The following is a 112,534-nucleotide window of genomic DNA, read 5'->3' as shown; positions in this document are numbered from 1 at the left end:
CGCCATCCAGTGTACTGTCCGCGCGGCGGAGCCGGGCGGTGCGACCGGCCAGCGGTCGGAGCACGGGTGAACGACCCGGCGGAGCACGCCCGGCGCGACCGCCGGCCGGCTCCGGGTCAGACGGACAGGGCCCGGGCGTGAGGCTCGACGGGCTGCGGGAGGGCCGTGGATCCCATCAGGTGGGCGTCCACGGCGGCCGCGCACGAGCGTCCCTCGGCGATCGCCCAGACGATGAGGCTCTGCCCGCGTGCGCAGTCGCCCGCGGTGAACACGCCGTCGGCGCTCGTGCGCCAGGTCTCGTCGTGCACGATGCTGCCGCGGTCGTCGAGCTCGACGTCGGCCTCCTCGAGCGCGCCCTCGCGGCGCGGGCCGGTGAAGCCCATCGCGATGAGGACGAGCTGGGCGGGCAGCACCTTCTCGGTCCCCGGCGTGGGGACGCGGCGCCCGTCCTGGACGCTCGTGCGCGCGACCCGGATGCCGGTGACCGCGCCGTCCTCGCCGACCTCGAAGCCGGTCGTGGAGGCGAGGTAGCTGCGCTCGCCTCCCTCCTCGTGGGAGCCGGTGACCTCGAAGAGCACGGGGTGCGTGGGCCAGGGGTGGGCCGCGTCGCGCTCGGTGGGCGGCTGGTAGCCGATCGCGAGCGTGGTGACGGAGCGGGCGCCCTGGCGCAGGGCGGTGCCCAGGCAGTCGGCGCCGGTGTCGCCGCCGCCGATGACGATGACGTCCTTGCCCTCGGCGCTGATCTGATCGGCGACCTCGTCGCCCTCGACCCGGCGGTTCGCCTGGGTGAGGTACTCCATGGCGGGGTGGATGCCGGCGGCCTCGCGCCCGGGCACCGGGAGCTCGCGCGGGATCTGCGAACCGGTCGCGAGCACCACGGCGTCGAAGCGGCGGCGCAGCTGCTCCATGCTGATCGCGCCCTCGCCGCTGCCGCCCACGTCCACTCCGGTGCGGAAGCGGGTGCCCTCGGCGCGCATCTGCTCGAGGCGGCGGTCCACGTGGCGCTTCTCGAGCTTGAACTCGGGGATGCCGTAGCGCAGCAATCCGCCGATGCGGTCGTCGCGCTCGAGGACGACCACGGAGTGCCCGGCGCGCGTGAGCTGCTGCGCGGCGGCGAGGCCCGCGGGCCCGGAGCCGACGACGGCGACCGAGCGGCCGGTCTGCCGCTCGGGCTCCTGGGGCGTCACCCAGCCCTCGTCGAAGGCGCGATCGATGATCGAGACCTCGATGTTCTTGATGGTCACGGGCGGCTGGTTGATGCCGAGCACGCAGCTGGACTCGCAGGGCGCGGGGCAGGCGCGTCCGGTGAACTCGGGGAAGTTGTTGGTCGCGTGCAGGCGCTCGGAGGCGTCCCGCCAGTCCTCGCGGTAGACCAGCTCGTTCCACTCGGGGATCAGGTTGCCCAGCGGGCAGCCCTGGTGGCAGAAGGCGATGCCGCAGTCCATGCAGCGGCCCGCCTGGCGGGAGACGACGCCGAGTCGCCCCTGCTCGCGGGACTCGTAGACCTCGCGCCAGTCCATGAGGCGCAGGGGCACGGGCCGACGCGTGGGCAGCTCGCGGTCGCGGGTCTTCAGGAAGCCGCGGGGATCAGCCATGGGAACCCTCCAGGATCTCGTTCCACACCTCGTGGGAATCGGGGTCGATGCCGGCCTCCTGGGCGCGGTCTCGGATCTCGGTGACGCGCAGGAACGCGCGGGGGGCGATCTCGACGAGGCGCGAGATCAGGTCGTCCTCGTCCGCCAGGAGCGCGTGGGCCCGGTCGGAGCCGGTGCGCCGGGCGTGCTCGCGCACGGCCTCGAGCACGAACTCGCGGTGGTCCTCGCGCACGGGCGTGATCTCGAAGGTCGCGGCGTCGGCGGGGTTGAGCTCGCTCTCGTCGAGGTCGAGGACGAACAGGGTGCCGCCGCTCATGCCGGCGCCGAGGTTCCTGCCGGTCGCGCCGAGGATGACGACGGCGCCGCCGGTCATGTACTCCGCGCCGTGATCGCCGATGCCCTCGACGACCATCGTGGCGCCGGAGTTGCGCACGCCGAAGCGCTCCCCCGCGGCGCCGGCGAGGAACAGCTTGCCGCTGGTCGCGCCGTAGCCGCAGGTGTTGCCGGCGATGGTCGCGGAGGTCAGCGACGACGGGGTGCCCTCGCCGTGGCCGATCGCGACCACGCCGCCGGAGAGGCCCTTGGCGACGTAGTCGTTGGCGTCGCCCGTGAGCTCCATGGTGATGCCGCGCGGCAGGAAGGCGCCGAGCGACTGGCCGCCGGTGCCCTCGAGCTCGATGCGGATGGTGTCCTCGGGCAGCCCGTCGGCGCGGTGGCGCCGGGTGACCTCGTGGCCCAGCTGGGTGCCGACGGTGCGCTGGACGTTGCGGACGCGATCGCGGATGACGACGGCCTCCCCGCGCTCCAGCGCGGGCTCGGCGGCGGCGATCCAGGGGACGTCGGCGGCCTTCTCCAGGGAGTGGTCCTGACCGCGCATGCGGCGCACGTGGTCGCCCGCGAAGACCTCGGGGGCGGCGAGCACCGGCGCGAGGTCGAGGCCCTGCTGCTTGAAGTGGCGGCGGGCGTCCTCGACGTCGAGCAGGTCGATGCGGCCGACGGCCTCGTCGAGCGAGCGCAGTCCGAGGGAGGCGAGGTGCTCGCGGACCTGCTCGGCGATGTACTCGAAGAAGGTGACCACGAAGTCGGCCTGCCCGGTGAAGCGGGCCCGCAGCTCGGGGTTCTGGGTGGCCACACCCACGGGGCAGGTGTCCAGGTGGCACACGCGCATCATGATGCAGCCGGAGACCACGAGCGGGGCCGTCGCGAAGCCGAACTCCTCGGCGCCCAGGAGCGCGCCGATGATGACGTCGCGCCCGGTCTTCATCTGCCCGTCGACCTGCACGGTGATGCGGTCCCGCAGGCCGTTGAGCAGCAGGGTCTGCTGGGTCTCGGCGAGGCCCAGCTCCCAGGGCGTGCCCGCGTGCTTGAGGGAGTTCAGGGGGCTCGCGCCGGTCCCGCCGTCGTGCCCGGAGACGAGGACGACGTCGGCGTGGGCCTTGGAGACGCCCGCGGCGACCGTGCCGACGCCGAAGCGGGACACGAGCTTCACGTGGACGCGGGCCGCGGGGTTCGCGGACTTCGCGTCGTGGATGAGCTGGGCGAGGTCCTCGATCGAGTAGATGTCGTGGTGCGGCGGCGGGGAGATGAGGCCGATGCCGGGCGTGGAGTGCCGGGTGCGGGCGATCCACGGGTAGACCTTCTCCGGGGGCAGCTGGCCGCCCTCGCCGGGCTTCGCGCCCTGCGCCATCTTGATCTGGATGTCGCGCGCGAAGGTCAGGTACTCGCTGGTGACACCGAAGCGGCCCGAGGCGATCTGCTTGATGGCGCTGTTGCGCTCGGGATCATGGAGGCGGTCGGGCTCCTCGCCGCCCTCCCCCGAGTTCGACATGCCGCCCAGGCGGTTCATGGCGATCGCGAGGGTCTCGTGGGCCTCGCGGGAGATCGAGCCGTAGCTCATCGCGCCGGTCATGAACCGCTTCACGATCGAGGAGACCGGCTCGACCTCCTCCAGCGGCACCGGGGAGGCCTCGTCGGTGCGCAGGCGCATGAGTCCCCGCAGGGTCATCAGCTGCGTGGACTGGTCGTCCACGAGCTCGGTGTAGCGGCGGAACTCCTCGTACTGCCGCGAGCGCGTGGAGTGCTGGAGGCGGAACACCGTCTCGGGGGTGAACAGGTGCGGCGGGCCCTCGCGGCGCCACTGGTACTCGCCGCCGACGTCGAGGCGGCGGTGGGCGTTGCGCAGGCCGTCGCGCGGGTAGGCGAGGGCGTGGCGGGAGGCGTTCTCCTCGGCGATGACGTCGAGCCCGATGCCGTCGATGCGGCTGGTGGTGCCCGGGAAGAAGCGCTCGACGAGCTCACGCGAGAGGCCCACGGCCTCGAAGAGCTGGCTGCCGCGGTAGGAGGCGACCGTCGAGATGCCCATCTTCGACATGATCTTCAGGACGCCCTTGGCGAGGGCCTGCAGGAGGTTCGCGACCGCCTGCTCGCCGCTGATGTCGCCGACGACCCCGCGGCTGACGAGATCCTCGGCGCTCTCCATGGCGAGATAGGGGTTCACGGCGCTCGCGCCGTAGGCGATGAGCAGCGCGACGTGGTGGACCTCGCGCACGTCTCCCGCCTCGACCAGCAGGGCGGCGCGGGTGCGCCGGCCGGTGCGGATGAGGTGGTGCTGCACGGCGCTCGTGAGCAGCAACGAGGGGATCGGAGCGAGCTCGGCGTTGGAGTCGCGGTCGGAGAGCACGAGGAAGGTCGCGCCGTCGTCGATCGCGCGCACCGCCTCCTCGCAGATCTCCTGGATCCGCTCCTCGAGGGCGGAGGCTCCCCCGCTCACGCGGTACAGGCCGCGCAGGCGGGTGGTGTGGAAGTCCGCGGTCCCGGGATCGGAGTCGATGGTGAGGATCCGGGCGAGCTGCTCGTTGTCGATGACGGGCGCGGGCAGGGACAGCTGGCGCGCGTGCAGCGCGGTCGCGTCCAGCAGGTTGCGCGACTCGCCGATCGCGACGCCCAGGCTGGTGACCACGGCTTCCCGGATCGAGTCGAGCGGCGGGTTCGTGACCTGAGCGAACTGCTGGGTGAAGTAGTCGAAGAGCAGGCGCGGGCGGTCGGAGAGCACGGCCGTGGGGGTGTCGGTGCCCATCGCCCCGATGGGCTCGGCGCCCTTGGCCGCCATCGGACCGAGCAGGATCCGCAGCTCCTCCTCGGAGTACCCGAAGGTCTGCTGGCGGCGCACCACGGAGGAGCGCGAGTGCCAAATGGGCTCGCGCTGCGGGAGATCGGCGATGTCGACCTTCTGCTCGGAGAGCCAGCGGCGCCAGGGGCGGCTCGCGACGACCTCGTCCTTGACCTCGTGGGAGGTGAGCACACGGCCGCCGACCAGGTCGACGGCGAACATCTCGCCGGGGGCGACGCGCCCCTTGCGCGCGACGTGCTCGGGCTCCATCTCGATCATGCCGGCCTCGGAGCCGAGGACCACGAGGCCCTCGTCGCTCACCCAGTAGCGCAGGGGCCGCAGGCCGTTGCGGTCGAGCTTCGCGCCGACCATGTCGCCGTCGGTGAAGACGAGCGCGGCGGGGCCGTCCCAGGGCTCCTGGATCATCGCGTGGAACTCGTAGAACGCCCGCAGATCGGGGTCCATCGAGGTGTCGTTCTCCCAGGGCTCCGGGACCAGCATCATCATCGCGTGGGGCACGGAGCGGCCGGCGAGGTTCAGCAGTTCGAGGGCCTCGTCGAGGCTCGCGGAGTCCGAGGCGCCGGCCGAGTTCACGGGCAGCAGGCGCCCCAGGTCCTCGCCGAACAGGGGCGAGGCCAGGCGCCCCTCGGCCGCGCGCAGGCGGTTGCGGTTGCCGACCACGGTGTTGATCTCGCCGTTGTGGGCGAGCATCCGGAAGGGGTGCGCGAGCGGCCAGGCGGGGAAGGTGTTGGTCGAGAAGCGCGAGTGCACGATCGCGACGGTCGACTCGAGGCGCGGATCGCGCAGGTCGGGGTAGAACTCGCCGAGCTGCGTGGTGGTGAGCATGCCCTTGTAGACGAGGGTGCGCGTGGACAGGCTCGCGAAGTAGGCACCCGTGGAGTGCTCGACACGGCGGCGCACGGCGAAGGCAGCGCGCTCGAGATCGAGTCCCGTGCGCTCGTGCGCGGCGTCCTCGAGGATCATCTGCGCGAAGTGCGGCTGCGCGGCGCGGGCGCTGGGGCCGACGAGGCCGTCGACCACGGGCACGTCGCGCCAGAAGATCACGCGCAGGCCCTCGTCCTCGGCGATGCGCTCGACGCGCTCCACCTCGAGGGCGCGCGCATCGGGGTCCTGGGCGAGGAAGGCCTGGCCGACGGCGAAGGCGCCCGGCGCGGGGAGCTCGGCCCCGGCCTCGGCCGCCACGTCGGAGAGGAAGCGGTGGGGCACCTGCAGGAGGATCCCGGCACCGTCGCCCGTGGTCTCCTCGGCGCCGACGGCTCCGCGGTGGTCGAGGTTCTCGAGCGCCGTGAGCGCGTGCTCGATGATGTCGTGCCCGGGGGTGCGGCGCGTGGTGGCGATCATGGCGACGCCGCAGGCGTCGTGCTCGTCCTCGGGGCTGTACAGGCCGGTGGCCGGGGGCTGCGCGGAGAACCGCGAACGCAGGGGGATCATGGGCGTTCCTTCCGGGGCCGGTGCTGTGGACCGTGGCCCGCAGAGGGGCCGCGACGCGGGTCCCGGAGGGCAGGGGGCCGCCCGGGGCCCCGATTGCCGTCGGGACAGCGTACTGCCTGCGTCCGTCGTGCGGAATCTCAGCAGTCGCATCGTGAGACGCCCGTCCGCCGGGTGTGCGTACGTCCCGCGGGGCGTGCGTCCTCGCGGGGCTACGGGTCAGTCGCGGCGTCTGCGGCGCCCGCGGCGCGCGTCGGGAGCGACGGTCCGCTCGGAGCCGTCGGCGCCGTCGGAGGCCGACGTGTCCGCGGGGGCCGGCCCGTCCGCGGGGGCCGACGGGCCCGCCGGCGACGCGACGGGCAGGGTCCACGAGCCGTCGGCCGCGAGGACCTCTCCCCCGCGCCGCCGTCTGCGCCGGGTGAGCACCACGAGCACGACGATCGCGACCACGAGGACCACGAGGGCCAGCACGGTGTGGATGCGCAGCGGGCCGATCATCGCCACGGGCTCGGTGCGCATGGCGTCGATCCAGGCGCGGCCCGCCGAGTAGATCGCGGCGTAGAGCCAGAACACGCGGCCCCCGCCCAGCTGCAGTCGCTTCGCGATCGCGAGCAGCACGACCACGCCGATGAGGTTCCACAGCAGCTCGTAGAGGAACGTCGGGTGGTAGGTGCCGGGCACGCAGCCGGGGATGGTGCCCCCGTTCTGGACGCAGGAGATGTCCAGCCCCCACGGAAGGGTCGTCGGCGGGCCGAAGAGCTCCTGGTTGAACCAGTTGCCCAGACGGCCGATCGCCTGGGCGACCATGAGGGTCGGCGCGATCGTGTCCGCGAGGGCCACGAAGGAGATGTCCTTGCGGCGGGCCATGAACCACACGGCCACGGCCCCGCCGGCGACGGCGCCGTAGATCGCAAGGCCGCCCTGCCAGATCTTGAGCACGTCCAGAAGGTTCCCGTCGGCCCCGAAGTAGGGGGCGGGCGAGGAGAGCACGTGCCAGATGCGCGCGCCGATGATGCCGGCGACGACGGCGGCGAAGACGATGTCGAACATGTCCTCGCCCGTGCCTCCGCGGGACTCCCACCGCTTGGTGGCCCACCAGAGGGCGACGCCGATGCCGGCGAGGATGCACAGGGCGTAGAAGTGGATCTCCAGGGGGCCCAGGTGGATCGCGGAGATCGTGGGGCTGGGGATGTCGGCGAGGATCATGCGCGCACTCCGCTCCGGGCGCTCTCGACGCCCTCGCGCAGCTCCCGCGCCTTCGCCGCGAGGCGTGGCATGGGGACAGCGGCCCCGAGGGACGGATCCGCCCCGGGGTCCGCTCCGTCGGCTCCCGCCGCGGCGAGGTCCTCCATGAGGGCCTTGACGAAGGCCGAGCCGACGATGACGCCGTCGGCGTAGGCGCCGACCTCCGCCGCCTGGGTCCCGGTGGAGACGCCGAGGCCGACGCAGACGTTGCGGGCGCCCGCGGCGCGGGTGCGCTCGACGAGCCCCCTGGTGGCCTCCCCGACGGAGTCGCGGGTGCCGGTCACGCCCATGGTCGAGGCGGCGTACACGAAGCCGGACGCGTGGGAGACGACGTGCGAGAGTCGCTCGCGCGGGGAGCTCGGGGCCACGAGGAACACGCGGTCCAGCCCCTCGTCCTCGCTCGCGGTGAGCCAGTCCCCTGCCTCGTCGGGGATGAGGTCAGGGGTGATGAGCCCGGCACCGCCCGCGACGGCGAGGCGATGCGCGAAGGAGGCGACGCCCTGCGCGAGGACGGGATTCCAGTAGGTCATCACGAGGACGGCCGCACCGCTCCCCCGCAGCGCCTCGACGGCCTCGAGGACGTGGTGGGTACGGGTGCCGCCGGCCAGTGCCGCGGTGGCGGCCTGCTGGATGACGGGCCCGTCCATCACGGGGTCGGAGTAGGGAAGGCCCAGCTCGAGCACGTCGACGCCGTTGTCCACCAGGGTGCGCGCCGCCTGGATGCAGCGCTCCTGGTCGGGGAAGCCGACGGGCAGGTAGCCGACGAGGGCTGGGCGGCCCTCCTCGCGCGTGCGCTCGAGGACGTCTCCGGCCCGCAGCCGCGCAGTGGTGCTCATCGGTTCTCCTCCTCGGTGAGGGGCGTCGCGGGATCGGCCGCGGCGGGGGTCTCCGGACCGGCGGTCTCCGGCCTGGCGGCGCGGTCGGTGGGCAGGGTGCTGCGGGCGAGGTCGCGCAGGGCGGCGAGATCGCCGCGACGAGCGGCGGCGCCGTCGGACCCGTCGGACCCGTCGGACGGATCGTCCAGGAGTCCGAACCAGCGGGAGGCGGTGTCCACGTCCTTGTCGCCTCGTCCCGAGAGGCTCACCAGGACGGTGGAGCCCTCGCCGAGCTCGCGGCCCAGCGCGAGCGCCCCGGCCAGGGCGTGCGCGGACTCGAGCGCGGGCATGATGCCCTCGGTCATGGAGAGCAGGGCGAAGGCGTCCATGGCCGCGTCGTCGTCGATCGCGCGGTACTCGGCGCGGCCGATCTCGGCGAGCCAGGCGTGCTCGGGGCCGACGCTCGGGTAGTCCAGGCCCGCGCTCACCGAGTGGGAGGGGATGGTCTGGCCGTCGTCGTCCTGCATGACGAAGCTCCGGGCGCCGTGGAGGACGCCCGGGCTGCCGCCGCCGATGGTCGCGCTGTGGCGGCCGGTGGCGACGCCGTCCCCGCCGGCCTCGCAGCCGATCAGCCGGACGTCGGCGTCGTCGAGGAAGGCGTGGAAGATGCCCATCGCGTTGGAGCCGCCGCCCACGCAGGCGACGACGGCGTCGGGCAGGGCGCCCGTGCGCTCGAGGACCTGCTCGCGGGCCTCCTCGCCGATCACCCGGTGGAAGTCGCGGACCATCACGGGGAACGGGTGGGGACCGGCCACGGTGCCCAGCAGGTAGTGGGTGCTCTCGACGTTCGTGACCCAGTCGCGGAAGGCCTCGTTGATCGCGTCCTTCAGGGTGCGCGAGCCGTGGGTCACGGGGACGACCTCAGCGCCCAGCAGGCGCATGCGGGCCACGTTCAGCGCCTGGCGCTCGGTGTCCTCCTCGCCCATGTAGATCGTGCAGTCCAGTCCGAACAGGGCCGCCGCCGTCGCGGTCGCGACGCCGTGCTGGCCGGCGCCGGTCTCTGCGATCACACGGGTCTTGCCCATGCGCTGGGTGAGCAGGGCCTGACCCAGCACGTTGTTGATCTTGTGACTGCCGGTGTGGTTGAGGTCCTCGCGCTTGAGCAGCACGCGGGCGCCGCCGGCGAGGGCGGAGAACCGCGGCGCCTCGCTGAGCAGGGACGGGCGGCCCGTGTACTCGCGGGAGAGGCGCTGGAGCTCGGCGATGAAGTCGGGGTCGACGATCGCCTTCTCGTAGGCCTCGCGGATCTCGTCGAGCGCGGGCACGAGCGCCTCGGGCAGGAAGCGCCCGCCGAAGTCGCCGAAGTAGGGGCCGGCCTCGCTGCGCAGCGGGGTGTCCGGGCGCGGGAACAGGCTCTGGCTCATGCGTCGCCTCCGAGGGTCGTGGTGCTGGTGCCGGCCGCGCTCGGACCGGAGCCGCCGGCGCGGCCGTGGCGGCGGACGGATCGGAACTCCTCGACGCTGCGGCGGGGGTCGGCTCCCGTCACGAGGGCCTCGCCCACGAGCACGGCGTCGGCTCCGGCGCGGGCGTAGGACTCGACGTCGGTGACCGAAGCGACCGCGGACTCGCCGATCGCGAGGATCCCGGCCGGGATGTCCCCGAGCAGGGCGGTCGCCCTGTCCAGGTGCACGTCGAGGGTGGTGAGATCGCGCGCGTTCACACCCACGATGGCGGGGTCCAGGGCGAGGGCGCGCTCGAGCTCCGCTGCGGTGTGGGTCTCCACGAGCGCCTGCATGCCGAGCTCGCGGGTGAGGTCGTGCAGGTCCTTCAGGAGGGCGTCGTCGAGGGCCGCGACGATGAGCAGCACGAGGTCCGCCCCGTGGGCGCGGGCCTCGAGCACCTGGTAGTCCTCGACGGTGAAGTCCTTGCGCAGCACGGGGACGTCGACGGATGCGCGGACCGCGTCGAGGTCGGCGAGGCTGCCGCCGAAGCGCCGCTGCTCGGTGAGGACGCTGATCGCGCTCGCGCCGGCGCCCGCGTAGATGCGGGCGAGCGCGGCGGGATCGGCGATCTCGGCGAGGTCGCCCTTCGAGGGGCTGCGCCGCTTGACCTCGGCGATCAGGCCCAGCGTGCTGCCGTCGCCCTCCAGGCTCGCGCGGGTGTCGCGGGCGGGGGCGGTCTGCGCGGCGAGGCGCTCGAGGGCGGGGCGCGGGAGCTGCGCGCGGCGCGTCTCGAGGTCCTCGCGGACCCCCTCGATGATGCTGTCGAGGACGGTGCCTGTCGCTGTCACGGACCCTCCTGGTCCCGGCTCGTGGAGCCTGGTCTGCGCGGACGATGCGGATGCGGCGTCGACGGGCCGCGTGCCCGTTCGGCGCCGGTGCTGCGTGCCGGCCCCGCGGGGCTCAGGCCCCGGGGACCAGCGAGGGCGCGGAGAGGAACTCCAGGCCCGGGAGGTTGCGGGCGATCGTGAAGACGGCCACCAGAGCGCCCAGGCCGAGGAGCATGCCCTTGGGCGGATCGATGACGCGACCGCGCCCGCGGACGCGGTCGACGATCCAGCGCAGGTAGAGGGCGAGCACGACGGGCATGGCGAGCACGATCAGCGCGTTGCTGTGCAGGGCCAGCAGCGGATCGCCCGCGAGCAGCGCGTGCACGGCGCGGGTGGCGCCGCAGCCCGGGCAGTCCAGGCCGGTGAGCGCGTGCAGGGGGCACAGCGGCACGTCCTGGGTGAAGGGGTCGAAGACCGCCTGGACCCCGACCGCCGCCGCGGCCGCGGCCGCCGCCAGGGCGAGCGGCAGCACCGCTCCCCGGGCGCCGGCCCGCTGGGTCACTGCGCCGAGGCCCGGGTGCGCTTCTGGCCGAAGCCGGCGAGGCGCAGGACGAAGCTCACGACCATCGTGATCACCACGACGGCCGCGCCGCCGATGATGATCGGCATGTCGCCGAGCACGATGCCGAGCGCCGCGACGATCGCCCCGAGGACGCAGCCGACGGTGTTCACCCAAGCGGCGACGGTGCTGCCCTCGTTGTGCGGGGGCGGCGGCGGGACGGCGTACGTGCGGGGCATGGGTGACCTCTCGTGTGCAGGGGGCGGATAACCCTATTCTGCCACGCGCCCGGAGTCGCCCGGCGGCTCGGTCCATGTGTCGTCGGACGGGTGCTCGACCTGTTCGTCGACCTGTTCGTCGACCGGTTCGTCGGACGGGTCGTCGGCCCGACCGCCGGCAGGATCGGCCGAGGACTCCTCGGCCGCCGCATCGGACGGATCCTCGCCGCGGCTCAGCGCGTCCCAGGCCGCCGCCGGGTCGTCGGACGGGTCGAGCTGGGCGGGCGCGACCTCGCGGGAGGCGTCGCGCTGGTAGCGGGAGCGGCGCCGGGGCCAGCGCCCGCCGACGGCCAGCACGAGCACGCCGACGACCACGAGCAGCACCGCCGGCACGAGGGCCACGAGCGGCCAGATGCTCGCCTCGGCGTCGATCGAGCCGCCGACCACGCCCGTGGCCTCGGCGACCGCGGAGGTCGAGGCGCTCACGGCATCGGCGCGCACGCTGATCGAGGAGACGGCGGCGCCGATGCCCACGAGGATCAGCACGGGCCCGGTGATGAAGCGCACCCAGCGCGAGGCGAGGGTCGTCGCGACCGCGGCGGCGCCGCCCACGAGGGCGAGGGCGAGCACCGCGGGGGCGGCGTCCTGCCCGGTGACGTCGACGCTCTGCTTCGCGCCCGTGAAGCCGGCGGCCAGGGCCGTCGTCCAGGTCGCGCGGGTCATCCCCGCGAGCGCGAGGGACATGACGAGGGCGGCGAGCACGAGGCTGCGCCGGGTCAGCAGCGCCCTCATGCGTCGCGCACCGTCTGCGCGGAGGCGACCGCGCGCAGGGCGGCGGCGGCCTTGGTCTGGGACTCGCGGTGCTCGGTCACGGGATCGGAGTCGGCGACGATCCCGCCCCCGGACTGCACGTGCGCGGTTCCGTCCTTGATGACGGCGGTGCGGATCGCGATGGCCATGTCCATGTCCCCGGCGAAGTCGATGTATCCCACGGTGCCGCCGTAGACCCCGCGGCGCACCGGCTCGAGCCGGTCGATGATCTGCATCGCCCGCGGCTTCGGCGCCCCGGAGAGGGTGCCGGCGGGGAACGTCGCGCGCAGGGCGTCGCATGCGCTCGCGTCGGCGCGCAGGGTGCCGGTGACGTCGCTCGAGATGTGCTGGATGTGACTGAAGCGCTCGATGTGCATGAGGTCGCGCACGGTGACGCTGCCGGGCTCGCAGACCTTCTGCAGGTCGTTGCGCGCGAGGTCGACGAGCATCAGGTGCTCGCTGCGCTCCTTGGGGTCCGCCAGCAGCTCCTCCGCGAGGCGCGAGTCCTCCTCGGGGTTCGCCCCGCGCGGACGCGAGCCGGCGATCGGGTGCGTGCCGGCGGTGCGTCCGCGCACGGTGACGAGCGCCTCGGGGCTCGCGCCCACCACGTCGATCGGCGCGCCGTCGCCGTCCACGGTCCGCAGCAGGTACATGTAGGGGCTGGGGTTCATGCGCCGCAGCACACGGTAGACGTCCAGCGGATCCGCGGCGGTGGGCAGGGAGAAGCGCTGCGAGGGCACGACCTGGAAGATCTCGCCGTCGACGATGTCGCGGACGGCCTCGCGCACGGACTCCTGGTACTCCAGCTCGGCCGTGCGGGGCTTGGGCTCGACCTCCCGGACCGTGTCGTAGACGGCGGGGCGCGCGGGCAGCGGACGGTGCAGCGCGCCGCGCAGGGCGTCCACCCGCGCGAGGGCGTGGTCGTAGGCCTCGTCGACGCGCTCGTCGGTGCCGTCGAGATTCAGGGCGTTGGCGACCAGCAGCACGGTGCCGTCGTGCGCATCGTGCACGGCGACGTCCTGGGCGAGCATCATCGAGAGGTCGGGGACGCCGATCTCGTCGGGCGGGGCGTCGGGCAGCTTCTCCCAGTGGCGCACGGCGTCGTAGGCGACGACGCCGACCAGTCCGCCGGTGAAGGGCGGCAGCTGCGGGAGGCGCGCGGAGCGGAACGCGTCGGCGACGGAGGCGAGGGCCCGCATCGGGTCGCCGTCCTCGGGGACGCCCGCGGGCACGTCGCCGATCCAGTGGGCCTGGCCGTCCTTCTCGGTGAGCACGGCGCGGGCGCGGGCGCCGATGATCGACCAGCGGGATGCTTCGCCCTCCCCCGCGCTCTCGAGCAGGAAGGTGCCGCGGGGGTCCTCCTGGTCGACGATGCGGCGGTAGAGCGTGAGCGGGGTGTCCTCGTCGGCGAGCACGCGGAGGGTCACGGGGACGATCCGCTGCTGGGCGGCCAGCGCCCGGAAGGTCTCGCGATCGGGCTGGATCACCCCGAGGGCATCGCCCTCGATCCCGCCGACGAGCTCCGGATAGGACGCTCCGGCGTCCGTGTCCTCGGGGGCCGACGGACGGGTGCGATCCGGGTGCGGCTGATCGGTCGTGGTCATCCCTCGGTGTCCTCCTCGGGGCGGTGCGCGGTGGCGGTCGCGGCGGTGGCCGCGGTGGGCCCGGCGGCGTCGGCGGCCGATGAGCGCTCGGCCTCCCCGAGCACGCGGACGCCGAGCTCGCCGCCGACGAAGCAGGTGTCGGTGCCGCGGTGGCAGGCCGGTCCGATCTGATCGACCTGGACGAGCAGCGTGTCGCCGTCGCAGTCGAGGGCGGCCGAGCGCACGTATTGCACGTTCCCGCTGGTGTCGCCCTTGCGCCAGTACTCCTGGCGCGAGCGGGACCAGAACGTCACGCGGCCCTCGGTCAGGGTGCGGCGCAGGGCCTCGTCGTCCATCCAGCCGACCATGAGGACGCGGCCGTCCTCGTGGTCCTGGATGACGGCGGGCACGAGGCCCGCGGCGTCGTGGGCGAGGCGCTGCGCGATCGCCGGGTCCAGCGCCGGGGCGTCGTTCACAGCGCCCTCGCGAGCTCGTCGGCCCGGTCCGTGCGCTCCCAGGTGAACTCGGGCAGCTCGCGGCCGAAGTGGCCGTGGGCCGAGGTCAGCGTGAAGATGGGGCGCAGCAGGTCCAGGGCGTCGATGATCGCGGCCGGACGCAGGTCGAAGACCTTCTCGATGGCACGGGCGATCTGATGATCGGGCACGGTGCCGGTCCCGAACGTCTCGACGTACAGGCCCACGGGCGCGGCCACGCCGATCGCGTAGGCGACCTGGACCTCGCAGCGCTTCGCAAGTCCTGCGGCGACGACGTTCTTGGCGACCCAGCGCATGGCATAGGCACCCGAGCGGTCGACCTTGCTGGGGTCCTTGCCGCTGAACGCGCCGCCGCCGTGACGGGCCATCCCGCCGTAGGTGTCGACGATGATCTTGCGGCCCGTGAGTCCGGCGTCGCCCTTGGGGCCGCCGACGACGAAGCGACCGGAGGGGTTGATGTGGAAGCGCACCTCGGAAGTGTCCAGGCCGATGCCCTCGAGCTCCTCCAGGACGGGTGCGATGACGACCTGACGGATCCCGGGATCGAGCTGCGCGGCGATGTCGACGTCCTCGTCGTGCTGGGTGGAGACCACGACCGCCTCGACGCTGCGGGCGACGTCGTGCTCGTCGTAGCCGATGGTGACCTGGGTCTTCCCGTCGGGTCGCAGGTAGGGCAGGACCCCGCTGCGGCGCGCCTCGGAGAGGTTCGAGGAGAGGCGGTGGGCGGCGTGGATCGGCAGCGGCATGAGGGTCGGAGTGTCCGAGCACGCGTAGCCGAACATGAGCCCCTGGTCGCCCGCGCCGAGGTCGCCGAAGCGCTCGGCGGAGCCGCCGTCGCGCCTCTCCCAGGAGGTGTCGACGCCCGCGGCGATGTCGGGGCTCTGCGAGCCGATGGAGACCTCGATGCCGCAGCTGTCGGCGTCGAAGCCCTTCGCGGAGGAGTCGTAGCCGATCTCCCGGATGACGTCGCGGACGATCCGCTGCACGTCGGTGTACCCCGACGTGCGCACCTCACCGGCGACGTGGACGAGCCCCGTGGTCACCATGGTCTCGACGGCGACGCGCGCGCCGGTGTCCTGGCCGAGCATGTCGTCGAGGATGGCGTCGGAGATCTGATCGCAGATCTTGTCGGGGTGCCCCTCGGTGACCGACTCGGAGGTGAAGCTGCGCAGGTCGTGCGGTGTCATGGGGTCCAGCGTACGTTGCCCAGCCTGCTCGCGACCTGCGTGAGCACAGCGTGGGCGACGGCCGTCTTGGACCCCTCGGCGCGGTCCACGTCCGCGCCCTCGGCGTCCAGGATCTCGATCGCCGTGTCCTCGGCGCCGAAGACCCCGCGGCTGACGTCGTTGAACACCAGCAGATCGGCCTGCTTGCGGCGCGCCTTCTCCCGCGCGAGCTCGAGGGAGGTGCGCCCCTCTCCCCCGGTCTCCGCGGCGAATCCGACGATGACATGCGGGTTCACGCGGGTTCCCGCGGGCACTCCGGCCTCGCCGCGACGCTGCCGGCGGTCCGTCACGCTCGCGGCGAGCACGTCCTCGGTGCGGCGCAGCGCGAGGACGGGGACGTCGTCCTCACCGGACTTCTTGATCTTCTCCTCGGCCCGCTCGGCGGGGGTGAAATCGGCCACGGCGGCGGCCATCACGAGCGCGTCGGCGTCCCCGCGCTCTGCGGCGACCGCCTCCGCGAGGTCGGCGGCGCTCGTGACGTCGATGCGGCGGGCGCCGGGCGGCGTCTGGAGGTCGACGTTCGCAGCGATCAGGGTGACCTCCGCGCCGCGCGCGAGGGCCGCGTGGGCGAGGGCGAAGCCCTGCTTGCCGGACGAGTGGTTGGCGAGGAAGCGGACGGGGTCGATCTCCTCGCGGGTGCCGCCGGCGCTGATCAGCACGCGCGCGCCCGCGAGGCCCTGCACGACGGCGCCGTGCTCGTCGCGCGGGGCGGTGAGCTGCGCGCGGGCGGCGTCGAGGATCGCCTCCGGCTCGGGAAGGCGGCCGGGTCCGCTGTCCGGGCCGGTGAGCCGGCCGACGGCGGGCTCGAGGACCCGCACGCCGCGCTCGCGCAGCACCGCCACGTTCTCGCGGGTCGCCGGGTTCTCCCACATCTCGGTGTGCATGGCGGGCGCGAGGAGGGCCCGCGGGCCGGCCATGAGCAGGGTCGCGCTCAGCAGGTCGTCGGCCCGTCCGCCGCGGACCCGGGCCAGCAGGTCGGCCGTCGCGGGGACGACGAGGACGAGGTCGGCCTCCTGCCCGAGACGCACGTGGGCGACCTCGTCGACGTCCTCGAAGACGCTCGTGGTGACCGGGTGGTGGCTGAGGGCCTCCCAGGTCGCGGCGCCCACGAACTCGAGGGAGGAGGCGGTGGGGACCACGCGGACGTCGGCCCCGGACGCGACAAGGCCGCGCACCACGTGCGCGGCCTTGTAGGCGGCGATCCCGCCGCTCACGCCCAGCAGGACGCGGGCTCCGCGGATCCCATCGGCGATCTGGCTCATCTCAGCAGGATCCTCGCGATGCTCGGCGGATCTCGAGGGGGCTCCCCCGAGTGTGCTCAGAAGGAGAAGTCGGTGGACGGCGGCTCGGGCGCGTCCTCGCCGAGCTGCAGCGGAGCCAGCGAGGACTCCGACTCGGCCTGCTTCTTGGCCTCGAGCTCGGCCTCGTCGATCTCGCGGGCGACCAGCAGTCCCTCGTCGATCTCGCGCAGGGCGATGGAGAGCGGCTTCTCCTGGTTCTCGACGTCCACGAGGGGGCCGACGTACTCGAGCAGGCCCTCGGAGAGCTGCGAGTAGTAGGCGTTGATCTGGCGGGCGCGCTGCGAGGAGTAGAGCACGAGCGCGTACTTCGAGTCGACGTCCTCGAGGAGGCGGTCGATCGGCGGGTTCGTGATGCCCTCGGGCTGGGCGACGGTTCCGAACACGGAAGGTCCCTTCGATTGACGATGTGCACGGCGCTGCCGGTCCGGCAGTGAGCTGAGCTCGCGGAGCGCGCCGCATGCGACCACCCAGGATACGCCCCGATCCGCGCGCTGGCGAGCGGGGGGCGGGCGGACTGCGTCACGCCCCGTCCGGAGGGGGCGCTCCGCGACCTGTGCGGAGCACGTGCAGCGGAGTGCTCTCGGCCGAACGCTCAGCCGTGCTGCGGAGCGACGCCGATGAGAGCGGCCAGACGATCGGTGGCGTCGGCGACCGTGTCGTTGACGATGGTGACGTCGAACTCGCTCTCGGCGGCGAGCTCGACGCGCGCGGTGGCCAGGCGCCTCTCGCGCTCCTCGGCGTCCTCGGTGCCGCGGCCGACGAGCCGCTCGACGAGCGTCTCCCAGTCCGGCGGGGCGAGGAACACGAAGAGCGCCTCGGGCATGGTCTCGCGGACCTGCCGCGCTCCGGCGAGGTCGATCTCCAGGAGCACGGGGCGGCCGTCGGCGATGCGCTGCTCCACCGCGCCGCGGGGCGTTCCGTAGCGGTTGCGCCCGTGGACGATCGCCCATTCGAGCATCTGCCCGGTCTCGACCAGACGGGTGAACTCCTCGTCGCTGACGAAGGAGTAGTGCACGCCATCGACCTCACCGGGGCGCGGAGCCCGCGTGGTCGACGAGACGGACAGCCACACGTCGGGATAGCGCTCGCGCATCGCCGCCGAGACCGTGCCCTTGCCGACGGCCGTCGGGCCGGCGAGCACCGTGACAGGGACGCGGCCGGAGCGCGGGGCTCCGGCCGCGACGCTCTCCGTCACTCGGAGAAATGGGCGATGAGCTTCTCCGCCTGGTGGGAGCCGAGGCCCCGCACCTTGCGTGAGGGCGAGATGCCGATCTCCTCCATGATCTGCTGCGCCTTGACCTTGCCGACGCCCGGGAGGGCCTCGAGGAGGGCTGCGACGCGGAGGCGACCGATCACCTCGTTGTCCTCGGCCTCCTTGAGCACCTTGGCGATCTCCTCGCCGCGGCGGCCGGTGGACTCCTTCAGGCGGGACTTGATGGCTGCGCGCTCACGTCGGGCCTCGGCGGCCTTCTTGAGGGCTTCGGCGCGCTGTTCCGGAGAGAGAGGAGGGAGAGCCACTGTCGTACCTCAGTTCTTGGTTCGGTGACGGGTGTCCTGATACCAGGGTCCCGGGGACCGGGTCCCACCGCGCCCTCCGACCATCCGGGTCCTGATCACCAGGGATCCTCGTGGACCTGCACGTCTCGGGCGGGTGCGGTGGCACGACTGTATCCCGATGATCGGCGGAATTCGCCCCTTCTCGGCGCGTCGCTCCAGTTCGGACGGCTTTCGGCCCCTCGTTCTGACGCGATAACCAGCAGGTGTGGCGAAAAGTGGGGCCCTGCCGCGTGCTCGAACCGCGGCGCCGGGATCAGAGGGCGTACGCGGCGGCGAGCTCCTCGGCCCTGGTCGCGAGGGCCTGCGGATCGGGCCCGGCGGAGAGCACTCCGCGCGAGAGCGAGACCAGAACCCGATCGGCGGCGGCCCCGAAGACCGCGGCGCGGTCCTCGGGTCCGGCGCCCTGGGCGCCGTAGCCGGGAGCGAGGACCGGGGCACGGGTCCCGGCGACGTCGATGCCGAGGTCCCGCAGGGCGTCGCCCACGGTCGCGCCGATGACGAGCCCCGTGCTCCCCCATGCCTGCGCGGGGTCGAGCCCAGACTCGGCGATCTCCGCCAGGTTCGCCTCGCGGGTGTGGTCGGCCATGATGCCGGCGACGGACGATGCCTCTGCCCTGCCGCTCTCCGCGGGAGAGCCCCCGGCACGCGCGACGGCGGCCGCAGGGCCCTGGGCGCGTACTGCGTGCTGGACCTCGGGCCCGTCGGGGTTCGAGGTCAGGGCCAGCACGAACACGCCCTTGCCGTGCTGCGCGGCGAGCTCGAGCGCCGGGGCGAGCGAGCCGAAGCCCAGGTACGGGCTCACAGTGACCGCGTCGGCCTCGAGCGGGGCGCCCGGGCGCAGGTAGGCGTCGGCGTACCCGCCCATGGTCGAGCCGATGTCCCCGCGCTTGACGTCGAGGACCGTGAGCACGCCGCGCTCGCGGGCGGCGCCCAGCAGCTCCTCGAGCACCGCGATGCCGCGGGAGCCGTGGCGCTCGAAGAAGGCGGACTGGGGCTTGAGCGCGCACGCGTGCCCCGCGCAGGCGTCGAGCACGGTGCGGGAGAAGACCCGCAGGCCGTCCGCGTCGTCCGCGAGGCCCCACTGCGCGAGCAGGGAGGCGTGCGGGTCGACGCCCACGACGAGGGGGCCGCGCTCCGCGACGGCCGCGCGCAGCCGCTCGCCGAAGGTCGGGGCCACGTCCTGCCCGGTGCTCGTCTCTCCCCCGCTCACGCGCGCACCGTCTCGCCGCGGTGGCGCGAGAGGAAGGCGATGTGGTCCTGCAGGCTCTCGACGTCGAAGGCGCCGCTGGGCAGCGCCTCGATCGCCTGCACGGCCGCCTGGAACTCCTGCAGCGTGGTGATCATCGGGACGTCCATGGAGGTCGCGGCCGCACGGATCTCGTAGCCGTCGGCGCGCGCGTCGGAGCCCGAGGGCGTGTTCAGCACGAGCACGACCTCGCCGCCCTCGATGAGCTCGATGACGCTGCCGGAGGCGTCGGCCTCGGAGGCCTTGGCGATGGTGCGGCACGGGACCCCGGAGCGGCGCAGCACCGAGGCGGTGCCGACGGTCGCGAGGATGTCGAAGCCGAGCGCCGCCAGACGCGCCACCGGGAGCACGACGCCGCGCTTGTCGCGATCCGAGACCGAGACGAAGACGCAGCCCGAGGTGGGCAGGCCCTGCCCGGAGATCGCCAGCTGCGACTTCGCGAAGGCCAGCGGGAAGGTCGCGTCCATGCCCATGACCTCGCCCGTCGACCGCATCTCGGGGCCGAGCAGCGCGTCGACGCTGCGGCCCTCGTGGGTGCGGAAGCGCTTGAAGGGCAGCACGGCCTCCTTGACGCTGATCGGGGTGTCCGCGGGGAGGTCCCCGCCGTCGCCCTCGCGGGGCAGCGCGCCCTGGGCGCGCAGCTCGGCGATCGAGCGGCCCGCCATGATCAGCGAGGCCGCCTGGGCCAGGTGGACGCCCGTCGCCTTGGAGACGAAGGGGACGGTGCGGGAGGCGCGCGGGTTGGCCTCGAGCACGTAGAGCACGCCGTGGGCGAGCGCGTACTGGACGTTGAGCAGGCCGCGCACGCCCACGCCCTCGGCGATCGCCTCGGTCGAGCGGCGGATCTGCTCGAGCACGCCGGCGCCCAGGGTCACGGGCGGCAGGGTGCACGCGGAGTCGCCCGAGTGGATCCCGGCCTCCTCGATGTGCTCCATGATCCCGCCGAGGTACATCTCCTCGCCGTCGTACAGCGCGTCGACATCGATCTCGGTCGCCGTGTCCAGGAAGGAGTCGATGAGGATCGGCGCCTCGGCACGACCGCCCTCGGGGATGTTGCGGCCCACGTAGTCCACGAGCCCGGCCTCGTCGTAGACGATCTCCATGCCGCGCCCGCCGAGCACGTAGCTGGGGCGCACGAGGACGGGGTAGCCGACCTCGCGGGCGGTCTCGATCGCGTCGGCCAGCGCCCAGGCGGTGCCGTAGGGCGGGGCGGGCAGCTCGGCCCGGGCGAGGACGCCGCCGAAGGCGCCGCGGTCCTCGGCCATGTCGATCGCGCCGGGCGAGGTGCCGATGATCGGCAGTCCCGCGTCCTCCAGGCGCCGGGCGAGCGAGAGCGGGGTCTGCCCGCCCAGCTGCACGATGACGCCCGCGACAGGACCGGCGGCGCGCTCGGCCTCGTAGACCTCGACGACGTCCTCGAAGGTCAGGGGCTCGAAGTAGAGACGGTCGGCGACGTCGTAGTCCGTCGAGACCGTCTCGGGGTTGCAGTTGACCATGACGGTCTCGAAGCCGCCCCCGCCCTCGGCGAGGTCGCGGCCCAGCACCATCGCGGCGTGCACGCACGAGTAGTCGAACTCGATGCCCTGGCCGATGCGGTTGGGGCCGGAGCCGAGGATCAGCACCGCGGGCTTCGTGCGGGGCTCGACCTCGCTCTCCTGGTCGTAGCTCGAGTAGTGGTAGGGGGTGCGGGAGGCGAACTCCGCCGCGCAGGTGTCCACGGTCTTGTACACCGGGTTCACGCCGAGCGCCTCGCGCACGCCCTTGACGACGTCGCCGGAGACGCTGCGCAGCTGCCCGATCTGGTCGTCGGAGATGCCGTGGCGCTTGGCCAGGGCCAGCAGGCCGGCGTCGAGCACCTCGGCCGCGCGGACCTCCTCGGCGATCTCCGCGACGAGCAGGAACTGGTCGAGGAACCAGCGGTCGATGGCGGTGGTCTCGTAGAGCCGCTCGATCGTCTCGGCGGGGTCGACGACGCCCGCGGCGGCGGCGCGCAGGATGCGGGCGATCGCCACCATGCGGGTGTCGGAGGGGATGCGCACGGCCTCGACGAGTTCGGCGACCTCGGAGGCGTCCGGGACCGGTCCCGTGTAGTCGACGTTCGCCGCCTTCACGTCCAGGGAGCGCTGGGCCTTGCCGTAGGCCTCGGTGAAGCTGCGGCCCAGCGCCATCGCCTCGCCCACGCTCTTCATGGTGGTGGTGAGGGTCGGGTCGGCGGCCGGGAACTTCTCGAAGGCGAAGCGCGGGATCTTCACGACCACGTAGTCCAGCGTCGGCTCGAAGCTCGCCGGGGTGGTGCCCGTGATGTCGTTGCGGATCTCGTCGAGCGTGTAGCCCAGCGCCAGACGGGCGGCGATCTTCGCGATCGGGAAGCCCGTGGCCTTCGAGGCGAGCGCCGAGGAGCGCGAGACGCGGGGGTTCATCTCGATGACGACGATGCGCCCCGTGGTGGGGTGGATCGCGAACTGCACGTTGCAGCCGCCGGTGTCCACCCCGACCTCGCGGATGATGCCGATGCCGAGGTCGCGCAGCCTCTGCTGCTCGACGTCGGTGAGGGTAAGGGCAGGGGCCACGGTCACGGAGTCGCCCGTGTGCACGCCGACGGGGTCGACGTTCTCGATCGTGCAGACGACCACGCAGTTGTCCTTGCGGTCGCGCATGAGCTCGAGCTCGAACTCCTTCCAGCCCAGGATCGACTCCTCCAGGAGCACCTCGGTGGTCGGCGAGTAGTGCAGGCCGTCGCCCGCGATGCGGCGCAGGTCGGCCTCGTCGTAGGCCATGCCGGAGCCGAGCCCGCCCATGGTGAAGCTCGGGCGCACGACCATCGGGTAGCCGAGGTCCTCGGCGGCCTCGAGGCAGTCGTCCATGGTGTGGCAGATGCGCGAGCGGGCGGACTCGCCGCCCACGCGCTCGACGACGCCCTTGAAGCGCTGGCGGTCCTCGGCCTTCTGGATCGCGTCGATCGAGGCGCCGATCATCTCGACCCCGAACTCGGCGAGGATGCCGCGCTCCTCGAGGGCGATGGCGGCGTTCAGCGCTGTCTGGCCGCCCAGGGTCGGCAGCACCGCGTCCGGACGCTCCTTGGCGATGATCGAGCGGATGACGTCGGGGTCGATCGGCTCGATGTAGGTCGCGTCGGCGATGTCCGGGTCGGTCATGATCGTCGCCGGGTTCGAGTTCACGAGGATGACGCGCAGGCCCTCCTCGCGCAGCACGCGGCAGGCCTGGGTGCCGGAGTAGTCGAACTCGGCGGCCTGGCCGATGACGATCGGCCCGGAGCCGATCACGAGCACGGAGGCGATGTCGTCGCGGCGGGGCATCAGGAGTCCTTCTTCTCGGAGGCGGCGGGGGTCTGGTCGGCCGTCCCGGTGCGGTGCGCGCGCACGAGGTCGACGAGGCGGTCGAACAGGTAGGAGGCGTCGTGCGGGCCCGACGCGGCCTCGGGGTGGTACTGCACGGAGTAGGCGGGCAGGTCGAGGCAGCGGATGCCCTCGACCACGTCGTCGTTCAGGCCCACGTGGGAGACGACGACCCGGCCGTAGCGGCCGCCGTCGTGCGGAGCGGTGTGCTCGCCCTCGAGCGGGACGTCGACGGCGAAGCCGTGGTTCTGGGCGGTGATCTCGACCTTGCCGGTCTCGCGGTCCAGCACGGGCTGGTTGATGCCGCGATGGCCGTACTTCAGCTTGTACGTGCCGAAGCCGAGCGCACGGCCCAGCAGCTGGTTGCCGAAGCAGATCCCGAAGAAGGGCAGGCCCTCGTCCAGGACTCCGCGCAGCAGCTCGACCTGGGCGTCGGCGCTCGCGGGGTCCCCGGGGCCGTTGGAGAAGAACACCGCGTCCGGCTCGGTGGCCACCAGCTCCTCGAGGGAGGTCGTCGCGGGCAGCAGGTGCACGCGCAGGCCGCGGGCGACCATGTTGCGCGGCGTCGCGCCCTTGATGCCGAGGTCGACGGCGGCGACCGTGCCGATCGCCTCGCCCTCGGGCTCGAGGACCACGGGCTGCGGGATGGTCACCTCCTCGACGAAGCTCGCGCCCTCCATGGCGGGCTCGGCCTGGATGCGCTCGAGCAGCCGCTGCTCGCTCGCGTCCGCCAGCGCGCTCCCGGAGAAGATGCCACCGCGCATGGACCCGTGCTCGCGCAGGATGCGTGTGAGCATGCGGGTGTCGATCCCGGAGATGCCGACGACCTCGCTGCCCACCAGCAGGTCGTCGAGGCTCTGCTCGCTGCGCCAGTTCGAGGCGACGCGGCTGGCCTCGCGCACGGCGTAGCCGCGCACCCAGACCGTCCGGGACTCCATGTCCTCGGTGTTGGCGCCGGTGTTGCCGATGTGCGGCGCCGTCTGCACGACGATCTGGCCCGCGTAGGAGGGGTCGGTGAGGGTCTCCTGGTAGCCGGTCATGCCGGTCGCGAAGACGACCTCGCCCAGACGCGCACCGCGCGCGCCGTAGGCCTCGCCGCGCAGCACGGTGCCGTCCTCGAGGACGAGGAGGGCGGGGTCGGGGGTGCGGCGCGCACGACCGACGCGGACGTCGGGGGCGGTGGTGGTCATGGGAGCTCCTTCCGGGGCTGCGGGTCGGTGGATGGGAGTGCGGGATCCGACGGGGGCGCGCCCGACGGGGGCAGGTCCGACGGGTCGGCGGACGGGCGCTGGTCGGCGGGCAGGCGCCGGGCGGCGAGGGCGAGGAAGCGGTCCTGGTCGGCGCGCTCGTCGAGGCGGAAGCCGGTGTCTAGCTCGGTCGAGCCCAGCTGCCAGCGGACGACGAGGAGGCCGTCGCCGCCGACCCACTTGCCGACCATGCCGGGTGCGGTGTGGACGGAGCGGACGTCGGCCCAGGGGACGAGGAAGCTCGCGGCACCCTGGCGCTCCACGTGCAGGACGGGCCGTCCGCCGTCGTCCGCGTCGGAGACCGACGCGCGGCTGCGAGGGCCGAGGCCGCGCGCGGTGACGCGCTCGAGCGGGCGGCCGGCGAGCGTGGTGGCGACGTACACGCCCTCCGCGGAGCCGGGCTCGCTCCCCCAGCTCAGCGCCTTGCCGCCGGCGACGGGCTGCGGGAGCTCGGGCAGATCGCCCTGGCGGGCGGCACGTCGCCGCCAGCCCCACCAGGCCAGCAGCACGCACAGCGCGAGCACGACGACCAGGGCGAGGACGGGCGGGAGATAGCGGGTGAGGTCCATGCTCGCCCGCTCAGTGCTCCGCGAGGCGGGAGTCCCGCACCGTGGGGCGGCCCGCGAGCAGGGTGAGCCGGTTGCGTCCGGGCAGGGTGCGGCCCGCCACGGGCGAGTTCCTTCCGCGGGAGGCATGCTCCTCGGGGTCGACCTCGGCGGCCGGCCGCGGATCCCACACCAGCACGTGGGCGACCTCGCCGGCCGCGAGCGGGCGGCCCTGGTCGACGTCACGGGCGATCCGGGCGGGGGTCTCCGAGAGCACCCGCGCCACATCCCGCCAGCTCAGGGTCCCGGTGTCGACCATCGTCTGCTGGACGATCCCGAGCGCGGTCTCCAGGCCCGTCATGCCGAACGCGGCGGTGTCCCACTCGCGGTCCTTGGCATCGGCCGGGTGCGGGGCGTGGTCCGTCGCGACGATGTCGATCGTGCCGTCGGCCAGTCCCTCGCGCACGGCCTCGACGTCGGCCTGCGTGCGCAGCGGCGGGTTCACCTTGTACACCGCGTCGTAGCCGCGCGCCTCCTCGTCGGTGAGCAGCAGGTGGTGCGGGGTGACCTCGGCGGTCACGTCCACGCCCCGCTGCTTGGCCCAGCGCACGATCTCGACGCTGCCGGCGGTCGAGAGGTGGCAGACGTGCAGGCGCGAGCCGACGTGCTCGGCCAGCAGCACGTCGCGGGCGATGATCGACTCCTCGGCGACGCTGGGCCAGCCGGTGAGGCCGATCTCCGCGGAGACGCGGCCCTCGTGCATCTGCGCGCCCTCGGTCAGCCGCGGGTCCTGCGCGTGCTGGGCGATGACGCCGTCGAAGGTCTTCACGTACTCCAGGGCGCGGCGCATGAGCACCGGGTCGGAGACGCACTTGCCGTCGTCGCTGAACACGCGCACCCGGGCGCGGGAGCCCGCCATCGCGTCGAGCTCGGCGAGGCGCTCCCCGCCCAGCCCCACGGTGACGGCGCCGATCGGGTGGACGGCGCACCAGGCGGCGTCCTCCCCGCGCTGGAGGACCTGCTCGACGACGCCCGCGGTGTCCGCGACGGGCGTCGTGTTGGCCATCGCGTGCACGGCGGTGAAGCCGCCGCGGGCCGCGGCGCGGGTGCCGGTCTCGACGGTCTCGGCCTCCTCGCCCCCGGGCTCGCGCAGATGCGTGTGCAGGTCGACGAGCCCCGGCAGGACGATGCAGCCCTCGGCGTCGACGACCTCGGCGCCCTCGGGGGCGGAGAGGTCGGGGCCGACGGCGGTGATCCTCCCGTCCTCGACCAGGACGTCGGCGACGTCCTCGCCGTAGGGGCGGCCGCCGCGGATCAGCAGTGCGGGTGCGGCGGCGGGGGCTGCGCCGGTGGTCGCGGCGTCGGCGGCGTAAGCGGTGGTGGGAGTCATGATTCCTCCCTCGCGTTGGAGGCCAGCAGGTGGAAGAGCACGGCCATGCGGACGCTCACGCCCGCCGCGACCTGCTCGACGATCACGCTGCGGGGACCGTCGGCCACTCCCCCGGCGATCTCGAAGCCGCGGTTCATCGGGCCGGGGTGCATGACGATCGCGTGATCGGGCAGGCGGTCGGCACGCGCCTGCGTGAGCTGCAGGCGCCGGGTGTACTCGGCCGCGCTCGGGAAGTAGCCGCCGCCGAGCATGCGCTCGCGCTGGACCCGCAGCATCATCACGGCGTCGGGGGCCAGGGCGATCGCCTCGTCGAGGTCGTAGAGCACGTCGCAGGGCCAGACGTCGGCCCCGACGGGGACCAGCGAGGGCGGGGCGACGAGCGTGACACGAGCGCCGAGAAGCGTCATCAGCTGCACGTTCGAGCGGGCGACGCGCGAATGCATGATGTCGCCGACGATCACCACGTGCAGACCGTCCAGGCCCTTCCCGTCGACGCTGCCCGTGCGCTCCCCGTCCCTCTGCTCCCCGCCGAGGTGGCGTCGCAGGGTGAAGGAGTCCAGGAGGGCCTGGGTGGGGTGCTGGTGGGTGCCGTCGCCGGCGTTGACGATCGGGACGTCGATCCAGCCGGAGTGCGCGAGCTTGTGGGCCGCGCCGGAGGCGGGGGCGCGCACCACCACGGCGTCGGCCCCCATCGCGCGCAGGGTCAGCGCGGTGTCCTTGAGCGACTCCCCCTTGGAGATGCTCGATCCCTTGGCGGAGAAGTTGATGACGTCGGCCGAGAGACGCTTCGCGGCGGCCTCGAAGCTGATGCGGGTGCGGGTGGAGTCCTCCATGAAGAGGTTCACCACGGTGGTGCCGACGAGGGTGGGCAGCTTGCGCATCTGCCGCTCCTGGGTGGCGACCATGCGGGTCGAGGTGTCCAGCAGCTCGATCGCGGAGGCGCGGTCCAGGTCGCCGATGCCGGTCAGGTGCTTCATCGCCGCGCCCCCTCGTCCTCGGGGGACGCGGGGTGGGAGATCCTCACCGCGTCCTCGCCGTCGGTCTCCGTGAGCAGCACGCCCACGCGCTCGCTGCGGGAGGTGGGGAGGTTCTTGCCGACGTGGTCGGCGCGGATCGGCAGCTCGCGGTGGCCGCGGTCCACGAGGACCGCGAGGCGCACGACGGCGGGCCGGCCGATCGCGGAGAGCGCGTCGAGGGCGGCGCGCACGGTGCGCCCGGAGTAGAGGACGTCGTCGACGAGGACGACGACCTTCCCGTCGATCCCGCCGGAGGGGATGTGCGTGGGGTGCGGCAGCCGCGCAGGGCTGCGGCGCAGGTCGTCCCGGTACAAGGTGATGTCCAGGGCTCCGGCCAGGGAGTCCGGGTCGCGTCCCGCGCCCTCGGCCTCGGCGATGATGGCGGCGATGCGCCGCGCAAGGGGGACGCCGCGATGCGGAATGCCCAGCAGCACGAGGTCGTCGGCCCCGTGGCCGGTCTCGATGATCTCGTGGGCGATGCGCGTGAGGGAGCGGGAGATGTCGTCCTGATCCAGGACGGTCTTCTCGCTCCCGGGCGCAGTGGGGCCCGGTCGATCTGCGGTCATGATCTTCTCCCTTCCGCGTCTCACGGGACGCGAGGTTAAAGGGTGGTGGATCGGTGCGATCGCTGTTGATCGTAGCGCGCGGGGCGCGCGCTCCCGCGCGCCGTCTCAGGTGGTGGCGGGAGCTGTTGCGGAGGTCTCAGAGGAGGGGGTCGACGGGCGGCGCTCAGCCCAGCAGGTCCCGCATCTCGCCGATGCGCTGCAGGAGGCCGTTGACGAAGCGCGGGGAGTCCTCGGTGGACAGCTCGCGCGCGATCGTCGCGTACTCGCCGATCACGGGGCCGATGCCGTCGGCCGGGGTGTCGTGGAGGATCTCCGCGGCACCGGTGCGCAGGATCGCGCGGTCCACGGCGGGCATGCGGTGCAGGGGCCAGTCGCGGCTGTGGGTCGAGAGCTGCTCATCGATCTCCTCGCGGTGCGCGGCGACGAGCTCGACCAGGTGCGCGGAGCGCTCGGGAAGGGCGGTCTGGGCCGCCGTGCGCAGCCGCCGCTCGGCGAGCACATCGCCCAGATCGCGCTCGCGGGCGTCGGCCTCGAAGACGACGTCGATCGCCCGCACCCGCTCGCGGGAGCGGGAGGTCAGGCGCTTGGGGTTCGCGGGATGCGTCTCCAGCAGCTCGACCTCCTCGCCCTCGCGACCGGGCAGGGGAAGACTCAGCGGATCCTGCACGTCAGGCGCGCCCGAGGTAGTCGCCGGAGCGGGTGTCGACCTTGACCTTGGTGCCCTGCTCGAGGAACAGCGGCACCTGGATCTCGCGGCCGGTCTCGAGGGTGGCCGGCTTGGTCCCGCCGGACGAGCGGTCGCCCTGCAGGCCGGGCTCGGTGTGCGTGATCTCCAGCACGACGCTCGCGGGCAGCTCGACGTAGAGCACCTTCTCGTCGTGGAAGGCGATCACGACGTCGGCGCCCTCGAGCAGGAAGTCCTTGGCATCGCCGACGACGTCGCCGGGGACGTTGGTCTGCTCCCAGGTGGAGGTGTCCATGAAGACGTAGAGGTCGCCGTCGAGGTACGAGTACTGCATGTCGCGCTTGTCGACCGTCGCGGTCTCCACCTTCACGCCGGCGTTGAAGGTCTTGTCGACCGTCTTGCCCGACAGCACGTTCTTGATCTTGGTGCGCACGAAGGCGGGGCCCTTGCCCGGCTTCACGTGCTGGAACTCGACGACCTGCCAGAGCTGGTTGTCCAGGTTCAGCACGATGCCGTTCTTGAGGTCGTTGGTCGTCGCCATGGGTCTCCTCGGGAGTCGACGGGCGTCTCGCCCGGTGTGCGCTCTCGCGCCTTGCGGTGCGCGTGCGGCGCGATCGAGGTCACGCCGCAGGCTCATCCACTTTACCGCCTGGACCCGCATCCTCCGCTCCCCCGGGTCGCTCGCGGACGCCCCGACGTAGCGAAGCTCGCATCGCTCGGCCCCGCGCCGCCCCGTCAGGCGACCGTGCGCAGCAGGGCGAGACCGATCGCGCCGATCGCGACCGCCCACAGCAGGGAGGCGAAGGTGCCCACGAGGAACCGCTCGGAGGCGCCCTCGTGGGAGCGCAGCTCGGGATACCGACCGAGGCCCTTGAGCGCGACGACGACCGCGATCATCTCGGGGTGATCGGCGAGCACGCAGGCGGTCACGGCGACCCTCTCGAGCAGCCCGATCCAGAGTCCTCCGCGCAGCAGCTCCGGGGTGCTCCACTCCTTCGCCGGATGCGCGGGCGCCTCGAGGACGGGGACCTCGCCCGGCCGGCGCGCGGCCGGGCGTGCGCGCCGGGGCGAGCGAGAGAGACGGAGCACGAGAGAGGACAGCGGCCAGCCGCCGAGCGAGGCGAGCAGCAGGGCGAGCACGATCACCGCGAGCTCGGGCAGGTGGGTGAGCATGTCCTGGATCATGGCAGATGGCCCGGACGGTCCATCGAGCGGTCCGATGTGAGGTCGAGCATCGCGAGCAGGCGCCGCACCAGCGGGTGCACGGCCTGCTCCTCGCGCCAGCCGCTCGTGGTGAAGGCGCGGGAGACGGTCTGCTGGGTGACCTCGAGGCGCTCCGCGATCTGCGCCTGCGTGGCCGACGGGTCCTCGCGCATCGCGTGGACCACGCGCCACTGCCCGGGCTTGCGGGAGGTGACCTCGCGTCCGACCAGGCGCAGCAGCGCCTGCAGCTCCTCGGTCTGCTCCCGCTGACGGGGATCGGCGGTGCGCACGCTCACGGGGATCGAGCTGGTGCGCCGCGCGCTCTCGACCGCCCGGCGCGCGGCGATGAAGGCGTCTCCGCGCCCCTCGCGCACGGACGCCGGCAGCGGGAGCTCGACGGGTCCGATGCCGATTCCCACGCTCCAGCCGCCGAGCTCGAGCATGCGCAGCACGCAGGCGAGCACCGCGTCGGCCGAGTCGGCGAGCATCTGCACCTCGTCCCCCGCCGTCCGCTCGGGACGCAGACGGAGTGGCACGTCGTGCAGGGCCGCGATCAGCTCGGGCACGCGATCGGTGGTGCGCCGGCTGTCGTGCTGGTCGACGGTGAGGACGAACATGACCGCGAGTCTAGCCGCAACACGCATGAAAGACGCGATGTCGCGACATACAGCCGTGTTCTGCTGTCAGGCGAGCTCGATGAGCTCCTCGTAGCTCTGGTTCCACAGGTCCTCGACCGCGTCGGGCATCACCAGCACGCGCTCGGGCGAGAGCGCGCGGACGGCCCCCGGGTCGTGGGAGACCAGGATGACGGCGCCCTCGAAGGCCGCGAGCGCGCCGAGGATCTCCTCGCGGCTCGCGGGGTCGAGGTTGTTCGTCGGCTCGTCCAGGAGCAGCACGTTCGCGCTCGAGACCACGAGCGTGGCCAGGGCGAGCCTGGTCTTCTCCCCGCCCGAGAGCACGCCCGCGGGCTTGTGCACGTCGTCCCCGCTGAACAGGAACGAGCCGAGGATCTTGCGGGCCTCGACCTCGGGCAGCTCGATGGCGGCCGTCATCATGTTCTCGAGCACCGTGCGTTCCGGGTCGAGCGTCTCGTGCTCCTGCGCGTAGTAGCCGACGCGCAGGCCGTGGCCCGGGATGATGCGGCCGGTGTCGGACTCGTCGACGCCGGCGAGCACCCGCAGCAGCGTGGTCTTGCCCGCGCCGTTCAGCCCCAGGACGACGACGCGGCTGCCGCGGTCGATCGCGAGGTCCACCCCGGTGAAGATCTCCAGGCTCCCGTAGGACTTGGAGAGGTCCTCCGCCATCAGCGGGGTCTTCCCGCAGGAGGCCGGCTTGGGGAACCGCAGGGAGGCGACGCGGTCCTGCTGCCGCTCGCCCTCGACGCCGTCGAGCATGCGCTCGGCGCGCCGCAGCATGTTCTGGGCGGCGACGGCCTTGGTGGCCTTCGCGCGCATCTTCTCCGCCTGTGCGGTGAGCTGGGTGGCCTTCTTCTCCGCGTTCTGCCGCTCGCGCTTGCGCCGCTTCTCGTCGTCCTCGCGCTGACGCAGGTAGAGCTTCCAGCCCATGTTGTAGATGTCGATCGCGCCGCGGTTCGCGTCGAGGTAGAAGACCTTGTTCACGACCTGCTCGACGAGCTGCACGTCGTGGCTGATGACGATCAGCCCGCCCTTGTAGGTCATGAGGTAGTCGCGCAGCCAGATGATCGAGTCGGCGTCGAGGTGGTTCGTCGGCTCGTCGAGGATCATCGTGTCCGCCTGGGAGAACAGGATCCTCGCGAGCTCGACGCGACGGCGCTGTCCGCCCGAGAGCGTACCGAGGCCCTGCTCGAGCAGGCGGTCCGGGAGGCCCAGGTTCGCCGCCATCCGGCGGGCCTCGGACTCCGCGGCGTAACCGCCGCGCGAGGTGAGCTCGGCGTCGATCCGCACGTAGCGGTCCATGGCCTTCTCGCGCTTGGCGTCGGAGATGGTCATGTCGGCCATGTCGAGCTCGGCCCGGTGGAGGCGCTGCATGATGTCGTCGAGGCCGCGGGCCGAGAGGATGCGGGCGATCACCAGCTGATCCGGATCGCCGGTGTGGGTGTCCTGCGGCAGGTACCCGAGCTCCCCGCTCACCTCGACGCGCCCTTCGGTGGGCTGCATCGTGCCGGAGAGGACCTTGGTGAGAGTGGTCTTGCCGGCACCGTTGCGGCCGACGAGGCCGATGCGGTCGCCCGCGGTCACCTGGAAGGACACTCCGCTCATGAGCAGCCGCGCTCCCATGCGGATCTCGAGGTCGGAGACGGTGATCACGGAAGGGCTCCTCGCGCAGTGGACGGGACCCCGCTCCGGGGCCCGGTCCACCCTAGATCGTCACCTGCCGAGGACGCCTCCGAATACCGCCCCGATGTGCTGTGATGTGGTGAGGAGGACATCGAGGTCCTCGGGCCCGCGGGGCGCGCCGCCGCAGGCCGCGGTTCCGTCGTCGAAGGAGCGAGCATGATCATCGGGGTCCCCCGCGAGATCAAGAACAACGAGTACCGGGTGGGACTGACCGCCGCGGGCGTCCACGAGCTCGTCCACGCCGGGCACGAGGTGCTCGTGGAGGCCTCCGCGGGCCTCGGCGCGGGCGTGCGCGACGAGGATTTCGCAGAGGCCGGCGCGAGGATCGTGCCCGACGCCGCCGACGTGTGGGGCGGGGTGGAGATGGTCGTGAAGGTCAAGGAGCCCCTTCCGGGCGAGCAGGCGCTGCTGCGCGAGGGGCAGATCCTGTTCACCTACCTCCATCTCGCGGCCGACGAGTCCCTCACCCGCGCGGTCCTCGACTCCGGGACCACGGCCATCGCCTACGAGACGGTGCAGAGGGCCGATCGCTCCCTGCCGCTGCTCGCGCCGATGAGCGCGATCGCCGGGCGGCTCGCGACCCAGGTCGCGGCGTACCACCTCATGAAGCCGCTGGGCGGTTCGGGTGTGCTGATGGGCGGCGTGCCCGGCACGAGCGAGGCGAAGGTCCTCGTGATCGGCGGCGGCGTCGTGGGCGAGCAGGCCGCGGTGATGGCGAACGGCCTCCATGCCGACGTCACCGTGATGGACGTGAACCTCGCGCGGCTCCAGGAGATCGCGACCGTCCACTCCGGCGCCATCCTCACCCGCTACTCCACGCGCCTGGACCTCGCCGAGATGATCCGGCAGGCCGACGTGGTGATCGGCTCCGTGCTGATCCCGGGCAGGCGCGCCCCCAAGCTCGTGACCGACGAGATGGTGAGCACGATGAAGCCCGGCTCGGTGCTCGTGGACGTCGCGATCGACCAGGGCGGCTGCTTCGAGGGCTCCCACGCCACCACGCACGACGCGCCCACGTTCCGCGTGCACGACACGAACTTCTACTGCGTGGCGAACATGCCCGGCAGCGTTCCGGTCACGGCGACCGCGGCGCTCACGCACGCGACGCTCCCCTACGTGATGCGCATCGCCGGCTCCGGATGGCGCGACGCCCTCCGCGCGGACGCCGCGCTCGCCAAGGGGCTCAACGCCCACGCCGGGACGCTCACCAACACCGGCGTCGGCGAGGCCCACGGGATCGACGCGGTCGAGCCCGCCGTCGTGCTGGGCTGAGGACGGGGGCCGGGGCGGCCGCGCACGCGGTCGCGGGGCGGCGCACGCGGTGACGCGGCCGCGCACGTGTCACAGCGCCGCGCACGCTGACACAGGGCGACGCAGCACCGACATGGCTCCGAGACGTGCACCGGCCGGCCGTCGCCCACGGAGCCCGGAACCACGAACAGTGCTGCGCAGTTGTCGTTATGCGGCTCCATAACGACAACTGCGCAGCACTGTTCGATGATGCCCGGCTATCGGCACGGCCGTGGGTCAGAGGTTGAAGCCGATGGCCCTCAGCTGCTCGCGGCCGTCCTCGGTGATCATCTCCATGCCCCACGGGGGCATCCACACCCAGTTGATGCGGTGCGTCTCGCAGATGGGGTCCAGCGCCGCGAAGGTCTGCTCCTCGAGCACGTCGGTGAGCGGGCACGCGGCGGAGGTCAGCGTCATGTCGACCACGGCGTTGCCCTTGTCCACGGTGATGCCGTAGACGAGGCCGAGGTCCACGACGTTGATCCCGAGCTCGGGGTCGATGACGTCCTTGAGGGACTCGCGCACCTCCTCCTCGCTCACGAAGGTCGAGGGCTCGCCCTCCGTCGCGGCGCCGCCGTCCGATGCAGCTGCGCCGTCGGCCGGAGCCGCGCCGTCGGCCGGAGCCGCGCCGTCAGCCGAGACCGCGCCCTCGGCCGGGACCTGGGCGTCCGCTCCGTCGTTCGCCGGGGCGGTCACTTGGCACCCGTGAGGAAGCGCTCGTACCCCTCGGCCTCGAGGCGCTCCGCGAGCTCGGGGCCGCCCTGCTCGGCGACCCGGCCGCCCACGAACACGTGCACGAAGTCGGGCTTGATGTAGTTGAGGATGCGCGTGTAGTGGGTGATCAGCATAACGCCCACGTCGGTGGTGTCCTTGGCGCGGTTCACGCCCTCGGAGACCACGCGCAGCGCGTCGACGTCGAGGCCGGAGTCGGTCTCGTCGAGGATCGCCATGGACGGCTTCAGCAGCTCCATCTGGAGGATCTCGTGGCGCTTCTTCTCGCCGCCGGAGAAGCCCTCGTTGACGTTGCGCTCGGCGAAGACGGGATCCATCTTCAGGTTGTCCATCGCGCCGCGCACATCCTTGACCCAGGTGCGCAGGGCCGGGGCCTCGCCGTCGATCGCGGTCTTGGCGGTGCGCAGGAAGTTCGAGACGGTGACGCCGGGGACCTCGACCGGGTACTGCATGGCCAGGAACAGGCCGGCGCGGGCGCGCTCGTCGACGCTCATCGCGAGGACGTCCTCGCCGTCGAGCGTCACGGTGCCCGAGGTGATCTGGTACTTGGGGTGGCCGGCGATCGAGTAGGCGAGCGTGGACTTGCCGGAGCCGTTGGGGCCCATGATCGCGTGGGTCTCGCCGCTGCGGATGGTGAGGTCGACGCCCTTGAGGATCTCCTTGGTGCCCTCAGGGGTCTCGACGGTGGCGTGCAGATCGCGGATCTCGAGGATCGACATGGTGGGTGGTCTCCTTCGGAAGTGACAGGACGTTCGGTGCGCCGGGAGGACGGCCGCTCAGCCCGCGGACCCGGTGAGCGCGTGCTCGGGGTCGACGGCGATCTGGCCGTCCGCGTCGACGCGGACGGGATAGACGGGGACGGGACGGACGGCGGGCAGCTGGAGGGGGCGTCCGGTCACCAGGTCGAACTGGCTCCCGTGCTTCCAGCACTCCAGCGTGCATCCCTCGACGTCGCCGTCGGACAGCGCGACGTCGTCGTGGGAGCAGATGTCCGCGAGGGCGTGCACTCCCCCGTCCTCGTCGCGCACCAGGGCGATCTCGAGGCCGGAGACCTCGAGACCCAGGGCCTCGCCGGGGGCGAGATCCGTCAGGCGCGCGACGGGGACGAAGGAGTCGCTCATCAGTTCATGCTCCGCTGCAGCTCCGCCTCGATCGAGTCGGTGAGGGCCTCGCGGATCTCGGGGACGTCGATCTGCTGGATCAGCTCGGCGAAGAAGCCGCGGACGACGAGCCTGCGGGCCTCGAGCTCGGGGATGCCGCGGGCGCGCAGGTAGAACAGCTGCTCGTCGTCGAAGCGACCGGTGGCGGCGGCATGGCCAGCGCCCTCGATCTCCCCGGTCTCGATCTCGAGGTTCGGCACCGAGTCGGCGCGGGCGCCCTCGGTGAGCACGAGGTTGCGGTTGAGCTCGTAGGTGCTGGTGCCCTCGGCCTCCTTGCGGATGAGCACGTCGCCCACCCAGACCGAGCGCGCGCCCTTGCCCTGCAGCGCGCCCTTGTAGGCCGAGTTCGAGGTGCACTTCGGGGCCGCGTGGTCCACGAAGATGCGGTGCTCGAGGAACTGGCCCTCGTCGGAGAAGTACAGGCCCAGCTTCTCGAGCTCCGAGCCGGGGGCGCTGAACTCGCCGATCGCGTTGATGCGCACCGCCCGGCCGCCGAGGGTCACCACGATGTGCTTCAGACGCGCATCGCGTCCCAGGCGCGAGTGGTGGGCCGAGATGTGCAGCGCGTCGTCGTCCCAGTTCTGCAGGGAGATCACGGTCATCTGCGAGTTGTCGCCGACGATCATCTCGACGTTCTCGGCGAACCGCGCGCTGCCCGTGTGGTCCAGCACGAAGGTCGCGACGGACGACTCCTCCGTCTCCAGCACCACGTGGGCGTTGCCGCGGCGCTCGGCGCCGCGTCCGGTGATCGCCACGCGGAACGGGTCGGAGAGCTCGGCGCCGCGGGGGGCGCGCAGGTGCAGCGCCTGCTCGGTGCGGGCGGAGGCCACCGCGGAGACGATGTCCTCGGGCACGAGCGCGGTGCCGCGCGGGCTTTGGCCCGGGGCGAGGGTCGAGGCCTCGGGCGCACCCTCGGGGACGCCGACCTCGTAGGCGACGGCCGGATCGCCCTCGAGGTCCTCGGTGGGCAGGTCCTCGAACAGCGGGGAGAGCACGCGCAGCGGCGTGAAGCGCCACTCCTCGTCCTTGGACGTCGGCCGGGAGAAGTCCGCGACCTCGAAGGAGCGCACCCGGTTCGCGCGGGTGGCGTGCGAATCCTCTCCGGAGGCCGGGGATCCGGGCAGTGCGATGCCCTCGTCCTCGAGCTCCGCCCGGACGGTGCGCCCGGCCTCGCCGCGGTCCTCGTCCTCGACGAGCACGTCCTGAGCGGCGACGGGCGCGGCGCCCGCGGCGCCGCCGACCGCCTCGTTGGCCTGCTCGTCCCCCGAGCTCTCGGGACCCTTCACATCGGTCGTCGTCATCAGCCGACGGCTCCTTCCATCTGCAGTTCGATCAGGCGGTTCAGCTCGAGCGCGTACTCCATGGGCAGCTCGCGCGCGATGGGCTCGATGAACCCGCGCACGATCATCGCCATCGCCTCGGTCTCCTCCATGCCGCGGCTCATCAGGTAGAAGAGCTGCTCCTCGGAGACCTTGGAGACGGTGGCCTCATGGCCCATCTGCACGTCGTCGACGCGCACGTCGACGTAGGGGTAGGTGTCGGTGCGGGAGATCGTGTCCACCAGCAGGGCGTCGCACAGCACGGTCGAGGCGCTGTGCTCGGCGCCCGGCATCACCTGCACGAGCCCGCGGTAGCTCGAGCGGCCGCCGCCGCGCGAGACCGACTTCGAGACGATCGAGCTCGAGGTGTGCGGCGCCATGTGCACCATCTTCGAGCCGGTGTCCTGGTGCTGGTTCTCGCCCGCGAAGGCGATCGACAGGGTCTCGCCGCGGGCGTGCTCGCCCATCAGCCACACCGCGGGGTACTTCATGGTGACCTTGGAGCCGATGTTGCCGTCGACCCACTCCATGGTCCCGCCCTCTTCGACGGTGGTGCGCTTGGTGACGAGGTTGTACACGTTGTTCGACCAGTTCTGGATGGTCGTGTAGCGCACGCGGGCGTTCTTCTTCACGACGATCTCGACGACGGCGCTGTGCAGCGAGTCGGTCTGGTAGATCGGCGCGGTGCAGCCCTCGACGTAGTGCACGTACGAGCCCTCGTCGGCGATGATCAGGGTGCGCTCGAACTGGCCCATGTTCTCGGTGTTGATCCGGAAGTAGGCCTGGAGCGGGATCTCCACGTGCACGCCCGGCGGGACGTAGACGAAGGAGCCGCCGGACCACACCGCGGTGTTCAGGGCGGAGAACTTGTTGTCACCGGCGGGGATGACAGTGCCGAAGTACTCCTCGAAGAGCTCCGGGTGCTCCTTCAGGCCGGTGTCGGTGTCCATGAAGATGACGCCCTGGGCCTCGAGGTCCTCGCGGATCTGGTGGTAGACGACCTCGGACTCGTACTGGGCGGCGACGCCGGCCACGAGGCGCTGCTTCTCGGCCTCGGGGATGCCCAGGCGGTCGTAGGTCTCCTTGATGTCGTCCGGGAGGTCGTCCCAGGACGCTGCCTGCTTCTCCGTCGAGCGGACGAAGTACTTGATGTTCTCGAAGTCGATCCCGGAGAGGTCGGCGCCCCACTGGGGCATCGGCTTCTTGTCGAACAGGCGCAGGCCCTTCAGGCGGCGCTCGAGCATCCACTCGGGCTCGCTCTTCTTCGCGGAGATGTCGCGCACGACCTCCTCGTTCAGCCCGCGGCGGGCCGAGGCGCCGGCGGCGTCCTCGTCGTGCCAGCCGAAGGCGTAGTTGCCGATGGACGAGATGATCTCGTCCTGGCTCATCTGCTGCTCGGGTGCACTCGTCATCGTGGTGTGTTTCCCTCCGTGAGCGGAATGTGGGTCGTGCAGGCGTGGGCGCCGCCTGCCAGTGTCGCGAGTCTCTGGACGGGCGCTCCCGCCATCCGGCCGATGGCCGTGGTCTCCGCCTCGCACAGCTCGGGGTGGCGAGCGGCGACGTCCTGGATCGGGCAGTGGCCCTGGACCAGCTGGGCGGTCTCCACCGTACGCGGCCTGCCGGACGTCCCGGAGGCCGGGATGGTCACGGTCACGGGGCGCACCGTGGCGGCGTAGCCGCGCTCGGTGAGGATGTCGGCGAGGATCTCGACGCGGCGCGCGCGGGAGACCTCCTCGCCCGCCTCCTCGAGCTCGTCGACGCGGGCGGAGAGGTCCTCCTCCCAGGGGGCGACGCGTGCGCAGGCGAGATGCTTGAGCGCCTCTCCCCCGCCGCGGCGGGCGAGCTCGTCGAGCGCGAGCATCGCCAGGTCGTCGTACTCGCTGCCGAGGTCCTCGTGGGCGGAGGCCGAGAGCACGAAGCTCTTGGAGGGGCGTCCGCGCCCGCGCTGGTGCACAGGGACGTCGTGCTCCTCGATCACGCCGTCGGCCTCGAGGGCGGAGAGATGCCGACGAACGGCTGCGCTGGTGAGGCCGAACATCTCGGCGAGGGCTCGGGCCGAGATCGGGCCGTGGGCGGAGATCGCATCGATGAGCCGCTCGCGGGTGTCCCGGTGCTCGGTCCGATCGTGCTGCTCGGTGTCGTCCGGGTGACCGGTCCGGTCCTGGTGCTCGGCCTGGTCCTGGTGGTCGGGCTGTTCTCGAGTTCCGTGCGGCGCGGCGGAGTCGCGCTGCTGCGCCGCTGCGTGCGCTGCCATCGGATGCCCTCCTTCCCTTGCGGGCTCGACGCGGGCGACGCCGACATGACCGATTTTACAACCCGAACGTTGCGAAAAGGCAGGGGGGACCGAAGGGCCGACGTGCGTCTGCCCACGTTAGGGAAGGCTCACCGCAGGTCGGCGGCGCGGCAGCGCATCGAGGCGCACCGGCGACCCGGCCCGACGATCGGCGCCGCAGCCCTTGTCGCACCGTCCCCGCGCCCCGCGCCCCGCACGCCGCACCCCGCACCCCCGTGCACATAGTTCATCCTTCAACTATCATGGTCGGTGTCCGGGAGACGCCCCGGACCGTCAAGGAGGAGGAGACATGGAGATGGAGAAAGACCCGAACGACCAGACCGGCTCGTACGTCCATGCGGGCGAGGCCTTCGATCGCGACATGAACTACATCCCCGACCGCATCACGTCCGACGGGTCGAACCCGTGGCCCGTCGAGGCGGGCCGCTACCGCCTCGCCGTCTCGCGCGCCTGCCCCTGGGCCAACCGCACGATCATCTCGCGCCGCCTGCTGGGCCTCGAGGACGCGATCTCGATGGCGGTCGCCGGCCCCACGCACGACAAGCGCTCGTGGACCTTCGACCTCGACCCGGGCGGCAAGGATCCGGTGCTGGGCATCGAGCGCCTCCAGCAGGCCTACTTCGCCCGGTACCCCGACTACCCGCGCGGCATCACCGTGCCCGCGATGGTGGACGTCCCCACCGGCGGCGTGGTCACCAACGACTTCAACCGGATCACCCTGGACTTCGCGACCCAGTGGACGGACTTCCACCGCGAGGGCGCGCCCGACCTCTACCCCGAGGCGCAGCGCGGGGAGATCGACGAGCTCAACCACTGGGTGCTGCACCACGTGAACAACGGCGTGTACAAGACCGGGTTCGCCGGCTCCCAGGAGACCTACGAGAAGGCGTACACGGACCTCTGGGAGAGCCTCGACGCGCTCGAGGACCGACTCTCCCGCTCGCGCTATCTCATGGGCCCCGCGCTCACCGAGGCCGACGTGCGCCTGTTCCCGACCCTGGTGCGCTTCGATCCCGTCTACCACTCGCACTTCAAGGCGAACCGTCAGCCGCTCGCGAGCATGCCCAACCTCTGGAACTACACGAAGGACCTGTTCCAGACGCCGGGCTTCGGCGACACCGTCGACTTCCAGCACATCAAGGAGCACTACTACGTGGTGCAGACCGATCTGAACCCCACGCAGATCGTGCCGCTGGGACCGGACACCTCGATCTTCCTCGAGCCCCACGACCGGGACCGCTTCGACACCGACACCTGGGGCCCCGGCGGCACGGCGCCGCTGCCTCCGAAGGCCGACGAGGTCGTCGATCCCGCGCACACTCCCCTGCATCCGACGGGCCGCTGAGGCTTCCCGCCGTCCCGGGGGCCGAGGTCCGGCCCGTTGGATGAGGTCGGGTCCGTCGGATGAGGCCGGGCCCGATGGATGGAGCCGGGTCACAGGTGCAGGGACCTCCCGGGAGCGGGGGCCTAGCATGGTCGGCGTCATGAACGACCACTCCCCTGCTCTCGAGGCCCAGGGCCTCACGCGCAGCTTCGGCTCCGTGCGCGCCCTGGACGGCGTCGAGTTCTGCGCGCGCCATGGCGAGGTCACCGCACTGCTGGGTCCCAACGGCGCCGGCAAGACCACCACCATCGGCTGCGCGACCGGTCTGCTGCATCCCGACGCCGGCACCGTGCGCGTGCTCGGCGAGGACCCGTGGCGCGCGGGCGCCGAGCTGCGGGCGCGGGTGGGCGTGATGATCCAGGACGGCGGGCTCGCCTCGGGCGCGACCGCCCTGCAGCTGCTGCGCTACGGCGCGGAGCTCTACGCCGACCCGCTCGCGCTCGACGAGGTCGCCGAGCACCTGGGCATCACCGAGTTCGGCGGCACGCTCGTGCGGCGCCTCTCCGGCGGGCAGCGCCAGCGCCTCGCCCTGGCGCTCGCGATCATCGGCCGCCCCGAGCTGGTGTTCCTCGACGAGCCGACGGCCGGCATGGACCCGGCGATCCGCCGCACCGTGCGCGACCTGATCAGGGCGCTTGCCCGCACCGGCACCGCGGTACTCCTCACCACGCACCTCATGGACGACGTCGAGGGGCTCGCCGACCAGGTCGTCGTCATCTCCGGCGGACGCACCGTCGCCGCCGGGACCGTCGACGAGGTGATCGCCGCCCACCGCGCCCCCGACGCGACGCTCACGCTCAGCGCCCGCGCCCGCGGCGTCGACCCCTCGATGGCCGACGTCCTCGCGAAGGATCTGCGCGAGACGGCCGCCCGCCATGGCGCCGAGCTCGAGATCACGACCGGCGGCGCCGCCGACCTCGAGAGCGTCCTGCTGGATCTCATCGACGAGCGAGAAGCGCAGGAGCACGCCCGATGACCACGGTCCCCGCCACCGAGCACCGCGCCGCGCCCGCGCCGAGGGGTCGCCGCATCCTCGCCCACGCCGGGCTCGAGGCCCGCATCCTGCTGACCAACGGCGAGCAGCTCATGGTCGCGATCCTCATGCCCGCGCTCGTGCTGCTCGCGCTGCGCTTCGTGCCCGTCGGCCGCGTCGACGGCCTCGCCTCGATCGACACCGCGGTCGCCGCCACCGCCGCGACCGCCCTGATCTCCACGTCCTTCACCTCGCAGGCCATCCAGACCGGCTTCGACCGCCGCGGCGGGGTGCTGCGCTGGATCGCGACCACGCCGCTGGGCCGTGACGGCTACCTCGCCGGCAAGATCCTCGCGACGCTCTGCGTGCACGTGCTGCAGGTCGTGGTGCTGGGCGTGATCGCGCTGATCCTGGGGTGGAGGCCCCATCCGGTCGGGCTGCTCGAGGCCGTCCCGATCTGGCTCGTGGGCACCATTGCCTTCGGGGCCCTCGGCCTGCTGGTCGCCGGCACGCTGCGCACCGAGGCCGTCCTCGCCGTCTCCAACGTCCTGTTCGTGCTGTTCGTGGCCGTCGGCGGTGTCGCGATCCCCTCGGCCGCCTACCCGCGCATGCTCGGCGGCCTCGTCGACCTGCTGCCCTCCGGGGCGCTCGGCGAGCTGCTGCGCGCCGTCCTGGCGGGCGGGCATTTCCCCGTCGGCTCGCTCGTGGTGCTCGTGCTCTGGGCGGTCGCGGCATCCCTCGCCGTGGCCCGCTGGTTCCGCTGGACCTCCGCGTGAGCACCCGAGTGAGCACCCCCGGCCAGGTGCGGATCGCGCCTGCGATCACCGCCCCCACATCGCCCCGTCGTCCCTTCCCACTCGCGAGGACCGCCCCATGACCACCGCCCCCGTCGCGCCCGGCTCCGCCCGCCCCGGCACCGTCTCCGCCTCCCTCGCCGCGCTCGCCCCGTGGAAGCGCCGACTCGTGCAGGTGATCTTCTGGGGGAACCTCATCTGCCAGATGGGCATCATCGTCACCGGCGGCGTGGTGCGGCTGACGAAGTCCGGACTGGGGTGCACCACGTGGCCCAGCTGCGAGCCCGGCCAGTTCACGCCCCTCTACTCGCCGGACATGGGCATCCGCCCGTTCATCGAGTTCGGCAACCGCACGCTCACCGGGGTGCTCGGCATCTTCGCGATCGCGCTGCTCGTGGTCGCGCTGCTGTGGCTGCGCCGGAAGGGCACCTCCTTCATCGTGCTCTCGATCCTCCCGCTCGTCGGCACCGCGGCGCAGGCGATCGTCGGGATGGCGGTCGTGAAGCTGGACCTGCACCCGATCGCCGTCGCCCCGCACTTCCTCATCTCGATCGCGCTGGTCGTCGTCTCGGCGATCCTCGTGGTGCGGGTCCACGACGGCGACGGACGTCTCCGTCGCGTGGTGCCGACCCCGCTCGTGGCGCTCTCCGCGGTGATGGCCGTCGTCGCCGCCGCGGTGCTGATCCTGGGGACCCTCACCACGAACTCTGGACCGCACTCGGGTGACATCGACGCCACACTGCGCCTGGGCCTGGACCCGCGCACGGTGTCCTGGCTGCACGCGGACTCGGTGATGCTGTTCTGCGGCCTGCTCGTCGGCCTCGTGCTGTGCCTGCACCTCATGAAGGCGCCGCGCCGCCCCCGTCGCACCGCCTGGCTCGTCGTCGCGGTCACGCTGCTGCAGGCCGTCATCGGCTACACGCAGTACTTCACCGGGCTGCCCGAGGTGCTCGTCGGCCTCCACATGACCGGCGCCGCGCTGTTCACCGCGGCCGTCACCGCGATCGTCTCGACCTGCTTCTCGTGGACCGACCTCGCCCCGTCGGCGGCGGACGTGCGCGTGGTCGCCGGCGCCACGAGCCCGGCGCCGTCGGCCGACGAGGAGGCACGCCGCCGATGATCCTGCGCCGTCGCCGCCAGCGCCCCGCACCGCAGCGGCCCACGACCGCCGAGGCGGTCCCCGCCGGGCGGTTCGTCGCGAGCGTGCTCTCGCACCTGCGCGAGACCGTGTCCGTCGGCGACTCCCTGCTCGACATCGACGACGAGGCCCACCGGATGATCCGCGAGGCCGGGGCGACCAGCTGCTACCTCGACTACCACCCGCGCTTCGGGGCCTACCCCTTCGGCCGCGTCATGTGCACCTCGGTCAACGACACCGTGCTGCACGGCAGGCCGTACGAGCGAGTGCTCGAAGCCGGTGACCTGCTCTCCCTGGACTTCGCGGTGGAGCTCGAGGGATGGGTCGCGGATGCGGCGCTGTCCTTCGTGGTCGGGCCGCAGAGCGCCGCCGACCCGGCGGACCTCGCGCTCATCGCCGACGTCGAGACGACCATGTGGGCCGGCATCGCGGAGGTCCGCGCTGGCGCGCACGTGGGCGACATCGGCCATGCCGTCGAGGACGCGGCCCAGCGCCTGGGCCACGTGATCAACCACGAGTTCGGCGGGCACGGCGTGGGACGCACGATGCACGAGGCGCCCTTCGTCCCCAACCACGGCATGGTCGGGACGGGTCCGGTGCTCGAGGCGGGCATGCTGCTCACGGTCGAGCCGTTCCTCATGCACTCGACCGACGCCGTGCACATCACCGACCGGGACGGGTGGTCCGTCATGTCCGACGACGGCTCGCGCGGCGCGCACGCCGAGCACACTCTGCAGGTCACCGACGGCGAGCCGATCGTGCTCACCGCGCGGGAGGGCGAGGACCTGCCCGTGGGGGTCGCGCCGCCCCGGTGACGTCCGCGCGTGCGGCACGTCCGCGCATGCGGTGAGCGGGGATCGTCCCGCCCGGCACCCGGCGTCCCGCTCAGACCCGGAGCGGCCGTGCCACCTCCAGCTCGCCGTGCTCGATCAGCCAGCGGACGGACTCCAGGATCGCCTGCTCGGGCTCGTAGGCAGGGGCATAGTCGAGTCGGCTCCTCGCCTTCTCGATGCTGAACACCTGGCTGCGGTGCAGATGGCCCCAGCTCTCGAGGGCGAACTGCTCACTGGTCGACGCCCGGTACTCGTCCCAGGTGATCGGCTCGATGCTCGCCTGCTGCCCGAACCAGCCCGATGCGATCTCGACGTATCCGCGCACCGACAGCGCGGTCGGCGCGACCGCGGTGAAGTCCTCGCCGGCAGCGGCCGTGCGGTTCTCCACGGCGAGCTCGAAGAGCTGGGCGACGTCATCCGCGTGGACGTGGTGCATGGTCTCCATGCCGCTGCCGGGCAGTCGCAGGACGTCTCCGGAGGACAGGACCCGCCAGGACTCGGGATCGGTGTTGCCGAGAGGACCGGTGGGGGTCCACCCCGGACCGACGATGTGGCCCGGGTGGACGGACGTGGTCACGAGCCCGCCGCCGGCGGTCTCGTCCTTGAGCATCCTCGCGATCGCGGCCTTCTGGATGCCGTAGTCGTCGTACGGTGCAGTCGCCGAGTCCGAGTCCTCCGTGATGGGGAGCTTCCTGCTCGCGCCGTGTCGCCAGATCGAGCCGCAGTGGATCAGGTGGTCGACCTCCCCGCGCAGCGCCTCCACCAGGGCGGTCGCGGACTCCAGGGTGAAGCACACGAGGTCGATGACGACGTCCGGCTGCTGCGCCAGGATCGTCTGCCCGAAGCTGCCTTCGGCGTCCTCCTGCGCACGGTCGACCTTGACATGCTCGACGTGCTCCCACTCCGGAGCGGCCTGATAGCCGGTGCCGCCGGATCGGGTGATGCTGACGACCTCGTGGCCGCCGCGCACCAGGCGCGGGACCAGGAACGTGCCGATGTGCCCGGATCCGCCGATGACGACGATCTTCATGTGCTCTCTCCTTGTTCGGTGGCCGGCAGCCGGTAGCGTGCCGGGTCCCACAGCGCGAGGGAACGCAGGTACCCGCCCTGCACCGGGTCAGCCCAGGCGGCATCGTCGTTGTCCGCGAGGACCCACGTGCCCTCCTCCCACCAGAGATGATCGATCGCAGCAGGCCAGAGCTCCCGCTCGGCGGGGGTGAGAGAGACGTGCTGAGAGTACGCCCCGACGAAGGTCCGCCACTCGTGCGGCGCCATCATGCGCGCGGAACCGCCCGGGGACTCGTAGTGGAACAGGACGAGCGCCTCCGCGAGGTCGAAGAGGCGCGGCTCGACCCCGCCGTTGTCGGGGTCGACGAGCACGGGGCCGCGCGATGCGAAGACGAGGTTGGAGGCTTTGAAGTCCGAGCTCACACCGCATCGCGGCAGCTCCTCGTCGCGATCCTTCAGAAGGGGCCACGACCGTGACCACCATCGTTCGGCGAGGGCGGTGACGGCGGCACGGGCCTGGCGCGCGGCGTCCGGGGCGAGCTTCGCGTCGAACACCTCGCGCAGCCCGGTGAGGTCCTTGTCGACCTCTGCTCGACGGGTCCCGGGGTGCCCGTACTCCCCCAGCCCATCGGTGGGTGCGTCGCTCGCGTGCAGCCTGCCCAGCAGATCGCCCGCACTGCGGATCTGTCCGGAGCGACCTGCGTAGACCTCGCCCTCGATGAACGGGTAGACGACCCAGTGCTCCCCCGCGTGCTCGAGGGGCCCGCGGACCGGGCTGACGACGGGTATCCCACGCGTCGCGAGGGCGCGCGTCCACCGAGCCATCGCCTCGGCTCGGCGATCGGTGGCCTTGACGAGGACGGGCTCACCACCGGCCGTTCTCCCCCTGTGCACGCGGGCGAATCGCGTCAGGCTCACCGGCTCCAGTTCTGCGAGGTCGAAGAGCTCTCGGACCGCCTCGGGCGAGCCTGCAGCATGCGCCTGGGCTCCTGCGCTGTCCGTCTCGTCGGCCATCGGCCCAGCATGACCGGACCTCCCAGGCCTCGCAACGCGAATCCCGGGCGAGGGCGGAGCCCCGTGGCCCTCGGAATGCACGATGGCCAGGATCTATCTTGTTCTGGGCATCAGAACGACATGGATCCTGGCCATCGTGGCACCGACGGTCCGACGGGTCGGCGACCCGACCCGTCGGCGATCCGGCGGGCCGACACACGAGACGGGCGCGGCGCCCGGGCTCGTGGCCCGGGATCCGCGCCCGTCGGGTGCGACTGCGGCGGCTCAGGCCTCGACGAGCGAGCGGAGCACGTACTGCAGGATGCCGCCGTTGCGGAAGTAGTCCGCCTCGCCGGGGGTGTCGATGCGCACGACCGCGTCGAACTCGATCGGGTCGGCGCCCTCGCGGGTCGCGGTGACCTTCACGGTCTTCGGGGTCGCGCCGTCGTTGATGGCGGTGATCCCGGCGATGTCGAAGGTCTCCTCGCCGGTGAGGCCGAGGGACTCGGCGGTCTCGCCCGCGGGGAACTGCAGGGGCAGCACGCCCATGCCGATGAGGTTCGAGCGGTGGATGCGCTCGTAGCTCTCGGCGATGACGGACTGGACGCCCAGGAGCTTCGTGCCCTTGGCGGCCCAGTCGCGCGAGGAGCCGGTGCCGTACTCCTTGCCTGCCAGGACGACCAGCGGGATGTTCTTCTCGGCGTACGCCTGCGCCGCGTCGTAGATGAACTCCTGCTCACCGGTCAGGAAGTTCTTCGTGTACCCGCCCTCGACGCCGTCGAGCAGCTGGTTCTTGATGCGGATGTTCGCGAAGGTGCCGCGGATCATCACCTCGTGGTTGCCGCGGCGGGAGCCGTAGGAGTTGAAGTCCTTGCGCTCCACGCCGTGCTCGCGCAGGTAGCGGCCGGCCGGGGAGTCGGCCTTGATCGCGCCCGCGGGAGAGATGTGGTCCGTGGTCGTCGAGTCGCCGAGCTTGGCGAGCACGCGGGCGCCCGAGATGTCCTCGACCGGCTCCGGATCCTTGCCCATGCCCTCGAAGTACGGGGGCTTGCGCACGTAGGTGGAGTCACCCTCCCAGTCGAAGGTCGCGCCCTCGGGGGTGTCCAGCGAGCGCCAGCGGTCGTCACCCGTGAAGACGTCGGCGTAGTCGTCCTTGAACATCTCCTGGGTGATGTTCTCGGCGATCGTCTGCTCGACCTCGGTGGGCGAGGGCCAGATGTCGCGCAGGAACACGTCGTTCCCGTCCTCGTCCCGGCCCAGCGCGTCGTTCTCGAAGTCGAAGTCCATCGTGCCCGCGAGGGCGTAGGCGATGACCAGCGGCGGGGACGCCAGGTAGTTCATCTTCACGTCGGGGTTGATGCGGCCCTCGAAGTTGCGGTTGCCCGAGAGCACCGAGGTGACGGCGAGGTCGGCCTCGTTGATCGCGTCGGAGATCTCCGGCGCGAGCGGGCCCGAGTTGCCGATGCACGTGGTGCAGCCGTAGCCGACGAGCTGGAAGCCCAGCGCGTCGAGGTACTCGGTGAGACCGGACTTCTCGTAGTAGCCGGTGACGACCTGCGACCCGGGGGCCAGCGAGGTCTTCACCCACGGCTTCGAGACCAGGCCCTTCTCGACAGCGTTCTTGGCGAGGATGCCGGCGGCCATCATCACCGAGGGGTTCGAGGTGTTGGTGCAGGACGTGATCGAGGCGATCGAGACGATGCCGTGATCGATCGAGAAGTCCTTGCCCTCGACCGCGGTCGGCTTCGAGGCGCGGCCGTGGACCTTGAGGTCCAGCACGGGCGCGTCGCCGCCGGAGTCGTTGTCCGAGCCGAGCGAGGCCGGATCGGAGGCGGGGAACGTCCCCTCGTCCTCGGGGACCACGGTGCTCTCGGCCTCGGCCGGCTCCTCGTCGGCCGCGTAGCTCGGGAGCACCTCGCGGAAGCTCTCCTTGGCCTGCGTGAGGATGATGCGGTCCTGCGGGCGCTTCGGGCCGGCGATCGAGGGGACGACGGTCGAGAGGTCCAGCTCGAGGTACTCGGAGTACTGGGCCTCGGTCGACGGGTCGTGCCAGAGGCCCTGACGCTTGGCGTAGGCCTCGACGAGCGCGAGCTGCTCCTCGGAGCGGCCGGTGAGGCGCAGGTAGTCGACCGTGACGTCGTCGATCGGGAAGATCGCGCAGGTGGAGCCGAACTCGGGGCTCATGTTGCCGATGGTCGCGCGGTTGGCGAGCGGCACCTGGCCGACGCCCTCGCCGTAGAACTCGACGAACTTGCCGACCACGCCGTGCTGGCGCAGCATCTCGGTGATCGTGAGGACGACGTCGGTCGCGGTGGCCGCGGCCGGGATCTCGCCGGTCAGCTTGAAGCCGACCACGCGCGGGATCAGCATCGAGACGGGCTGGCCGAGCATCGCGGCCTCGGCCTCGATGCCGCCGACGCCCCAGCCCAGCACGCCCAGGCCGTTGACCATGGTGGTGTGCGAGTCGGTGCCGACGCACGAGTCGGGGTAGGCGCGCAGCACGCCGTCCACCTCGCGGGTCATGACGGTGCGGGCCAGGTACTCGATGTTGACCTGGTGGACGATGCCGGTGCCCGGGGGGACGACCTTGAAGTCGTCGAAGGCGGTCTGGCCCCAGCGCAGGAACTGGTAGCGCTCGCGGTTGCGCTCGTACTCGAGCTCCATGTTCTTCTCGAGAGCGTCGAGGCGGCCCGCGACGTCGATCATCACGGAGTGGTCGATGACCATCTCGGCGGGGGCGAGCGGGTTGATCCGCTCCGGGTCGCCGCCGAGGTCGGAGACGGCCTCGCGCATGGTGGCGAGGTCGACGATGCAGGGGACGCCGGTGAAGTCCTGCATGATCACCCGGGCGGGCGTGAACTGGATCTCGGTGTCCGGCTCGGCGCTGGGGTCCCAGGACCCGAGGGCGCGCACGTGGTCCGCGGTGATGTTCGCACCGTCCTCGGTGCGCAGCAGGTTCTCCAGCAGGATCTTCAGGCTGTAGGGGAGCTTCTCGTGGCCGTCGACGGTGTCGATGCCATAGATCTCGTACTCGGTGTCGCCGACGGCGAGGTTCTCCCTCGCGCCGAACGAGTTCACGGTGCTCACGGAGCGCAACTCCTTCGATTGTGGGGCGTGGTGCCATCGTAATCCGCAGGGGCGTGCGTGATCCGACGGCTCGCAGTGCTCGTCCGGCCCCCGATCAGGGAGTGTGCGGCGGCCGACGCCGGCCGTCCGCCCGGACTTTATCTCTTGACGTCAAGATAAATATATCATGACGCGCGCGTCAGGACCGCCACCGACTCGATGTGATGCGTGTGGGGGAACAGGTCGAAGGCGCGCAGGTCCTCGACCCTCCAGCCGGCCTCCTCGGCCGCCTTCAGGTCGCGCGCGAGCGTCGAGGGCTCGCAGGAGACGTAGACGATCCGCTCCCGGGTGCGCGCGCACAGCATCGCCATCAGCTCGGGTCCGAGGCCCGCGCGCGGCGGGTCGATGACCACGCGATCGGGGTCCTTCTCCTGGGCGCGCACCCACGCGGCGACGTCGGCCGTCTCGGCGCTCGCCTGCGGGAGGGCCGCGAGGTTCTCCTCGGCCAGCGCCCCGGCGCGGCGGTCGCCCTCGACGCTGAGCACGCGGCCCGCGGACCCGACCTCGTCGGCCAGCGCGGCCGCGAACAGCCCGACGCCGCCGAACAGGTCCCAGACGGTGTCGCCCTCGCGCGCCTCCATGTCGCGCAGCACCACGGAGGTGAGCACCTCGGGGGCCTGACGGTGGACCTGCCAGAAGCCCGTCGCGCCCACGCGGAACCGCCGTCCCAGGACCTCCTCGGTGACCATGCCGTCGCCCGAGACCGCGGTGAGGCCCGTCGGCCCCTTGACGGCGAGGTCGACGCCCTCGAGGCCCTCGGGGACCTCGAACCCGCCGGAGGCGCCGGTGCTTGCGGCCGAGAGGCCCCGACCGATGAGGACGACGGCGGGACGGCCGACGGACGGCGCGACCGCATCGACGGCCTCCAAGGCGTCGGGCAGCGCGAGATCGGGCAGGCCCAGCTCGCGGATCTCCTCCGCGGCCAGGGGGTTCTCCCCCACCGGGTGGACCTCGTGGGAGCGCCAGCCGCGCATGCCGAGCAGCCCGTCGGCCCCGCGGGTGAGGCGCACCCGGGTGCGCCATCCCAGTCCGTCGGTGTCGTGGGGCGCAGGCTCGACCTGCGCCTCCTCGGTCGCGAGGGTCGAGACGCCCGCACGGCGCAGCAGGTCCTGGAGGACCTCGGTGGCCAGGCGGCGCTGCGCGTGCAGGCCGATGTGCGCCCACTCGGCCCCGCCGACGCCGTCGGTCCCCGCCTCGGGCCAGACACTGGGCACGCGGTCGGGGCTGGGGTCGAGGATCTCGAGGGTCTCGGCGCGCCAGAAGCGCGCCTTCGCGGAGTTCTTCGCGTCCTCGAGCAGGCGCGCGACGACGGTCTCACCGGGGACTGCGCCGCGCACGAACACGACGCGGCCCTCATGGCGGGCCACGAACGTGCCGCCGGCGGCCGGGGCGCCGACCGTGAGCGTGAGCAGCCGTCCCAGCGCGGTCCGCTCGGGCTCGGCGCTCGCAGCGCGCCGCATGTCCCGTGCCATCGTCCTCACCTTCCCAGGAGCCGTGCGCTCCTCGCCTCCTCGCGCGCCCGGCGGGCGCGGCGATGGTCCTGTGCGGTGGCCGTGCCCGCGCTCGCCAGGATGTCGGTCTGCTGCGGGCGGTCGGGTCCGCCGTCCCGCCCGAGCTGCCACGGCACGCTCGCGACGACCACGCGCGGCAGGTGCGCGAGACGGTCGCCGAGACGGCGCACGGAGTGGTTGTGCAGGGGCGAGAGCCACCAGTGTCCCACCAGGAACAGGGGGAGGTAGACGATCACGACGTCGCGCGGGTTGCGCTTGAGCAGACTGCGCACGTGGGCGAGGACCGGACCGTTGACGTCCCGATAGGGAGAGTAGAGCACGCGCAGGGGCACCTGGATCCCCAGGGAGCGCCAGCGCTCGACGGCGCGTCGCGCATCGGCGTCCTCGTCGTGCACGGCGAAGGCCTCGAGGGTCGAGTGCCGAGCGGCGGAGGCGACGGACAGCGCGCGCATCGTGGGCCGGTCCAGCCCCGAGACCAGCACGATCGCATGGGAGCGGGAGGGCAGTGCGGTCGGGTCGTCCACGCCCTGGCCGGGCAGGCGGGGACCGATGAGCGTCCCCTCCCCCGTGGCCGACGGGACGGCGTCGGCGTCGCCTCCCGCGACGGCATCGGACCGGCCCGCGCCGTCCGCGTCCGCGCTCTCCCCCTCGGCCCCCTCGCCATCGGGACCGTCGCCGGCGAGCGCGGGAATCGCGAGCTGCGCTCGCACGGAGGCGTAGTGGCGCTCGATGAGGCTCATGAGCACCCAGAGCGCGCCCATGATCACGACCGCCGCCCAGGCGCCGTGCGTGAACTTCGTGGTGACCACGATGAGGAGCACGGCGCTGACGACGACGAAGCCGATGACGTTGACGACGCGGCGCAGGCGCAGGGTGCGGCGCATGCCGCCGCGGATCTCGAGGCGGATGGCGTGCGTGAAGTGGCGGACCATCCCCAGCTGGCCCAGGCTGAAGGAGACGAACACGCCCACGATGTACATCTGGATGAGCACGCTCACGCGGGCGCCGGTCCACCACACCAGGAGCCCGGAGGCGACCGCGAGCAGGATGATGCCGTTGGAGTAGGCCAGGCGGTCTCCGCGCACGCGCATCTGCTTGGGGAAGCTGCCGGCCGCGGCGAGCACGCTCGCGAGGTTGGGGAAGCCGTTGAAGGCGGTGTTCGCGGCGATGAACAGGACGATGCCGGTCACGGCGGTCACCGCGTAGAAGAGCAGGGACCCCGGGCCGGAGAGCGCCTGGGCGATCTGGCCGATGACCGGAAGCTGCTGGTAGTCGGGGATCGGGGCGCCGTCCCTCACGAGCTCGCTCGCGGGGTCCTCGACGTAGCGCACGCCCGTGCGGGCGGCCAGCGCGATGATCCCCAGGATCATCGCCGAGGAGATCGCGCCGAGCGCGAGCAGCACGATCCCGGCATTGCGCGCCTTGGGCGGACGGAAGGACGGCACGCCGTTGCCGATCGCCTCGACGCCGGTGAGCGCGGCGCTGCCGCTCGAGAAGGCGCGCAGCACGAGGAGCGCGCCGCCGAGCGCCGTGAGCCCCTGCGCGTAGCCGGGCTCGGCGACCAGATCGAGGTCCGCGCTCGGTGCGCGCCCGATGCCGCCGGTGAACGACTCGACCGCGCCGATCACGACCATCAGGCCGATCGCGGCGACGAACAGATAGACCGGGATCGCGAGCAGCGAGCTGGACTGGCGCACCCCGCGCAGGTTCACGAGCGCGATGAGGGCGATGAGCACGAGCGCGACCCACATCTCGTGGCTGTGCAGGAAGGGCAGGATGCCCGAGGTGTAGTTCGCGGCCTGGGCGACGGATACCGCGACGGTGAGCGCGTAGTCGACCAGCAGCGCGGAGCCGACCAGGCGTCCCGCTCCCCTGTTGAGGTTCGTGCGCACGACCTCGTAGTCGCCGCCCCCGCCGGGATACTCGCGCACCGTGTTGAGACCGGTGAGGACCACGACGGCCATCAGCAGCACGACGGCCACGGCGACCCACCAGCTGATGACGTAGCCCGTCACGCCCGCGAGGGCGAGGGTCAGCAGGATCTGGTCGGGGGCATAGGCGACCGAGCTCAGCGCATCCGAGGAGAAGGTCGGAAGCGCGAGCCGCTTGGGAAGGCGCTCCCGCGACAGTCGATCCGTCGCGAAGGCGCGCCCGAGGACGAGACGCTTGAGCGCGCCGGAGGGGCCAGGCACGACGCCCACTCTAGTTGCACAGACGGGGGCCGTCGTACCGACCCCGGAGGCGGGCGGGCGACGACCGCGGGCCCCTGCCCGGCCTCGGAGCATCGTCCTGTCCGTTCCTGCTCTCCACGCCGCTCCCGGCACACCGACTCCCGATGGGCGTCCCCGCGTGCATCGACGCATGCACCGCCGGTATCCCCGTCAGGGATACACCTGGACCTCGCCGCCGTCCACGAACAGCTCACTGCCCGTGATGAAGCTGGACTGGCTCGAGGCGAGGAACAGTACGGCGTCGGCGATCTCCGCGGGGTCGGCGGCACGCCCCAGCGGCGTGCTGCCCGCCAGCCGACCGACGAACTCGTCCGCCTGCTCCGGGTTCCCGGCGAGGCCGCGGAGTCCGGGCGTGTCGGTGGGACCGGGCACGACCGTGTTCACGCGCACCCCTCGCGGCGCGAGCTCCGCCGCCCAGACGCGGCCGAACTGGCGGACGGCCGCCTTCGTCGCGGAGTAGACGCCGAAGCCGGCCGTGCCGCGGCGCGCAGAGCTGGAACCGACGAGCACGATGCTGGCGCCGTCGTTGAGTATCGGGAGCGCTCGTTGCACCGTGAAGACGGTGCCCCGCACGTTGGTCCCGAAGGTGCGGTCGAAGGCCTCGGGCGTGAGCGAGTGCAGGGGCTGGTCCGCGTCTCCGCCTCCGGCATTCGCGAAGACGATGTCCAGCCGAGCGGCGTCTGCGGCGATTCGCGCGAACAGGGCATCGATGTCGTCCAGATCGGAGACGTCGTTCGGGACGGCGATCGCCTGATCGCCCAGCTCCCGGACGGATTCCTCGAGCGCCTCGCTTCGACGTCCCGTGACATAGACGCGTGCGCCCTCGGCGACGAAGCGCTGCGCAGCGGCGCGTCCGATGCCCGAGCTCGCGCCGGTGATCAGGGCTGTCCTGCCCGTGAGCTGACCCATGGTGGTCGTCCTCTCCAGTGGTGCGGGTGAGATGTCGGAGCGTCTGAGCTGTCCGCGCTCCAGAGAATGCGGAACGATTCCGGACCGCACGGTCCACAATAGGCATAATGGACCGGGCGGTCAAGAACGGGTAGAATGCCGCCATGGCGAGACCGCGGCAGTTCGACGAAGAAGCAGTCCTGTGCGCGGTCCGCGATCAGTTCTGGGACGCCGGGTATGCGGCGACATCGCTCCAGGACCTCATGCGGGTGAGCCGCCTGGGCAAGGGCAGCCTCTACGCCGCCTTCGGGGACAAGCACGAGCTCTTCTTGCGGGTCCTGCGCCGATACGCGGACTCGCTGGTCCTCGGCGTGCGCACGTCGATCGACTCGGCTCCCCGCGCGGTCGATGCTCTGCGCTCGTTCGTGCTGACCCCCGTGGCCAGCGACCCCGACGGCGACAGTGCGCGCCGCGGGTGCCTCCTCGCCAACAGCACCACCGAGCTGGCATCCGCCGATCTCGCGGTCCGGGCGGAGTCGCGTCGTGCCTATGGAGCCATCACCGAGACGCTGGCCATGGGTGTGGCGCGGGCCCAGGTCGAGGGCGACGTGTGCGACACCGCCGACTCCGTGGACGTCGCCCGGGCCCTCCTGGCCGCACAGCAGGGCGTGACCTTCATGGGGCGGACCGGGATACGGATCGAGGCGCTCACGGCGACGGCCCGATCACTGACGGAGCAGCTCCTGCCCGGGAAGAGCCACAGCGGCTGAGCCGAGGAAGTGCTCCGACCGGGCGACGCAGCATGTCGTTACCCCGTCGCCCCTCGGCCCCGCCGCGCGCGGCCGGTGTGCCTGCGGTCTATCGTGGCCCTGTGCACTTCGTGATCATGGGCTGCGGCCGCGTGGGGGCGATGCTCGCCCACAAGACCCTCAGCATCGGGCACGAGGTCACGGTGATCGATCGCGATCCCGTGGCCTTCCAGCGTCTGGGGCGGGACTTCCCCGGGCGCTGCGTGTCGGGCATCGGCTTCGACCGGGAGACCCTCGAGGAGGCCGAGATCCGCTCCGCCGCGGGCTTCGCGGCCGTCTCCAGCGGCGACAACTCCAACATCATCGCCGCCCGTGTGGTGCGCGAGGAGTACGGGCTGCGCAACGTCGTCGCCCGCATCTACGACCCGCGCCGCGCCGAGGTCTACGAGCGCCTGGGCGTCGCGACCGTGGCGACCGTGCGCTGGACGAGCGCCCAGATGCTGGGGCGTCTGATCCCCGGCGCCGCGAGCCGCGAGTACCAGGACATCTCCGGGAAGGTCACGATGATCGCCGTGGTGCCCGACGAGTCCTGGATGGCCACGCCGCTGGCCAGGATCGAACAGGAGACCGGGGCGCGCGTGGCGCTGCTCACCCGGCTCGGCGAGGGCGTGCTGCCGGGTCCCGCGACCCGCCTGCAGGAGGGGGACGTGCTGCACCTGATGGTGCCGACGCCGCGCCTGCCCGAGATCGAGAGCACCCTCGCCCATGCGCGCGGCGCCGACACCGGCGGCCCCGACGGGAGGGTCGGGACCGGCGGCGCCGAGGAGGAGACGCGATGAGGGTCGTCATCATCGGCGCCGGCAGCGTGGGCCGCTCGATCGCCCGCGAGCTGCTGACCAAGGGCCGCTCGGTCACGCTCGTCGACCGCTCCGTCTCCCCGGAGAAGCGCACCTCGGTCACCGGCGTGCAGTGGGTCGAGGGCGATGCGGCCGAGCTCGCCGTGCTCTCGGAGGCCGACGTGGCCTCAGCCGACGTGGTCGTCGCCGCGACCGGCGACGACAAGGTCAACCTCGTCGCCTCCATGCTCTCGAAGACGGAGTTCCTGGTGCCGCGCACCGTCGCCCGCGTCTCCCACCCCTCGAACGAGTGGATGTTCGGGGACATGTGGGGCGTGGACGTGGCGGTCTCCACTCCGCGCACGATGACGGCCCTCGTCGAGGAGGCCGTGAGCGTGGGGCGGATCGTGAAGATCTTCAGCTTCTCCGGCTCGCGCACCGACATGGTCGAGATCACGATCCCGCGCCGCAGCCCGATCGTCGGACGCCTGGTGGGCTCGATGCGATGGCCCGCCTCGTGCGTGCTGGTGGGCATCATCCGCGACGGGCAGCCGATCGCCCCGTCGGCCCACGACGCCCTCGAGGCGCACGACGAGCTCATGTTCCTCGCCGAGTCGGAGCACCTGCAGGCCCTCGAGGAGCTGCTCGCCCCGCCGAGCGCGCCGCAGGACCCCGAGGAGCTGCCGAGCATCCGCACCGAGGAGATGCCCAGCGTGCGCCCCGAGGAGCGCTGAGCGCGGACTCAGACCGTCGCGTCCGGCGCGCTCTCCGCCTCCGCCTCGAGGCGGGCGCGCACCGAGCGGTGCAGCATCCACACCAGCCACACCACGAGCGCGAACAGCGGCAGTCCCATGACGAGCTTCGCGACGCCGAGCGCGGCGACCTGTCCGCTCAGGTAGAGCGGGAGCTGCACGGCGAGCTTGAGCACGTAGAGGCCGACGAACAGCCAGGTCGCCTGCGTGTAGGCGCGCCGGGCGAGGGGCTTCCCGCGCCAGGCGGCGACGCGCGGGTCCAGGAGGCCGACGACGACGCCGACCAGCGGGTAGCGCGCCAGGATCGAGACCACGAGCACGGCGGCGGCCACCGCGTTCGTGATCAGCCCGGGCACGTAGAAGTCGGTGCCCTGTCCCGAGCGCAGCGCCCAGATCGCGCCGACGGCCACGCCGATCAGCCCGCCGAGCACCTGCGAGGGGTTCTGACGCTGCACGAGCCGCACCACGAGCGCGACCAGGACGACGGCCACGGCCGCACCGCCCGCGATCGGGATCGACCGGGTGATCACGAACAGCACCACGAACAGCGCCGTGGGCAGGACGGATTCGACGATCCCTCGCGGGCCGCCGAGGGCGTCGCCGACGGAGAACTCCTCGCCCGCGAGCACAGCGCCCATTCCCGAGCGCGGCGCGGCGTGGCCCGAGCGCGGCGCGGCGCGGCCCGGCCGCCCAGCGGTCGCGTCCTCGGTGCGCCGAGCGGCCCTCTCCTCCGGTCGCTGCGCAGAGCTCACGCGTCCTCCTCCTCGCCCGGCAGGCCGGTGATCTCGTAGCGCGGGTTGTACATGACCTTGTGGTGGCCGCGGCGGGCGGCCACGCCCTCGAGCACGAGCCGGGTGCCGGGTCCGACGCCGGGGATCCGCGACTGGCCGAGCCAGATCGCCGTCACGGTGCCGGTGCCGTCGAACACGTCGATCTCGAAGGACTGCGGGGCGCTCGTCGGCGGGATCACCATCGAGCTGACGAAGCCCGTGACGCGGACCTCCCGTCGACGCTCGATGTCCTGGGCGCAGTCGAAGCCGTCCTCCCGGGCGCGCCGGCCGGCCTCGCGGGCGTCGAGCACCTCGCTGTCCACGAAGTGGCCGCGCAGGCGCTCGGCGAGCTGCTCGGCGCGGCCGTGGCGCTCTCCCGCGCCGGCCCGCGCCTCCGCGGCCCGGGGATCCTGGTTCCGTGATTCCTTGGTCCTCATCGGGTCACCCTCAGCCGATCTCCGTGATCTCGGGCCCGCGCTCGAGCGGGTTCAGCGTGGTGTCCTCGGCGGGGACCAGACCGGGTCGCTGCCCGGGGAGGTTCAGCGGGATGAGCTCCTGGGGAGCCATGGCATCGCTGCCCCGCACCACCACGATGCGCGAGATCAGGGTCTCGAAGGCGTGCGAGGCCTCGGCGTCGCCGAGGGCCGGGCCGGAGAGGATCGCCCGCAGCAGCCAGCGCGGGCCGTCGACCCCGATGAAGCGCGCGGGCCGGTAGCCGACGCGGCCGTCGGAGCGCTTGACGGGCAGGCGCGCGATGAGCTCGGTGCCGAAGGGGCCCGGCCGGGTCTCCGCGGTGCCGCCCTGCTCGACGACGGAGCCGCGCAGCGAGGTGCGCACCTCGTCCCACAGCGCGCGCGACTTCGGGGCCGCGAACGCCTGGACCTGCAGCGAGGAGCCCTCGATGACGAGGTTCGCCCCGGTGACGGCCCGGGTGCGCTGGTCCATCTCCATGCGCAGCTCCATGCCCTCGATCATGGGCACGAGGAGCCCGCCCAGGTCGATGCGGTCCTCCTCGGGGGCATCGGCCGCGTCGAGGGGCCCGTCCTCGAGGTGGTCGCCGCCGAGCGCCTCGTCCGCGGCGGCGGGCTCCTGGGCCTGCGAGCCCGCCTGCTCGGGATCGCCCGCGGCATCGCCGGACGTCGTCGCCGCCGATGCGTCGTCCTTCTCGTCCGTCGACAGCGCCTGCTCGGCGGCGGCCTCGTCGTCCCTGTCCTCGGCCCTGCCTGTGTCCTCGGCGCTGCCTGTGTCCTTGTCCTTGCGGGAGAACAGTCCCATGCTCACTCCTTCCCGTCGGCGCCGGCCGCGGTCGCGGCGGCGCCCTCGGTCGAGATCACGGTCACGCCCGGATCCTCGGCGGCCCGCAGGCCGCCGCTCGAGCCGAAGCCGCGGTCGGCGCGCTCGCTCTCCTCGAGGTCGGCGACCACCTCGAGGCGCGGTGCGACGAAGGGCACCACCACGAGCTGCGCGATGCGGTCCCCGCGGTGGACCGCGAAGTCCTGCTCGCCGTCGAGGTTCACCAGCGGCACCCTGACCTCGCCGCGGTAGCCGGCGTCCACGACGCCGGGTCCGTTGAGGACGGTCACCCCGTGGCGCACGGCGAGCCCGGAACGCGGGCACACCAGGCCCACCGTCCCCTCCGGCAGGGCGAGGCTCACGCCCGTTCCCACCAGGGCCCTGCCCAGGGCGGGGATCACGAGGTCCTCGGAGCTGATGAGGTCGAAGCCGGCGTCGTGCGCGTGCGCGCGGTAGGGCAGCACGGCCTCCTCCGCGAGCACGACCGGCATGCGGGGCGCTCCCCCGGGCTCGGCCGCGGCCTGTTCGTCGATGGTCATGACTCCAGACTAGGCGCACCCGAGTGCCGCAGAATGCTCTCCGGTGCGCGTGAGACGATTGGCGCATGCCCGACGCCTCCGCCGACTCCGCCCGTCCCCGCACGCTCTCCGATGCCGCCCCGCTCCATCGCGAGAGGCTCCTGCCCAGCATCGGCGTCTGGATCGTGGGGGTCGCGTTCGGCAGCGTCCTGGGGGTCATCCTGGTGCCGCTGTCCCATGCGCTCTCGCTGGCCGTGGGGATCATCGGCGTCGTCGGCGTGTGCGTGATGCTCGCGATGGCGAGCCCGGTCCTCGAGGTCTCGGGCGCCGACCTGCGGGCGGGACGCGCGCAGATCCCCGTGGATCTTCTGGGCGAGCCCGAGGTCCTCGACAAGGACGGCTGGACTGTCGCGATGTCCGTGGGCTTCGAGCCGCTCGCCTTCCATCTCACGCGCGGGTGGGTGCACACGGGCGTGCGCGTGCCGGTGCTCGACGAGGCGGATCCCACTCCGGCGTGGGTGCTCTCCACGCGTCGGCCCGAGGATCTCGCCCTGGCCCTGCGCAGCGCGCGCTCCCAGCGCTCCTGACCCGCGGGACCCCCGCCCCCCGGTCTGCGGGGCTGATCCTCCGATAGGACCTGCGATCACGACGGGACGAGGAACGGGGCGGCACACCACATGGTGTGCCGCCCCGTTCTCATGAGCGCCGGCGCCGCAGGGCGCGGGATGCGTCCCCTCAGGCGCATTCCTTGCAGATGATGACCGTGCCCTCGACATGGTCGATCTGGCTGCGGTGCTTCACCAGGAAGCAGCTCCCGCAGGTGAACTCGTCCGCCTGGCGCGGGAGCACGCGCACGGACAGCTCCTCGCCGGAGAGGTCCGCCCCCGGGAGCTCGTAGCCGTCGGCGACCTCGGCCTCGTCCTCGTCGACCGCGGGGGTCGCGGCCTCGTTCCGGCGGCCCTTCAGCTCCTCGATCGAATCCTCGGAGGACTCGTCGTCGTTCTTGCGCGGTGCGTCGTAATCAGTGGCCATCGGAAGTCAATACCTCGATCAGGAGAAGAGTCGGGAGTCCGGGCACAAAAGGAGTGTCTGGCCTGCATGGCTGTCAGCTCCCCCGGCGTGCCCCTCGGTGTTGTCCACGCCGGATGCGGCGCGATTATTGCAGAGCGGGTGCCATATCACAACACGGAGGATCCGACCGGGTCCGGCGGGCGCGTCCGCCGAGGTCGCGGGCCGGGCGCGATCTATGATCTGATCACGTCGCGGACCATGCTGCGACGGGAGAGGACCACGATGCGAGAGCTCGAGCTCGACGGGATCCATGACGACGGCGAGCACATCGTCCTGCGCGATCTCGACGGCGAGCAGTACACGCTGAGGATCGACGAGGCGCTGCGCGCGGCCGTGCGCCGCGACCGACCGGCCCTGGGGCTGATCCAGTCCTCGGAGGCGACGGCGCTGCGCCCGCGCGAGATCCAGGCGCTGCTGCGTGGGGGCCGCACGGCCGACGAGATCTCCGAGATGGCCTCGATCGACGTGGAGCACGTGCGCCGCTACGAGGGCCCCGTCCTCGCCGAGCGCGGCTTCACCGCCGAGCGCGCCCGCACCTTCAAGGTCGACCGCTCCGGCGGCCCGGTCCTCGACGAGATCGTCACCGAGCGGCTGGCCGCCCGGCAGGCCCTCGAGGGCCTGCGCTGGGACGCCTGGCGCCTGCCGGACGGCACCTGGAACCTCGAGCTGGTCTTCCGCTCCGGCGGCCGGGATCGCGAGGCGCACTGGATCGCCGACATGACCCGCCAGGTCGTGGTCGCGGAGGACGACGAGGCCCGCTGGCTGAGCCTCGACGACGACGCGCTCGACCAGCCCGTCGCGGGTCGCGCGCGCCTCACCTCGCTCAAGAGCTCCGTCTACGACCAGGAGTCCGACGTCGACGGCGCCTCCGCCCGTCCCCGTCGCACCGCGCCGCGCAGCCTCGGCCGCCAGGCCCCTGCCCACGAGGACCACCCCTCGCGCGGCGCGAGCGGAGCCGGAGCATCGTCCGGCCCCTCCGCGCGCGGAGCGCGGGGCGACGCCATCGACGAGGACGCCCTGGACGCGCTCAACGCCCGCCGCGGCCTGCGGTCCGTCCCCGCCTCCCTGGACGACGAGCCGACCTGGTCCACCCTCGAGGAGGACGAGGAGCGCAGCACCCGCTCGGCCGACGAGGACGCGCTGCGCGAATACTCCGACTCCCCCCGCGAGGACCTTCCGGAGGACGTCGACGAGGACGACGTCGACGGCGGCGCCTCGGCCGATGACGAGGACCTCGAGGTCACCGGCGGCCCCGAGGGCGACGTCGGCACGGAGCGCGATGGCTCCGGCGGCGAGGACACGGGCGCCGAGCCGGAGCCCCTCGTGGTCCCGGGGCGCACGCTCGAGGAGTCCGTCGCCACCGGCGATCGCGGAGCGGAGGACGAGCCGTCCGCGGCCGCGGGCTCCGACGGGAAGGACCTCGGCTCCGGCGTCGCCCCCGCGGCGAACGACACCGTGGACCTGACTCCCCTTCCGGGCTTCGACGACGTCGCCTACTCCCCCGCGGAGGACGCCGACGGGCAGATTCCCGAGGGCGGCGACGGCCAGCAGGGCAAGGCCACGGGCCAGCGCTCCGGGAGCAAGGAGAAGAAGTCCGGCAAGGGCGAGAAGAAGTCGTCGTCCTCGCGGGCGAAGCGCTCGAGCATCCCCAGCTGGGACGAGATCGTCTTCGGCTCGAAGCACGACTGACGTCGGCCCCGGTTCCCGGGCTCCGTCGCTCCGAGGTCCGCTCACACCTCCACGGTGAGCAGCGGCACCAGGGACTCCGCACTCGTGAGCGAGCCGTGCACGCCGGTCTCCGGCCGGCGTGAGGATGCATGACGACGCGGGTCGTCGACGACCCATCGCCCGCGCGCCAGCACGATCGCATCGCCCACTCGGCCGTGGAGGTGCGGGGGGATCGAGGGGGACGTCCCAGGTCCCAGCAGCCCCGCGCCGAGCATCTCCTCGCGCGAGAGCACGACCGCGTGCTCCCCCACCGCCTCCCGCGTCGCCTCGACCAGGGCCGGGGCGTCCTCGGGACGACGGGCGAAGAGCACGAGCGCACGTGGCTCCCCCGCGACCATCGCGAGGCCGCGGCGCACCTGGGGGACGCGGGCGAGGTCGATCGTGCGCTCGGGGGCGGTGTCGACCATGCCGTGGTCGGCGGTCATGTGGACGCGCGTTCCCGTGGGCGCGCGCCGCAGCAGCGTACCGATCAGGGAGTCAGCGCCGGCCAGCGCGTCGCGCCAGGCGTCCGAGTCCACCCCGTGCTTGTGGCCGGCGTGGTCGACGTCGTCCACGTGCAGATGCACGAGCGCGTCGTCGCCGCCCGCGCGCAGGGCCGCGAGGGCCGCTCCCGTCCGGTCACCGCGCTCGGCCTGCGCGAAGAACTCCCAGCCGCGGAAGGCGCTCCCGGTGAGCAGGCTGCCGGCGTGCTTCGCGGGGGCGACCTGGAGGGCGCGCCGCCGTGTCCTCTCGGCGGGCACGGGGCACGGCATCCACTGCGCAGGATCGATGCCCGCGGCGCCCGTGAGCTGATTGACGGCCCGGCCGCTGCGCGGGTCCCGGGTGAGGTAGCCGAGGACTCCGTGCTCGAGCGGTGCGAGGCCCGTGATCAGGGAGGTCATCGCGGTCGCGGTCGTCGACGGGGAGACGGTGCGCACCGTGCGCACCTCGTCGCGCAGTCGGCGCAGGGTCGGGGTGAGCGCGAGGTGCTCCTCGAGCAGCTCGCTGCCCAGCCCGTCCACGAGGACCACGAGGTCGCGCCCGCCGTCGGCCCGCGCGAGCAGGGGCGGGACGATGTCGAGCTGGCCCGGGCGGTCGCCGCCCGCGAACGGCGCGGGCAGCAGGTCGGGGGCCGACGGGAAGGTCGTCCCGGCCCGGTCGCCGCGGCGGGAGGCGGAGGCGTCGCCTGCCGGGGTCATCCGACGGCGTCGATCGCGTCCAGCAGGCGGTCGTGGAAGCGCACGGCCGCGTCGACGGCGTCCTGGCCGTCGGCGAGCGCGCTCACGCGCAGCGCGAGATCGGCGGGCGCGAGAGTGCCGCTCCAGCCGTGCTCCGCCTGGCACTCGGGGTCGTCGCACCAGGCCCGCTCGACGTCCAGACGCCGACTGCCGCCCCAGGTGACCGCGAGGGTGACCTCGGCCTCGCTGCCGCGCACCCGCGTGCCGTCGGAGTCGAACACCTGGGACATGCCCGTGGTGTGCACACGGTCCAGGCGCACGCGCTCGGTGGTGGAGACGACCTGGCTGGGGTTGAGCTCGTCGGCCGGATCGTCGTCGAGGTGGGTGACCACGAGGTGGCGGTCGGTGATCACGAGGACCGTGAGGTGGCGCCGCACCTCGGGCCCGTCGAAGGTGGTCTCGGGCCGCACCAGGTGGGCGCGCACCGGCGCCGCGCGCAGGGCGCGCTGCACGCAGGCGGCGGCGGTCTGCGGGAAGTACCCGGCGCTCTCGAGCTCGCCGAGGAGATCCGTGGGAAGTGCGGTGGACATGGGGTCCATCCTTCCACGCGTGCACGAGGCCCGTGACCGCGCCCGTGACCGCTCGCGCACGCCCGGCCGGGTGCTCTCAGGCGCTCGCGGGACCGCTCAGGGTGCGGCGCAGGCTGTCGGTGCGGTTGGGCGCCTGGGCGACCTCGGCGCGGGCGCCGATGATCGTGCACCCTCCGCGGCCGACCACCACGGGGTGCAGCACGAGGGAGTGCAGCTCGGGCAGGTCCTCCGCCATGAGGCCCACGCGGATCACGAGGTCCTCGAGCCGGGCGCGGTCCGCGGCCGGCAGTCCCAGGTGGCCGCGGAGCTTCACGGAGGTCGCGGGGCCGTCGATGAGCCGGGTCACCGACTCGTCGTCGAGCGGCGGGATCGCGTAGGCGACGTCGTCGAGCAGGTCGGTCGCGTCCCCCGCCAGGGAGAAGGCGAGCACGGGCCCCAGGGACGGGTCCTCCACGCTGCGCACCACGACCGGGATGCCGGGGGGCGCCATCGCCTGGACGGCGAGGTCGGCGCTCGAGAAGGCGAGGTCGCGGCGCATGGCGGCGAAGGCGTGGCGCAGCTGCACGGCGTCGGGGATGTCCAGGCGCACCCCGCCGAGGTCGCTGCGGTGGCTGAGCACGGGGTGGGTGCTCTTGAGGGCGATGGGATACCCGATCTCCGAGGCGGCGCGCACGGCGTCGTCGGCATCGGCGACGGTGCGGGAGGGCAGCAGGTGCAGGCCGTAGGTCTCGAGCAGGGCCGAGGTGCGCTCCTGGTCGAGCGCGCGGGGCGCCGTCCCCTCGGCTCCGGGCGCGGAGATCTCCGTCTGGACGATGCGGCGGGCCGCCTCCCGGTCGATGCCCTCGCGGGAGGCGGGAAAGGCGGGCTCCTCCCCGCCGACGGCGCCGCGCCGGGCGGCGAGCATGCCCGCGGCCGCGCGCACGGCGAGCACCGGCGTGGGGTGCAGCGGCGGCATCTCGTCGTCGGCGCGGGTGGCCCGCTCGAGGGACTCGAAGCGGTCGAGGTCGGTCACCGCGCACACCACCAGGCGCACGTCGGCCCCGCGGGCGGTGCGCGCCATCCGCGCGAGGGAGGCGGAGAGATCCTCGCCCAGGGCGTCGAGGACGGCGAGGACCACCACGTCCACCTCGCCGAGCGCCGCGAGCGAGGTGAAGGCGCGCTCGACGAAGCGGGGGTCCGTGCTCAGCAGGGCGCGGCGCTCGTCGCGCACGACGCGCAGCCCGGCCGCGTCGGCCGCGCCCCGCAGCGACTCCCCGAGCGCCGCCGTGTTCGCGAGCAGCCCGACGCGGTCGCCGGGCGGCACGCCCTGGCGGTCGAGGGCGTCGACGACGTCCGTGAGCTGGTCGACGCTGAGGGTCGGCACGACCCCAGCGGAGAGCAGGACCTGGTCCAGCGCCCGTCGGGGCAGCTGGGAGGAGCGCACGTCGTGCCCGGGAGGGGCCGCCGTCGTGGTCCCCGGCGGGCGCAGCACCACGAGCGGCCTCTTCCGCGTGATGCGCCGCGCGATGCGCGTGAACTTGCGGGGGTTGCCCATGGACTCGAGCGAGAGCGCGATGACGCGCACGTCCTCGTCGTCCTGCCAGTGCTGGAGGGTGTCGTTGAGGGAGACGTCGGCGCGGTTGCCCACGGACACGAACTCGTGCACGCCGATGCCGCGGGACTCGACGCCGCCCAGCAGCATCGCCGAGAGCGCCCCGGACTGCCCGGCGAGCGCGACGCCTCCCGCGCGTGGGAGGTGCGGGACGAGGGAGGCGTTCAGGGAGTGCTCCCCGGTGCGCAGGAACCCGAGGGAGCCGGGCCCCAGGACGCGCACGCCCTCGCGGCGCGCCGCGCCGACCAGACGGCGCTGCAGGGAGGGCCTCTCCCCCGCGCCCGACGGATCGGCCCCGCGACCCCCGGCCGTTCCGCTCCCCGCGGTCTCGGCGAAGGCCTCGGTGGGCAGCAGCACGGCGCGCACCCCGGCGCGCCCGCACTCCTCGACGGCGGCGATGCAGTCCTCGGCGCGCGCGAGGGCGATGACGGCGAGATCGACGGGCCCGGGGACATCGGCGATCCGGGAATAGGTGCTGTGTCCCTGCAGCTCGAGGGCGTCCCGGGCGACCACGTGCAGCTCGCCGTCGTAGCCGGCCTGCTCGATGTGCCGCAGGATCCTCCCGCCCATCGAGTCGCGATGGGAGGAGACCCCGAGCACGGCGAGGGAGGCGGGGTGCAGCATGCGCTCCATGGCGCGGGCCTCCGCACGGTGCTCGCGCTCGGCGATCACGGCGCGGGAGCGCTCGGTGGGGTCGATGCTGAACTCGACGACGACCACGCCGTCGTCGTAGGTGCGGCGCACGTCGAAGCCCGCGTCGGTGAACACGTTGATCATCCGGCTGTTCTGCGGGAGCACGTCCGCCACGAACGTGGCGACCCCGCGCTCGCGCGCGGCAGCGGCGAGGTGCTCCAGGAGTACGGATCCCAGTCCCTTGCCCTGCTGGGAATCGGCCACGTTGAAGGCGACCTCGGCCTCGGAGGTGCCCTCGAGGCGGTCGAAGCGGCCGACGGCCACGATGTCCTCGCCGATCAGCACGATCAGGGCGACGCGGTCGCGGTGGTCCACGACCGTGAAGCGCGTGAGGTCCCGCGGGGAGAGCTCCGGCATCGGGGCGAAGAAGCGCAGGTACCGGGAGTGCTCGGACTGCGCGGTGTGGAAGCGCTGGAGGGCGTCGGCGTCGCTCGGGAGGATGGGCCGCAGGTGGGCGGCGCTGCCGTCGCTGAGCGCGATGTCCGCCTCCCAGTGGGCGGGGTAGGCGGCGGAGGCCGCGGTCGCCCCGGCGCCCGCGCCGGAGCCCGCGTCGCGTCGTGCTCCCATGCCCCGATCATACTGAGCGCCCGCCGCCCCGGGTGCGGGTCCATGGTCCCTACGGTCCTCGGCGGGAGGTCCCGCCGGCCGCGCGAGCGGGCACCGCGGTCGCGCGAGCGGGCACCGCGGCCGCGGCGTCGGCGACATCACCGCCCCCGCCTGCACGGTTCCTGGGCACGGATACGGCAGGATGAACGTCATGGCACGACGCAGCAGCACCGCAGGCAGCGATGAGGACGAGAACATCGACGGCGTCGTCGTCGATGTCGACGTCACCAGCGAGATGGAGACCTCGTACCTCGAGTACGCGTACTCCGTCATCTACGCGCGCGCCCTGCCCGATGCCCGCGACGGCCTGAAGCCGGTCCAGCGCCGGATCCTGTACATGATGGACGACATGGGGCTGCGCCCCGATCGCGGGCACGTCAAGAGCCAGCGCGTGGTCGGCGAGGTGATGGGCAAGCTCCACCCCCACGGCGACAGCGCGATCTACGACGCCCTGGTGCGCATGGCGCAGAGCTTCTCGATGCGCATGCCGCTCGTGGACGGCCACGGCAACTTCGGCTCGCTCGACAACGGCCCGGCCGCCGCCCGCTACACCGAGGCGCGCATGGCGAAGGCCGCGCAGCTCATGACGGCCTCGCTCGACGAGGACGTCGTCGAGATGATCCCGAATTACGACAACCAGCTGCTGCAGCCCTCCGTGCTCCCTGCGCAGTACCCGAACCTTCTGGTCAACGGCGCTTCGGGGATCGCCGTCGGCATGGCCACGAACATGGCGCCCCACAACCTGGTGGAGGTCATCGCGGCGGCCCGCCACCTGATCACCCACCCCGACGCCGACCTCGAGGACCTCATGCGCCTGGTCCCCGGCCCGGACCTGCCCACGGGCGGGCGGATCGTGGGCCTCGACGGGGTGCGCGACGCGTACCGCACAGGACGCGGCTCCTTCAAGATGCGCGCGACCACCAAGGTCGAGAACATCACCAGCCGCAAGAAGGGCATCATCGTCACCGAGCTGCCCTACCAGGTGGGGCCCGAGCGCTTCGCCGAGAAGCTGCGCGACGCCGTGCAGTCCAAGAAGGTCCAGGGCATCAGCAACTACCAGGACCTCACCGACCGCCGCCACGGGCTGCGCCTCGAGCTCAAGGTGAAGTCGGGCTTCAACCCGGACGCGGTGCTGCAGCAGCTCTACCGCTTCACGCCGATGGAGGAGTCCTTCGGCATCAACAACGTGACGCTCGTCGAGGGGCAGCCGCGCACCCTCGGCCTCAAGCAGCTGCTCGAGGTGTTCATCGCGCACCGTCTGGACGTCGTGCGCCGCCGCACCGCCCACCGCCTGGGCAAGCGCAAGGAGCGCCTGCACCTCGTCGAGGGTCTGCTGATCGCGATCCTCGACATCGACGAGGTCATCCAGATCATCCGTGCGGCCGACGACGGCGAGCGCGCCCGCACCGCCCTGATGGCCGCCTTCGACCTCTCCGAGGCGCAGGCCGAGTACATCCTCGAGCTGCGCCTGCGCCGCCTCACGAAGTTCTCCCGCATCGAGCTCGAGACCGAGCGCGACGAGCTGCGCGCCGAGATCGAGCGGCTCGAGGAGATCCTCGCCTCCGAGGAGCTGCTGCGACAGGTCGTCTCGGACGAGCTCGCGCACGTCGCCGCCGAGCACGGGACCCCGCGCCGCACGGTGCTCCTGGAGGCGGGATCGCAGCAGGCGACCTCGCAGGCCGCACCGCTCGAGGTCGCCGACGAGCCCTGCCGCGTGCTGCTCTCCGGCAGCGGGCTCATCGCCCGCACGAGCGACGCGGAGGACGTGGTCCGCGAGGGCGGCCGCTCCTCGCACGACGTGGTCGTCGCCGACGTCCTCACCACCGCCCGCTCCCAGGTGGGCGCGGTGACCAACCTCGGGCGCCTGCTGCACGTGGGTGTCGTGGAGCTGCCCGCGCTCGCCCCGACGGCGGGCCCGCCGAGCCTCGCGGGAGGCACGAAGCTCTCCGACCTGCTGACCCTGGAGAAGGGCGAGAGGGTGATCGGGCTCGTGCGCGCGGCGGGCGCGGATCTCGAGCGCGGCGGCAGCCTGGCGCTCGGCACGCGCCAGGGCGTCGTCAAGCGGGTGACGCTCGACTTCCCGCGCGGCGACGGCTTCGAGATCATCTCGCTCAAGGATCGTGACGAAGTCGTGGGGGTCGTGGACCTGCCCGAGGACTCCGCGGCGGGCGACACCGACCTGGTCCTCATCACCTCCGACGCCCACCTGCTGCACTTCCCCGCCGCAGGGGTGCGGCCGCAGGGCCGCGGCGCGGGCGGCGTCGCCGGCATCAAGCTCGCCGAGGGCGCGCACGTGGTCTCCTTCGGGGCTGTCGACGTCACCCGCGAGGCGGAGGTCGTGACGATCTCCGGCACCTCGGGCGCGCTGCCGATGACCCAGACGGGATCCCTGAAGGTCAGCGCCTTCACCGAGTACCCGGCGAAGGGCCGTGCGACCGGCGGCGTACGCTGCCACCGCTTCCTGCGGGGCGAGGACGCGCTGATCGGCGCCTGGGCCGTCAACTCCCCCGCCCGCGCCTGCTCCGAGGCCGGCCAGCCCGTGGACCTGCCCGGCCCCGTCGGGCGGCGCGACGGCTCGGGCTCTCCGGTCGCGGTCCCGATCGCCGCCGCCGGCTGACGGAGCCCTCGAGGCGTTCCTCCACGAGTGATCCCGCCACGAGTGATCCCGCCGTGCGCGATCGGTCCCGGGGACGCCGGATGCTCCGGACGGATTCGTCCCCACCCCTGCACCCACGGGCCGAAACGGTGCGACCATAGGGGCATGAGCACCACGACCAGCCCCGAAGACCTGCCCCAGGGAGTCACCCTCGAGGACCTGCACGGCACGCCCGCGCTCGTGGTGGACATCCCGGCCTGCTCCGCCGTCATCCACCTCGACGGCGCCCACCTGACCTCCTGGGTGCCCGACGGCGAGGACGACGTGCTGTGGACCAGCCCCGACGCGGTCTACGCGGAGGGCGAGCCGATCCGCGGCGGCATCCCGCTCATCGGCCCCTGGTTCGGACCCGGCCGCGACGGGCGCACCACGCCCTCCCACGGCTGGCTGCGCAACCACCGCTGGGAGGTCGTCGCGGGCGAGCACTTCCACGGCTGGGCCGACGAGGACGCGGACGTGGTGCATTCGGACTCCGTCGCGATCACCCTGGGCCTCGAGGGGGCGGATCCCTCCGGGCAGGGCGTCGCCGCGCAGGTGCAGTTCGTGATCGGCGCGGATCATCTCCAGGTGCGTCTGGACGTGACCGCCGGCGACGAGCCTCTCGAGCTCGAGGCCGCTCTGCACACGTATCTCTCCGTGGGCGACGTCGAGGCGGCGCGCTTCACCGGCCTCGCCGGCGCCTCCTACCTCGACAACCTCCGTGACCTCACGCCGGCCGTGCAGGAGGGCGAGCCCGAGATCGACGGCCCCGTGGACCGGGTGTACGAGGTCTCCGGTCCCGTCACCGTGCACGACCCGGTGCTCGAGCGCGACATCGTGGTGAGCCCGCACGGCTCGAGCCGCACCGTGCTGTGGAACCCGTTCAGCGACGGCGCCGCGCACCTCGACGACATGCCGCTCGATGCGTGGAAGCAGTTCGTGTGCGTGGAGACCGCCGTCGCCAAGGACGGCTTCGTCTCCCTCGCCCCCGGCGCGACCCACTGCCTCAAGGCGCGCTACGAGGTCGCCCGGAGCTGAGCCCGGACGCTCGGAGCGCCTGCTCGGCGGGCGCGGACGACCGGCCGTCGTCGGACCCGCGAGGTCACCCGACGGGTGCCGTCAGCGGACGGGCAGACCGTCGGCCGCGAGGGCTTCCTTCGCCTGGCCGATGGTGAGGGTGCCGAAGTGGAAGACGCTCGCGGCGAGCACGGCGTCGGCGCCCGCCCGCACCGCCGGCGGGAAGTCCTCCGCGCGGCCCGCACCGCCCGAGGCGATGAGAGGCACGTCCGCCGCCGCACGGGCGGCGCGGATCAGCTCGAGGTCGAATCCGCTGGTGGTGCCGTCGGCGTCCATCGAGTTCAGCAGGATCTCGCCGGCGCCGCGCTGCGCGGCCTCGGCGATCCAGGCGATCGCGTCGATGCCGGTGCCGCGGCGGCCGCCGTGGGTGGTGACCTCGAAGCCCGAGCCGGAGCGCGCGGGGCCGTCGGGCGTCTCCTCGGTGACGCGGCGGACGTCGGCCGAGAGCACGAGCACCTGGTTGCCGAAGCGCTCGGCGATCTCCGTGATCACCTGCGGCCGGGCGATGGCGGCGGTGTTCACGCCGACCTTGTCGGCTCCGGCGCGCAGCAGCTGGTCGACGTCCTCCGCCGAGCGCACTCCCCCGCCCACGGTGAGCGGGATCAGCACCTGCTCGGCGGTGCGCCGCACCACCTCGAGCATGGTGCCGCGTCCGCTCGCCGAGGCGCTCACGTCGAGGAAGGTGAGCTCGTCGGCCCCCTCCTCGCCGTAGCGGCGGGCGAGCTCGACCGGATCTCCGGCGTCGCGCAGGCCCCTGAAGTTCACGCCCTTGACGACGCGGCCGTCGTCGACGTCGAGACAGGGGATGACGCGGACGGCGAGGCTCATGCGTCGATCCTCTCGCGGTCCAGCTCCTCGGCGCCCTCGATGATGAACTGCTTGCGCGGGGCGACGTCGCTGCCCATGAGCAGGTCGAACATCGAGGCGGCGGCCTCCGCGTCCTCGATGCGCACGCGGCGCAGGGTGCGGTGGCGCGGGTCCATGGTGGTGTCGGCGAGCTGGTCGTCGTCCATCTCCCCCAGGCCCTTGTAGCGCTGGATCGGCTCCTTGTACCGCTTGCCGCGCTTGTCCAGGCTCTTCAGCAGGCGGTTCAGCTCGTTCTCCGAGTACGTGTAGACGTACTCGTTCTTCTTCTTGCCGCCGTGGATGATCTCCACGCGGTGCAGAGGCGGCACGGCGGCGAAGATCCGCCCGGCCTCGAGCATGGGCCGCATGTAGCGATGGAAGAGGGTCAGCAGCAGGGTGCGGATGTGGGCGCCGTCGACGTCGGCGTCGCTCATCATGATGATCTTCCCGTAGCGCGCCTGCTCGAGGTCGAAGGTGCGCCCGGATCCCGCGCCGAGCACCTGGATGATCGCCGCGCACTCGGTGTTCTTGAGCATGTCGGTGATCGAGGCCTTCTGGACGTTCAGGATCTTGCCACGGATCGGCAGCAGCGCCTGGAACTCGGAGTTGCGCGCGTTCTTCGCGGTGCCCAGTGCGCTGTCGCCCTCGACGATGAACAGCTCGGAGCGCTCGACGTCGGTCGAGCGGCAGTCGGCGAGCTTCGTGGGCATCGTCGAGGACTCCAGGGCGTTCTTGCGGCGGGAGACCTCCTTGTGCATGCGCGCGGCGATGCGGGCGCGCATCTCGGAGACCACCTTGTCCACGACGAGCGCTCCCTGCTCCTTCTCCTCCTTCTTGCTGGAGGTGAGGAAGCCGGTGAGCTGCTGCTCGACGACCTTGGAGACGATCTGGCGCACCGCGGGGGTGCCCAGCACCTCCTTCGTCTGGCCCTCGAACTGCGGCTCCTCGAGGCGCACGGTGACCACGGCCGTCAGTCCCGCGAGCGCGTCGTCCTTCTCGATCTTCTCGTTCTTCGCGTTGAACTTCACGCGGCGCGCCTGATTCTCGACCTGCTTGCGCAGCGTCTTCAGCAGCGCCTGCTCGAAGCCCGAGGTGTGGGTGCCGCCCTTGGGGGTCGCCACGATGTTCACGAAGGACCGCAGGGTGGTGTCGTAGTCGGCGCCCCAGCGCAGCGCGACATCGACCTCGCATGTGCGGTCGACGTCCTTGGAGACCATGTGGCCCTTGGAGTCGAGCACGGGGATGGTCTCCGTGTAGTCGCCGCTGCCCTGCAGGCGGATCACGTCGGTGATCTTCTGGTCCTGCGCGAGGTACTCGACGAACTCGGAGATGCCGCCGTCGTAGCGGAAGGAGCGCTCCTCGTCCTGATCGGGGCTGCGCTCGGGCCGACGGTCCGAGATCGTGATCCCCAGGCCCGGCACCAGGAACGCGGTCTGGCGCGCGCGACGCACGAGCTCCTCGCTCGAGAAGTGGGAGCCCTTGATGAAGATCTGGGGATCGGCCCAGTAGCGCACGCGTGTGCCCGAGACGCCGCGCTTGACCTTCCCGACCCTGCGCAGCTCGGCGGGGCCGTCGGCGGCGGTGAACGGGGCGTCGGGCCCCGGCCCGTCGGCCCCGTCGGCGAAGACGCCTGGGACGCCGCGCTGGAAGCTCATGGCATAGGTGACCCCGGCGCGGTCGACCTCGACGTCGAGGCGGGCCGACAGCGCGTTGACGACGCTCGCGCCCACGCCGTGCAGACCGCCCGAGGCGGCGTAGGAGCCGCCGCCGAACTTCCCGCCCGCGTGCAGCTTCGTGTAGACGACCTCGACGCCGGTCAGGCCCGTGCGCGGCTCGGTGTCGACGGGCACGCCGCGCCCGGAGTCGCGGACCTCGACGGAGGCGTCCTCGTGGAGGATGACCTCGATGCTCTCGCCGTTGCCGCCCAGGGCCTCGTCCACGGAGTTGTCGAGGATCTCCCACAGGCAGTGCATGAGGCCGCGCGAGTCCGTCGACCCGATGTACATGCCCGGGCGCTTGCGGACGGCCTCGAGGCCCTCGAGCACCTGCAGATGGCGGGCGTCGTAGGCGGCCTGCTTCGAGGCGGTCTTCGCGGGGGCCTTCGTCGAGCTCTTCGCGGCGGGCTTCGCGGATGACGACGCGGAGCGCCCCTGGGACGAGGAGTCGGCGGCCGGGGTCTCGGAGGACGCGGTGGTGTCTGACACGCGCGTCATTCTACGGCGGCGAGCCCGACGACCAGGGCCGACGGGCGTCCCCGGCGTGGCGGGGCGCACGGGCGTTGCGCGGTGAGCGAACCGGAGGCGCGGATCACGCCGCGAACGCCCGCGCGGTGCTTGAATGTGGGGCATGAACACGACCGTCGAAGCCCCGCGACTGACCGCGCACGACCGCTGCGACCGCTGCGGCGCCCAGGCCTACGTCAAGGTCTCCCTCTCCGCCGGTGGCGAGCTGCTGTTCTGCGGGCACCATGCCCGCGCGCACGAGGACGCCTTCCGTCCGCTCGCCTCGGAGGTCATCGACGAGACCGAGCGCCTGCACGCCCGTCCGGTGCCGGTCGAGGACTGATCCCGCACACGACCTGACTCCCGAGGGCCCCGCATCCGCCGAGGATGCGGGGCCCTCGCGCGTCCGGCGGGCCCCGATCAGCGCGTGCCGTCGCCGCGCAGCGGGATCGCGGCGCCGATCTCGGGCAGGACCGTCTGCACGCCGTCGACCTCGAGGCGCTCGGGGTGGAAGCCGTGCAGGGCGATCACCCGGGCCGGAGCGATCCGCTCGACGATCTCGCGCAGGGCGAGCGGGCCAGCATGCCCCGAGGACCCGGCCGGGACCGTCGTGAGCCCGAGGCGTTCGAGCCAGTCCTGCCACACGTCCCAATCGCGCATGAACGGTCCCAGCGGCTCGCCCTGCGAATGGATCCAGGCGCTCGTGGGCCCCAGCGGGAGATCGAGCAGGGAGGTGAAGTCCTCGGCATCGATCTGGACGAGGAAGCGCCCGGGGGCCGCCAGGACCTCGTCGATGTCGACAGTGCGTGCCGCGTGCGGCCCGCGACCGGTCGCGAGCTCCCCCGCCCGGCGCTGGCTCCCGGACTGGGGTCGCGTCCCGTCCCAGGTGACGACTCCCCCGATGCCCATCGCGGTGAGCACGGCGGCGTGGCGTCCCGGCCACACGAGCGTGCGACCAGCGTCGGCGGCGGCATGGATGAGCAGTGCGGCGCGGTCGACGTCCCGCTCGTACGCGCTGAGCAGCATGAGGTCCTCGCTGCCGGTCAGCGCCTCGGTGACGACGCGCGCGATCTCCTCCTCGCTGCGGGGCTCGGGAGGCAGCGGGTCGAAGCTGAGCATCGTCGTCTCGCACACGAGCACGTCGGCCCCGCGCGCGGCCTCGAGGAAGGCGCGCGTGTGCGCCCCGTCCTCGCGGTGCAGGTTCACGTCCCCGGTGTAGGCGAGGACGCCGTCGGAGGCGCGCACGATGGTCCCGATCGCACCGCGCACGTCGTGGTCCACCCGGTGCACGGTGACGGCGAGATCCTCGACGGCGACCTCCTGCCCCTCCGCGATCGGGGTGAGGCGAGCGGCCGTGCCCGGCGTCGTAGCACCCGCCTCCTCGAGGGCGCGGTGCAGGGCGATGGTGTCGGGATGGGCGAGGACGCGGACCTCGGGCCGCAGGTGCGCCAGGAGTCCGTCGTGGTCGATGTGGGCATGGGAGAGGACGACGACGAGCGGTCGGTCATCCGCGGCCGCGAGCGCGTGCACCTCCTGCGCCCCGGGGCCGACGGCGCGCAGCTCCTCCGGCGCGAACAGCCCGGTGATCCGCGGCGCCGCACCGAGACGCAGGCGATCGGCGAGGCCGTGGCCCCCGCGCGCACGGGTGCTGTCGCGCAGCAGGTCCGCCTCGCCCGGGATGTCCTCGCCGATGTCCAGCAGCACCCGGGCGCGCGCGGTGCTGATCAGCACCTTGGTGCCGCCGATGACGCGCACCCCGCCGTGGATCTCGATGCTCGTGCCCGTCGGGTCGTCCATCGGCTCGCTCCTCGTCGTTCCCGTCGGCCGGCTCCCCCACCCGCTCTCCCGCCCGTTCATCCGCGCACCGCCCCGTCGGTCGAGAAGGCGCCGCGCACGAAGTACTTCTGGAGGAACAGGAAGAGCAGGATCACCGGGATCGTCGTGAAGACGACCGCGGCGCTCATCCCGGTCCAGTCGTTGCCGTTCTCGGACTGGAAGGTCTGCAGTCCCACTTCGATGGGGCGCAGCTGATCGGACTTGGTCATGAAGTACGGCCAGACGAACGAGTTCCAGGACCCCATGAAGGCGTTCAGGCCCACCAGGATCATCGTGGGCACGGCGAGCGGCCCGGCGACCTGCGCGAGCATGCGCACCGGGCCCGCGCCGTCGAGCTCGGCGGCCTCGAAGATCTCGGCGGGAAGGGTCTGGAAGAACTGCCGCAGCAGGAAGATGCCGAACACGGACGCGCCCCACGGGAGGATCTGGATCGCATAGGTGTCGTAGAGGCCCATCTTCTGGGCGAGCAGGAAGTTCGGCACCAGCAGCACCGTCTGCGGGACCATCATCACGCTCATCACCAGCAGGAACAGCACACCGCGGCCGCGGAACCTCATGCGTGCGAAGGCGAAGGCCGCGAGCAGTCCGGTGAGCAGCGTCAGGGCGACGACGCACACCGCGATGAAGACGGTGTTGCCGAAGTAGCGCGGCCAGGGCGCGGCCGCCCACGCCCGCGCGTAGTTCTGCGCGGCGGCCTCGATGTAGTGGCCCCATTCGCCGGGCGGTCTGATCCGCGGCGGCAGGGTGTACACGTCGTCGGGCGTGGACATCGAGGTGTACAAGGTCCACAGCAGGGGGAAGAGGAAGGCGAGCGCCGCGAGGGCGGCGAGGGCCGACAGCACCCGCTGGGCGGGGCGGGTCCGGCGGCGCCTGCGCGGGATCTCCTCCCCCGTGCTGCTGCGCAGCGTGGTGCTCGTGCTGGTCATCGGCTCGCTCGCCTCCCCGTCCCTCGTGTCACCCGTGGTCCTCGTGGTCCCCGCCCGCGCCGCGTCAGCCCAGCGCCTCGGCCTTCTTCTGCGCGTCGGCGAGGGCGTCGGCCGGCTTCGCCTTGCCCTGCAGGGCGTCCTGGAGGGCGACGGACAGCAGCCCCGAGGCCTCGGTGACGCTCGTGACCGGCGGCAGGGCGCGCGCGGTGTCGAGCTGCTTGACGGCGTCGGTGATCCACGGGCGCTCCTCGACGACCTTCTTCATGGCGTCCTGCTCGAGGGAGGCGGAGCTGACGGGCAGGTAGCCGGTGGCGGCCGCCCAGGAGGCCTGCTGCTCCGGCGTGGTGATGAACTGCATGAACTCCCAGGCGGCGGCGCGCTCCTGATCGCTCGCATCGGCGAACAGGACGATGTTCGTGCCGGCCAGCTGGTTCGCCGCACCGGAGGGCCCCTCCGGGAGGGCGCTCACGCCCATCTCGAACTTCCCGCCGACGGCCTGCTCGTTGAACGGGAACGAGGCCACGGAGGAGACGTCGAAGGCCCCCTTCTCGGCGCCGAGGGCCTCCTGGCCGGGGTAGCCCGAGGCGATCGCGAGGGCGCCCGCGTCCTTGAGGTCCACGAGGTACTCGAGGGCCTTCACGCAGCCGTCCTCGGAGAACTGCGGTGTGCCGTCGTCGGCGAAGACCGTGCTGCCCATGGACTCGGCGAGGATCTCGTAGAGGGCGGTGCCGCCGGCCGGCCCCTTGGCGCTGCCAGGGTCGATGGACAGGGCGACCACGCCGTCCTTCGAGACGTCCTTGCTGACCTTCGCGAAGTCGTCCCAGGTCTTCGGCTCCTCCTTCACCATCTCCGCGTTGCGGTAGACGACCACGACGGACTTGTTGAAGGGCCACATCCAGATCTTGCCGTCGGTGAGCTGCATGTCCTTCTTCACGGCCTCGGCGAAGTCCGCGTAGTCCTCGTTGGCCTTCGCGTAGGCGTCCAGGGGCACGATCACCTTCGAATCGGCGTACTCGCTGGCCCAGTTGCCGTAGGCCTGGGCGATCGTGGGCGCGCTGCCGGCGCCGACCTGCGCCTTGGTCTTGGTCTGCAGGGTGCCGTAGTCGGGCTGGTCCTGCAGCTCGATGGTGACGTTCGGATGGTCCTTCCCGAAGTCGGAGACGATCTTCTCGAGCGCGGTCTTCTGGTCGCCCGAGGCCATGGCGTGCATGAACGTGATGGTGGTCTTCGCGTCGGGGTCGAAGGACGGCACGGCGTCGCTGCCGGAGTCGTCGCCGTCGCCGGAGCCGGAGGATCCGGAGGAGCAGGCGGCGAGGGCCAGGGCGCTCGCCGAGGCGGCGGCGCCGGCGAGGACGGTGCGGCGCGTGGGCGCCGATGCGATGCGGGACGAGATGCTGTGTGCGGTGCGGGCGGAGGTGCGGCGCATGGCGTTCATCGGGTTCTCCTGGGTGAGAGTGCGGGTGTGCACGACGGGGCGATGAGTGGCAGAGGTCGTCGGAAGCGGGGTGGTCGAGGGCGCGGCGGGCCGGTCGGCGGAGGGCGGCCGATCACCGCGAGAGCCTCGCGGAGATCCGCAGCTGGATGATCGAGAGCACGAGGGTGATGAGGAACAGCACCACCGCGAGGGCCGCCCCGTATCCGGTGTTCCCGAGCACGAACGCCTGCTGGTAGAGCTGGAAGCCGATCGTGGAGGTCGAGTAGCCGGGGCCGCCGCCGGTGAGCACGAAGAACTGGGTGAAGGCCTGCAGGGACGAGATCGAGGAGATGATCACGACGAAGGCCACGTAGGGGATGAGCTGCGGGAGGGTGACGCGGCTGAACTCCTGCCAGGGGTTCGCGCCGTCGACCTTCGCCGCCTCGGAGAGCTCCCCGCTCGTGGTCATCAGTCCGCCCACGAACACGAGGACCAGGAATCCGACCTCGTGCCAGACCGAGTAGACGATGATCGAGAGCATCGCGTAGCGGGAGTCGCCCAGCCAGTCGATCACCGGCAGGTGCAGGAGCGAGAGGATCCCGTTGGCGAGTCCGAAGCGCGGGTTGAAGATCCACAGCCAGATCAGGGCCGTGGCGACCCCCGGGGCGATGTAGGCGAGGAAGAAGCTGGTGCGGGCTGCCGCCATGATCTTCGAGCCGCGACGCACCAGCAGTGCGAGCAGCAGGGCGAGGATCGTGCCGACGACGACGTTGGCGATCACGAAGTAGCAGGAGACGCCGAAGGTCTGCCAGAACGACGGGTTGGTGCTTCCCGAGAGCATGTCCCGGTAGTTGCCCAGGCCGATGAACTCGCTCATCGCAGGGTTCAACTGATTCCAGTCGAAGGCCGAGACCCGGAAGGTGTACAGCGTCGGGAAGATCGTCCAGATCCCGAAGATCGCGATCGCAGGGGCCACGAAGAGGTAGGCGATCGGCGAGGTCAGGGCGCGACGGGCACGACTGCGGCGGCGGGCGGGGCCGGTGCGGGACGCGGGGGTCCCCGGCCGGCCGGCGCCGGTCCGCGGGAGCGTCTGCGGGAGGGAGCTCTCACTCGTCGACATGGCCGCTCACCACCTCGAGGATCCGGTCCTGGACGGCTCCCGCGCCCTCGCCGAGCCGGCGCTCGAGGGCCCCTCCGAGCGCCTCGACGAGCGCGTGCTGCGCCAGCCGCGAGGGGTTGTGGAACTCGTCCTGGTAGTGACGGTGCGGGAGCGGCGTGATGTGGGCGCGGCCGACGGCCTGCTCCAGCGGCGTGCCCAGGAAGGCGGTCAGCGCGATGGTGCGCGCACCCGCACCCGCGGCCGCGCGCGCGCAGCGCAGGGTCTGGGCGTTCACACCGGAGGCGGAGATCGCCATGCAGAGGTCCTCGGGTCCCAGCGCGGCCGCGGCGATCTCCGCGTCCAAGGGGTCGGACGGCGAGAGCACGGTGAGCCCCAGGCGCAGCAGGCGAGCGCTGAGCGCCCCGCCCACGGAGGCGCTCAGCCCGCCGGCGACCACGAGCACCCGGCGGGCGGTGGCGAGATCGGCGACGGTGCTCTGCAGCGGCTCCTCCTCGAGCATGTCGGTGGCCTGCACCGTCTGCTCGGCGAGGGCTCGGGCCGCGCCGATCACCGTGTCCGGGGCCGCCTGTGCGCCGCTGCGCTCACCGGCCGCGTCGCGCACGGCGAGCACCCGCAGCTGCTGGAAGCCGGAGTAGCCGAGGCGCTGGCAGGTCCGCACGACGCTCGCCCGTGAGGTGCCCGAGAGCTCGGCGACCTGCGCGGTGGACAGCTCCGGCAGCTCCTGGGCGTGGGAGAGGAGGACGCGTGCGACCTGCTCCTCGGCAGGGCCCAGGGTGGGCGCGGCGGCCGCGAGGCGGGAGGCGAGCGCGGGGGCGAGCGCGGTCGCGCTCGCGCGGGTCGAGGAACGCGGTGCGCTCATCGGGCGAGGTCCCGGCTGGGGGCGAAGGCCTCGGCGTCGGCGGCGAAGCGGCGCAGGGCCGGCAGCAGCTCGGACAGCTGGTGGCCCCGTTGGACGGCGAGGGCCTGCGGAGGCAGTGCACTGTCCCCCCAGGCACCGGTGATGAGCATGCCCACGGCGCCGAGGTCGACGGCGGGGGCGACGTCGTTGCGCCAGTTGTCCCCGATCGAGACGAGGTGGTGCACGGGCTCGTCGCCGAGCACGGCACGCAGGTGCTCGGGCATGCGGGAGGGCTTCTTCGCGCCGACGACGATCTGGTCGAAGCGTTCGCGCATGCCCAGGTGGACGAGGGTCTCGTCCATGCCGACGGCGGGAGAGTTCGTCAGCAGGGCGCGGCGCACGCCGGCCTCGGAGAACTCGTCCAGGAGGCCCAGCAGGCCCTCCGGGGGACGCACGCCCAAGTCGTCGTGGACGAGACGGCGGCGGGAGTCGAGGTAGGCCTCGGAGAGCTCGGCACCGAGGATCGGTCGGGCGAGCGCGGCGAGGGCGACGTAGGCGTCGGCGTGATGGTCGGACGAGCGGCCCGCCATCCAGTCCTCGAAGCGGGAGCGGACGCTGCGCGCGTCGGCCGCCTGCATGCGGGCGCAGGCCGCCTCGGCGTAGGCGAGGACGGGACCATCCCCCAGGCACACGGTGCCGTCGAAGTCGAAGACCACGACGGGACCCCCGGCGGGATGCAGGGAGGTCGACAGCGGCGGGGTGTCCGGGATCACGGTGCGAGCCTAGGCCGCGCTGGAACGGATGACCAGACTTTCCGGAACATCCGGAACGGATGTTCGTCGGGTGTTCACGCCCCGTCCGCGGCGCCATGCCCGCGACATGCACGACGGCCCGGCACCTGCAGGAGGTGCCGGGCCGCCGACCGCTGCGGGAGGGGTTCTCAGTCGAGGTAGTCGCGCAGGACCTGCGAGCGCGAGGGGTGGCGCAGCTTGCTCATGGTCTTCGACTCGATCTGGCGGATCCGCTCGCGGGTCACGCCGTAGACCTTGCCGATCTCGTCGAGCGTCTTGGGCTGGCCGTCCTCGAGGCCGAAGCGCATGGAGACCACACCGGCCTCGCGCTCGGAGAGGGTGTCCAGCACCGAGTGGAGCTGCTCCTGGAGGAGGGTGAAGCTCACCGCGTCCGCGGGCACGATCGCCTCGGAGTCCTCGATCAGGTCCCCGAACTCGCTGTCGCCGTCCTCGCCGAGCGGGGTGTGCAGCGAGATGGGCTCGCGCCCGTACTTCTGGACCTCGACGACCTTCTCGGGGGTCATGTCGAGCTCCTTGGCGAGCTCCTCCGGGGTGGGCTCGCGACCGAGGTCCTGGAGCATCTGGCGCTGCACGCGGGCGAGCTTGTTGATGACCTCGACCATGTGCACGGGGATGCGGATGGTGCGTGCCTGGTCGGCCATGGCGCGGGTGATCGCCTGACGGATCCACCAGGTCGCGTAGGTCGAGAACTTGTAGCCCTTGGTGTAGTCGAACTTCTCGACCGCACGGATGAGGCCCAGGTTGCCCTCCTGGATGAGATCCAGGAAGAGCATGCCGCGGCCGGTGTAGCGCTTGGCGAGGGAGACCACCAGTCGCAGGTTCGCCTCGAGCAGGTGGTCCTTGGCGGCGCGGCCGTCCTCGACGATCATGCCGAGCTCGCGGCCCTTCTTGGTGCGCACGATGCTCTCGTCGCGCTTGAGGAGCTGCTCGGCGAAGAGGCCCGCCTCGATGCGCTCGGCCAGCTCGACCTCCTGGGCGGCGTTCAGCAGCGCGACCTTGCCGATCTGCTTGAGGTAGTCCTTGACCGGATCCGCGGTGGCCCCGGCGGTGACGACCTGCTGGGCCGGGGAGTCGTCCTCGGAGGAGTCGATGACCAGGCCGCCGGACTCCTCGTCCGACTTCTGGTTCGCCTTGTGGACGCCCTTGGGGTCCTTCTCCTCGGTCTCCTCGCCCTCCTCGGGCGCCTGCTCGTCCTCCGCGGTCGCCTCGAGGTCCTCCTCGACCGCGGCCTCCTTCGCCTTCGAGGCCGTCTTCTTCTTGCCGGCGGTGCTGCCCGCGGCGCTCTTGGCGGCCGTCTTCTTCGCGGCCGTCTTCTTGGCGGGGGCCTTCTTGGTGGACTTCGCGGACGGGGCCGTCGCCTTCCCCTTCACGGGCGCGGCGTCCTTCGCGTCATCGGTCACGGCGGTCTTGTCGTCGACGGTGGTGTGCGAAGCAGTCACTGAGTTCCTTCTTCCGCCGGTCCTTCGCAGGGCCGGACCGGTGTCTCGCGGGCGAACGATGGTGCACGGGCCGATGCACCACCCGACCCGAAGGATACCTGCGTGAGGGCGCACGAGGGGGCGGTGCCGTCAAGCCTCGGGGAGTGCAACGACGCCCCCGCGGGATCTATTCCCGTGTGACGGAGGTCTCCGCACCGGGGTGGCGCGGCGCCCGGGGGCTCGGGGTCTCAGGCGGCGATCGCGTCGGCGTGCTTCACGGCGAGCACGGGGCACGGGCTCTCGAGGACCACGCGCCGCGCGGACGCCCCGAGATTGAGCTTGCCGATGCGGGACTTCCGACGCAGGCCGATCACGATCATGCGGGCGCCGGCCTCATGGACGACCTGCAGCAGGAAGTCGCCCACGTCGAGGTCCTCGCCCGTGCGGACCTCGACCTGCGGCGGCTCGGCGATGCCCAGGGCGTCGATCGCGGCGCCGACCCTCGCCGCATCGGCGACGGCCCGCCCCGCCTCGGGGTCGTGGTACGCATGGGACGCGACGACGAGGGTGTCACCGCCCCGCTTCGCCTCCCGGGCCGCGGCGGCGAGCGCCGCGTCCCCCTGGGCTGACGGGGAGTATCCGACGACGACGCTCATGGAGCACCCGGACCCTTCTGTCGGGACGTCCTGGCCGGTGGGCCCGCATCTGCGGTCCTGCCTGCCGGCCGCGGGACGCCGATGGCGTGGCTGGGTCTGGAGCCTAACCCTCCAGGAGGTCGCCGATCCACTCGCGCAGCGAGGGGTGGGGCAGCAGGAACCCGTCGTGGCCCTGCGGGCTGTCGATCACGTGGTGGTGCACGTCGGGGATCTCCTGGGCGGCCTCGGCCACGAGCTCCGGCGGGAAGAGGCGATCGCTCGAGATCGCGACCAGGAGGGTGCGCGCCTGCACGCGGTGCAGTGCGGCGGCGGTGCCGCCCCGGCCGCGGCCCACGTCGTGGGTGCTCATGGACTCGGCGAGGCGCACGTAGGAGTTCGCGTCGAAGCGGCGGGCGAGCTTGTCCGCGTGGTGGTCGAGGTAGCTCGTGACCTGATGGCGGCCCCCGTCGAGCACGTCCTCCTCCCCCTGGGACCGGTTGGAGAAGCGCTCCTCGAACTCGGCGCCGGTGCGGTAGGTGATGTGGGCGATGCGGCGTGCTGCGCCGAGCCCCTGATCGGGGCCCTCGCCGTCGGAGCGGTCGTAGTAGTCGCCGCCGTGGAACCCGGCGTCGGCGCGGATCGCGGCGATCTGGGCGCTGTTCCAGGCGATCTGATCGGCGCTCGCCCTGGCCGAGGAGGCGATCACGGCCAGACGCTCGACCTGCTCGGGCGCGCTCACCGCCCATTCGAAGGCGCGCATGCCGCCCATGGAGCCGCCGATCACGAGCGCCCACTTCTCGATGCCGAGCTGCGTGGCCAGGAGCTGCTCCGCGGAGACCTGGTCGCGCATGGTCACCCGCGGGAAGCGCGCGCCCCAGGGGCGCCCGTCGGGGGCGGCGGTGCTGGGACCGGTGGTGCCCTGGCAGCCGCCCAGGGCGTTGGGAGCGACGACGAAGAAGCGGTCGGTGTCCACGGCGCGGCCGGGACCCACGAGATCGCTCCACCAGCCGGCCGTCGCGTGGGAGGGCCCGGCCTCGCCGATCACGTGGGAGTCGCCGGTGAGCGCGTGGAGCACGAGCACCGCGTTGGAACCGTCTGGGGCGAGCTCGCCCCAGGTCTCGAAGGCCAGCTCGACGTCGTCGAGGCGCTCTCCGGATTCGAGCTCGAGCGCGCCGACCCGGGCGAAGCGACGGTGCCCCGGTCCGTGCTCGGGTCGCCAGGCGCCGGACGCAGGGACCTCGGGACCGGAGCCATGGACCCGCGCTCGTGCCGGAGCGGCCGACGTGCTCGGGACGGTCGAGGCGGTCATGCGATGAGCCCTCCAGGGGTCGGGGTGGTCGGGTTCCGCGCTCTCGCCCGCCGCCGTCCGCCGGATGACGGGCCCGCCTCAGGCGGTCGCGGGTCTCCAGGCGGGGCGGACCCTGGCGCGGGCGATCTGCAGTAGGAAGAGTGCCAGAACCTCGTCCTCTCCGCGCATCTCGATCTCCTGGGCGAGATCGTCGGCGGTCGCGAAGCGGTGGTTCCACCAGGACAGGACGGCGAGCGTCGTCCCCAGTGCGACCCACGCCTCGGCGCTCGCCCCGACCATCGGCGCCCTCCCGGTCCCCTCGCATGCCATCCGCATCTCATGAAGCGCCTCGAACCATTCCCCACCTGCACAGATACGGGATGCGGGCCGAAGCGAGGGGTCGGCGGCGAGCCTCGCGACGAGCCGCACCAGCCCGTCGATCCCGCCGTCGGCCCCGTCCTCCTCGAGGCCCGCGAGGACGTGCAGGAGCGAGAGCGCGGCGTCGGGCGCGGCGAGCAGATCGCGCATCCCGGCCAGCGGTTCACAGTGCGACATCGAGAGGTCGGCGGCCGCTCCCCGGGTGCGCGCCCGCCGCAGCGCCGCCGGCAGGGCATGCCAGCGGGCAGAGGTCTCGAAGGCCCCGGGGCGGCCCCCGGGCACGCCCTCCGCGGAGGCGAGGCCCCGCAGGACGTCCCCGAGCTGCCGCAGCCCGCGCTCGGCGTCGGGGTCGTCCTCGGGAACCCGACGCCCGGCATGGATCTCCTGGACGCCCACGAGGGTGGCGCGCGGGGCCGTCAGCGGTGCGGGCCACTGCTGGACGCGCAGGTCGAAGGTGCCGTCCTCCTCCGGCGTGAGGGAGAAGGAGTCCGCGCATCCGCCCGAGACCACCCAGGCCTCGGGCACGTCGAACCCGTCCGGCCCGCACAGCGCCGCCGCGCGCACCACCTCCAGGGCGACCCTGCGGGCGTCGTCGGCACGGGACTGCTCGACGGCCTCCCACCCATCCCCCGCGAGCACGAGCACGAAGGCGCCGTCGCAGCCCGCCCGGTCCAGGAGCGCGAGATGGCGCGGCAGGTCCACGCCTCCCGGCCCGTCGCCGACGTCGCGCAGGGCGACACGGGTGGCCAGGGGCGAGAGACGGCGGCCGCTGTGCCCGATCATCACCAGGCAGTCGCGCGGCACGCAGCCGAGCGTCACGCGCGCCTCGGCGAGGAGCTCGGAGGGATCGTCCGCCCGCAGGGTGCGCGGGGCCGATTCCCGCAGGGGCGATTCCCGCCGGACCGGGCGGGACCCCGGGGCCTGCCGGCCCCGGGGCAGCGGGCCGTCCGTCGCGCACGGAGAGGGAGGTGTCCTCGAGGCCCCCGCAGGGGAGCCTGACGAGGAGTCGAAGGGAAGGCGGTGCGCGGGGGATGTGCTCATGCCCCCGAGGCTTCCTCTCCATCGCCTCCACGACCACGCCCCGGAACGGATTGGGGACAAGTGCGCGCTGGGGAGGACCGATGGGAAACGCACGGGAGGCCCAGGGCCCGGCTCGAGGCGGCTCGGCGCCGGAGGGAGCGCGGTCCTCCCGCCTGCGGACATGGGAGGATCAGGACGTCCCGCCGAAGGAGCAGCCCCTGATGACCAGTTCCGATCTTCCGTCCGCCCCGAGCGAGCTCGACGCGCGCTTCCACGAGCTGCTGCAGCAGGTGCTGACCGATGAGCTCGACGCGCGTCGCGCTCAGCTCGCGGCGATCGCCCCCGAGGCCTCCGGGCTCGTGGACTCGCTGCGCGCCTTCCTCGTCGGAGGCAAGCTGCTGCGCCCGCGCCTGTGCTTCGGTGCGGCGCGCGCGTGCTCGACGTCGGCCGAGGACCCGGACGAGCTGCTCGCCCTGGCTCGCCTCGGCGGCGCGATCGAGCTGCTGCAGGCTGCCGCCCTGCTGCACGACGACCTCATCGACCGCTCCCCCACCCGGCGCGGCAGACCCGCCGTGCACGTGGAGATGGCGGAGCTGCATCGCGCCCAGGGACTGCGCGGCGAGGCCGGCCGCTTCGGGGGCGCCGTCGCGATCATCCTCGGTGATCTCGCGCTGAGCTGGGCGCGCGACCTGACCGATGCCGACGCCCTCCCCGAGGCTCAGACGCGCATGCGGGACGCCCGCGCCCAGTTCTCCTCGCTCGCGACGGAGGTCATGACCGGCCAGTTCCTCGACGTGCTGCATCAGGCGGGTGGGTTCCGCTCCCCCGCCGACGACGAGGCGGCGGCCCTCGCCGTGATCCGCTGGAAGACGGTCTCCTACTCCGTGCGGCGCCCGGTGCTCATGGGAGCCACGCAGCAGGGGGCGGACGGTGCGGTGCGCCAGCAGCTCGATGCCTGGGCGGAGGCGATCGGAACGGCCTTCCAGCTGCGCGACGACCTGCTCAGCGTGGTGGGGGACGAGCATTCGACGGGGAAGCCCACCGGCGGCGACGTCCGCGAGGGCAAGCGCACCGTCCTCCTGGCGCGCACGCGCGCGAGCGCGGCGGCCCACGAGGACGCGCGCGGGCTCGACCTGCTGGACCGGGTGGTGGGCCGCGAGGGTGCCGACGACGACGCGATCGAGGCCGTCCACGACCTCATGCACGCCACCGGAGCGGTCTCCTCCGTCGCCGCGGACATCCGGGCGCTGTCGGCACGGGCCGAGGCCGAGCTCGCCGGCGCTCCCGGCCTCGAGGCGGAGGGGCGCGAGGGCCTCGTGCGGCTCGGCCGCTCGGCGACCGATCTCACCGGCCTCGACGTCGACCGCTAGGCGGGCTCACGGGCCGACGCGCCGCGCGCACCAGCGCCCCGCACCGAGGGGGACCCGGGCGCCGGCGGCCCAGCGGATCGCGGACGGATCAGAAGCCGAGCGCCTGGGCGCGGCGGCGGACCTCTCCGCGCCGCCCCGCGCGCAGCTCGTCGATCGGCCGGCCGGGCAGGGAGTCGTCCGGGGTGAAGAGCCAGCGCAGCAGCTCCTCGTCCTCGAAGCCGGCGTCGCGCAGCACGGTGATGGTGCCCGCGACGTACGGCGTGAGCTCACCGTCCTTGATGAGCTCGGCGGGCACGCAGCGCACCTTGGGCGTACCACGGCGGATCTCGACCAGGGAGCCGTCGTCGACCATCCGCCGCACGGCCGACACCTCGACGCCGAGCTCCTCGGCCGCGTCGGGCAGCGGCAGCCAGCTGCCGATCAGATCATCCAGGGAGGTCTCGGGGGTCTCGTGCTGTGCGCTCACCCCTCAAGGGTGCCACGCCCCGCGGGTTCCCGCCGACAGCCTGAGCGGTTCCTGAGTGCTCGTGTCGCTGCGGGACGGCGTGCGCGTGCGGCCGTACAGTGAGACTCGTGAGCGCGCCTGCCACTTCCCCTGACACCGGCGTGCTCCTCGACGACCGCTATGCCGTCGAGGAGCTGATCGCCCGCGGCGGTATGGCCACGGTCTATCGCGGACATGACGAACGTCTGGACCGCACCGTGGCCCTCAAGATCATGCATCCGCACCTCGCCGTCGACGAGCAGTTCCGCCGTCGCTTCGCCCGCGAGGCCCGCAGTGCGGCCCGACTCGCCCATCCGCACGTGGTGGGGGTGTTCGACCAGGGCGAGGACGACGACCGCATCTACCTCTCGATGGAGCTCATCGAGGGCGGGACGCTGCGCAACCGCATCACCGACGCCGGGCGGCTCACCGTCCGCGAAGCCCTCGAGGACACCGAGCAGATCCTCGAGGCGCTCGACGCCGCGCACACCGCCGGCATCGTGCACCGCGACATCAAGCCGGAGAACATCCTGCTCGCCCCCGGCGGCTCCGTGAAGGTCGCCGACTTCGGGCTGGCCCGCGCCATCGGCACCGCGAACACGTCGGCCAGCAGCACGCTGCTGGGGACGGTCGCCTACATCAGCCCCGAGGTCGTCACCCGTGGGCACTGCGATGCGCGCAGCGACCTGTACTCGCTGGGCGTGGTCCTCTACGAGATGCTCACCGGGGTCCAGCCGTACACCGGTGAGCAGGCGGTGCACATCGCCTTCCAGCACGTGCACGAGGACATGCCCGCACCGTCGGCCCGCGTCTCGACCGTCCCCCGCGAGGTGGACTCCCTGGTGACCTGGGCGTGCGCCCGCGATCCGCAGCACCGGCCCCGTGGGGCCGGCGATCTGCTCGCGGGCGTCCGCGACCTCCTGCGCACCCTGCCCGCCGCGGTGCTCGACGCCGCGCCCTCCGAGCTCCACGACGTCGACACCCAGGACGTGCCGCGCCTGACCGCGCACCTGGACGACGTCGACCTCGCCGGTGAGGCCGCCGCCCGCGCCTTCCCGCTCGCCGCCCGCCCCGGCGCCGACGACGCGCCGGACGACGACGGGGATGACGAGGACGGGAGCGCCGAGAGCGGATCGGCCCGCATCGACGAGCCGGATACCGCCGGAGCCGGGGGCGCCGCCCCCGCCGACACCGCCGACACCGCCTCCCCCGCACAGGACGACGCGTCCTCCGCGGAGGACGCCGGAGCCTCCTCCCGCGAGGTGGCCCTGCCCGCGGTGCGCCCGCGACGAGGGCGGCACCTCGCCCGCCCGCTGCGCGGCACCTCGCGCGGCCTGCGCGCGGCGGCCGTGCTCGCCGTCGTCGGCTCGCTCGCCGCGGGCGGAGCGAGCGCCGGTCACTGGTACCTGCACGAGGGGCCCGGCGGCGATCGCACCGTCCCCGCCCTCGCGGGCACCGACCTCGATGCGGCCGACGCCTCCCTCACCTCGCAGGACCTCGAGACGGCGACGAGCGAGGCCTTCAGCGACTCCGTGCCCGCCGGGCACGTGATCTCCTCGACCCCCGCGGCGGGGACCCTCCTCAAGAGGGACGAGAGCGTGAAGCTCGTCGTCTCCAAGGGGGTCGAGACGTTCCCCGTCCCCACGGTCACCGGGAAGAGCCTCGAGGACGCGAAGAAAGCCGTCGAGGACCAGGGGCTCACCCTCGTCCAGGACGACGGCGAGTACTCCGAGAAGGTGCCCTCCGGCCAGGTGATCTCCCAGTCGGCGGCCCAGGACGCCCTCCCCGAGGGCGGCGAGGTGCACGTGGTCGTCTCCAAGGGCCGCGTGCCGATCTCGATCCCGGACCAGACCGGGCGCAGCGAGGACCAGGCGCGCAGCGCCCTCGAGGACGCAGGCTTCACCGTGACCACGTCCACGAAGCACTCGGACGTCGCCAAGGGCAAGGTCGCCTCCCAGTCGCCCGCCGACGGCAGCGGGCACCGCGGGGACACGGTGCAGCTCGTGATCTCCTCCGGACCGGAGATGGTGAAGGTCCCGAACGTCTTCAACAAGAGCGAGAAGGACGCGAAGGCGGCCCTGACGAAGGCAGGCTTCACGCCCAAGGTCCAGTACGACCGCGGCGCGCCCGTGCTGGGCACCGTCTACGCGCAGTCGACCAACGGCGGCGAGAAGGCCGCGAAGGGCTCGACCGTCACGATCTCGGTGTTCTGAGACGGCAGGAGGGCCGACGGTTCCCCGTCGGCCCTCCTGCCGCGTCGTTCAGCGACCCCGTCGAGGTCCGTGGGCCTCAGCGAACGTCCTGTCCGAGCATCTCGGCGACGAGGAATGCGAGCTCGAGGGACTGCTGGTGGTTCAGCCGCGGGTCGACGAGAGTCTCGTAGCGGCGCTCGAGGCCGGCCTCGTCGATGTGCCCGGTGCCGCCGAGCACCTCGGTGACGTCGTCGCCGGTGAGCTCCATGTGCAGGCCCGCCGGGACCGTGCCCAGCGCCCTGTGGACCTCGAAGAACCCGCGGACCTCCTCGAGGATGTCCTCGAAGCGCCGCGTCTTGTAGCCGTTGGACGAGGTGATCGTGTTCCCGTGCATGGGGTCGGTGACCCAGGCCGGGGTGGCGCCCGCGTCGCGCACGCCCTCGACGAGGCCGGGCAGCACGTCGCGGATCCTCCCCGCGCCCATCCGGGAGATGAACGTGATGCGCCCGGGCTCGCGCTCGGGGTCGAGGGTGTCGATGAGGCGCAGCGCGTCGTCGACGGTCGAGCTCGGGCCGAGCTTCACGCCGATGGGGTTGCGCAGGCGCGACACGAACTCGACGTGCGCGCCGTCGAGCTGACGGGTGCGCTCGCCGATCCACAGGAAGTGGCCCGAGCAGCCGTAGATCTCGCCGGTGCGGGAGTCGATGCGGCTCATCGCCTCCTCGTAGTCCAGCAGCAGCGCCTCGTGCGAGGCGTAGTACTCGACGCTCTGCAGGGCCTCGAAGTCGGCCCCGATGGCCTCCATGAAGCGCACGGCCTTGTCGATCTCGCGGGCGATCTGCTCGTAGCGGTCGTAGCCGGGGCCGCGCACGAAGCCCTGGTTCCAGCTGTGCACCTCGCGCAGGTCCGCGAAGCCGCCGCTGGTGAAGGCCCGCATGAGGTTCAGGCTCTGGGCGCTCGTGGTGTACATCTCCCACAGGCGCTGCGGATCGGGGCGGCGCGCCTCGGGGGTGAACTCGAAGCCGTTGACGGCGTCGCCGCGGTAGGTGGGCAGGGTGAGGCCGTCGCGGGTCTCCATGTCCGACGAGCGGGGCTTGGCGAACTGGCCGGCCATCCGCCCCATCTTGATCACGGGCACGGACGCGCCGTAGGTGAGGACGGCCGCCATCTGCAGGATCGTGCGGATCTTGGCGCGGATGCGGTCCGCCGTGGAGTCCGCGAAGGTCTCGGCGCAGTCGCCGCCCTGCAGCAGGAACGCCTCTCCGCGCGCGGCGTCGGCCAGGCGCGAGCGCAGCACGTCGACCTCACCGGCGAAGACCAGCGGCGGGGCGGCGCGGAGCCGGTCGAAGACGGCTGCGCGCTCGCCCTCATCGGGCCACGACGGCTGCTGCACCCGGGGATACTCGCGCCAGGTCCCGAGCGCGGCGAGCTCCTCGCTCGTCGAGGACAGGGAGAAGGCGTGGGCGCGGGCCGGCGTGTGGTGGGTCGTGGAGGTCACCGGGTCACCCTACCGAGAACCGCGCGCGCCGCGCGCGGGCGCCCGTGCGCGGCGGCTCGTCGCACGGATCGCACACCGCGGTGCGGGATCGGCGGGGGCCGGTCGGCCCCGTCCGACGCGGTCAGCGGGACGCGCGCGTCGTCCGCGGGGCGGACTCCCCGCGCGCGAGCGCGGCCTTCACGTCGGCCGCATACGTGTCGACGTAGTCCTGACCCGTCAGCTGCTGGACATGCAGCATGAGCAGGTCGGTGAGCAAGCGCGCGGCCTGCGGATCCGCGCGGGCCGCCGCGAGGTCCCCGAGCGCGTCGGCAGGGTCGATCGGCTCCCCGACGAGCACCTCGATGCGCGGGCGACGGCGCGGGACGATCCGCCGCCCGCGCTGCGCCTCGTAGCTGCCGAGCATGCCGATCGGGACCAGCGGGGCCCCGGTCGCGATCGCGAGGCGCGCAGCCCCCGTCTTGCCGCGATGCAGACGGCCGTCGGGGCTGCGCGTCCCCTCGGGATAGATGCCCAGCAGCTCCCCGCTGCGCAGGATCCGCAGGCCGGCCTCGATCGCACCCTCCGAGGCGCTGCCCCCGTTGCGGTCCACGGGCATCACCCCCAGGGAGCGCATGAGGCGCCCGAAGCCGCGGGAGGCCAGGGAAGTGCCGGAGAAGAAGTCGGACTTGGCCAGGAAGTGCACGGTGCGCCGCACCTGGGCGGGCATGAAGACGGTGTCGGCGCCGGAGAGATGACTGCTCGCGAGGATCGCGGAGCCCTCATCGGGAATGTGCTGGGCACCGGAGATCCGCGGCGCGTAGACCACGCGCAGCACGGCGGCGACCACGGGCTTCGCGACCTCGTAGAGCATCGGCGGCGTCCTCGTCGATCGTTCTGTCCTCGGGCGGGCCCCATCGGCGCGGGCCAGGTGCGACCATGGGGGCATGGCCTTCAGCGAGCTGTCCCAGCCGTGGCGGAGCGCGCCCCACTCTAACCCGGCGGGCGGTCTCCTCCTGTGCCACGGCTTCACCGGGACGCCGCACGCCGTGCGCCCCTGGGCCGAGGACCACGCCGCCCACGGCTGGGACGTGCGCACTCCGCTGCTCCCCGGGCACGGCAGCACCTGGCAGGAGATGTCCGCCTCCACCTGGCAGGACTGGTACCGGACGGTGCGCGAGAGCGCCCTGGAGCTGCAGCGCGAGCACGGCACGATCGGCGTGGGCGGCATCTCCATGGGCGGGACCCTGGCCGCCGCGCTCGCCGAGGACCCCGCCGTCGCACCGCACATCGGTGCGCTGGTCCTGGTCAACGCCGCCATGGTCGACTCCCCCGTCTGGGCCCTCGCACCCGCGCTCTCCCGCCTCGTGCCCTCCGTCGGGGCGATCGCCGGGGACATCCGCCGCGAGGGCGTCGTCGAGGAGGCCTACGGCCGCACACCGCTGCGCGCCGTCGGCGAGCTGCGGGCCCTCGTGCGCCGCACCCGCGAGGGCCTCGGCCGGATCACGGCTCCCGCTCTCGTGGCGGTCTCCCCGCAGGACCGCACGGTCCCGCCGCGCTCGAGCGACATGATCGCCTCCCGGGTCGCGGGCCCCGTGGACAGGATGACGCTGGGCGCGAGCGGGCACCTGGCGACCCTCGACCACGACGCCGAGGACCTCTTCGCCCGTTCCCGCGCCCATCTCGTGCGCCGGATGCCGACGAGCACGGAGGCGGGCCGATGAGCACGCCGGCTCCGGAGCCGGAGGAGGCGGGCGACGAGGGCGGCCGCCGCGACTTCGACGAGGAGTTCGCCCGGATCGTGGACGCCGAGGGGATCGCCCCGCGGCCCGAGGCACCCTCCGCGTCGGCCCCCGGGATCCGCGACGAGCCAGAGGATCCCGAGGACCCCGAGGACGAGGTGCTGCTCGGGGACTTCGAGCCCCCTGACCCCGATCTGCCCCCGGCCTCGGACTTCGCGGTGTGGTCGTGGACCGCTCTCATCGGAGGCGTCCTGCTCGCGCTCCTCGCCGCCGTGCTCGACTCGATCCCGACGTGGGCCGGCGCCCTCGGCGGCATCGCCGCCGTCGGCGGCCTCGTCGCGCTGATCGCCCGTGTCCCGCCGGATCGCTCCGACCCGACGGACGGCGCCCAGGTCTGAGCGGTCTCAGGCGTCCTGACGGGCGAGGTCGGCGGCGCCGATCATCCCGGCGCCGTTGCCCGTGCGGGCCACCGCGAAGCGGGCGAGCGGCCGGTGCCCGCGAGCGACGAGCTCGGAGGCGTACGCGGTGCGGGCGGGATCCAGCAGCAGGTCCCCGGCGCTGCTGACGCCCCCGCCGACGACGAAGATCTCGGGATCGAGCACGGCGCTCAGGCTCGCCGCTCCGTATCCGAGCCAGTGGCCGAGCTCGGCGAGCAGCGCGAGCGCCCCCTCGTCGCCCTCTTGGGCGGCATGGGTGACCATGGGGCCGTCGATCGCGGATGCGTCCCCTCCCGCCCGCTCGAGCAGCGGGGCGTAGAGCGGCTCCGAGGACACGGCGCGGGCGCGGGCGGCGCGCACGAGCGCCGTGCCCGAGGTGTACTGCTCGAGGCAGCCGCGACGGCCGCAGCCGCACCACTGGCCCTCGGGCACGAGGTTCATGTGCGCGACCTCCCCCGCGAAGCCGCCGCTGCCGCGCACGAGGCGGCCGTCGAGGACGAGCGCCCCGCCCAGCCCCGTGCCCACGGTGAGCATGAGCATGTCCGAGGCGTCCTGGGCGGCGCCGAAGCGGAACTCCGCCCAGCCCGCGGCGTTGGCATCGTTCTCGACGACGACCGGGAGGTCGATGCGTCCCTCGACCTCGTCGGCGATCGCGGCGTCGCGCCAGGCCAGGTTCGCCGCGAAGACGATCGTGCGGCGGTCGGCGCCCACGAATCCCGCCGCGCCGATGCCCACCGCGACCACCTCGTGGTCCTCGCGCAGCTCGTGCACGGCGTCCACGACCGCGGACTGGATGAGGTCCTGGTCCGTGGCGGGGGTCACGCGCCGAGTGCTCGCGACGATGCGTCCCTCCTCGTCCACGACGCCTGCGGCGATCTTCGTGCCGCCGATGTCGACGCCGATCGAGTGCATGGGACCCCTTCCGGTCTGTGCGCCGTGCGCGCGGAGCGCGATGCGCATGGTGGACGCTGCGCGTGTCGCCGGGGCGCCGCGGGAAGCGGCCCCCACGCTCCGCCGCGCCCGCCCATCGTACGGTCTCGCCTGCCGTAGGATGCAGGCCAGACCAGGTCCCGAGAGCGCCGGCGACGCGGCCGGCGCGCAGATGGGTCCGCCGACGAGAACGTCCGGGACCGCCCCACGGGGTCCCGATCGAAGGAGCCTCCGTGAAGCAGTACGGCACCCCGGCCAATCACCGCAGCCGCGAGGACGAGAACACCACGGATCTGCTGCTGGAGCGCCACGCGCGCCACTCCGGCACCCCGATCTTCGAGCTGCGCGAGGGCGACGGGCCCTTCCGCCCGCTCTCCTCCACCGACTTCCTGCTGCAGGTGCAGGCACTGGCCAAGGGCTTCATCGCCGCGGGCGTGAAGCCGGGCGACGTCGTCGCGATCATGGCCCGCACGAGCTTCGACTGGGTGCTCGTGGACTGGGCGCTGTGGTTCTCCGGTGCCGTCTCCGTCGCGATCTACGAGACCTCCTCCCCCTCGCAGGTGCAGTGGATCGCGAGCGACTCCGGGGCGCGCTTCGCGGTCGTCGAGTCCTCCCGCCACCGCGAGGACCTCGAGTCGGTGCGGGGCGAGCTGCCGGACCTGGAGAAGATCTGGGTGATCGACGACGGCGACCTCACGTCGATCACCGACGGCGGCTCGGGGATCAGCGACGAGGAGCTCGAGGAGCGCAGGACCTCGCGGCGCCTGGCCGATGTCGCGACTCTCATCTACACCTCGGGCACGACGGGGCGGCCCAAGGGCGTCGAGCTCACGCACGGCAATTTCGTGGACACGGCGCGCAGCGCCGTCGGCTTCCTCGGCGACGAGGTGCTGCCGACGGCATCCCGCGCCCTGATGTTCCTCCCGCTCGCGCACGTCTTCGCGCGCCTCCTGCACGTCACCCAGACGCTCGCGGGGGCGACCACCGCCTTCACCCCGGACACCAAGAACCTGCTGCCCGACCTCGCCGCCTTCCGGCCCACCTTCCTGCTGGCCGTGCCGCGCGTCTTCGAGAAGGTCTACAACGGCGCCGAGCAGAAGGCGATCACGGGGGGCAAGGGGAAGATCTTCGCCGCCGGCGCCGACACCGCGGTCGCCTATTCGAAGGCGCTGAGCGCGGGCCGGGTGCCCCTCGCCCTGCGCGCGAAGCACAAGCTCTTCGACCTCGTCCTGTACCGGACGCTGCGCGGGGCCATGGGCGGGCACGTCCGCTGGTCCGTCTCCGGCGGGGCGCCGCTGGGCGACCGTCTGGCGCACTTCTTCCGCGGCATCGGCGTGACGATCCTCGAGGGGTACGGGCTCACCGAGACCACGGCGCCCGTGGCCGTGAACCTGCCCTGGGACGTCAAGCCGGGCACCGTCGGCCCGCCCCTGCCCGGAGGGAGCGTCGCGATCGCCGACAACGGCGAGCTGCTCGTGAAGGGGGTCATGGTCTTCCGCGGCTACCACGGGAACCCCGAGGCGACCCGGGCCGCCTTCGAGGACGGCTGGTTCCGCACCGGCGACCTCGCGACCCTGGACGACGACGGCTCGATCACGATCATCGGCCGCACCAAGGAGCTGCTGGTGACCGCCGGCGGGAAGAACGTCTCCCCCGCCCCGCTCGAGGACGCGCTGCGCGCCCACCCGCTCATCAGCCAGTGCATCGTCGTGGGCGACCAGAAGCCGTTCGTCGCCGCGATCCTCACGCTCGACGAGGAGATGCTCCCCACCTGGCTGAAGAACCACGGCCTGCCCGAGATGACGATCGCCGAGGCGGCGGAGGACGAGACCGTCCGTGGGGCCCTGCAGGAGGCGGTCGACGCCGCGAACACCTCGGTGTCCCGCGCCGAGTCGATCCGCGTGTTCGAGGTGATCGACACCGACTTCACCGAGGAGAACGGCTACCTCACCCCCTCCCTCAAGCTCAAGCGCAACGTCGTCACCAAGGACTACGCGGACCTCATCGAGACCATCTACTCCCGCCCGAAGAAGGACTGAGGCCGGGAGACGTCGGTCGTGCGCCGTCGGTCCTGAGCCGTCGTCCGTGACGCCCCGGCGCTCCCCCGCCGGAGACGCCGCCCCGGATGTCCGTCCCTCGTCCTAGTCTTCGATCATGACCGCTCCCCTGCGCTCCGGCCGCCGCCGGCAGCTGAGCTTCGCCGATCTCGGCACTCCGCTCGAGGAGGCCGAGATGGTGGTCGTGGACCTCGAGACCACGGGCACCGATCCGTCGCAGGACGCGATCACCGAGATCGGCGCGGTCAAGGTGCGCGGCGGGGAGGTGCTCGGCGAGTTCCGCAGCTTCGTGGACCCCCAGCGCCCGATCCCCGCCTACATCGCCTCCCTCACCGGCATCTCCGACGCGACCGTGCGCGGGGCGCCGCGCATCGAGGCGGTGCTCCCGATGTTCCTGGACTTCGCGCACGACGCGGTGCTGGTCGCCCACAACGCCCGCTTCGACGTCGGCTTCCTGCGCTCCCAGGCGGCCCGGCTCGAGATCACCTGGCCCTCCCCTCCCGTCCTGGACACCCTGGCCCTCGCTCGCAGCGTCTTCAAGCGCGACGAGGTGCGCGACCACAAGCTCGGCACCCTCGCCGCGCATGTGGGGGCCCAGGTGACGCCGGACCACCGGGCCCTGTCCGACGCGCGCGCCACGGTCGACGTGCTGCACGCGATCATCGCCCGGCTGGGCGATCGCGGCGCGCGCACTGTCGAGGACCTCGCCTCGGCCCATCGGAAGGTCTCTCCCATCCAGGCCCGCAAGCGCCACCTCGCCGACACCGTGCCGCCGGTGCCGGGCGTCTACCAGTTCGTCGACCGCGAGGGCGGCGTGCTGTACGTCGGCACCTCGCACGACCTCCGCTCGCGGGTGCGCACCTACTTCAGCGCCTCGGAGACCCGCCGCCGCGTGCTCGACGCGCTCCCACGGCTCCACGAGATCCGCACCATCGAGTGCGCCTCCCGTCTGGAGGCGTCCGTGCGCGAGCTGCGGATCATCGCCCGCGAGCAGCCGCCCGCCAACCGCCAGGGCCTGAAGCCGGAGAAGGCGCTCTGGCTGCGCCTGGGCCCGGGGGCCGACGGTCTGCGCGCGGCCCGCATCGCACGGAGCGAGGACGACGGCTCGGCGCAGATCGGTCCGCTGCGCTCGCGCCATGACGTGGAACCGCTGCGAGCCCTGCTCACGGACGCGGTGATGGGCCGCGGCGCCTCCCTCGAGGGCGCGGGCGGCTCCGGCGCGACCGGGGCGGGACGTCGCCTGGATCCCGAGCCCCATGCACGGATCCGACGGGCGATGCTCGAGGATCCCGCACCGGTGATCGCGCACGCCGCGGCACGGATGCGCGCGCACGTCGGAGCGCATCGCTTCGAGGACGCCGCGAGGATCAAGGGCCAGGCCGAGGCCTTCCTGGCCGCTGCCCAGCGCGCCCAGCGGCTGCGCGCTCTCGCGGCCTGCCCGATGCTCGTCGCCGCGCGACCCGCCGAGGCGCGTCGCCATCCCGCCGGCGCATGGGAGCTGCTGGCGGTGCGCGCGGGGCGCCATGCGGGCACCGCGATCGTGCCCCGCGGGACGGATCCGGTGCCGGTCGCGCGCGAGCTCGCGCGGCGCGGCGCCGGGATCCCGCTCGAGGAGCTCCCGTCGGGGCCGCTGTGCCACGGCCATCATCAGGAGTCCGAGCTGCTGCTCCACTGGCTCGAGGGCGAGGGGATGCGCCTCGTCGCCGTCGAGGGGACCTGGGCGGTGCCCCTGCGCGCCCGGTTCGATCCGCAGACGCTGCAGGCGGCCTTCACGACGGCCGACTAGGCTAAGCACGCACCCGAGGCCCGGCCGACACCCTGGAGGACAGCATGATCACCGCGATCGTCTCGATCATCGCCCGCAGCGACCGCATCCCGGAGGCCGCCCAGGAGATCACCGCCGTCCCCGGCGTCGACCACGTCTACTCGGTCACGGGCGACGTGGATCTCATCGCGATCGTGCGCGTGCGCGAGCACGAGGATCTCGCGGGCGTCATCGCCGACCGCATCAGCAAGATCGACGGCGTCGTGGACACCTCCACGAACATCGCCTTCCGCACCTACTCCAGCCAGGACCTCGAGGTCGCCTTCGACCTCGGCTCCGACGGCTGAGGGCGCCCGTCTCCCGAGCCGGCCCGCGTCCGGACCTGCGCTACCGCTCCTCGCCGACGAAGCGCTGGGTGGTCTGCGCCCAGGCCTCGAGCAGTCGGGCGGGCGCCCCGGAGTCGAGCACGGCGCTCGCCTCCTCGAAGGCCTGCCGGAAGCGGTCCTCGAAGGTCGGGTCCTCGCCCGCGGTCCCGGATCCCGCGCCGATGCCATCGTGCGCGAGCAGTCCGGCCGCGGCGTTGAGGAGCACCGCGTCCCGCACGGCTGACGTCCCCTCTCCCGCATAGAGGTCGCGAGCCACCTGCGCGTTCTCCTCGGCGGAGCCGCCGCGCAGGGCCTCGGCCCCATGACGGGGGATGCCGAGCAGCGCCTCCGGATCCAGCACGTGCTCGTGCACGCTCCCGCCGCGCACCTCCCAGACGTCCGAGGGCGCGCCCACGGTGAGCTCGTCGAGGCCGTCCTGGCCGCGGAACACCAGAGCGCTCGTGCCGCGCCCGGCGAAGACCCCGGCCACGACCGGGGCCATCACGGAGCTCGCGACGCCGACCGCGCTCGCCAGGGGCTTCCCGGGGTTCGTGATCGGACCGAGCACGTTGAACACCGTCGGGATGCCGAGTCCCTTGCGCGCCTCCGCCCCGAACCTCATGGAGGGGTGGAAGACCTGCGCGAACAGGAACGCGATCCCGAGCTCGTCGAGCAGCTGCGCGGAGCGCTCGGCCGGCAGGTCGAGCCGCACTCCGAGGGCGTCGAGCACGTCGGCCGATCCCGATCGGGAGGTCGAGGCGCGGTTGCCGTGCTTGATCACGCGGCGTCCGCTCGCGGCGATGATCACGGAGGCCATCGTGGAGATGTTCACCGTATGGGCGAGGTCCCCTCCGGTGCCGACGATGTCGACCGCCCGGCGGTCCACGTCGAGCTCCCGCGCGTGCGCGACCATCGTGTCCGCGAGCGCGCCGAGCTCGACGCTCGTCACGCCCTTCGACTCGAGCGCGACCAGGAAGCCGGCGAGCTGGAGCGCGGACGCGTTCCCGGACATGACCTCGTCCATCGCCCAGGCCGCCTGCGCGGCGTCGAGATCCTCGTGGCGGACCAGTCGGGCGGTCAGGGACGCCCAGGTCGGCGAGGGCGCGGATGCGGTGGCGGACATGTGCCGATCATCCCATCCCGGGCCCGCTCGTGCGCGTGCGCCCGGATGTCAGGATCCCCAGCTGAGAGGCCCTCGCCACAGAGCGTGTCCAGGTTCGTGACAGCGTGTCGTGAGGGTTATGCTGGCGGGGTCCGTCAGGGCCTCGCGCCCCAGCGGTTCCCCAGGTCGGCCGTGTACCCGGGGCATCGAATCTGACGACACGGCATAATGGTGACGTGACTACTGCGACTCTGCCCCAGCGCACAGGCCCTGCCCCCGCAGTCGGCCGCCCGAACTCCACGCAGATCGGCACGCTCGTCTGGCTCTCCAGCGAGCTGATGTTCTTCGCCGGCCTCTTCGCGATGTACTTCACGCTGCACGCGATGGTCCCCGAGACGTTCGTCGCGGGCGAGGAGCACTTCACCCACGACTTCGCGATCGCCAACACGATCATCCTGGTGCTGAGCTCCGTGACGTGCCAGATCGGCGTCATGGCCGCCGAGGGCGTGCTGCCCTGGGCCAAGGGCGAGTCCCGCAAGGGCCGCACCGGCTCGATCTTCAACATCGCCGGGTGGGGCGTCATCGAGTGGTACACCCTGACCTTCCTCATGGGCGCGGTCTTCGTGTCCGGGCAGGCCTTCGAGTACACCGAGCTGGCCGAGGCCGGCGTCTCCCTCAGCAGCTCGCCCTTCGGCTCGGTCTTCTACCTCGCCACCGGCTTCCACGGCCTCCACGTGATCGGCGGCCTCATCGCGTTCCTGTTCGTCCTCGCCCGGGCGTTCTCCGCGAACGAGTTCACCCAGCACGAGAAGATCAGCGCCATCTGCATCTCCTACTACTGGCACTTCGTGGACGTGGTCTGGATCGGACTGTTCTTCGTCGTGTACCTGATGGACCCGCTGCTCAACGGCACGGTCCCGTGGAACTTCGAGTTCTTCTCCTCCCTCTTCTGATCCTCCGGATCCCCCGGCCCCGGGGGTCCCTTCCCGCCCGCCCCGCACACCGAAACGAGGTCCTCATCGTGAAGGCACTCGCAGCGCGTCGACACCACCCGCTGGCGTTCGTCGCGATCCTGCTGCTCGCGCTCGTCGCGACCGGCGGCCTGTACGCCGCGTTCCAGCCGCGCAGCGCCCAGGCCGAGTCGTACACCCAGGACGACGTCGACAAAGGCGAAGATCTGTTCCTGGCCAACTGCGCGAGCTGCCACGGCACCAACGCGCAGGGCATGCAGGACGACTCGGGCAACACGCTCGGCCCGTCGCTGATCGGCGTCGGCGCAGCCGCGGTCGACTTCCAGGTCGGCACCGGCCGCATGCCGATGCAGAACTCCGGTGCGCAGGCATGGCGCAAGCCCCCGCAGATGAACGACGAGCAGACCCGTCAGCTCGCGGCCTACGTCGCCTCTCTCGGCCCCGGCCCGTCGGTCCCCGACGAGGAAGCGCTCGACTCGAAGGACGCCGACCTCGAGAACGGCGGCAACATCTTCCGGGTGAACTGCGCCATGTGCCACAACGCGGCCGGCGCCGGCGGCGCCCTGACCCGCGGCAAGTTCGCGCCGTCGCTCAGCGGCGTCGAGTCGAAGCACATCTACGAGGCCATGGAGACCGGCCCGCAGAACATGCCCGTCTTCAACGACGACAACATCTCCGCCTCCGACAAGCGCGACGTCGTCGCCTACCTCAAGGCGCTCGATGAGCAGGGCTCCCCCGGCGGCATCTCGCTGGGGTCCTTCGGTCCCGTGACCGAGGGCCTGTACGCCTGGACCATCGTGCTCTCCCTCCTCGTCGGCTGCGCCGTGTGGCTGGGGGCGAAGGCGAAGTGAGCGACCACGTGAACGAGAACCGCGAGTCGGAGGCACGGTCCTCCTCGGTGAGCACGATCGCTCCCAAGGAGGGCGGCGGCTTCCCGAACCCCGGGCTGCCTCCCCACGTCCACCGCCAGGCCGACGAGAACCCGCGGGCCGCGAAGCGCGCCGAGCGCATGGTCGCCGCGATGTTCGTGCTCTCCGTCCTGGGCACCGTCCTGTTCGTCGCCAGCTACTTCATCTTCACGCCGCTGGGGACGAACCTGCTGGGCACGCCGGGCACGCTGCACGCGGTGCACTGGTCCAACCTGTTCACCGGCCTCGGCCTCGCGGTCGCCGTGTTCTTCATCGGCGCAGCCGCGGTGCACTGGGCCAAGACCCTCATGCCCGATGAGGAATGGGTCGAGGAGCGTCACCACATCGAGGGCTCTGACGAGACCCGCGAGGTCGCCGCGTCGATCATCACCGACGGCCTCGAGGAGTCCGGCGTCGGGCGCCGCCCCGTGATCGTGACGGCCATGGTCGCCGCGCTCACCGCTCTGCCGATCGCGGTGCTCGCGCCCCTGTCGACCTTCGGCCCCCTCCCGGGCAACAAGCTGCACCACACGTTCTGGAAGAAGGGTCTGCGGATCACCCGCGACACCGACGGGACCCCGGTGAAGGCCTCCGAGGTCGCCATGAACTCGATCTTCCACGTCATGCCCGAGGGCCTGACCGAGGACATGGAGGACTACCTCGAGCAGCGCGCGAAGGCGGCTGCGGTGCTCATCCGCATCGACCCGGCGCTGGGGCAGAACCAGGACAGCCTGGACCACGGGTACCAGGGCATCCTCGCCTTCTCGAAGATCTGCACCCATGTGGGCTGCCCGGTCGCGCTGTACGAGCAGCAAACGCATCACATGCTGTGCCCGTGCCACCAGTCGACGTTCGACGTCACCGACGGCGCGAAGGTGATCTTCGGCCCCGCGCACCGCCCGCTCCCGCAGCTCCCCATCGAAGTCGACGCCGAGGGCTACCTCGTCGCCGGCGGCGACTTCCCCGAGCCCATCGGTCCCAGCTTCTGGAACCTGCACAAGGACAAGTGATCTGATGGCGACCACGACTCCCACCCGTCCTCGCACGGAGGCCCCCGCGGACTCCGGCTCCGAGGGCCGCATGCTCAAGCTCGGCGCCGTCGGCGGCGACTGGCTGGACCGCCGCGTCTCCGGCGCGGGCCTGGTCCGGTTCTTCGGGCGCAAGATCTTCCCGGACCACTGGTCCTTCATGTTCGGCGAGGTCGCGCTCTACAGCTTCGTGATCCTGCTGATCTCGGGCACGTACCTCACGATGTTCTTCGTCCCCTCGATGGACGAGGTCGTCTACAACGGCATCTACGCGCCCCTCCAGGGCGCCCACGTGTCGAAGGCCTACGAGTCCACGCTGCACATCTCGTTCGAGGTCAAGGGCGGACTGCTGTTCCGGCAGATGCACCACTGGTCCTGCCTCGTGTTCATGGTCGCGATCTTCGTGCACATGTTCCGCGTGTTCTTCACCGGCGCGTTCCGCAAGCCCCGCGAGCTCAACTGGCTCGTCGGCTTCGCCCTCATGGTCCTGGGCATGGTCGCCGGCTTCACCGGCTACTCCCTCCCGGACGACGTCCTCTCGGGCAACGGCCTGCGCGTGGTCGACGGCCTCATGAAGGGCATCCCGATCGTCGGCACCTACATCTCGATGCTGCTGTTCGGCGGGGAGTTCCCCGGGCACGACATCATCCCGAGGTTCTTCACGATCCACATCCTGCTGGTCCCCGCGGCCATCCTGGGTCTGATCGCGATCCACATGGTGATGCTGGTGCTGCACAAGCACACGCAGTACCCCGGCCCGGGCCGCACCGAGCGCAACGTCGTCGGCTTCCCGGTGTTCCCGGTGTACGCGGCGAAGGCCGGTGGCTTCTTCTTCCTGGTGTTCGGCATCATCACGCTGATCTCGGCCACCACGGCGATCAACTCGATCTGGGTCTACGGGCCGTACGACCCCTCCCCCGTCTCGGCCGGATCGCAGCCCGACTGGTACATGCTCTGGACGGACGGCGGACTGCGCCTCATCCCGGGCTGGGAGTTCACCGTCTTCGGCTACACGGTGTCGCTGAACATCCTGCTGCCGATGGTGGTCTACGGCGGTCTGCTGGCGTTCCTCGCCCTCTACCCGTTCATCGAGTCGTGGGTGACGGGCGACGACCGCGAGCACCACCTCCTGGATCTGCCGTACAACGCCCCGGTCCGCACCGGCATCGGCGTCGCCTGGATCACCGAGTACCTGATCCTCGCGATGGCCGCCACGAACGACCTCATCGCGGTGAAGCTCCACCTCTCGATCAACGACCTGACGTGGACGTTCCGCATCGCGTTCTTCCTGGCACCGGTGATCGTCTTCTACATCACCAAGCGCCTGTGCCTGGCGATGCAGCGCCAGAAGCGGGACCTCGCCCTGCACGGCGAGGAGACCTCCAAGGTGGTCCGCATGGAGAACGGCGAGATGATCGAGATCCACGAGCCGCTCAACGAGTTCGACCGCTGGGTCCTGGTCCAGCACGACGACTACCGTCCGCTCAAGGCGGGCAAGGGCGTCTCGTCCCTGCGCGCCGCGGCCACCTCGTTCTTCTTCAAGGACCAGCTGGCCCCGGTCACCCCGACCGAGCTCCGGGAGGCCCTCGAGCACGCCGGCCACGAGCGCCACAAGATCGACGAGCTCACCGGCGGCGACTACCGCACTCCGGACGTGCGTTCCCACTGACGCATGAGCTCCCCGACGTGAGAGGGCCCGGACGGCATCGCCGTCCGGGCCCTTTCGCGTCCCGGCTGCGCCGCTCCCCCAGGGCCCGTCGCTTCCCTGGACCCTGTCCGCTTCTCGGGCCCTGCCGCTCCCCGGCGTGATCATCGGGCCCCTCGGCCGGGCCGCGCACGCAGTCCCCCACGTCGGACGTCGACCCGACCGCCGACTTCGCGTGCCGTCCCCGGCGCCCATGGCGTTCCGGGCCCGTCCTCGTCCCGGCGTCGCCCCGCGTCCGCGCGCTGCGCAGTGCGCGCTCGCGCAGCGCTGCGCGGACGGCCTCGCGACATGCAGGGGTGCACAGCCGACGGCGTGGCGACGGGCACCGCCCGGCGCCGCCCCCACCGAACGCTTCCACCCCTCGCTCCGCGCCCCTGCAGGAGCACGACGAGGGCCCCGTCCGTCTCCCTGCCGGAGCAGGGAGGCGGACGGGGCCCTGGGGACATGATCCCGCTGTCGGGCCGGCGCACCGCCGAGGGGGCTCGCGCCGACGACGCTCAGGGAGCGGGGACGGGGGCGCCCTCCCTCATCGTGCCGGGGCCGCCGGTGGCGGTCGCCGGCCCCTCGTCGATCCTGGTCCTCGTGGACGAGGTCGCCGAGCGCAGCGTCAGGAGCAGGTCCACGTGACGGGGCGCGGCGCCGAGCACGGTGGCGACGTCGTCGGCGAGCAGCCGGCGCGCGCCTTCGACGACCCATGCCGTCTCGGCATCCTGGCTCGTGCTCACCGACGCCTGCACCCACGGCGACGACGTCGCGCCGCTCACCTGGACGGACGCGTCGAGAACGCCGGGGATGCCCTCGACGTGCTCCGCGAGCGCCCGCTCCAGCACGGACGGTGCGAGGGTGCCCAAGGGCCTGCTGCCATCGGCCGTGATCCTGAGCGAGACGGTGGGAGTCCTCCGAGGCACCTGGATCACGAGCAGCCAGATCCCGACGATGACGGCGAGCACCGCGAGGACGCAGGCGACGGAGAGGATCCACGCGTGATGGGTCTCCGCGAGCGCGGCCGGCGTGGAATCCCCGTGCGGGAGCACGGCGTCGGCACCCGGCCAGCGCCCGGCCAGGTCCAGACGACCGGCAGCGAGCCAGAGGCCCGCGAGAAGGGCGATGATACCCGCAAGGACGAGCAGGAGCCTGTTGCGGACTCCGGAGACGGAACGCATACGTCCTCCTCTCAGTCGATCCGACGCATCCGCACGCGGATGCTCGGCATGGTGTCGGGGCGGAGCTCGGCGACGGCCGCCTGCGCGGCGTCGCGCACGCCGGACTCGACGGGTCCGACCTCGTCGACGACGGTGCGGGCGCGGACGGTGACCGTGCGCCGGCCGACGTCGACCTGGGTGCCCTGCACGCCGTCGACCTCCTCGGTGCGAGCGCGCACCCGGTTCGCCAGGTCACGGCGGGAGATCACGGTGCTGCCGGGGACGTCGTCCTCGAGCAGGTGCATGCGCGATCGGCCACCGGGGAGGATCGCGGCGAGGACCATGAGCAGGCCCAGGACCGCGAGCACGCAGCCGGTGACGAGGACCGGGGTCGAGTCGAGTCGCAGGGCTCCGAGGTCGGCGGCCGCGGAGGATGCCGATGCGGGCCACGCGCCGTCGATCACGAGAGCGCCGAGCGTCCAGACGCCGAGCCCGCCCAGGACGAGCAGGACCAGGGCGAGGAGCACGACGGGCGTCGTGCGGGCGGGCCGACGGTCGAGGCGGCGGGGTGTCGTCATCATCGCAGGGCCCTCCTCGTGGTCTCGGGGTTCAGCCAGGAGATCTCGACGTCCATGCGCCCGACCTCGAGGCCCGTCAGGGTGCTCACCGCCCGCTCCACGTGGGAGCGGAGCTGCGCGAGCACGTCGTGCAGCGGAGCGGGGAAGGCGACGCCGACGTCGACGCGCAGCACGGCGGTGCGGCCGTAGAGGTCGCAGTGGACGGAGGGTCTGGTGCAGAAGTCACGGCGGGCGCCCACGCCCAGCACTCCCCCGGCCGAAGAGCCGATGTGCGGGACCTCGCTCGCGGCCTGCTCCGCGATCCGCGCGACGACGCGTGCGGGCACCGTGGTGGTGCCGCGGGACTCCACGGGCCGACCGGCGGCGCCGGAGCCCGCGCCGGGAGCGGATGTCGGATCGTCCGCGTGATCGTCCTGCGACCAGAGGTCCGTTCCCGATGTGGTCGCCTCCTGCACGGACGCCACGGTCACCGCCTCCAGCGGTCGGTGAGCCCGCGGATCTCGATCCGTCCGTCGATGACCATGCCGACGGCGAGGCCGATGGCACCGAACACGAGGACGAGGAAGAACTGGCCGAACGATCCGAAGGCGAGTGCGGCGCCGAGCAGGAGCCCGACGAGCACGGCGAATTGTGATGTCTTCATGTGTGCTCCTCGATCAGGGGCGGGCCGGGCGTCGTGCCCGGCCCGCCGAGGTTCTGCGCCCGGCGCAGGTCAGCGCCCGGCGCGGAGGCTCGTTCAGCGCAGGTCGCTGCTGCGCTGCTCGCCGCCGGACTGCTCGTCGTCCTCGTCCGGGAGGTGGACGTCGACGACGTTGACGTTGACCTCGATGACCTCGAGCCCGGTCGCCTTCTCGACCTGCTCGATGACGTTGCGACGGATCGCGTTGCCGACCTCGACCACGGAGGCGCCGTACTCCACGACGACGGTCACGTCGATCGCGGCCTGGGTCTCGCCCTTCTCGACGCCGATGCCGCCGGTGACATTGGTCTGCGAGTTCGGGATGCGGTCGGTGACGGCCGAGAACGCGCGGCGCACGGCATTGCCCATGTCGTAGACGCCGGGGACCTCGCGGGCGGCCATGCCGGCGATCTTCGCGACGACCGTCTCCTCGACGGTGGTCACGCCGCGGTCGGTCTGCAGGGGACCGCGGGGTGCAGCGGTCTGCTGCTGGTCCTGCTGCTTCTCATCGGCCTCCTGGGCGCGTGCGACGGAGCGCTCGCGCTGCTGGCCGGTCTGAGGGATGGATGCGTTGCTCGCCATGAGTTCTCCTCGGTTCGGGCCCGGATCGACCGGGCCGTTCTCAGTGGACACCAGGAGGACGTCACCGTCCGCCGGTCCCTCACGACGAAGCTTATGTGATCCCGCTCACCCGTGGGGCGCTCGGGCTCAGCGCAGCCGTCCCGGTCGCGGCGCTCGTTCCGGAGTCCCGCCGGGGTCCTCCTCGAGGTGGGCGACGAGCCAGCGCGCGGCAGCGAGCGTGAGGCGGGGATCCTCCGCTCGCAGCGCCCGGCTCGCCCGCAGCGGTGACCTCTCGGCGTCGAGACGTCGTCGCGCGAGGACGTCCCGCGCCCATGCGCGGGCCCGCTCGAGCGCCCCGTCGTCCGCGAAGATGCCCAGGACAACGAGTCCCGCGTCACGGACGTCCCGTGGCAGACCGCCGATCATGCGTCTGCGCAGCGCCATCCTGTGCCTCCGTTCCCCGGCTCCCCGCACCGCTCTGCGGTGCGCCCGGATCCTGCGGCCATGATCCCACGCACACAGCACGACGGCCCGCCCACCATGCGGTGGACGGGCCGTCGAGGAGTGCGCCCCCTCGGGAGGGGAGCGCTGGGTGATCAGTGGGCGTGCTGGCCGCGGGAGAACTCCATGACCCAGCCGACGACGCCGACGATCACGAAGACCGAGCCGATCGCGAGGATCCACCAGCCGGCCGCGACGCCCAGGAACGCGAGGCCGCAGCCGATCCCGGCCCAGAGGGGCCACCAGCTGTACGGGGCGAAGCTGCCCTGCACGCCGGCCTCGTCCGAGACCTCGGCCTCGAGGTTCTCCTCGGCGCGGTCCGGGAACCGCTTGGAGGCCCAGGTGAGGGTCGTGGCGATCATCGCCGCGAGCAGGGTCGCCATGAGCAGGGCCGGGAAGCCCGCGGTCTCGATGCCCAGCGGGGCGTACCCGCCGGTCCAGACGCCGTAGACCACGCCGACGATGAGGAAGAACGCGGCGAGGATCCAGAAGATCAATGCAGTGGTGCGCATGTGTCAGTTGCTCCTCGGGTTCTTGATCGGCTCCTCCGCGAGCAGATGCGACTGGGCGCCGACCTCCGGGTGGTGCAGATCGAAGGCGGGTCGCTCGGAGCGCACGCGCGGCAGCGAGTGGAAGTTGTGGCGCGGGGGCGGGCACGAGGTCGCCCACTCGAGCGAGGCGCCGTAGCCCCAGGGGTCGTCCACCTCGATCTTCTTCTTCTGGACGTGCGTGATGACGACGTTCAGGAGGAACGGCAGCGTCGAGGCGCCGAGGATGAAGGCGCCCACGGTGGAGAGCTTGTTCATCCAGTCGAACTGGTCCTCGGCGAGGTAGTTCACGTAACGGCGGGGAGCCCCCTCCACACCCAGCCAGTGCTGGATGAGGAAGGTCATGTGGAAGCCGATCATGAACATCCAGAAGTGGAACTTGCCGAGCTTCTCGTTCAGCTTGTACCCGAACATCTTGGGCCACCAGAAGTAGAAGCCCGCGAACATCTCGAAGGCGACCGTCCCGAACACCACGTAGTGGAAGTGGGCGACCACGAAGTAGGTGTCGGAGAGGTGGAAGTCCAGCGCCGGGCTGGAGAGGATCACGCCGGTCAGACCGCCGAAGAGGAAGGTCGTGAGGAAGCCGAGCGAGAACAGCATCGGTGTCTCGAAGGTCAACGACCCTCGGAACATCGTGCCCACCCAGTTGAAGAACTTCACGCCCGTCGGCACCGCGATCAGCATGGTCATGAAGCTGAAGAAGTTCAGCATCACGGCGCCGGTCGTATACATGTGGTGCGCCCACACCGTGACCGAGAGGGCCGCGATGGAGATGGTCGCGTAGACGAGGGTCTTGTAGCCGAAGACGGGCTTGCGGCTGAAGACCGGGAAGATCTCGGTCGCGATGCCGAAGAACGGCAGGGCGATGATGTACACCTCGGGGTGCCCGAAGAACCAGAACAGGTGCTGCCAGAGCACCGCTCCGCCGTTCTCCGGGTCGAAGATGTGCGCTCCGAACTTCCTGTCCGCCCCGAGGGCGAACAGAGCGGAGGCCAGCGGCGGGAAGGCCATGAGCACCAGGAGCGCCGTGATCAGCACGTTCCAGGTGAAGATCGGCATGCGGAACATGGTCATGCCGGGCATGCGCATGCAGATGACCGTGGTGATGAAGTTGACCGAGCCCAGGATGGTGCCGAAGCCCTGGAGCCCCAGGCCGAAGACCCACAGGTCACCGCCGAGTCCCGGTGTGAACGTCGTGTCCGACAGCGGGGCGTAGGCGAACCATCCGAAGGAGGCGGCGCCCTGGGGGGTAAGGAAGCCCGCGAGCACGATGAGCGAGCCGAACAGAGTGATCCAGAAGGCGAACATGTTCAGGCGCGGGAACGCCATGTCGACGGCGCCGATCTGGAGCGGCATGAAGTAGTTCGCGAAGCCGTTGAACAGCGGGGTCGCGAACATCAGCAGCATGATCGTGCCGTGCATCGTGAACAGCTGGTTGTACTGGTCCTTGGAGACGACGACCTGCAGGCCGGGCTCCCAGAGCTCGGCGCGGATCATCAGGGCCAGCACGCCGCCGATGCAGAAGAAGCTGAACGCCATGGCCAGGTACATCAGGCCGATCACCTTGTGATCGGTCGAGGTGATGATCCGGACGAAGTTCCTGCCCAGAGACGTCTCACGGACGGGCTGGTGAACGGCCGTCGCGCGCGCCGGCGCGGCGGGGACCTGGGTGCTCATTTCTGGACCTCATCTCCCGTGCGGCCGTTGGCCGCGTCGTCCTTCTCGCGCATGTTCCAGTCCTCGAGGTTCCTCGAGAGGTCCACGGAGAGCTGACCGGTGTTGCCCTTGTCGCGCAGGTCCTTCATGTGCTGGTCGTACTCCTCCTGGGAGACGACCTTCACGTTGAAGAGCATGTCCGAGTGGTACTCGCCGCAGAGCTCGGCGCACTTGCCGGCGTAGGTGCCCTCACGCGTGGGGGTCACCTGGAACGTGTTGGTGTGCCCCGGGAACATGTCCTTCTTGTAGAGGAAGTCCGGGATCCAGAACGAGTGCACGACGTCGCGCGAGTCCAGGTCGAAGCGCACGGTCTGGTTCACCGGCAGGTAGAGCACGGGCAGCGACTCCGCGGCGCCCGGGGTGCCGGTCTCGAAGGACTGCACGCCCGCGTCCTCGTGGACGTCGGCGTCCACGTAGTTGAAGTCCCAACTCCACTGCTTGGCGACCACGTTCACCGTGACGTCGGGCTTCGCCGAGGTGTCCTCGATCTCGCCCACGTCGCGCTGGGTGAAGTAGAACAGCGTCATGATCATGACGACCGGGACGAGCGTGAAGATCATCTCGATCGGCATGTGGTAGCGCAGCTGCACGGGGAAGCCCGTGTCGTCCTTGCGACGCCGGTACGCGATCGCGCTCCAGATCGCCAGGCCCCACACGACCAGACCGACGAGCACGAGAGCGGTCCAGGAACCGGTCCACAGCTGGGTGATGCGCTCGGTCTTGTCGGTGATCTGGACGCCGTCGTCGGCACCGGGGAGGAAGCCGCGCTTCTGCTCCGCGGTGCAGCCGGACAGCGCGAGCATCGCCGGCGCGAGTACGGCCGCCACGCGGCGCAGGCGCCGGCGGCGTTGTGTGGCCTGGGGGATCACAGGATGACCTTCCACTCGTCGGCCCTCCGGGAGGAGGCGCGGCGTGCTGCCTGCTGGGGGCAGCGCGTCGCACGCGCGGGGAGGGCGGGTGCTTCGCGGGTCGGGGCAGACCCGGGGACGTGCGTCGTGCGCGGCCCGACGGCGGCGGCGTCGAGCAGGCCGGCGGGGGCGGGACCCTCACCGTCGGCGACAGCTGATCGCATCACGCGGGACGAACATGACGGCACAGCGTCATCATACGTGTTTCCCGGACTCGGTTCAGCATTCAGGTTCCGGTGTCGTCGGGGGTGACGACGTGCACAGACGCCGACGGGCCCGCCCTCGCTCACATGCGGAGCGGGGGCGGGCCCGTCGAGCTGCTGCGCTCTCGCGCAGGGCGGCGACGCGGACGTCAGCTGAAGGAGTCCCCGCAGGCGCACGAGCTGCCCGCGTTGGGGTTGTCGATCGTGAAGCCCTGCTTCTCGATCGTGTCGGCGAAGTCGATCGTCGCTCCCGCGAGGTACGGCGAGCTCATGCGGTCGACGACGACCTCGACGCCGTCGAAGCCGACGGTCGAGTCACCGTCCATCAGCCGCTCGTCGAAGTAGAGCTGGTAGATCAGGCCGGAGCATCCGCCCGGCTGCACCGCGATGCGCAGTCGCAGGTCGTCGCGCCCCTCCTGCTCGAGCAGGGACGTGACCTTCGCCGCGGCCTCGCCGGTGAGCGTCACGCCGTGCGCGGGGGCCTCGGTGTCGATGGTGGTGGTCATCTGGGTTCCTCCTCACTGCAGGTGCCTTCAGGTTACGCCTCGCCGGGCGCGACCGGGGACAGCGTCCGTCACGTCACATGCTCCGCGCCCGGTCAGCCGCGTCGCCTCTCGAGCCCCGCCGCGCCGCGCAGCAGCAGCGCCTCGGCGAGGCACACCCTGGCGAACTCCCCCAGGTGCAGGGACTCGTCGACGCCGTGGGCGCGGGAGTCGGGGTCCTCGACACCGGTGACCAGCACCTCCGCCCCGGGGAACACCTCGAGCAGGTCGGCGATGAAAGGGATCGACCCTCCGAGGCCGGTGTCCACGGGCTCCGTGCTCCAGGCATCGCGGAAGGCGGAGCGCGCGAGCCGCATGGCCGGGGTGTCCGAGGGGGCGAGGAAGGGGCGGCCCTGCTCGCCCCGGGCGATCTCGAGGACGGCCCCGCGCGGGGCGTGGGACTCGAGATGCGCGACGAGCGCGTCCATGGCGGCCTGCGGATCCTGGCCCGGCGGGATGCGCAGCGAGATCTTGGCGCGCGCCGCGGGCACGAGCGTGTTGGAGGCATCGCGCACCGATGGGGCGTCGATGCCGATCACAGAGAGAGCGGGTGCGGACCACAGGCGCGAGGTGATCGAGCCGGTGCCCGCGAGGGGCTGGCCCTCGAGGATGCCGGCGTCGCGCCGGTAGTCGGCTTCGGGCATCTCGACCTCGGGCGCCTCCGCGCGCACGAGTCCCTCGACGGCGACGTCGCCGTTCTCGTCGTGCAGCGTCGCCACCAGGCGTCCCATCTGGGTGAGCGCGTCCAGGACCGGACCTCCGAACATGCCCGAGTGGACGGCGCGCTCGAGCACGCGCACGGTCACCGTGAGGTCGACCACTCCACGCAGGCTCGTGGTGAGCGCAGGCGTGCCGACGGCCCAGTTCGCGGAGTCGGCGACGACGATCGCGTCGGCCTCGAGCTGGTCCCGGTGGGCCTCGATGAAGCGCCGGAAGGTCGGGGACCCCGCCTCCTCCTCGCCCTCGACGAACACCGTCACGCCGACGCCGAGCTCGGAGAGCTCCTCCCCCACCAGGCGCAGCGCGGTGACGTGGGCCATCACGCCGGCCTTGTCGTCGGCCGCGCCGCGGCCGAACAGCCGGTCGCCCTCGCGCGCGGGCGTGAAGGGATCGGTCGTCCAGGCCTGCGGGTCGCCGGTCGGCTGGACGTCGTGGTGGGCGTAGAGCAGCACGGTGGGAAGGCCGTCCCGGGCCGGCCGGCGGGCGATGACGGCAGGGGCGCCCTCGTCGACGTGGGTGATGGTCACCTCGGGCATCCCGGCGTCGCGCAGCAGCGCGGCGACGGCCTCGGCGCTCTCGTGCACGGGGGTGCGGTCGTATCCGGGGAACGCGATGGACGGGATCCGCACCAGGGCCGAGAGGTCCTCGATCGCGCGCGGGAGGATCCCCTCGAGGCGCGCGCGCAGTCCCTCGACCTCCTCCTGGGGCGCGGCGGCGGGGCCGACGGCGGATTCGGGGGCCGCGGGGCGGTCGGACGGACGGGGAGTGTCGCCCTCGGGGGCGGGTTCGTGGGACATGGCTCCCACGTTATCGCCGCCCGGGGCGCCCGCGGGCGCCCCGGCGTGCGGCGTGCGTCGCCGCGGATGGTCGGGGCGGCGCCGTGCTCCGCCTAGACTGGAGGGGTGAGTCCCCGCAACACGTCCGATGCCGACACGTACCCCTCGCCGCGCCGCCGCGGCCGCAGCCGCGGGGAGGTGCCCGGCGTGACCTCGTCCCCCGAGGGCGACCCCGCCGGTTCCGCCGGGAAGGGCCGCCCCACCCGCACGCGGAAGGAGGCCGAGGCCGCCCGTCGGCGTCCCATCGTGCAGACCGACCGCAAGGAGGCCCGGCGCCGGGACCGCCAGGCTGCCGCGCAGGAGCGCCAGCGCTCCCAGCAGGCCCTGATGTCGGGCGACGAGGCGAACATGCCCGCCCAGCACCGCGGCCGGGACCGCAGCTTCGTGCGCGACCTGGTCGACGCGCGGCGCAACATCGCGGAGTTCTTCTTCCCGGTCGCCCTGATCCTGATGATCGTGGCGCTCGTGCTCCCGCTGGTCATGCCCGGCCTCTACACGTCCATGAGCGTGATCATGCTCGTCGTGCTGTGGGGTGGGATCCTGCTGTGCGTGGTCGACTCGCTCATCCTGCGCCGCAGGATCCGCGCGCGCCTGACCGAGCGCTTCGGCGAGGTCCGCCGGGGGCTCGTGGGGTACGGCATCATGCGTTCGCTGCAGATCCGCCGGTGGCGCCTGCCGCGCGCGCAGGTGCGCCACGGCGAGGACCCGCGCTGATCGTTCCCGCTCCCCCGCCCTCGGCGGGCGGATGACGCACAGGGCGCCGGCACCCCGAGGGG

At 72.3% G+C, this 112,534-nt stretch carries 102 protein-coding genes; 26 read left to right on the top strand and 76 right to left on the bottom strand.

The annotated features are described in order from the left end of the window. Positions 1 to 116: 116 nt before the first annotated feature. From ACFQ53_RS07655 to ACFQ53_RS07520, 28 genes are all read right to left on the bottom strand, one after another. Complete coding sequence (locus ACFQ53_RS07655) at positions 117 to 1,595, bottom strand: glutamate synthase subunit beta (RefSeq protein ID WP_377857643.1); 1,479 nt, start codon at positions 1,593 to 1,595, stop codon at positions 117 to 119. Continuing rightward, complete coding sequence (gltB, locus tag ACFQ53_RS07650) at positions 1,588 to 6,156, bottom strand: glutamate synthase large subunit (protein ID WP_377857641.1); 4,569 nt, start codon at positions 6,154 to 6,156, stop codon at positions 1,588 to 1,590. Before gltB ends, ACFQ53_RS07655 begins: the two co-directional genes overlap by 8 nt. Before the next feature lie 216 nt (positions 6,157 to 6,372). Next, complete coding sequence (lgt, locus tag ACFQ53_RS07645; protein ID WP_377857638.1) at positions 6,373 to 7,359, bottom strand: prolipoprotein diacylglyceryl transferase; 987 nt, start codon at positions 7,357 to 7,359, stop codon at positions 6,373 to 6,375. Then, positions 7,356 to 8,234 (bottom strand): tryptophan synthase subunit alpha, encoded by an 879-nt coding sequence (gene trpA / locus ACFQ53_RS07640; protein WP_377857636.1) that lies wholly within the window; start codon positions 8,232 to 8,234, stop codon positions 7,356 to 7,358. Before trpA ends, lgt begins: the two co-directional genes overlap by 4 nt. After that, positions 8,231 to 9,637: a tryptophan synthase subunit beta gene (trpB, locus tag ACFQ53_RS07635; RefSeq protein ID WP_377857633.1), complete on the bottom strand. Its 1,407-nt coding sequence runs from the start codon at positions 9,635 to 9,637 to the stop codon at positions 8,231 to 8,233. The genes trpA and trpB overlap by 4 nt, the downstream gene beginning before the upstream one ends. Further along, positions 9,634 to 10,503 (bottom strand): indole-3-glycerol phosphate synthase TrpC, encoded by an 870-nt coding sequence (gene trpC / locus ACFQ53_RS07630; protein ID WP_377857630.1) that lies wholly within the window; start codon positions 10,501 to 10,503, stop codon positions 9,634 to 9,636. The genes trpB and trpC overlap by 4 nt, the downstream gene beginning before the upstream one ends. 112 nt (positions 10,504 to 10,615) lie before the next feature. Beyond that, complete coding sequence (locus ACFQ53_RS07625) at positions 10,616 to 11,044, bottom strand: DUF2752 domain-containing protein (protein WP_377857627.1); 429 nt, start codon at positions 11,042 to 11,044, stop codon at positions 10,616 to 10,618. Then, the gene (locus tag ACFQ53_RS07620; RefSeq protein ID WP_377857624.1) at positions 11,041 to 11,280 is read right to left on the bottom strand and encodes an HGxxPAAW family protein; all 240 of its coding nucleotides are present in this window, start codon (positions 11,278 to 11,280) and stop codon (positions 11,041 to 11,043) included. The genes ACFQ53_RS07625 and ACFQ53_RS07620 overlap by 4 nt, the downstream gene beginning before the upstream one ends. 33 nt (positions 11,281 to 11,313) lie before the next feature. Next, positions 11,314 to 12,051, bottom strand: a complete 738-nt coding sequence (locus ACFQ53_RS07615) for a Trp biosynthesis-associated membrane protein (protein WP_377857621.1) — start codon at positions 12,049 to 12,051, stop codon at positions 11,314 to 11,316. Further along, on the bottom strand, positions 12,048 to 13,673 hold the full coding sequence (locus tag ACFQ53_RS07610) for an anthranilate synthase component I (protein ID WP_377857618.1): 1,626 nt from the start codon (positions 13,671 to 13,673) through the stop codon (positions 12,048 to 12,050). Before ACFQ53_RS07610 ends, ACFQ53_RS07615 begins: the two co-directional genes overlap by 4 nt. Continuing rightward, positions 13,670 to 14,128 (bottom strand): phosphoribosyl-AMP cyclohydrolase, encoded by a 459-nt coding sequence (hisI, locus tag ACFQ53_RS07605; protein ID WP_377857615.1) that lies wholly within the window; start codon positions 14,126 to 14,128, stop codon positions 13,670 to 13,672. The genes ACFQ53_RS07610 and hisI overlap by 4 nt, the downstream gene beginning before the upstream one ends. Next, entirely contained in the window at positions 14,125 to 15,333 is a 1,209-nt protein-coding gene (gene metK, locus ACFQ53_RS07600; RefSeq protein WP_377857612.1) for a methionine adenosyltransferase, read from the bottom strand. Before metK ends, hisI begins: the two co-directional genes overlap by 4 nt. Then, a complete protein-coding gene (gene coaBC, locus ACFQ53_RS07595) occupies positions 15,330 to 16,634 on the bottom strand; it encodes a bifunctional phosphopantothenoylcysteine decarboxylase/phosphopantothenate--cysteine ligase CoaBC (protein WP_377857609.1) in 1,305 nt (434 codons plus the stop codon). Before coaBC ends, metK begins: the two co-directional genes overlap by 4 nt. 56 nt (positions 16,635 to 16,690) lie before the next feature. Continuing rightward, positions 16,691 to 17,056 (bottom strand): DNA-directed RNA polymerase subunit omega, encoded by a 366-nt coding sequence (gene rpoZ / locus ACFQ53_RS07590; protein WP_152353056.1) that lies wholly within the window; start codon positions 17,054 to 17,056, stop codon positions 16,691 to 16,693. A 209-nt stretch (positions 17,057 to 17,265) separates the two neighbouring features. Continuing rightward, positions 17,266 to 17,868 (bottom strand): guanylate kinase, encoded by a 603-nt coding sequence (gene gmk / locus ACFQ53_RS07585; RefSeq protein ID WP_377857606.1) that lies wholly within the window; start codon positions 17,866 to 17,868, stop codon positions 17,266 to 17,268. Beyond that, positions 17,865 to 18,191, bottom strand: a complete 327-nt coding sequence (gene mihF / locus ACFQ53_RS07580) for an integration host factor, actinobacterial type (protein WP_152353058.1) — start codon at positions 18,189 to 18,191, stop codon at positions 17,865 to 17,867. Before mihF ends, gmk begins: the two co-directional genes overlap by 4 nt. 292 nt (positions 18,192 to 18,483) lie before the next feature. Further along, the gene (pyrF, locus tag ACFQ53_RS07575) at positions 18,484 to 19,440 is read right to left on the bottom strand and encodes an orotidine-5'-phosphate decarboxylase (protein ID WP_377857603.1); all 957 of its coding nucleotides are present in this window, start codon (positions 19,438 to 19,440) and stop codon (positions 18,484 to 18,486) included. After that, positions 19,437 to 22,793, bottom strand: a complete 3,357-nt coding sequence (carB, locus tag ACFQ53_RS07570) for a carbamoyl-phosphate synthase large subunit (protein ID WP_377857600.1) — start codon at positions 22,791 to 22,793, stop codon at positions 19,437 to 19,439. The genes pyrF and carB overlap by 4 nt, the downstream gene beginning before the upstream one ends. Further along, entirely contained in the window at positions 22,793 to 24,022 is a 1,230-nt protein-coding gene (gene carA, locus ACFQ53_RS07565) for a glutamine-hydrolyzing carbamoyl-phosphate synthase small subunit (protein ID WP_377857597.1), read from the bottom strand. The genes carB and carA overlap by 1 nt, the downstream gene beginning before the upstream one ends. After that, positions 24,019 to 24,648 carry a hypothetical protein gene (locus ACFQ53_RS07560; protein WP_377857594.1) on the bottom strand — a complete coding sequence of 210 codons (630 nt, stop codon included), beginning with the start codon at positions 24,646 to 24,648 and terminating at the stop codon, positions 24,019 to 24,021. The genes carA and ACFQ53_RS07560 overlap by 4 nt, the downstream gene beginning before the upstream one ends. Positions 24,649 to 24,658: 10 nt before the next feature. Further along, positions 24,659 to 26,014 (bottom strand): dihydroorotase, encoded by a 1,356-nt coding sequence (locus ACFQ53_RS07555; protein ID WP_377857591.1) that lies wholly within the window; start codon positions 26,012 to 26,014, stop codon positions 24,659 to 24,661. Further along, on the bottom strand, positions 26,011 to 26,991 hold the full coding sequence (locus ACFQ53_RS07550) for an aspartate carbamoyltransferase catalytic subunit (RefSeq protein WP_377857588.1): 981 nt from the start codon (positions 26,989 to 26,991) through the stop codon (positions 26,011 to 26,013). Before ACFQ53_RS07550 ends, ACFQ53_RS07555 begins: the two co-directional genes overlap by 4 nt. Further along, the gene (gene pyrR, locus ACFQ53_RS07545; RefSeq protein ID WP_249480284.1) at positions 26,988 to 27,596 is read right to left on the bottom strand and encodes a bifunctional pyr operon transcriptional regulator/uracil phosphoribosyltransferase PyrR; all 609 of its coding nucleotides are present in this window, start codon (positions 27,594 to 27,596) and stop codon (positions 26,988 to 26,990) included. The genes ACFQ53_RS07550 and pyrR overlap by 4 nt, the downstream gene beginning before the upstream one ends. A gap of 163 nt (positions 27,597 to 27,759) precedes the next feature. Further along, positions 27,760 to 28,263 (bottom strand): transcription antitermination factor NusB, encoded by a 504-nt coding sequence (gene nusB / locus ACFQ53_RS07540; RefSeq protein WP_377857585.1) that lies wholly within the window; start codon positions 28,261 to 28,263, stop codon positions 27,760 to 27,762. A gap of 1 nt (position 28,264) precedes the next feature. Next, positions 28,265 to 28,822, bottom strand: coding sequence for an elongation factor P (gene efp / locus ACFQ53_RS07535; protein ID WP_377857582.1), 558 nt, complete (start codon positions 28,820 to 28,822; stop codon positions 28,265 to 28,267). Positions 28,823 to 29,016: 194 nt separating this feature from the next. Then, positions 29,017 to 29,454 carry a hypothetical protein gene (locus ACFQ53_RS07530; RefSeq protein ID WP_377857579.1) on the bottom strand — a complete coding sequence of 146 codons (438 nt, stop codon included), beginning with the start codon at positions 29,452 to 29,454 and terminating at the stop codon, positions 29,017 to 29,019. 8 nt (positions 29,455 to 29,462) lie between these two features. Next, entirely contained in the window at positions 29,463 to 30,101 is a 639-nt protein-coding gene (locus ACFQ53_RS07525; RefSeq protein ID WP_377857576.1) for a MarR family transcriptional regulator, read from the bottom strand. A gap of 66 nt (positions 30,102 to 30,167) precedes the next feature. After that, on the bottom strand, positions 30,168 to 31,772 hold the full coding sequence (locus tag ACFQ53_RS07520; RefSeq protein WP_377857573.1) for an ABC-F family ATP-binding cassette domain-containing protein: 1,605 nt from the start codon (positions 31,770 to 31,772) through the stop codon (positions 30,168 to 30,170). A 186-nt stretch (positions 31,773 to 31,958) separates the two neighbouring features. Between ACFQ53_RS07520 and ald the strand changes: the two genes are divergently transcribed. After that, positions 31,959 to 33,074, top strand: coding sequence for an alanine dehydrogenase (gene ald / locus ACFQ53_RS07515; protein WP_377857567.1), 1,116 nt, complete (start codon positions 31,959 to 31,961; stop codon positions 33,072 to 33,074). Between the two features lie 255 nt (positions 33,075 to 33,329). Here the strand turns inward: ald and ACFQ53_RS07510 are convergent, their stop codons facing one another. The 6 genes from ACFQ53_RS07510 to ACFQ53_RS07485 all read right to left on the bottom strand — a co-directional run bounded on the left by ACFQ53_RS07510 (position 33,330) and on the right by ACFQ53_RS07485 (position 38,557). Beyond that, the gene (locus ACFQ53_RS07510; protein WP_377857658.1) at positions 33,330 to 33,632 is read right to left on the bottom strand and encodes a metal-sulfur cluster assembly factor; all 303 of its coding nucleotides are present in this window, start codon (positions 33,630 to 33,632) and stop codon (positions 33,330 to 33,332) included. A 152-nt stretch (positions 33,633 to 33,784) separates the two neighbouring features. Next, positions 33,785 to 34,543: a Fe-S cluster assembly ATPase SufC gene (sufC, locus tag ACFQ53_RS07505; protein WP_377857561.1), complete on the bottom strand. Its 759-nt coding sequence runs from the start codon at positions 34,541 to 34,543 to the stop codon at positions 33,785 to 33,787. A gap of 57 nt (positions 34,544 to 34,600) precedes the next feature. Then, on the bottom strand, positions 34,601 to 34,945 hold the full coding sequence (locus tag ACFQ53_RS07500; protein WP_152353072.1) for a non-heme iron oxygenase ferredoxin subunit: 345 nt from the start codon (positions 34,943 to 34,945) through the stop codon (positions 34,601 to 34,603). Then, on the bottom strand, positions 34,945 to 36,285 hold the full coding sequence (sufD, locus tag ACFQ53_RS07495; RefSeq protein ID WP_377857557.1) for a Fe-S cluster assembly protein SufD: 1,341 nt from the start codon (positions 36,283 to 36,285) through the stop codon (positions 34,945 to 34,947). Before sufD ends, ACFQ53_RS07500 begins: the two co-directional genes overlap by 1 nt. Further along, a complete protein-coding gene (gene sufB, locus ACFQ53_RS07490) occupies positions 36,285 to 37,715 on the bottom strand; it encodes a Fe-S cluster assembly protein SufB (RefSeq protein ID WP_200500587.1) in 1,431 nt (476 codons plus the stop codon). Before sufB ends, sufD begins: the two co-directional genes overlap by 1 nt. Then, positions 37,712 to 38,557: a helix-turn-helix transcriptional regulator gene (locus tag ACFQ53_RS07485; RefSeq protein ID WP_377857554.1), complete on the bottom strand. Its 846-nt coding sequence runs from the start codon at positions 38,555 to 38,557 to the stop codon at positions 37,712 to 37,714. The genes sufB and ACFQ53_RS07485 overlap by 4 nt, the downstream gene beginning before the upstream one ends. Positions 38,558 to 38,885: 328 nt before the next feature. Here ACFQ53_RS07485 and ACFQ53_RS07480 point away from each other — a divergent pair, with 328 nt between their 5' ends. The 5 genes from ACFQ53_RS07480 to map all read left to right on the top strand — a co-directional run bounded on the left by ACFQ53_RS07480 (position 38,886) and on the right by map (position 43,700). Then, positions 38,886 to 39,941 (top strand): glutathione S-transferase family protein, encoded by a 1,056-nt coding sequence (locus ACFQ53_RS07480; RefSeq protein WP_377857551.1) that lies wholly within the window; start codon positions 38,886 to 38,888, stop codon positions 39,939 to 39,941. Positions 39,942 to 40,080: 139 nt separating this feature from the next. Beyond that, on the top strand, positions 40,081 to 40,956 hold the full coding sequence (locus ACFQ53_RS07475) for an ABC transporter ATP-binding protein (protein WP_377857548.1): 876 nt from the start codon (positions 40,081 to 40,083) through the stop codon (positions 40,954 to 40,956). Then, a complete protein-coding gene (locus ACFQ53_RS07470) occupies positions 40,953 to 41,729 on the top strand; it encodes an ABC transporter permease (RefSeq protein ID WP_377857545.1) in 777 nt (258 codons plus the stop codon). The genes ACFQ53_RS07475 and ACFQ53_RS07470 overlap by 4 nt, the downstream gene beginning before the upstream one ends. A gap of 97 nt (positions 41,730 to 41,826) precedes the next feature. Next, positions 41,827 to 42,867: a heme A synthase gene (locus ACFQ53_RS07465; RefSeq protein WP_377857542.1), complete on the top strand. Its 1,041-nt coding sequence runs from the start codon at positions 41,827 to 41,829 to the stop codon at positions 42,865 to 42,867. Beyond that, complete coding sequence (map, locus tag ACFQ53_RS07460) at positions 42,864 to 43,700, top strand: type I methionyl aminopeptidase (RefSeq protein ID WP_377857539.1); 837 nt, start codon at positions 42,864 to 42,866, stop codon at positions 43,698 to 43,700. The genes ACFQ53_RS07465 and map overlap by 4 nt, the downstream gene beginning before the upstream one ends. A 70-nt stretch (positions 43,701 to 43,770) precedes the next feature. Here map and ACFQ53_RS07455 read toward each other — a convergent pair whose 3' ends face one another. The 6 genes from ACFQ53_RS07455 to ACFQ53_RS07430 all read right to left on the bottom strand — a co-directional run bounded on the left by ACFQ53_RS07455 (position 43,771) and on the right by ACFQ53_RS07430 (position 53,496). Then, positions 43,771 to 44,748, bottom strand: coding sequence for an NAD-dependent epimerase/dehydratase family protein (locus ACFQ53_RS07455; protein ID WP_377857536.1), 978 nt, complete (start codon positions 44,746 to 44,748; stop codon positions 43,771 to 43,773). Further along, complete coding sequence (locus ACFQ53_RS07450; RefSeq protein WP_377857533.1) at positions 44,745 to 45,740, bottom strand: phosphotransferase enzyme family protein; 996 nt, start codon at positions 45,738 to 45,740, stop codon at positions 44,745 to 44,747. The genes ACFQ53_RS07455 and ACFQ53_RS07450 overlap by 4 nt, the downstream gene beginning before the upstream one ends. A 264-nt stretch (positions 45,741 to 46,004) precedes the next feature. Beyond that, positions 46,005 to 48,806, bottom strand: coding sequence for an aconitate hydratase (locus ACFQ53_RS07445; protein ID WP_377857530.1), 2,802 nt, complete (start codon positions 48,804 to 48,806; stop codon positions 46,005 to 46,007). Between the two features lie 164 nt (positions 48,807 to 48,970). After that, positions 48,971 to 50,317 carry a class I SAM-dependent RNA methyltransferase gene (locus tag ACFQ53_RS07440; protein WP_377857527.1) on the bottom strand — a complete coding sequence of 449 codons (1,347 nt, stop codon included), beginning with the start codon at positions 50,315 to 50,317 and terminating at the stop codon, positions 48,971 to 48,973. 5 nt (positions 50,318 to 50,322) lie between these two features. Beyond that, positions 50,323 to 52,548, bottom strand: coding sequence for an APC family permease (locus tag ACFQ53_RS07435; protein WP_377857524.1), 2,226 nt, complete (start codon positions 52,546 to 52,548; stop codon positions 50,323 to 50,325). 189 nt (positions 52,549 to 52,737) lie between these two features. Next, complete coding sequence (locus ACFQ53_RS07430) at positions 52,738 to 53,496, bottom strand: SDR family NAD(P)-dependent oxidoreductase (protein ID WP_377857520.1); 759 nt, start codon at positions 53,494 to 53,496, stop codon at positions 52,738 to 52,740. Between the two features lie 143 nt (positions 53,497 to 53,639). On the opposite strand from ACFQ53_RS07430, the gene ACFQ53_RS07425 reads away from it, so the two are divergent. The 3 genes from ACFQ53_RS07425 to ACFQ53_RS07415 all read left to right on the top strand — a co-directional run bounded on the left by ACFQ53_RS07425 (position 53,640) and on the right by ACFQ53_RS07415 (position 55,794). Next, positions 53,640 to 54,245: a TetR/AcrR family transcriptional regulator gene (locus tag ACFQ53_RS07425; RefSeq protein WP_377857516.1), complete on the top strand. Its 606-nt coding sequence runs from the start codon at positions 53,640 to 53,642 to the stop codon at positions 54,243 to 54,245. A 101-nt stretch (positions 54,246 to 54,346) separates the two neighbouring features. Beyond that, positions 54,347 to 55,063: a potassium channel family protein gene (locus tag ACFQ53_RS07420; RefSeq protein WP_377857513.1), complete on the top strand. Its 717-nt coding sequence runs from the start codon at positions 54,347 to 54,349 to the stop codon at positions 55,061 to 55,063. Then, positions 55,060 to 55,794: a potassium channel family protein gene (locus ACFQ53_RS07415; RefSeq protein WP_377857510.1), complete on the top strand. Its 735-nt coding sequence runs from the start codon at positions 55,060 to 55,062 to the stop codon at positions 55,792 to 55,794. Before ACFQ53_RS07420 ends, ACFQ53_RS07415 begins: the two co-directional genes overlap by 4 nt. A gap of 8 nt (positions 55,795 to 55,802) precedes the next feature. Here the strand turns inward: ACFQ53_RS07415 and ACFQ53_RS07410 are convergent, their stop codons facing one another. Genes ACFQ53_RS07410 through dut form a run of 4 tightly spaced genes read right to left on the bottom strand, consistent with a single transcriptional unit; the run spans position 55,803 to position 58,414 of the window. Beyond that, on the bottom strand, positions 55,803 to 56,564 hold the full coding sequence (locus ACFQ53_RS07410) for a DUF3159 domain-containing protein (protein WP_377857507.1): 762 nt from the start codon (positions 56,562 to 56,564) through the stop codon (positions 55,803 to 55,805). Next, entirely contained in the window at positions 56,561 to 57,019 is a 459-nt protein-coding gene (locus tag ACFQ53_RS07405) for a hypothetical protein (RefSeq protein ID WP_377857505.1), read from the bottom strand. Before ACFQ53_RS07405 ends, ACFQ53_RS07410 begins: the two co-directional genes overlap by 4 nt. Before the next feature lie 10 nt (positions 57,020 to 57,029). Further along, the gene (locus tag ACFQ53_RS07400; RefSeq protein ID WP_377857503.1) at positions 57,030 to 57,857 is read right to left on the bottom strand and encodes a DUF3710 domain-containing protein; all 828 of its coding nucleotides are present in this window, start codon (positions 57,855 to 57,857) and stop codon (positions 57,030 to 57,032) included. Between the two features lie 2 nt (positions 57,858 to 57,859). Further along, on the bottom strand, positions 57,860 to 58,414 hold the full coding sequence (gene dut, locus ACFQ53_RS07395) for a dUTP diphosphatase (protein WP_377857500.1): 555 nt from the start codon (positions 58,412 to 58,414) through the stop codon (positions 57,860 to 57,862). Between the two features lie 65 nt (positions 58,415 to 58,479). Between dut and ACFQ53_RS07390 the strand changes: the two genes are divergently transcribed. Beyond that, entirely contained in the window at positions 58,480 to 58,980 is a 501-nt protein-coding gene (locus ACFQ53_RS07390) for a DUF3093 domain-containing protein (RefSeq protein ID WP_377857497.1), read from the top strand. Between the two features lie 148 nt (positions 58,981 to 59,128). On the opposite strand, the gene ACFQ53_RS07385 is transcribed toward ACFQ53_RS07390, so the two are convergent. Next, positions 59,129 to 59,425, bottom strand: a complete 297-nt coding sequence (locus ACFQ53_RS07385) for a DUF4193 domain-containing protein (protein WP_152353089.1) — start codon at positions 59,423 to 59,425, stop codon at positions 59,129 to 59,131. A gap of 261 nt (positions 59,426 to 59,686) precedes the next feature. On the opposite strand from ACFQ53_RS07385, the gene sepH reads away from it, so the two are divergent. Beyond that, positions 59,687 to 61,153 (top strand): septation protein SepH, encoded by a 1,467-nt coding sequence (gene sepH / locus ACFQ53_RS07380; RefSeq protein WP_377857494.1) that lies wholly within the window; start codon positions 59,687 to 59,689, stop codon positions 61,151 to 61,153. 41 nt (positions 61,154 to 61,194) lie between these two features. Here the strand turns inward: sepH and ACFQ53_RS07375 are convergent, their stop codons facing one another. The 3 genes from ACFQ53_RS07375 to ACFQ53_RS07365 all read right to left on the bottom strand — a co-directional run bounded on the left by ACFQ53_RS07375 (position 61,195) and on the right by ACFQ53_RS07365 (position 65,790). Further along, positions 61,195 to 62,370, bottom strand: a complete 1,176-nt coding sequence (locus tag ACFQ53_RS07375; protein WP_377857491.1) for an alkaline phosphatase family protein — start codon at positions 62,368 to 62,370, stop codon at positions 61,195 to 61,197. After that, on the bottom strand, positions 62,367 to 62,939 hold the full coding sequence (locus ACFQ53_RS07370; protein ID WP_228358564.1) for a DUF5998 family protein: 573 nt from the start codon (positions 62,937 to 62,939) through the stop codon (positions 62,367 to 62,369). The genes ACFQ53_RS07375 and ACFQ53_RS07370 overlap by 4 nt, the downstream gene beginning before the upstream one ends. Before the next feature lie 76 nt (positions 62,940 to 63,015). Continuing rightward, positions 63,016 to 65,790, bottom strand: a complete 2,775-nt coding sequence (locus tag ACFQ53_RS07365; protein ID WP_377857486.1) for a GNAT family N-acetyltransferase — start codon at positions 65,788 to 65,790, stop codon at positions 63,016 to 63,018. 190 nt (positions 65,791 to 65,980) lie between these two features. On the opposite strand from ACFQ53_RS07365, the gene ACFQ53_RS07360 reads away from it, so the two are divergent. Then, complete coding sequence (locus ACFQ53_RS07360) at positions 65,981 to 68,446, top strand: DNA topoisomerase (ATP-hydrolyzing) subunit A (protein WP_377857484.1); 2,466 nt, start codon at positions 65,981 to 65,983, stop codon at positions 68,444 to 68,446. 144 nt (positions 68,447 to 68,590) lie between these two features. Beyond that, on the top strand, positions 68,591 to 69,502 hold the full coding sequence (locus ACFQ53_RS07355; protein ID WP_377857481.1) for a D-hexose-6-phosphate mutarotase: 912 nt from the start codon (positions 68,591 to 68,593) through the stop codon (positions 69,500 to 69,502). A gap of 81 nt (positions 69,503 to 69,583) precedes the next feature. Here ACFQ53_RS07355 and hisF read toward each other — a convergent pair whose 3' ends face one another. Together hisF and ACFQ53_RS07345 are read right to left on the bottom strand one after the other, a co-directional pair. Then, entirely contained in the window at positions 69,584 to 70,369 is a 786-nt protein-coding gene (gene hisF / locus ACFQ53_RS07350; RefSeq protein ID WP_377857478.1) for an imidazole glycerol phosphate synthase subunit HisF, read from the bottom strand. Next, positions 70,366 to 72,432 (bottom strand): type IIA DNA topoisomerase subunit B, encoded by a 2,067-nt coding sequence (locus ACFQ53_RS07345; protein ID WP_377857655.1) that lies wholly within the window; start codon positions 72,430 to 72,432, stop codon positions 70,366 to 70,368. Before ACFQ53_RS07345 ends, hisF begins: the two co-directional genes overlap by 4 nt. Positions 72,433 to 72,733: 301 nt before the next feature. On the opposite strand from ACFQ53_RS07345, the gene ACFQ53_RS07340 reads away from it, so the two are divergent. Beyond that, positions 72,734 to 72,952, top strand: coding sequence for a hypothetical protein (locus tag ACFQ53_RS07340; RefSeq protein WP_152353098.1), 219 nt, complete (start codon positions 72,734 to 72,736; stop codon positions 72,950 to 72,952). Between the two features lie 77 nt (positions 72,953 to 73,029). Here ACFQ53_RS07340 and ACFQ53_RS07335 read toward each other — a convergent pair whose 3' ends face one another. The 10 genes from ACFQ53_RS07335 to ACFQ53_RS07290 form a co-directional block, all read right to left on the bottom strand. Continuing rightward, positions 73,030 to 74,406, bottom strand: coding sequence for an MBL fold metallo-hydrolase (locus tag ACFQ53_RS07335; RefSeq protein WP_377857474.1), 1,377 nt, complete (start codon positions 74,404 to 74,406; stop codon positions 73,030 to 73,032). 56 nt (positions 74,407 to 74,462) lie between these two features. Then, on the bottom strand, positions 74,463 to 75,371 hold the full coding sequence (locus ACFQ53_RS07330) for a carbohydrate ABC transporter permease (protein ID WP_377857471.1): 909 nt from the start codon (positions 75,369 to 75,371) through the stop codon (positions 74,463 to 74,465). 64 nt (positions 75,372 to 75,435) lie between these two features. Then, positions 75,436 to 76,806 (bottom strand): ABC transporter substrate-binding protein, encoded by a 1,371-nt coding sequence (locus ACFQ53_RS07325; RefSeq protein ID WP_377857469.1) that lies wholly within the window; start codon positions 76,804 to 76,806, stop codon positions 75,436 to 75,438. A gap of 112 nt (positions 76,807 to 76,918) precedes the next feature. Further along, a complete protein-coding gene (locus ACFQ53_RS07320; RefSeq protein ID WP_377857466.1) occupies positions 76,919 to 77,905 on the bottom strand; it encodes a carbohydrate ABC transporter permease in 987 nt (328 codons plus the stop codon). Next, positions 77,892 to 78,764 carry a MurR/RpiR family transcriptional regulator gene (locus ACFQ53_RS07315; protein WP_377857463.1) on the bottom strand — a complete coding sequence of 291 codons (873 nt, stop codon included), beginning with the start codon at positions 78,762 to 78,764 and terminating at the stop codon, positions 77,892 to 77,894. The genes ACFQ53_RS07320 and ACFQ53_RS07315 overlap by 14 nt, the downstream gene beginning before the upstream one ends. Further along, complete coding sequence (locus ACFQ53_RS07310; protein ID WP_377857460.1) at positions 78,761 to 79,516, bottom strand: HAD family hydrolase; 756 nt, start codon at positions 79,514 to 79,516, stop codon at positions 78,761 to 78,763. The genes ACFQ53_RS07315 and ACFQ53_RS07310 overlap by 4 nt, the downstream gene beginning before the upstream one ends. 167 nt (positions 79,517 to 79,683) lie before the next feature. Further along, positions 79,684 to 81,024, bottom strand: a complete 1,341-nt coding sequence (locus ACFQ53_RS07305; protein ID WP_377857652.1) for an RNA polymerase sigma factor — start codon at positions 81,022 to 81,024, stop codon at positions 79,684 to 79,686. Positions 81,025 to 81,221: 197 nt separating this feature from the next. Continuing rightward, positions 81,222 to 81,629, bottom strand: a complete 408-nt coding sequence (locus ACFQ53_RS07300) for a universal stress protein (protein WP_377857457.1) — start codon at positions 81,627 to 81,629, stop codon at positions 81,222 to 81,224. A gap of 103 nt (positions 81,630 to 81,732) precedes the next feature. Beyond that, a complete protein-coding gene (locus ACFQ53_RS07295; RefSeq protein ID WP_377857454.1) occupies positions 81,733 to 82,917 on the bottom strand; it encodes a homoserine O-acetyltransferase in 1,185 nt (394 codons plus the stop codon). Positions 82,918 to 82,995: 78 nt separating this feature from the next. Next, positions 82,996 to 84,315, bottom strand: a complete 1,320-nt coding sequence (locus ACFQ53_RS07290; protein WP_377857451.1) for a hypothetical protein — start codon at positions 84,313 to 84,315, stop codon at positions 82,996 to 82,998. Positions 84,316 to 84,515: 200 nt separating this feature from the next. Between ACFQ53_RS07290 and ACFQ53_RS07285 the strand changes: the two genes are divergently transcribed. Beyond that, positions 84,516 to 85,664, top strand: a complete 1,149-nt coding sequence (locus tag ACFQ53_RS07285) for a polyprenyl synthetase family protein (RefSeq protein ID WP_377857448.1) — start codon at positions 84,516 to 84,518, stop codon at positions 85,662 to 85,664. Positions 85,665 to 85,752: 88 nt separating this feature from the next. Here the strand turns inward: ACFQ53_RS07285 and ACFQ53_RS07280 are convergent, their stop codons facing one another. After that, positions 85,753 to 86,130 (bottom strand): Rv2175c family DNA-binding protein, encoded by a 378-nt coding sequence (locus ACFQ53_RS07280; RefSeq protein ID WP_249480344.1) that lies wholly within the window; start codon positions 86,128 to 86,130, stop codon positions 85,753 to 85,755. A 107-nt stretch (positions 86,131 to 86,237) separates the two neighbouring features. Between ACFQ53_RS07280 and pknB the strand changes: the two genes are divergently transcribed. Continuing rightward, a complete protein-coding gene (gene pknB / locus ACFQ53_RS07275) occupies positions 86,238 to 88,361 on the top strand; it encodes a Stk1 family PASTA domain-containing Ser/Thr kinase (protein ID WP_377857444.1) in 2,124 nt (707 codons plus the stop codon). 76 nt (positions 88,362 to 88,437) lie between these two features. Here pknB and ACFQ53_RS07270 read toward each other — a convergent pair whose 3' ends face one another. Both ACFQ53_RS07270 and ACFQ53_RS07265 read right to left on the bottom strand, forming a co-directional pair. Next, positions 88,438 to 89,790: a class II 3-deoxy-7-phosphoheptulonate synthase gene (locus ACFQ53_RS07270; RefSeq protein ID WP_377857649.1), complete on the bottom strand. Its 1,353-nt coding sequence runs from the start codon at positions 89,788 to 89,790 to the stop codon at positions 88,438 to 88,440. Positions 89,791 to 89,959: 169 nt separating this feature from the next. Further along, positions 89,960 to 90,688 carry a lysophospholipid acyltransferase family protein gene (locus ACFQ53_RS07265; RefSeq protein ID WP_377857441.1) on the bottom strand — a complete coding sequence of 243 codons (729 nt, stop codon included), beginning with the start codon at positions 90,686 to 90,688 and terminating at the stop codon, positions 89,960 to 89,962. A gap of 73 nt (positions 90,689 to 90,761) precedes the next feature. Here ACFQ53_RS07265 and ACFQ53_RS07260 point away from each other — a divergent pair, with 73 nt between their 5' ends. Both ACFQ53_RS07260 and ACFQ53_RS07255 read left to right on the top strand, forming a co-directional pair. After that, positions 90,762 to 91,538: an alpha/beta hydrolase gene (locus ACFQ53_RS07260; protein WP_377857438.1), complete on the top strand. Its 777-nt coding sequence runs from the start codon at positions 90,762 to 90,764 to the stop codon at positions 91,536 to 91,538. Further along, positions 91,535 to 91,954 (top strand): hypothetical protein, encoded by a 420-nt coding sequence (locus tag ACFQ53_RS07255; RefSeq protein WP_377857435.1) that lies wholly within the window; start codon positions 91,535 to 91,537, stop codon positions 91,952 to 91,954. Before ACFQ53_RS07260 ends, ACFQ53_RS07255 begins: the two co-directional genes overlap by 4 nt. Positions 91,955 to 91,960: 6 nt before the next feature. Here ACFQ53_RS07255 and ACFQ53_RS07250 read toward each other — a convergent pair whose 3' ends face one another. Beyond that, positions 91,961 to 92,905 carry an ROK family glucokinase gene (locus ACFQ53_RS07250; RefSeq protein ID WP_377857432.1) on the bottom strand — a complete coding sequence of 315 codons (945 nt, stop codon included), beginning with the start codon at positions 92,903 to 92,905 and terminating at the stop codon, positions 91,961 to 91,963. 251 nt (positions 92,906 to 93,156) lie between these two features. On the opposite strand from ACFQ53_RS07250, the gene ACFQ53_RS07245 reads away from it, so the two are divergent. The 3 genes from ACFQ53_RS07245 (at position 93,157) to ACFQ53_RS07235 (ending at position 97,092) form a co-directional block, all read left to right on the top strand. Continuing rightward, positions 93,157 to 94,962 (top strand): AMP-dependent synthetase/ligase, encoded by a 1,806-nt coding sequence (locus tag ACFQ53_RS07245; RefSeq protein ID WP_377857430.1) that lies wholly within the window; start codon positions 93,157 to 93,159, stop codon positions 94,960 to 94,962. Positions 94,963 to 95,077: 115 nt separating this feature from the next. Then, the gene (locus ACFQ53_RS07240; RefSeq protein ID WP_377857427.1) at positions 95,078 to 96,766 is read left to right on the top strand and encodes a DEDD exonuclease domain-containing protein; all 1,689 of its coding nucleotides are present in this window, start codon (positions 95,078 to 95,080) and stop codon (positions 96,764 to 96,766) included. A gap of 44 nt (positions 96,767 to 96,810) precedes the next feature. Continuing rightward, the gene (locus ACFQ53_RS07235) at positions 96,811 to 97,092 is read left to right on the top strand and encodes an Lrp/AsnC family transcriptional regulator (RefSeq protein ID WP_152353118.1); all 282 of its coding nucleotides are present in this window, start codon (positions 96,811 to 96,813) and stop codon (positions 97,090 to 97,092) included. A gap of 40 nt (positions 97,093 to 97,132) precedes the next feature. On the opposite strand, the gene trpD is transcribed toward ACFQ53_RS07235, so the two are convergent. Then, complete coding sequence (gene trpD / locus ACFQ53_RS07230; protein ID WP_377857423.1) at positions 97,133 to 98,233, bottom strand: anthranilate phosphoribosyltransferase; 1,101 nt, start codon at positions 98,231 to 98,233, stop codon at positions 97,133 to 97,135. A gap of 215 nt (positions 98,234 to 98,448) precedes the next feature. On the opposite strand from trpD, the gene ACFQ53_RS07225 reads away from it, so the two are divergent. The 4 genes from ACFQ53_RS07225 to ACFQ53_RS07210 all read left to right on the top strand — a co-directional run bounded on the left by ACFQ53_RS07225 (position 98,449) and on the right by ACFQ53_RS07210 (position 102,788). Continuing rightward, positions 98,449 to 99,165 (top strand): heme-copper oxidase subunit III, encoded by a 717-nt coding sequence (locus ACFQ53_RS07225; RefSeq protein WP_249480354.1) that lies wholly within the window; start codon positions 98,449 to 98,451, stop codon positions 99,163 to 99,165. Between the two features lie 68 nt (positions 99,166 to 99,233). Then, positions 99,234 to 100,034 (top strand): cytochrome c, encoded by an 801-nt coding sequence (locus tag ACFQ53_RS07220; protein WP_152353121.1) that lies wholly within the window; start codon positions 99,234 to 99,236, stop codon positions 100,032 to 100,034. After that, the gene (locus ACFQ53_RS07215) at positions 100,031 to 101,101 is read left to right on the top strand and encodes a ubiquinol-cytochrome c reductase iron-sulfur subunit (RefSeq protein WP_249480355.1); all 1,071 of its coding nucleotides are present in this window, start codon (positions 100,031 to 100,033) and stop codon (positions 101,099 to 101,101) included. The genes ACFQ53_RS07220 and ACFQ53_RS07215 overlap by 4 nt, the downstream gene beginning before the upstream one ends. Before the next feature lie 4 nt (positions 101,102 to 101,105). Next, positions 101,106 to 102,788 (top strand): cytochrome bc complex cytochrome b subunit, encoded by a 1,683-nt coding sequence (locus ACFQ53_RS07210; protein WP_249480356.1) that lies wholly within the window; start codon positions 101,106 to 101,108, stop codon positions 102,786 to 102,788. Between the two features lie 533 nt (positions 102,789 to 103,321). Here the strand turns inward: ACFQ53_RS07210 and ACFQ53_RS07205 are convergent. The 11 genes from ACFQ53_RS07205 to ACFQ53_RS07155 all read right to left on the bottom strand — a co-directional run bounded on the left by ACFQ53_RS07205 (position 103,322) and on the right by ACFQ53_RS07155 (position 111,719). After that, positions 103,322 to 103,987 (bottom strand): hypothetical protein, encoded by a 666-nt coding sequence (locus tag ACFQ53_RS07205; RefSeq protein ID WP_377857416.1) that lies wholly within the window; start codon positions 103,985 to 103,987, stop codon positions 103,322 to 103,324. Positions 103,988 to 103,998: 11 nt separating this feature from the next. Further along, positions 103,999 to 104,547 (bottom strand): DUF6286 domain-containing protein, encoded by a 549-nt coding sequence (locus tag ACFQ53_RS07200; protein WP_377857413.1) that lies wholly within the window; start codon positions 104,545 to 104,547, stop codon positions 103,999 to 104,001. Then, positions 104,544 to 105,008 (bottom strand): Asp23/Gls24 family envelope stress response protein, encoded by a 465-nt coding sequence (locus ACFQ53_RS07195; protein WP_377857410.1) that lies wholly within the window; start codon positions 105,006 to 105,008, stop codon positions 104,544 to 104,546. The genes ACFQ53_RS07200 and ACFQ53_RS07195 overlap by 4 nt, the downstream gene beginning before the upstream one ends. A 2-nt stretch (positions 105,009 to 105,010) precedes the next feature. Next, positions 105,011 to 105,187: a hypothetical protein gene (locus ACFQ53_RS07190; RefSeq protein ID WP_193636253.1), complete on the bottom strand. Its 177-nt coding sequence runs from the start codon at positions 105,185 to 105,187 to the stop codon at positions 105,011 to 105,013. Between the two features lie 93 nt (positions 105,188 to 105,280). Continuing rightward, positions 105,281 to 105,805 (bottom strand): Asp23/Gls24 family envelope stress response protein, encoded by a 525-nt coding sequence (locus tag ACFQ53_RS07185; RefSeq protein ID WP_377857406.1) that lies wholly within the window; start codon positions 105,803 to 105,805, stop codon positions 105,281 to 105,283. A 126-nt stretch (positions 105,806 to 105,931) separates the two neighbouring features. Then, positions 105,932 to 106,228 (bottom strand): hypothetical protein, encoded by a 297-nt coding sequence (locus ACFQ53_RS07180; RefSeq protein WP_377857403.1) that lies wholly within the window; start codon positions 106,226 to 106,228, stop codon positions 105,932 to 105,934. Between the two features lie 152 nt (positions 106,229 to 106,380). Further along, positions 106,381 to 106,797: a cytochrome c oxidase subunit 4 gene (locus ACFQ53_RS07175; protein ID WP_152353128.1), complete on the bottom strand. Its 417-nt coding sequence runs from the start codon at positions 106,795 to 106,797 to the stop codon at positions 106,381 to 106,383. A gap of 3 nt (positions 106,798 to 106,800) precedes the next feature. Beyond that, entirely contained in the window at positions 106,801 to 108,510 is a 1,710-nt protein-coding gene (ctaD, locus tag ACFQ53_RS07170) for a cytochrome c oxidase subunit I (RefSeq protein WP_152353129.1), read from the bottom strand. Then, positions 108,507 to 109,418, bottom strand: coding sequence for a cytochrome c oxidase subunit II (gene coxB / locus ACFQ53_RS07165; protein ID WP_249480362.1), 912 nt, complete (start codon positions 109,416 to 109,418; stop codon positions 108,507 to 108,509). Before coxB ends, ctaD begins: the two co-directional genes overlap by 4 nt. Positions 109,419 to 109,809: 391 nt before the next feature. Next, entirely contained in the window at positions 109,810 to 110,166 is a 357-nt protein-coding gene (gene erpA, locus ACFQ53_RS07160) for an iron-sulfur cluster insertion protein ErpA (protein WP_152353131.1), read from the bottom strand. A gap of 92 nt (positions 110,167 to 110,258) precedes the next feature. Beyond that, on the bottom strand, positions 110,259 to 111,719 hold the full coding sequence (locus ACFQ53_RS07155; protein WP_377857397.1) for a dipeptidase: 1,461 nt from the start codon (positions 111,717 to 111,719) through the stop codon (positions 110,259 to 110,261). 105 nt (positions 111,720 to 111,824) lie between these two features. On the opposite strand from ACFQ53_RS07155, the gene ACFQ53_RS07150 reads away from it, so the two are divergent. Continuing rightward, complete coding sequence (locus ACFQ53_RS07150; protein WP_377857394.1) at positions 111,825 to 112,472, top strand: DUF3043 domain-containing protein; 648 nt, start codon at positions 111,825 to 111,827, stop codon at positions 112,470 to 112,472. Positions 112,473 to 112,534: the final 62 nt, after the last annotated feature.

This window comes from Brachybacterium sp. NPDC056505 (assembly GCF_042794925.1).
Taxonomy (GTDB): domain Bacteria; phylum Actinomycetota; class Actinomycetes; order Actinomycetales; family Dermabacteraceae; genus Brachybacterium; species Brachybacterium kimchii.
This window is presented reverse-complemented; position numbering and strand designations above follow the sequence as displayed.

Coding starts and splice junctions, on each gene's coding strand:
- ACFQ53_RS07185 (WP_377857406.1), bottom strand. CDS start 105,805: ATGGCGAGCAACGCATCCATCCCTCAGACCGGCCAGCAGCGCGAGCGC.
- ACFQ53_RS07180 (WP_377857403.1), bottom strand. CDS start 106,228: ATGGCGCTGCGCAGACGCATGATCGGCGGTCTGCCACGGGACGTCCGT.
- ACFQ53_RS07455 (WP_377857536.1), bottom strand. CDS start 44,748: ATGAAGATCGTCGTCATCGGCGGATCCGGGCACATCGGCACGTTCCTG.
- ACFQ53_RS07440 (WP_377857527.1), bottom strand. CDS start 50,317: ATGGCACGGGACATGCGGCGCGCTGCGAGCGCCGAGCCCGAGCGGACC.
- ACFQ53_RS07530 (WP_377857579.1), bottom strand. CDS start 29,454: ATGCTCACCCACCTGCCCGAGCTCGCGGTGATCGTGCTCGCCCTGCTG.
- ACFQ53_RS07425 (WP_377857516.1), top strand. CDS start 53,640: ATGGCGAGACCGCGGCAGTTCGACGAAGAAGCAGTCCTGTGCGCGGTC.
- ACFQ53_RS07205 (WP_377857416.1), bottom strand. CDS start 103,987: ATGCGTTCCGTCTCCGGAGTCCGCAACAGGCTCCTGCTCGTCCTTGCG.
- pyrR (WP_249480284.1), bottom strand. CDS start 27,596: ATGACCGCAGATCGACCGGGCCCCACTGCGCCCGGGAGCGAGAAGACC.
- ACFQ53_RS07295 (WP_377857454.1), bottom strand. CDS start 82,917: ATGACCGCCTCGACCGTCCCGAGCACGTCGGCCGCTCCGGCACGAGCG.
- dut (WP_377857500.1), bottom strand. CDS start 58,414: ATGACCATCGACGAACAGGCCGCGGCCGAGCCCGGGGGAGCGCCCCGC.
- sufD (WP_377857557.1), bottom strand. CDS start 36,285: ATGACGACGACCGATGTGAAGGGTCCCGAGAGCTCGGGGGACGAGCAG.
- coaBC (WP_377857609.1), bottom strand. CDS start 16,634: ATGAGCCAGATCGCCGATGGGATCCGCGGAGCCCGCGTCCTGCTGGGC.
- ACFQ53_RS07430 (WP_377857520.1), bottom strand. CDS start 53,496: ATGGGTCAGCTCACGGGCAGGACAGCCCTGATCACCGGCGCGAGCTCG.
- ACFQ53_RS07400 (WP_377857503.1), bottom strand. CDS start 57,857: ATGGGACTGTTCTCCCGCAAGGACAAGGACACAGGCAGCGCCGAGGAC.
- efp (WP_377857582.1), bottom strand. CDS start 28,822: ATGGCGACGACCAACGACCTCAAGAACGGCATCGTGCTGAACCTGGAC.
- ACFQ53_RS07390 (WP_377857497.1), top strand. CDS start 58,480: ATGCCCGACGCCTCCGCCGACTCCGCCCGTCCCCGCACGCTCTCCGAT.
- ACFQ53_RS07320 (WP_377857466.1), bottom strand. CDS start 77,905: ATGTCGACGAGTGAGAGCTCCCTCCCGCAGACGCTCCCGCGGACCGGC.
- ACFQ53_RS07415 (WP_377857510.1), top strand. CDS start 55,060: ATGAGGGTCGTCATCATCGGCGCCGGCAGCGTGGGCCGCTCGATCGCC.
- ACFQ53_RS07260 (WP_377857438.1), top strand. CDS start 90,762: ATGGCCTTCAGCGAGCTGTCCCAGCCGTGGCGGAGCGCGCCCCACTCT.
- carA (WP_377857597.1), bottom strand. CDS start 24,022: ATGACCACCACCGCCCCCGACGTCCGCGTCGGTCGTGCGCGCCGCACC.
- trpA (WP_377857636.1), bottom strand. CDS start 8,234: ATGAGCACCACTGCGCGGCTGCGGGCCGGAGACGTCCTCGAGCGCACG.
- carB (WP_377857600.1), bottom strand. CDS start 22,793: ATGCCCCGCCGCGACGACATCGCCTCCGTGCTCGTGATCGGCTCCGGG.
- ACFQ53_RS07255 (WP_377857435.1), top strand. CDS start 91,535: ATGAGCACGCCGGCTCCGGAGCCGGAGGAGGCGGGCGACGAGGGCGGC.
- metK (WP_377857612.1), bottom strand. CDS start 15,333: ATGACACCGCACGACCTGCGCAGCTTCACCTCCGAGTCGGTCACCGAG.
- ACFQ53_RS07375 (WP_377857491.1), bottom strand. CDS start 62,370: ATGACCCCGGCAGGCGACGCCTCCGCCTCCCGCCGCGGCGACCGGGCC.
- sepH (WP_377857494.1), top strand. CDS start 59,687: ATGCGAGAGCTCGAGCTCGACGGGATCCATGACGACGGCGAGCACATC.
- ACFQ53_RS07610 (WP_377857618.1), bottom strand. CDS start 13,673: ATGACCACGACCGATCAGCCGCACCCGGATCGCACCCGTCCGTCGGCC.
- ald (WP_377857567.1), top strand. CDS start 31,959: ATGATCATCGGGGTCCCCCGCGAGATCAAGAACAACGAGTACCGGGTG.
- ACFQ53_RS07210 (WP_249480356.1), top strand. CDS start 101,106: ATGGCGACCACGACTCCCACCCGTCCTCGCACGGAGGCCCCCGCGGAC.
- ACFQ53_RS07315 (WP_377857463.1), bottom strand. CDS start 78,764: ATGAGCGCACCGCGTTCCTCGACCCGCGCGAGCGCGACCGCGCTCGCC.
- erpA (WP_152353131.1), bottom strand. CDS start 110,166: ATGACCACCACCATCGACACCGAGGCCCCCGCGCACGGCGTGACGCTC.
- sufB (WP_200500587.1), bottom strand. CDS start 37,715: ATGACGAGTGCACCCGAGCAGCAGATGAGCCAGGACGAGATCATCTCG.
- ACFQ53_RS07385 (WP_152353089.1), bottom strand. CDS start 59,425: ATGGCCACTGATTACGACGCACCGCGCAAGAACGACGACGAGTCCTCC.
- sufC (WP_377857561.1), bottom strand. CDS start 34,543: ATGTCGATCCTCGAGATCCGCGATCTGCACGCCACCGTCGAGACCCCT.
- ACFQ53_RS07190 (WP_193636253.1), bottom strand. CDS start 105,187: ATGAAGACATCACAATTCGCCGTGCTCGTCGGGCTCCTGCTCGGCGCC.
- ACFQ53_RS07175 (WP_152353128.1), bottom strand. CDS start 106,797: ATGCGCACCACTGCATTGATCTTCTGGATCCTCGCCGCGTTCTTCCTC.
- ACFQ53_RS07330 (WP_377857471.1), bottom strand. CDS start 75,371: ATGACCAGCACGAGCACCACGCTGCGCAGCAGCACGGGGGAGGAGATC.
- ACFQ53_RS07240 (WP_377857427.1), top strand. CDS start 95,078: ATGACCGCTCCCCTGCGCTCCGGCCGCCGCCGGCAGCTGAGCTTCGCC.
- ACFQ53_RS07285 (WP_377857448.1), top strand. CDS start 84,516: ATGACCAGTTCCGATCTTCCGTCCGCCCCGAGCGAGCTCGACGCGCGC.
- ACFQ53_RS07200 (WP_377857413.1), bottom strand. CDS start 104,547: ATGATGACGACACCCCGCCGCCTCGACCGTCGGCCCGCCCGCACGACG.
- ACFQ53_RS07355 (WP_377857481.1), top strand. CDS start 68,591: ATGAGCACCACGACCAGCCCCGAAGACCTGCCCCAGGGAGTCACCCTC.
- hisF (WP_377857478.1), bottom strand. CDS start 70,369: ATGAGCCTCGCCGTCCGCGTCATCCCCTGTCTCGACGTCGACGACGGC.
- ACFQ53_RS07525 (WP_377857576.1), bottom strand. CDS start 30,101: ATGTTCGTCCTCACCGTCGACCAGCACGACAGCCGGCGCACCACCGAT.
- map (WP_377857539.1), top strand. CDS start 42,864: ATGATCCTGCGCCGTCGCCGCCAGCGCCCCGCACCGCAGCGGCCCACG.
- ACFQ53_RS07475 (WP_377857548.1), top strand. CDS start 40,081: ATGAACGACCACTCCCCTGCTCTCGAGGCCCAGGGCCTCACGCGCAGC.
- ACFQ53_RS07155 (WP_377857397.1), bottom strand. CDS start 111,719: ATGTCCCACGAACCCGCCCCCGAGGGCGACACTCCCCGTCCGTCCGAC.
- lgt (WP_377857638.1), bottom strand. CDS start 7,359: ATGATCCTCGCCGACATCCCCAGCCCCACGATCTCCGCGATCCACCTG.
- ACFQ53_RS07340 (WP_152353098.1), top strand. CDS start 72,734: ATGAACACGACCGTCGAAGCCCCGCGACTGACCGCGCACGACCGCTGC.
- gltB (WP_377857641.1), bottom strand. CDS start 6,156: ATGATCCCCCTGCGTTCGCGGTTCTCCGCGCAGCCCCCGGCCACCGGC.
- ACFQ53_RS07325 (WP_377857469.1), bottom strand. CDS start 76,806: ATGAACGCCATGCGCCGCACCTCCGCCCGCACCGCACACAGCATCTCG.
- ACFQ53_RS07560 (WP_377857594.1), bottom strand. CDS start 24,648: ATGGACCTCACCCGCTATCTCCCGCCCGTCCTCGCCCTGGTCGTCGTG.
- ACFQ53_RS07360 (WP_377857484.1), top strand. CDS start 65,981: ATGGCACGACGCAGCAGCACCGCAGGCAGCGATGAGGACGAGAACATC.
- ACFQ53_RS07500 (WP_152353072.1), bottom strand. CDS start 34,945: ATGAGCGACTCCTTCGTCCCCGTCGCGCGCCTGACGGATCTCGCCCCC.
- ACFQ53_RS07485 (WP_377857554.1), bottom strand. CDS start 38,557: ATGGCAGCGCACGCAGCGGCGCAGCAGCGCGACTCCGCCGCGCCGCAC.
- ACFQ53_RS07555 (WP_377857591.1), bottom strand. CDS start 26,014: ATGACTCCCACCACCGCTTACGCCGCCGACGCCGCGACCACCGGCGCA.
- ACFQ53_RS07620 (WP_377857624.1), bottom strand. CDS start 11,280: ATGCCCCGCACGTACGCCGTCCCGCCGCCGCCCCCGCACAACGAGGGC.
- ACFQ53_RS07470 (WP_377857545.1), top strand. CDS start 40,953: ATGACCACGGTCCCCGCCACCGAGCACCGCGCCGCGCCCGCGCCGAGG.
- trpD (WP_377857423.1), bottom strand. CDS start 98,233: ATGTCCGCCACCGCATCCGCGCCCTCGCCGACCTGGGCGTCCCTGACC.
- ACFQ53_RS07655 (WP_377857643.1), bottom strand. CDS start 1,595: ATGGCTGATCCCCGCGGCTTCCTGAAGACCCGCGACCGCGAGCTGCCC.
- ACFQ53_RS07615 (WP_377857621.1), bottom strand. CDS start 12,051: ATGAGGGCGCTGCTGACCCGGCGCAGCCTCGTGCTCGCCGCCCTCGTC.
- trpB (WP_377857633.1), bottom strand. CDS start 9,637: ATGAGCCAGAGCCTGTTCCCGCGCCCGGACACCCCGCTGCGCAGCGAG.
- ACFQ53_RS07405 (WP_377857505.1), bottom strand. CDS start 57,019: ATGAGGACCAAGGAATCACGGAACCAGGATCCCCGGGCCGCGGAGGCG.
- ACFQ53_RS07365 (WP_377857486.1), bottom strand. CDS start 65,790: ATGGGAGCACGACGCGACGCGGGCTCCGGCGCGGGCGCCGGGGCGACC.
- ACFQ53_RS07550 (WP_377857588.1), bottom strand. CDS start 26,991: ATGAAGCACCTGACCGGCATCGGCGACCTGGACCGCGCCTCCGCGATC.
- ACFQ53_RS07370 (WP_228358564.1), bottom strand. CDS start 62,939: ATGTCCACCGCACTTCCCACGGATCTCCTCGGCGAGCTCGAGAGCGCC.
- ctaD (WP_152353129.1), bottom strand. CDS start 108,510: ATGAGCACCCAGGTCCCCGCCGCGCCGGCGCGCGCGACGGCCGTTCAC.
- ACFQ53_RS07450 (WP_377857533.1), bottom strand. CDS start 45,740: ATGGCCGACGAGACGGACAGCGCAGGAGCCCAGGCGCATGCTGCAGGC.
- ACFQ53_RS07290 (WP_377857451.1), bottom strand. CDS start 84,315: ATGAGCACATCCCCCGCGCACCGCCTTCCCTTCGACTCCTCGTCAGGC.
- ACFQ53_RS07300 (WP_377857457.1), bottom strand. CDS start 81,629: ATGAGCGTCGTCGTCGGATACTCCCCGTCAGCCCAGGGGGACGCGGCG.
- ACFQ53_RS07235 (WP_152353118.1), top strand. CDS start 96,811: ATGATCACCGCGATCGTCTCGATCATCGCCCGCAGCGACCGCATCCCG.
- ACFQ53_RS07250 (WP_377857432.1), bottom strand. CDS start 92,905: ATGCACTCGATCGGCGTCGACATCGGCGGCACGAAGATCGCCGCAGGC.
- ACFQ53_RS07480 (WP_377857551.1), top strand. CDS start 38,886: ATGGAGATGGAGAAAGACCCGAACGACCAGACCGGCTCGTACGTCCAT.
- ACFQ53_RS07265 (WP_377857441.1), bottom strand. CDS start 90,688: ATGCTCTACGAGGTCGCGAAGCCCGTGGTCGCCGCCGTGCTGCGCGTG.
- ACFQ53_RS07465 (WP_377857542.1), top strand. CDS start 41,827: ATGACCACCGCCCCCGTCGCGCCCGGCTCCGCCCGCCCCGGCACCGTC.
- ACFQ53_RS07335 (WP_377857474.1), bottom strand. CDS start 74,406: ATGGACGACCCGACGGGCACGAGCATCGAGATCCACGGCGGGGTGCGC.